This window comes from Streptococcus sp. ELY_125 (genome assembly GCF_058314535.1).
In genome coordinates this window covers 1-110,385 of sequence record NZ_JBZFUM010000005.1, presented here as the reverse complement: position 1 = coordinate 110,385, position 110,385 = coordinate 1, and the positions used below count along the sequence as shown (strand labels likewise).

Annotated in this window: 104 protein-coding genes, 1 tRNA gene, 3 pseudogenes and 1 riboswitch; of the genes and pseudogenes, 97 read left to right on the top strand and 11 right to left on the bottom strand. The window is 42.8% G+C overall.

Features of this window, described 5'->3' with window-relative positions:
- The 12 genes and pseudogenes from AC4HAL_RS03855 to AC4HAL_RS03800 all read left to right on the top strand — a co-directional run.
- Nucleotides 1-116 (top strand): annotated as a pseudogene (locus tag AC4HAL_RS03855) (IS30 family transposase); the annotation flags it as partial.
- Between the two features lie 35 nt (nucleotides 117-151).
- Nucleotides 152-505 (top strand): winged helix-turn-helix transcriptional regulator, encoded by a 354-nt coding sequence (locus AC4HAL_RS03850; RefSeq protein ID WP_447453017.1) that lies wholly within the window; start codon nucleotides 152-154, stop codon nucleotides 503-505.
- A gap of 143 nt (nucleotides 506-648) precedes the next feature.
- Nucleotides 649-2,979 (top strand): DNA helicase PcrA, encoded by a 2,331-nt coding sequence (gene pcrA, locus AC4HAL_RS03845; protein WP_491093063.1) that lies wholly within the window; start codon nucleotides 649-651, stop codon nucleotides 2,977-2,979.
- A 115-nt stretch (nucleotides 2,980-3,094) separates the two neighbouring features.
- A complete protein-coding gene (locus AC4HAL_RS03840) occupies nucleotides 3,095-4,375 on the top strand; it encodes an O-acetylhomoserine aminocarboxypropyltransferase/cysteine synthase family protein (protein ID WP_491093062.1) in 1,281 nt (426 codons plus the stop codon).
- A gap of 14 nt (nucleotides 4,376-4,389) precedes the next feature.
- Nucleotides 4,390-5,127, top strand: a complete 738-nt coding sequence (locus tag AC4HAL_RS03835) for a cyclase family protein (protein ID WP_491093061.1) — start codon at nucleotides 4,390-4,392, stop codon at nucleotides 5,125-5,127.
- Between the two features lie 172 nt (nucleotides 5,128-5,299).
- Nucleotides 5,300-5,818, top strand: coding sequence for an adenine phosphoribosyltransferase (locus AC4HAL_RS03830; RefSeq protein WP_491093060.1), 519 nt, complete (start codon nucleotides 5,300-5,302; stop codon nucleotides 5,816-5,818).
- A gap of 109 nt (nucleotides 5,819-5,927) precedes the next feature.
- Entirely contained in the window at nucleotides 5,928-6,872 is a 945-nt protein-coding gene (metA, locus tag AC4HAL_RS03825) for a homoserine O-acetyltransferase MetA (protein ID WP_491093059.1), read from the top strand.
- 10 nt (nucleotides 6,873-6,882) lie between these two features.
- Nucleotides 6,883-7,572, top strand: coding sequence for a DnaD domain-containing protein (locus AC4HAL_RS03820; RefSeq protein WP_491093058.1), 690 nt, complete (start codon nucleotides 6,883-6,885; stop codon nucleotides 7,570-7,572).
- Between the two features lie 206 nt (nucleotides 7,573-7,778).
- The gene (locus tag AC4HAL_RS03815; RefSeq protein WP_491093057.1) at nucleotides 7,779-8,468 is read left to right on the top strand and encodes a tRNA (adenine(22)-N(1))-methyltransferase; all 690 of its coding nucleotides are present in this window, start codon (nucleotides 7,779-7,781) and stop codon (nucleotides 8,466-8,468) included.
- Nucleotides 8,455-9,243: a Nif3-like dinuclear metal center hexameric protein gene (locus tag AC4HAL_RS03810; RefSeq protein WP_491093056.1), complete on the top strand. Its 789-nt coding sequence runs from the start codon at nucleotides 8,455-8,457 to the stop codon at nucleotides 9,241-9,243. The genes AC4HAL_RS03815 and AC4HAL_RS03810 overlap by 14 nt, the downstream gene beginning before the upstream one ends.
- An 11-nt stretch (nucleotides 9,244-9,254) precedes the next feature.
- Nucleotides 9,255-10,079 carry a ZIP family metal transporter gene (locus tag AC4HAL_RS03805; protein WP_447453026.1) on the top strand — a complete coding sequence of 275 codons (825 nt, stop codon included), beginning with the start codon at nucleotides 9,255-9,257 and terminating at the stop codon, nucleotides 10,077-10,079.
- 9 nt (nucleotides 10,080-10,088) lie between these two features.
- The gene (locus AC4HAL_RS03800) at nucleotides 10,089-11,189 is read left to right on the top strand and encodes an NAD(P)/FAD-dependent oxidoreductase (protein ID WP_491093055.1); all 1,101 of its coding nucleotides are present in this window, start codon (nucleotides 10,089-10,091) and stop codon (nucleotides 11,187-11,189) included.
- A 16-nt stretch (nucleotides 11,190-11,205) separates the two neighbouring features.
- Here the strand turns inward: AC4HAL_RS03800 and AC4HAL_RS03795 are convergent, their stop codons facing one another.
- Nucleotides 11,206-11,397 carry a hypothetical protein gene (locus tag AC4HAL_RS03795; RefSeq protein ID WP_491093054.1) on the bottom strand — a complete coding sequence of 64 codons (192 nt, stop codon included), beginning with the start codon at nucleotides 11,395-11,397 and terminating at the stop codon, nucleotides 11,206-11,208.
- Between the two features lie 119 nt (nucleotides 11,398-11,516).
- Nucleotides 11,517-12,521 (bottom strand): lactonase family protein, encoded by a 1,005-nt coding sequence (locus tag AC4HAL_RS03790; protein WP_491093053.1) that lies wholly within the window; start codon nucleotides 12,519-12,521, stop codon nucleotides 11,517-11,519.
- A gap of 145 nt (nucleotides 12,522-12,666) precedes the next feature.
- Between AC4HAL_RS03790 and AC4HAL_RS03785 the strand changes: the two genes are divergently transcribed.
- The 8 genes from AC4HAL_RS03785 to budA all read left to right on the top strand — a co-directional run bounded on the left by AC4HAL_RS03785 (nucleotide 12,667) and on the right by budA (nucleotide 21,189).
- Nucleotides 12,667-13,149, top strand: a complete 483-nt coding sequence (locus AC4HAL_RS03785; RefSeq protein WP_447453030.1) for an NUDIX hydrolase — start codon at nucleotides 12,667-12,669, stop codon at nucleotides 13,147-13,149.
- An 8-nt stretch (nucleotides 13,150-13,157) separates the two neighbouring features.
- Nucleotides 13,158-14,306 (top strand): AI-2E family transporter, encoded by a 1,149-nt coding sequence (locus AC4HAL_RS03780; protein WP_491093052.1) that lies wholly within the window; start codon nucleotides 13,158-13,160, stop codon nucleotides 14,304-14,306.
- A 7-nt stretch (nucleotides 14,307-14,313) separates the two neighbouring features.
- Entirely contained in the window at nucleotides 14,314-15,540 is a 1,227-nt protein-coding gene (locus AC4HAL_RS03775; RefSeq protein ID WP_491093051.1) for a tetratricopeptide repeat protein, read from the top strand.
- Between the two features lie 205 nt (nucleotides 15,541-15,745).
- Nucleotides 15,746-17,911, top strand: coding sequence for a GBS Bsp-like repeat-containing protein (locus AC4HAL_RS03770; RefSeq protein ID WP_491093050.1), 2,166 nt, complete (start codon nucleotides 15,746-15,748; stop codon nucleotides 17,909-17,911).
- A 50-nt stretch (nucleotides 17,912-17,961) separates the two neighbouring features.
- Nucleotides 17,962-18,201 carry a hypothetical protein gene (locus AC4HAL_RS03765; protein WP_491093049.1) on the top strand — a complete coding sequence of 80 codons (240 nt, stop codon included), beginning with the start codon at nucleotides 17,962-17,964 and terminating at the stop codon, nucleotides 18,199-18,201.
- 153 nt (nucleotides 18,202-18,354) lie between these two features.
- The gene (locus tag AC4HAL_RS03760; RefSeq protein WP_491093048.1) at nucleotides 18,355-18,591 is read left to right on the top strand and encodes a hypothetical protein; all 237 of its coding nucleotides are present in this window, start codon (nucleotides 18,355-18,357) and stop codon (nucleotides 18,589-18,591) included.
- Between the two features lie 177 nt (nucleotides 18,592-18,768).
- A complete protein-coding gene (alsS, locus tag AC4HAL_RS03755) occupies nucleotides 18,769-20,445 on the top strand; it encodes an acetolactate synthase AlsS (protein ID WP_491093047.1) in 1,677 nt (558 codons plus the stop codon).
- A gap of 24 nt (nucleotides 20,446-20,469) precedes the next feature.
- Nucleotides 20,470-21,189, top strand: a complete 720-nt coding sequence (budA, locus tag AC4HAL_RS03750; protein WP_491093046.1) for an acetolactate decarboxylase — start codon at nucleotides 20,470-20,472, stop codon at nucleotides 21,187-21,189.
- 136 nt (nucleotides 21,190-21,325) lie between these two features.
- Here budA and AC4HAL_RS03745 read toward each other — a convergent pair whose 3' ends face one another.
- A complete protein-coding gene (locus AC4HAL_RS03745; protein WP_491093045.1) occupies nucleotides 21,326-21,781 on the bottom strand; it encodes a GtrA family protein in 456 nt (151 codons plus the stop codon).
- 183 nt (nucleotides 21,782-21,964) lie between these two features.
- On the opposite strand from AC4HAL_RS03745, the gene AC4HAL_RS03740 reads away from it, so the two are divergent.
- From AC4HAL_RS03740 to AC4HAL_RS03635, 22 genes and pseudogenes are all read left to right on the top strand, one after another.
- Nucleotides 21,965-22,366: an ABC transporter ATP-binding protein gene (locus tag AC4HAL_RS03740; RefSeq protein ID WP_447453038.1), complete on the top strand. Its 402-nt coding sequence runs from the start codon at nucleotides 21,965-21,967 to the stop codon at nucleotides 22,364-22,366.
- Nucleotides 22,367-22,550: 184 nt separating this feature from the next.
- A riboswitch (PreQ1 riboswitch) is annotated at nucleotides 22,551-22,645 on the top strand.
- Nucleotides 22,646-22,647: 2 nt separating this feature from the next.
- Complete coding sequence (locus tag AC4HAL_RS03735) at nucleotides 22,648-23,148, top strand: QueT transporter family protein (RefSeq protein ID WP_491093044.1); 501 nt, start codon at nucleotides 22,648-22,650, stop codon at nucleotides 23,146-23,148.
- A gap of 143 nt (nucleotides 23,149-23,291) precedes the next feature.
- Nucleotides 23,292-25,250, top strand: a complete 1,959-nt coding sequence (gene ligA, locus AC4HAL_RS03730) for an NAD-dependent DNA ligase LigA (protein WP_491093043.1) — start codon at nucleotides 23,292-23,294, stop codon at nucleotides 25,248-25,250.
- A 9-nt stretch (nucleotides 25,251-25,259) separates the two neighbouring features.
- Nucleotides 25,260-26,276, top strand: a complete 1,017-nt coding sequence (locus AC4HAL_RS03725; RefSeq protein ID WP_491093042.1) for a diacylglycerol kinase family lipid kinase — start codon at nucleotides 25,260-25,262, stop codon at nucleotides 26,274-26,276.
- A 543-nt stretch (nucleotides 26,277-26,819) separates the two neighbouring features.
- Nucleotides 26,820-27,020 (top strand): F0F1 ATP synthase subunit C, encoded by a 201-nt coding sequence (locus tag AC4HAL_RS03720; RefSeq protein ID WP_491093041.1) that lies wholly within the window; start codon nucleotides 26,820-26,822, stop codon nucleotides 27,018-27,020.
- Nucleotides 27,021-27,053: 33 nt separating this feature from the next.
- A complete protein-coding gene (gene atpB / locus AC4HAL_RS03715) occupies nucleotides 27,054-27,758 on the top strand; it encodes a F0F1 ATP synthase subunit A (RefSeq protein ID WP_491093040.1) in 705 nt (234 codons plus the stop codon).
- A gap of 20 nt (nucleotides 27,759-27,778) precedes the next feature.
- Nucleotides 27,779-28,276: a F0F1 ATP synthase subunit B gene (gene atpF / locus AC4HAL_RS03710; protein ID WP_491093039.1), complete on the top strand. Its 498-nt coding sequence runs from the start codon at nucleotides 27,779-27,781 to the stop codon at nucleotides 28,274-28,276.
- Complete coding sequence (locus AC4HAL_RS03705; protein ID WP_491093038.1) at nucleotides 28,276-28,812, top strand: F0F1 ATP synthase subunit delta; 537 nt, start codon at nucleotides 28,276-28,278, stop codon at nucleotides 28,810-28,812. Before atpF ends, AC4HAL_RS03705 begins: the two co-directional genes overlap by 1 nt.
- A gap of 15 nt (nucleotides 28,813-28,827) precedes the next feature.
- Nucleotides 28,828-30,333: a F0F1 ATP synthase subunit alpha gene (gene atpA / locus AC4HAL_RS03700; RefSeq protein ID WP_491093037.1), complete on the top strand. Its 1,506-nt coding sequence runs from the start codon at nucleotides 28,828-28,830 to the stop codon at nucleotides 30,331-30,333.
- A 14-nt stretch (nucleotides 30,334-30,347) separates the two neighbouring features.
- Complete coding sequence (locus tag AC4HAL_RS03695) at nucleotides 30,348-31,226, top strand: F0F1 ATP synthase subunit gamma (protein WP_491093036.1); 879 nt, start codon at nucleotides 30,348-30,350, stop codon at nucleotides 31,224-31,226.
- Nucleotides 31,227-31,338: 112 nt separating this feature from the next.
- The gene (atpD, locus tag AC4HAL_RS03690) at nucleotides 31,339-32,745 is read left to right on the top strand and encodes a F0F1 ATP synthase subunit beta (RefSeq protein WP_491093035.1); all 1,407 of its coding nucleotides are present in this window, start codon (nucleotides 31,339-31,341) and stop codon (nucleotides 32,743-32,745) included.
- Between the two features lie 12 nt (nucleotides 32,746-32,757).
- The gene (locus AC4HAL_RS03685) at nucleotides 32,758-33,177 is read left to right on the top strand and encodes a F0F1 ATP synthase subunit epsilon (protein WP_447453049.1); all 420 of its coding nucleotides are present in this window, start codon (nucleotides 32,758-32,760) and stop codon (nucleotides 33,175-33,177) included.
- Nucleotides 33,178-33,488: 311 nt separating this feature from the next.
- Complete coding sequence (locus tag AC4HAL_RS03680) at nucleotides 33,489-33,725, top strand: DUF1146 family protein (protein WP_491093034.1); 237 nt, start codon at nucleotides 33,489-33,491, stop codon at nucleotides 33,723-33,725.
- Between the two features lie 64 nt (nucleotides 33,726-33,789).
- Nucleotides 33,790-35,058, top strand: a complete 1,269-nt coding sequence (gene murA, locus AC4HAL_RS03675) for a UDP-N-acetylglucosamine 1-carboxyvinyltransferase (protein WP_447453051.1) — start codon at nucleotides 33,790-33,792, stop codon at nucleotides 35,056-35,058.
- On the top strand, nucleotides 35,058-35,249 hold the full coding sequence (locus AC4HAL_RS03670) for a DNA-directed RNA polymerase subunit beta (protein WP_491093033.1): 192 nt from the start codon (nucleotides 35,058-35,060) through the stop codon (nucleotides 35,247-35,249). Before murA (AC4HAL_RS03675) ends, AC4HAL_RS03670 begins: the two co-directional genes overlap by 1 nt.
- Before the next feature lie 65 nt (nucleotides 35,250-35,314).
- On the top strand, nucleotides 35,315-36,163 hold the full coding sequence (locus AC4HAL_RS03665; RefSeq protein ID WP_491093032.1) for a DNA/RNA non-specific endonuclease: 849 nt from the start codon (nucleotides 35,315-35,317) through the stop codon (nucleotides 36,161-36,163).
- Between the two features lie 603 nt (nucleotides 36,164-36,766).
- Nucleotides 36,767-37,810: a phenylalanine--tRNA ligase subunit alpha gene (gene pheS, locus AC4HAL_RS03660; protein WP_491093031.1), complete on the top strand. Its 1,044-nt coding sequence runs from the start codon at nucleotides 36,767-36,769 to the stop codon at nucleotides 37,808-37,810.
- Nucleotides 37,811-37,895: 85 nt separating this feature from the next.
- On the top strand, nucleotides 37,896-38,357 hold the full coding sequence (locus AC4HAL_RS03655; protein ID WP_447453058.1) for a GNAT family N-acetyltransferase: 462 nt from the start codon (nucleotides 37,896-37,898) through the stop codon (nucleotides 38,355-38,357).
- 106 nt (nucleotides 38,358-38,463) lie between these two features.
- On the top strand, nucleotides 38,464-40,869 hold the full coding sequence (gene pheT / locus AC4HAL_RS03650) for a phenylalanine--tRNA ligase subunit beta (protein ID WP_491093030.1): 2,406 nt from the start codon (nucleotides 38,464-38,466) through the stop codon (nucleotides 40,867-40,869).
- Between the two features lie 248 nt (nucleotides 40,870-41,117).
- Nucleotides 41,118-45,304, top strand: a pseudogene (locus AC4HAL_RS03645) (GbpC/Spa domain-containing protein).
- 438 nt (nucleotides 45,305-45,742) lie between these two features.
- Complete coding sequence (locus AC4HAL_RS03640; protein ID WP_491093029.1) at nucleotides 45,743-46,114, top strand: OsmC family protein; 372 nt, start codon at nucleotides 45,743-45,745, stop codon at nucleotides 46,112-46,114.
- A 318-nt stretch (nucleotides 46,115-46,432) separates the two neighbouring features.
- Complete coding sequence (locus AC4HAL_RS03635) at nucleotides 46,433-49,207, top strand: cation-translocating P-type ATPase (RefSeq protein WP_491093028.1); 2,775 nt, start codon at nucleotides 46,433-46,435, stop codon at nucleotides 49,205-49,207.
- 100 nt (nucleotides 49,208-49,307) lie between these two features.
- Here the strand turns inward: AC4HAL_RS03635 and AC4HAL_RS03630 are convergent, their stop codons facing one another.
- Nucleotides 49,308-51,434, bottom strand: coding sequence for an N-acetylmuramoyl-L-alanine amidase family protein (locus AC4HAL_RS03630; RefSeq protein WP_491093027.1), 2,127 nt, complete (start codon nucleotides 51,432-51,434; stop codon nucleotides 49,308-49,310).
- Between the two features lie 508 nt (nucleotides 51,435-51,942).
- On the opposite strand from AC4HAL_RS03630, the gene hisC reads away from it, so the two are divergent.
- From hisC to AC4HAL_RS03570, 12 genes are all read left to right on the top strand, one after another.
- Nucleotides 51,943-52,989: a histidinol-phosphate transaminase gene (gene hisC / locus AC4HAL_RS03625; RefSeq protein ID WP_491093026.1), complete on the top strand. Its 1,047-nt coding sequence runs from the start codon at nucleotides 51,943-51,945 to the stop codon at nucleotides 52,987-52,989.
- A complete protein-coding gene (locus AC4HAL_RS03620; protein ID WP_491093025.1) occupies nucleotides 52,986-53,960 on the top strand; it encodes an ATP phosphoribosyltransferase regulatory subunit in 975 nt (324 codons plus the stop codon). Before hisC ends, AC4HAL_RS03620 begins: the two co-directional genes overlap by 4 nt.
- Nucleotides 53,957-54,604, top strand: a complete 648-nt coding sequence (hisG, locus tag AC4HAL_RS03615) for an ATP phosphoribosyltransferase (RefSeq protein ID WP_491093024.1) — start codon at nucleotides 53,957-53,959, stop codon at nucleotides 54,602-54,604. The genes AC4HAL_RS03620 and hisG overlap by 4 nt, the downstream gene beginning before the upstream one ends.
- Nucleotides 54,601-55,884, top strand: coding sequence for a histidinol dehydrogenase (gene hisD, locus AC4HAL_RS03610; RefSeq protein WP_491093023.1), 1,284 nt, complete (start codon nucleotides 54,601-54,603; stop codon nucleotides 55,882-55,884). Before hisG ends, hisD begins: the two co-directional genes overlap by 4 nt.
- Nucleotides 55,871-56,518 carry a phosphoserine phosphatase SerB gene (gene serB, locus AC4HAL_RS03605; protein WP_491093022.1) on the top strand — a complete coding sequence of 216 codons (648 nt, stop codon included), beginning with the start codon at nucleotides 55,871-55,873 and terminating at the stop codon, nucleotides 56,516-56,518. The genes hisD and serB overlap by 14 nt, the downstream gene beginning before the upstream one ends.
- On the top strand, nucleotides 56,515-57,099 hold the full coding sequence (hisB, locus tag AC4HAL_RS03600) for an imidazoleglycerol-phosphate dehydratase HisB (protein ID WP_057491492.1): 585 nt from the start codon (nucleotides 56,515-56,517) through the stop codon (nucleotides 57,097-57,099). The genes serB and hisB overlap by 4 nt, the downstream gene beginning before the upstream one ends.
- A 1-nt stretch (nucleotide 57,100) precedes the next feature.
- Nucleotides 57,101-57,709, top strand: coding sequence for an imidazole glycerol phosphate synthase subunit HisH (hisH, locus tag AC4HAL_RS03595; RefSeq protein WP_491093021.1), 609 nt, complete (start codon nucleotides 57,101-57,103; stop codon nucleotides 57,707-57,709).
- Between the two features lie 155 nt (nucleotides 57,710-57,864).
- Nucleotides 57,865-58,584 (top strand): 1-(5-phosphoribosyl)-5-[(5-phosphoribosylamino)methylideneamino]imidazole-4-carboxamide isomerase, encoded by a 720-nt coding sequence (gene hisA, locus AC4HAL_RS03590; RefSeq protein WP_491093020.1) that lies wholly within the window; start codon nucleotides 57,865-57,867, stop codon nucleotides 58,582-58,584.
- Between the two features lie 2 nt (nucleotides 58,585-58,586).
- Nucleotides 58,587-59,345: an imidazole glycerol phosphate synthase subunit HisF gene (hisF, locus tag AC4HAL_RS03585; protein ID WP_491093019.1), complete on the top strand. Its 759-nt coding sequence runs from the start codon at nucleotides 58,587-58,589 to the stop codon at nucleotides 59,343-59,345.
- Nucleotides 59,342-59,674: a phosphoribosyl-AMP cyclohydrolase gene (gene hisI, locus AC4HAL_RS03580; RefSeq protein WP_491093018.1), complete on the top strand. Its 333-nt coding sequence runs from the start codon at nucleotides 59,342-59,344 to the stop codon at nucleotides 59,672-59,674. The genes hisF and hisI overlap by 4 nt, the downstream gene beginning before the upstream one ends.
- Nucleotides 59,675-59,824: 150 nt before the next feature.
- Nucleotides 59,825-60,139: a phosphoribosyl-ATP diphosphatase gene (gene hisE, locus AC4HAL_RS03575; RefSeq protein WP_491093017.1), complete on the top strand. Its 315-nt coding sequence runs from the start codon at nucleotides 59,825-59,827 to the stop codon at nucleotides 60,137-60,139.
- A gap of 47 nt (nucleotides 60,140-60,186) precedes the next feature.
- Nucleotides 60,187-60,270, top strand: coding sequence for a DivIVA domain-containing protein (locus AC4HAL_RS03570; protein ID WP_491093065.1), 84 nt, complete (start codon nucleotides 60,187-60,189; stop codon nucleotides 60,268-60,270).
- Between the two features lie 438 nt (nucleotides 60,271-60,708).
- On the opposite strand, the gene AC4HAL_RS03565 is transcribed toward AC4HAL_RS03570, so the two are convergent.
- Together AC4HAL_RS03565 and AC4HAL_RS03560 are read right to left on the bottom strand one after the other, a co-directional pair.
- Complete coding sequence (locus tag AC4HAL_RS03565) at nucleotides 60,709-61,869, bottom strand: NAD(P)-dependent malic enzyme (protein ID WP_491093016.1); 1,161 nt, start codon at nucleotides 61,867-61,869, stop codon at nucleotides 60,709-60,711.
- Nucleotides 61,870-61,913: 44 nt separating this feature from the next.
- A complete protein-coding gene (locus AC4HAL_RS03560; RefSeq protein WP_491093015.1) occupies nucleotides 61,914-63,224 on the bottom strand; it encodes a 2-hydroxycarboxylate transporter family protein in 1,311 nt (436 codons plus the stop codon).
- Nucleotides 63,225-63,408: 184 nt separating this feature from the next.
- Here AC4HAL_RS03560 and AC4HAL_RS03555 point away from each other — a divergent pair, with 184 nt between their 5' ends.
- A complete protein-coding gene (locus tag AC4HAL_RS03555; protein WP_491093014.1) occupies nucleotides 63,409-64,947 on the top strand; it encodes a Spo0B domain-containing protein in 1,539 nt (512 codons plus the stop codon).
- Nucleotides 64,944-65,618: a response regulator gene (locus AC4HAL_RS03550; protein ID WP_491093013.1), complete on the top strand. Its 675-nt coding sequence runs from the start codon at nucleotides 64,944-64,946 to the stop codon at nucleotides 65,616-65,618. The genes AC4HAL_RS03555 and AC4HAL_RS03550 overlap by 4 nt, the downstream gene beginning before the upstream one ends.
- A gap of 575 nt (nucleotides 65,619-66,193) precedes the next feature.
- Here AC4HAL_RS03550 and AC4HAL_RS03545 read toward each other — a convergent pair.
- On the bottom strand, nucleotides 66,194-68,356 hold the full coding sequence (locus tag AC4HAL_RS03545; RefSeq protein WP_491093012.1) for an LTA synthase family protein: 2,163 nt from the start codon (nucleotides 68,354-68,356) through the stop codon (nucleotides 66,194-66,196).
- Between the two features lie 115 nt (nucleotides 68,357-68,471).
- Between AC4HAL_RS03545 and AC4HAL_RS03540 the strand changes: the two genes are divergently transcribed.
- From AC4HAL_RS03540 to AC4HAL_RS03500, 9 genes are all read left to right on the top strand, one after another.
- The gene (locus AC4HAL_RS03540) at nucleotides 68,472-69,632 is read left to right on the top strand and encodes a class I SAM-dependent rRNA methyltransferase (RefSeq protein WP_491093011.1); all 1,161 of its coding nucleotides are present in this window, start codon (nucleotides 68,472-68,474) and stop codon (nucleotides 69,630-69,632) included.
- Between the two features lie 7 nt (nucleotides 69,633-69,639).
- Nucleotides 69,640-70,317 (top strand): type I 3-dehydroquinate dehydratase, encoded by a 678-nt coding sequence (gene aroD / locus AC4HAL_RS03535; protein ID WP_447451197.1) that lies wholly within the window; start codon nucleotides 69,640-69,642, stop codon nucleotides 70,315-70,317.
- A complete protein-coding gene (locus AC4HAL_RS03530) occupies nucleotides 70,307-71,170 on the top strand; it encodes a shikimate dehydrogenase (RefSeq protein WP_491093010.1) in 864 nt (287 codons plus the stop codon). The genes aroD and AC4HAL_RS03530 overlap by 11 nt, the downstream gene beginning before the upstream one ends.
- 23 nt (nucleotides 71,171-71,193) lie before the next feature.
- Entirely contained in the window at nucleotides 71,194-72,261 is a 1,068-nt protein-coding gene (gene aroB, locus AC4HAL_RS03525; protein ID WP_491093009.1) for a 3-dehydroquinate synthase, read from the top strand.
- Nucleotides 72,262-73,428, top strand: coding sequence for a chorismate synthase (gene aroC, locus AC4HAL_RS03520; RefSeq protein WP_491093008.1), 1,167 nt, complete (start codon nucleotides 72,262-72,264; stop codon nucleotides 73,426-73,428). It begins immediately after the preceding gene.
- Nucleotides 73,429-73,533: 105 nt separating this feature from the next.
- The gene (locus AC4HAL_RS03515) at nucleotides 73,534-74,592 is read left to right on the top strand and encodes a bifunctional transcriptional activator/DNA repair enzyme AdaA (RefSeq protein WP_491093007.1); all 1,059 of its coding nucleotides are present in this window, start codon (nucleotides 73,534-73,536) and stop codon (nucleotides 74,590-74,592) included.
- A 19-nt stretch (nucleotides 74,593-74,611) separates the two neighbouring features.
- Entirely contained in the window at nucleotides 74,612-75,718 is a 1,107-nt protein-coding gene (locus AC4HAL_RS03510; protein ID WP_491093064.1) for a prephenate dehydrogenase, read from the top strand.
- Nucleotides 75,719-75,731: 13 nt separating this feature from the next.
- Complete coding sequence (locus AC4HAL_RS03505) at nucleotides 75,732-76,070, top strand: YlbF/YmcA family competence regulator (protein ID WP_491093006.1); 339 nt, start codon at nucleotides 75,732-75,734, stop codon at nucleotides 76,068-76,070.
- Between the two features lie 344 nt (nucleotides 76,071-76,414).
- A complete protein-coding gene (locus tag AC4HAL_RS03500; RefSeq protein WP_491093005.1) occupies nucleotides 76,415-76,651 on the top strand; it encodes a hypothetical protein in 237 nt (78 codons plus the stop codon).
- Between the two features lie 18 nt (nucleotides 76,652-76,669).
- Here the strand turns inward: AC4HAL_RS03500 and AC4HAL_RS03495 are convergent, their stop codons facing one another.
- Nucleotides 76,670-77,752, bottom strand: a complete 1,083-nt coding sequence (locus AC4HAL_RS03495; RefSeq protein ID WP_491093004.1) for a DEAD/DEAH box helicase — start codon at nucleotides 77,750-77,752, stop codon at nucleotides 76,670-76,672.
- Between the two features lie 96 nt (nucleotides 77,753-77,848).
- Here AC4HAL_RS03495 and udk point away from each other — a divergent pair, with 96 nt between their 5' ends.
- The 10 genes from udk (at nucleotide 77,849) to AC4HAL_RS03445 (ending at nucleotide 87,752) form a co-directional block, all read left to right on the top strand.
- Entirely contained in the window at nucleotides 77,849-78,472 is a 624-nt protein-coding gene (gene udk, locus AC4HAL_RS03490) for a uridine kinase (protein WP_447451204.1), read from the top strand.
- A gap of 527 nt (nucleotides 78,473-78,999) precedes the next feature.
- A complete protein-coding gene (locus AC4HAL_RS03485; protein WP_491093003.1) occupies nucleotides 79,000-80,553 on the top strand; it encodes a 2-isopropylmalate synthase in 1,554 nt (517 codons plus the stop codon).
- Between the two features lie 12 nt (nucleotides 80,554-80,565).
- Nucleotides 80,566-81,603 (top strand): 3-isopropylmalate dehydrogenase, encoded by a 1,038-nt coding sequence (gene leuB, locus AC4HAL_RS03480; RefSeq protein WP_491093002.1) that lies wholly within the window; start codon nucleotides 80,566-80,568, stop codon nucleotides 81,601-81,603.
- Nucleotides 81,604-81,607: 4 nt separating this feature from the next.
- Nucleotides 81,608-81,877 carry a DUF1294 domain-containing protein gene (locus AC4HAL_RS03475; RefSeq protein ID WP_491093001.1) on the top strand — a complete coding sequence of 90 codons (270 nt, stop codon included), beginning with the start codon at nucleotides 81,608-81,610 and terminating at the stop codon, nucleotides 81,875-81,877.
- 1 nt (nucleotide 81,878) lies between these two features.
- Complete coding sequence (gene leuC / locus AC4HAL_RS03470; RefSeq protein WP_491093000.1) at nucleotides 81,879-83,267, top strand: 3-isopropylmalate dehydratase large subunit; 1,389 nt, start codon at nucleotides 81,879-81,881, stop codon at nucleotides 83,265-83,267.
- A 37-nt stretch (nucleotides 83,268-83,304) separates the two neighbouring features.
- On the top strand, nucleotides 83,305-83,898 hold the full coding sequence (leuD, locus tag AC4HAL_RS03465) for a 3-isopropylmalate dehydratase small subunit (RefSeq protein WP_491092999.1): 594 nt from the start codon (nucleotides 83,305-83,307) through the stop codon (nucleotides 83,896-83,898).
- A 102-nt stretch (nucleotides 83,899-84,000) separates the two neighbouring features.
- Nucleotides 84,001-84,786, top strand: coding sequence for an L-threonylcarbamoyladenylate synthase (locus tag AC4HAL_RS03460; RefSeq protein ID WP_491092998.1), 786 nt, complete (start codon nucleotides 84,001-84,003; stop codon nucleotides 84,784-84,786).
- Nucleotides 84,787-85,285: 499 nt separating this feature from the next.
- Nucleotides 85,286-85,783 (top strand): GAF domain-containing protein, encoded by a 498-nt coding sequence (locus AC4HAL_RS03455; RefSeq protein ID WP_447451211.1) that lies wholly within the window; start codon nucleotides 85,286-85,288, stop codon nucleotides 85,781-85,783.
- The gene (dnaX, locus tag AC4HAL_RS03450; protein ID WP_491092997.1) at nucleotides 85,783-87,456 is read left to right on the top strand and encodes a DNA polymerase III subunit gamma/tau; all 1,674 of its coding nucleotides are present in this window, start codon (nucleotides 85,783-85,785) and stop codon (nucleotides 87,454-87,456) included. Before AC4HAL_RS03455 ends, dnaX begins: the two co-directional genes overlap by 1 nt.
- An 80-nt stretch (nucleotides 87,457-87,536) precedes the next feature.
- Nucleotides 87,537-87,752 carry a DUF3272 family protein gene (locus AC4HAL_RS03445; protein WP_491092996.1) on the top strand — a complete coding sequence of 72 codons (216 nt, stop codon included), beginning with the start codon at nucleotides 87,537-87,539 and terminating at the stop codon, nucleotides 87,750-87,752.
- Here AC4HAL_RS03445 and birA read toward each other — a convergent pair.
- Entirely contained in the window at nucleotides 87,727-88,671 is a 945-nt protein-coding gene (gene birA, locus AC4HAL_RS03440) for a bifunctional biotin--[acetyl-CoA-carboxylase] ligase/biotin operon repressor BirA (protein ID WP_491092995.1), read from the bottom strand. The two genes, AC4HAL_RS03445 and birA, sit on opposite strands and share 26 nt — an antisense overlap.
- Nucleotides 88,672-89,266: 595 nt before the next feature.
- Between birA and metK the strand changes: the two genes are divergently transcribed.
- The 5 genes from metK (at nucleotide 89,267) to AC4HAL_RS03415 (ending at nucleotide 94,484) form a co-directional block, all read left to right on the top strand.
- Nucleotides 89,267-90,457: a methionine adenosyltransferase gene (metK, locus tag AC4HAL_RS03435; RefSeq protein ID WP_491092994.1), complete on the top strand. Its 1,191-nt coding sequence runs from the start codon at nucleotides 89,267-89,269 to the stop codon at nucleotides 90,455-90,457.
- Between the two features lie 122 nt (nucleotides 90,458-90,579).
- Complete coding sequence (gene murA, locus AC4HAL_RS03430; protein ID WP_491092993.1) at nucleotides 90,580-91,839, top strand: UDP-N-acetylglucosamine 1-carboxyvinyltransferase; 1,260 nt, start codon at nucleotides 90,580-90,582, stop codon at nucleotides 91,837-91,839.
- 219 nt (nucleotides 91,840-92,058) lie between these two features.
- Nucleotides 92,059-92,694: an SDR family oxidoreductase gene (locus AC4HAL_RS03425; protein WP_491092992.1), complete on the top strand. Its 636-nt coding sequence runs from the start codon at nucleotides 92,059-92,061 to the stop codon at nucleotides 92,692-92,694.
- Between the two features lie 92 nt (nucleotides 92,695-92,786).
- Nucleotides 92,787-93,413 carry a nitroreductase family protein gene (locus AC4HAL_RS03420; RefSeq protein WP_491092991.1) on the top strand — a complete coding sequence of 209 codons (627 nt, stop codon included), beginning with the start codon at nucleotides 92,787-92,789 and terminating at the stop codon, nucleotides 93,411-93,413.
- A 30-nt stretch (nucleotides 93,414-93,443) separates the two neighbouring features.
- Nucleotides 93,444-94,484 (top strand): LLM class flavin-dependent oxidoreductase, encoded by a 1,041-nt coding sequence (locus AC4HAL_RS03415; protein ID WP_491092990.1) that lies wholly within the window; start codon nucleotides 93,444-93,446, stop codon nucleotides 94,482-94,484.
- A gap of 56 nt (nucleotides 94,485-94,540) precedes the next feature.
- On the opposite strand, the gene AC4HAL_RS03410 is transcribed toward AC4HAL_RS03415, so the two are convergent.
- The gene (locus AC4HAL_RS03410; RefSeq protein WP_491092989.1) at nucleotides 94,541-94,957 is read right to left on the bottom strand and encodes a hypothetical protein; all 417 of its coding nucleotides are present in this window, start codon (nucleotides 94,955-94,957) and stop codon (nucleotides 94,541-94,543) included.
- Between the two features lie 391 nt (nucleotides 94,958-95,348).
- Between AC4HAL_RS03410 and AC4HAL_RS03405 the strand changes: the two genes are divergently transcribed.
- The 6 genes from AC4HAL_RS03405 (at nucleotide 95,349) to AC4HAL_RS03380 (ending at nucleotide 101,067) form a co-directional block, all read left to right on the top strand.
- Nucleotides 95,349-95,789, top strand: coding sequence for a VOC family protein (locus tag AC4HAL_RS03405; protein ID WP_491092988.1), 441 nt, complete (start codon nucleotides 95,349-95,351; stop codon nucleotides 95,787-95,789).
- Between the two features lie 61 nt (nucleotides 95,790-95,850).
- On the top strand, nucleotides 95,851-96,219 hold the full coding sequence (locus AC4HAL_RS03400; protein WP_447451222.1) for a VOC family protein: 369 nt from the start codon (nucleotides 95,851-95,853) through the stop codon (nucleotides 96,217-96,219).
- Nucleotides 96,220-96,689: 470 nt separating this feature from the next.
- Nucleotides 96,690-97,157 carry a GNAT family N-acetyltransferase gene (locus AC4HAL_RS03395; RefSeq protein ID WP_491092987.1) on the top strand — a complete coding sequence of 156 codons (468 nt, stop codon included), beginning with the start codon at nucleotides 96,690-96,692 and terminating at the stop codon, nucleotides 97,155-97,157.
- A 484-nt stretch (nucleotides 97,158-97,641) separates the two neighbouring features.
- The gene (locus AC4HAL_RS03390) at nucleotides 97,642-98,163 is read left to right on the top strand and encodes a DUF2798 domain-containing protein (RefSeq protein ID WP_491092986.1); all 522 of its coding nucleotides are present in this window, start codon (nucleotides 97,642-97,644) and stop codon (nucleotides 98,161-98,163) included.
- Nucleotides 98,164-98,407: 244 nt separating this feature from the next.
- A complete protein-coding gene (locus AC4HAL_RS03385) occupies nucleotides 98,408-99,736 on the top strand; it encodes a hypothetical protein (protein WP_491092985.1) in 1,329 nt (442 codons plus the stop codon).
- On the top strand, nucleotides 99,733-101,067 hold the full coding sequence (locus AC4HAL_RS03380; RefSeq protein ID WP_491092984.1) for a GHKL domain-containing protein: 1,335 nt from the start codon (nucleotides 99,733-99,735) through the stop codon (nucleotides 101,065-101,067). The genes AC4HAL_RS03385 and AC4HAL_RS03380 overlap by 4 nt, the downstream gene beginning before the upstream one ends.
- 34 nt (nucleotides 101,068-101,101) lie before the next feature.
- Here AC4HAL_RS03380 and AC4HAL_RS03375 read toward each other — a convergent pair whose 3' ends face one another.
- Nucleotides 101,102-101,749: a Pr6Pr family membrane protein gene (locus tag AC4HAL_RS03375; RefSeq protein WP_491092983.1), complete on the bottom strand. Its 648-nt coding sequence runs from the start codon at nucleotides 101,747-101,749 to the stop codon at nucleotides 101,102-101,104.
- Between the two features lie 331 nt (nucleotides 101,750-102,080).
- Between AC4HAL_RS03375 and AC4HAL_RS03370 the strand changes: the two genes are divergently transcribed.
- From AC4HAL_RS03370 to AC4HAL_RS03320, 11 genes and pseudogenes are all read left to right on the top strand, one after another.
- Entirely contained in the window at nucleotides 102,081-103,214 is a 1,134-nt protein-coding gene (locus AC4HAL_RS03370; RefSeq protein ID WP_491092982.1) for an LPXTG cell wall anchor domain-containing protein, read from the top strand.
- A 300-nt stretch (nucleotides 103,215-103,514) separates the two neighbouring features.
- Nucleotides 103,515-103,901 carry a stress response transcriptional regulator NmlR gene (gene nmlR, locus AC4HAL_RS03365; RefSeq protein ID WP_491092981.1) on the top strand — a complete coding sequence of 129 codons (387 nt, stop codon included), beginning with the start codon at nucleotides 103,515-103,517 and terminating at the stop codon, nucleotides 103,899-103,901.
- 185 nt (nucleotides 103,902-104,086) lie between these two features.
- A pseudogene (locus AC4HAL_RS03360) lies at nucleotides 104,087-104,224 on the top strand (group II intron reverse transcriptase/maturase); the annotation flags it as partial.
- A 240-nt stretch (nucleotides 104,225-104,464) separates the two neighbouring features.
- Nucleotides 104,465-104,537, top strand: a tRNA-Thr gene (locus AC4HAL_RS03355).
- A gap of 575 nt (nucleotides 104,538-105,112) precedes the next feature.
- A complete protein-coding gene (locus AC4HAL_RS03350; protein ID WP_491092980.1) occupies nucleotides 105,113-105,508 on the top strand; it encodes a hypothetical protein in 396 nt (131 codons plus the stop codon).
- A gap of 74 nt (nucleotides 105,509-105,582) precedes the next feature.
- Nucleotides 105,583-105,876, top strand: coding sequence for a hypothetical protein (locus AC4HAL_RS03345; protein WP_491092979.1), 294 nt, complete (start codon nucleotides 105,583-105,585; stop codon nucleotides 105,874-105,876).
- A gap of 475 nt (nucleotides 105,877-106,351) precedes the next feature.
- The gene (locus tag AC4HAL_RS03340) at nucleotides 106,352-106,510 is read left to right on the top strand and encodes a hypothetical protein (protein WP_491092978.1); all 159 of its coding nucleotides are present in this window, start codon (nucleotides 106,352-106,354) and stop codon (nucleotides 106,508-106,510) included.
- A 320-nt stretch (nucleotides 106,511-106,830) separates the two neighbouring features.
- Nucleotides 106,831-107,292 carry a hypothetical protein gene (locus AC4HAL_RS03335; protein WP_491092977.1) on the top strand — a complete coding sequence of 154 codons (462 nt, stop codon included), beginning with the start codon at nucleotides 106,831-106,833 and terminating at the stop codon, nucleotides 107,290-107,292.
- A 560-nt stretch (nucleotides 107,293-107,852) separates the two neighbouring features.
- Nucleotides 107,853-108,209, top strand: coding sequence for a hypothetical protein (locus AC4HAL_RS03330; protein ID WP_491092976.1), 357 nt, complete (start codon nucleotides 107,853-107,855; stop codon nucleotides 108,207-108,209).
- A gap of 490 nt (nucleotides 108,210-108,699) precedes the next feature.
- Nucleotides 108,700-109,299: a histidine phosphatase family protein gene (locus AC4HAL_RS03325; RefSeq protein WP_491092975.1), complete on the top strand. Its 600-nt coding sequence runs from the start codon at nucleotides 108,700-108,702 to the stop codon at nucleotides 109,297-109,299.
- A complete protein-coding gene (locus AC4HAL_RS03320; RefSeq protein WP_447451237.1) occupies nucleotides 109,296-109,901 on the top strand; it encodes a histidine phosphatase family protein in 606 nt (201 codons plus the stop codon). The genes AC4HAL_RS03325 and AC4HAL_RS03320 overlap by 4 nt, the downstream gene beginning before the upstream one ends.
- Nucleotides 109,902-110,385 lie beyond the last annotated feature (484 nt).

The following is a 110,385-nucleotide window of genomic DNA, read 5'->3' as shown; positions in this document are numbered from 1 at the left end:
AAACCATTTTATCAGCTATAGCTGATAGGAGAAACAAGATTCCTAGAAAATCTCTAAATTATCAAACACCTTATCATGTTTTTCTGAGTCAGGTGAAACTGTCCAACTTAATTTGACAATTTAAGTAATGAAAAATGTGGAGGAGAGGATTATGAAAAATTATCATCTTGGAATTGAAGCGACACTTGATGTTATTGGAGGAAAGTGGAAGGCTCTGATTATCTGCTTGCTGATGAAAAAGCCTAGAAGAACCTTGGAATTAGAACGGCTGATTGATGGAATATCACAGAAGGTGCTGATTCAGCAGTTAAGAGAATTGGAAAGAGACGGTTTGGTTCACCGCAAGGACTATCAGCAGATGCCTCCTAAAGTTGTCTATTCCGTAACAGATTATGGCCGTACAGCCAATAGTCTTATTGATGTTATGTGTCACTGGGGAAAGGAAAATATTAGGCGGCGTAAAGCACTAGGCGAAGAAATAAACTGGCAACCCTATGATTTATAGAAGTATATCTAACTCTTGGGAAGTATTGAATGTGTTCATTGATCAGGTAGTAAAATATGGTGTTACTTCTTATTGCTTGGCATGTTTTTCGGCTTTTACATAGTAGGTTTTTAAATGCAATTGTGATATAATTTTAGGGCAAAATGGATAAGGAGAAAAGCATGAATCCTTTACTGAATGGAATGAACGACAAACAAGCAGAAGCGGTCAAAACTACTCAAGGGCCGCTTTTGATTATGGCTGGGGCTGGTTCTGGGAAGACACGGGTGCTGACACACCGTATTGCTTATCTTATTGATGAGAAGATGGTCAACCCTTGGAATATTCTGGCCATTACCTTTACTAACAAGGCTGCGCGTGAGATGAGAGAGCGGGCTATGCAGCTCAACCCTGCTACGCAAGAGACCTTAATCGCGACCTTTCACTCCATGTGTGTGCGCATCCTGCGCCGCGATGGCGATCACATAGGTTACAATCGTAATTTTACGATTGTGGATCCTGGTGAACAGCGTACCCTTATGAAGCGTATCATCAAGAATTTGAATTTAGACTCTAAAAAATGGAATGAACGAGCGATTTTAGGAACTATTTCCAATGCTAAAAATGACCTGCTTGATGAAGTCGCTTACGAGAACCAAGCTGGTGATATGTACACACAAATTGTTGCCAAGTGCTACAAAGCTTATCAAGAAGAGCTGCGTCGTAGTGAGGCCATGGACTTTGATGATTTAATCATGTTGACCTTGCGGCTCTTTGATAAAAACCCTGATGTATTGGCCTATTATCAGCAGCGCTACCAGTATATTCATGTGGATGAGTATCAGGATACCAACCATGCCCAGTACCAGCTGGTTAAGCTCTTAGCTTCCCGTTTTAAGAATATCTGTGTGGTTGGAGATGCTGATCAGTCTATCTATGGTTGGCGCGGTGCTGATATGCAAAATATCTTGGATTTTGAAAAGGATTATCCAGAGGCTAAGGTGGTTCTCCTCGAAGAAAATTACCGTTCAACAAAGAAAATCTTGCAAGCAGCTAACGATGTGATCAACAATAATCGTAACCGACGCCCTAAAAAGCTCTGGACACAAAATGCAGATGGAGAAGAGATTGTCTATTATCGTGCCAATGATGAACGTGATGAGGCTGTTTTTGTAGCTGCTACTATTGACCAGCAGGTACGTGAAAACAAGAAGGACTTTAAGGACTTTGCTGTCCTCTACCGTACTAACGCCCAGTCACGTACTATTGAAGAAGCCCTGCTTAAGTCAAATATTCCTTACACCATGGTCGGGGGAACTAAATTCTACAGCCGTAAGGAAATCCGTGATGTCATTGCTTACCTCAATGTCATTGCCAATCCTCAGGATAATATCAGTTATGAGCGTATTATCAATGAACCCAAGCGGGGAGTAGGGCCCGGAACCCTTGAGAAAATTCGTGATTTTGCTAATTTACAGAATATGAGTTTGCTGGAGGCTTCTGAACAGATCATGCTCTCAGGAATCAAGGGGAAGGCGGCTCAAGCAGTTTTGACTCTTGCTGGCATCCTACTGGGACTGCGCTCTGACTTGGATACCTACACCTTAACAGAATTAGTTGAAGAGGTATTGGGTAAGACTGGTTATATGGAGGCTTTGCAGCTGCAAAATACACTGGAAAGTCAGGCGAGAATTGAAAATATTGAGGAGTTTCTCTCTGTCACCAAAAATTTTGATGATAATCAGGAAGCAGCACCCGAAGATGAAACAGGCTTGGAAAAACTTAGCCGCTTTCTAAATGATTTAGCCTTGATTGCTGATACTGATGAAGGTGATACCGATACTGCAGAAGTGACCCTTATGACTCTGCATGCTGCTAAAGGATTAGAATTTCCAGTTGTCTTTTTAATTGGAATGGAAGAAAATGTTTTCCCACTTAATCGAGCGAGCGAAGATCCAGATGAGCTAGAAGAGGAACGTCGACTAGCTTATGTCGGGATTACTCGTGCTGAGCAAGTGCTTTACCTGACTAACGCTAACAGCCGTATCCTCTTTGGAAAGTCTAGTTTTAATCGCCCAACCCGCTTTATTAAAGAAATTTCGGATGAACTTCTGAATTATCAAGGATTGGCCCGGCCAGTAAACACAGCTTTTTCAGCTACTTATGCTGGTGGTGAAGAAAAGACCTTTGGCCAAGGCATGAGCTTAGCTCAGGCACTGCAGAATCGCAAAGCGCAAGTGGCACCTTCATCTACTGCTAAAAAAGAAGCATCGTTACCATTTGCCCAAACTGCCCTATCAGTTGGTCAAAAGGCGGCAGAAACTCCAGTTCTGGATTGGCAGATTGGAGATATCGCTCATCATAGAAAATGGGGAGATGGCACTGTACTTGAGGTGACGGGCAGCGGCAAGTCGCAAGAACTTAAAATCAAGTTTCCAGATATCGGTCTCAAAAAGGTTTTGGCCAGTGTAGCGCCGATTGAAAAGAGAGAATGAACTAATAAGATAGAGGTTATAGTTATCAACTATAGCTCTTCTTTTTAGATAACTATTGGCCAATAAAAAGCTTTAGGTGTAAAATAGGCCTAATGATATCTATGGAGGAATGATTATGACAACAGACTATTCATTTGAAACTTTGCAGCTGCACGCCGGTCAAACGGTGGATCCGACCACCAAGTCCCGTGCTTTGCCCATTTATCAAACCACATCTTATGTTTTCAATGATTCACAGGACGCTGAAGACTCTTTTGCCCTACGGACAGAAGGTAATATCTATACGCGGATTACTAATCCGACAACTGCTGTTTTTGAAGAGCGGATGGCAGCTTTAGAAGGTGGGGTTGGTGCTTTGGCGACTGCCTCTGGCATGGCAGCTATTACTTATACGGCTCTTGCCTTAGCGCATGCTGGCGATCACATTGTATCGGCTACTACCGTATATGGTGGCACTTTTAACTTACTCAAAGAAACTCTGCCGCGCTATGGAATTACGACCAGCTTTGTCGATGTAGCCGATTTTGCAGCCATTGAAGCAGCTGTCAAGGACAATACCAAGTTTATTTTAGCTGAGACCCTAGGAAATCCCTTAGGGAACGTTGCTGATCTTGAAAAACTAGCAGAGATTGCCCATCGCCATAATATTCCTTTGGTTGTTGACAATACCTTTGGCACCCCTTATCTGATCAATGTTTTTTCTTACGGTGTTGATATTGCTGTGCATTCGGCCACTAAATTTATCGGCGGTCACGGTACCTCTATCGGTGGTGTAATTGTGGACTCGGGTCAATTTGACTGGGAAAAATCCGGCAAATTCCCGCAGTTTGTCGATGAAGACCCGTCTTATCACAATCTCAGCTATACCCGTGATATCGGGGCAGCAGCCTTTATTACAGCGGTTCGCACACAATTGCTGCGCGATACCGGTGCCTGTCTCTCCCCTTTTAACGCCTTTCTTTTGACACAAGGACTAGAGACTTTGTCTCTGCGAGTGGAACGCCATGTTGAAAATGCCAAGAAAATTGCAGAATATCTAGAAAATCATCCCAAGGTAACTCAGGTCAACTACGCTAGTCTGCCATCTAGTCCTTACTACGAATTGGCACAAAAATATCTGCCTAAGGGAGCCAGCTCCATCTTTACCTTCAATGTCGCAGGAGGAGCGGAGGCTGCTCGTAAGGTGATTGACAGTTTGGATATTTTCTCAGATCTTGCCAATGTCGCTGATGCCAAGTCTCTGGTTGTACACCCAGCAACCACAACTCACGGTCAGATGAGTCCAGAGGATCTCCTTGCCTGCGGTATTGAACCTAACCAAATCCGTGTGTCTATCGGTTTGGAAAATGTCGATGATTTGATTAGTGATTTGGATCAAGCTTTAAAACAGATATAATTTGGGAGGTTTTTATGGTAAGTCTGAAAGAAGCCTTTGCCATCTTTAAGCAGGCAAAATTAGTTGATTTAACCCATCAAATTTCAGAGACCAGTCCCCATTTCCCTGCCTTACCAGCTCTTGAAAAAAGGGATATTTTTACCCTTGAAGATGGCTTTCATGTCCAACAATTCAAAGTGGTCGGTCAATACGGCACGCATATTGATGCCCCCGTTCATTTTGTGCAAGGAGGTAAATGGCTGGACGAACTCCCCCTAGAAGACCTTTTCTTGCCTCTTTATGTTTTGGACTTATCCAAAGAGGTTGCTGAAAATCCCAATTATGAAGTGGGGGTAGAGGATATTTTAGATTTTGAAAAGAAACATGGCAGGATAGAAGCAGCTGCCTTTATCGCTTTTCGGAGCGACTGGTCTAAAAGATGGCCCCACCAAGACGCTATCCGAAATCTCAACGCTCAAGGTGTGCAAGAAACGCCAGGCTGGAGTCGGGAAGTTCTGGAGTTCCTCATCAAAGAGAGAAAGGTTAAGGCCCTCGGACATGAAACCTTAGATACCGATAGTGGTCAGACGGCTGCTAAAAATGGAGCTCTCCTTAATGAATATTATCTTCTGGAACAAGGCATTTACCAGCTGGAAGTCATGGCTAATTTGGATCAAGTTCCAGCAACTGGCAGCTTTATTGCTATTAGTTATCCCCATTGGGAAAAAGCCACTGGTTCCCCTGTCAGAGCCTTTGCCTATGTTGAACAATGAGAAATTTGGTAGTCAATTTGGCTACCAAATTTTTCGTCCCTATTTCAGGCTGAGGCCTTCTTGATGAGGGCTGAAGCCTATGCTTCAAGATAATTTTTAAATCTTTTATATCAATTTATGCTATAATGAAATGTAAAACATTTTTGGCTGAGAGCCGATAGAAAGATTTTTTATGAACTTAAGAAATTATATTGCATCTATTAAAGATTACCCACAAGAAGGGATTACCTTCCGCGATATTTCCCCCTTAATGGCTGATGGGAATGCCTACAGTTATGCTGTTCGTGAGATTGTCCAATACGCTACAGACAAAAAGATTGATATGGTTGTTGGACCAGAGGCACGCGGGTTTATCGTTGGTTGTCCGGTAGCCTACGAGTTGGGCATCGGTTTTGCACCAGTTCGTAAACCTGGCAAGCTGCCACGGGAAGTTATCTCTGCTGACTATGAAAAAGAGTATGGTATTGATACCTTGACCATGCATGCCGATGCTATTAAGCCAGGACAAAGGGTCTTGATTGTTGATGATCTTTTAGCTACTGGCGGAACGGTTAAAGCAACAATCGAAATGGTTGAACGTCTCGGTGGGGTTGTTGCTGGTTGTGCCTTCCTAATTGAGCTGGATGGTTTAGATGGCCGCAGGGCGATTGAAGGTTACGATACTAAAATTTTGATGAATTTCCCAGGCTAGCTATTAGCTATAGCTATTCTTTATAGCTTAATCAAGAAAAATTGTATTTGAAAAGCCCATCCCCTTACCTTATAATAGGAATAAACTATTATAGAATGGGGATATTTTCATGCCAATTACTTTAGACAAGAAATTGCCAGCCGTCGATATTTTAAAAAATGAGAATATCTTCGTCATGGATGATAAAAGGGCCAGCGGTCAGGATATTCGTCCTATCAAGGTCTTGGTTCTCAATCTGATGCCAACCAAGGAAGCGACAGAAACTCAGTTGCTGCGCTACCTGTCAAACACCCCTTTACAGATCAATTTAGATTTTCTCTATATGGCTAGCCATGAATCTAAAAATACCAAACCTGATCATTTAGAAACCTTCTACAAAACGTTTGAAGACATCAAGTCTGATTATTATGATGGTCTGATTATCACGGGAGCGCCGGTTGAAACGTTGCCCTTTGAGCAAGTAGATTACTGGGATGAGCTTTGTCAGATGTTTGAGTGGAAGCGGCACCATGTTTATTCTACCCTGCATCTTTGCTGGGGAGCTCAAGCCGGCCTTTATTATAAGTACGGTATTGATAAGGTAAAAATGGAGCACAAGCTATCGGGAATTTATTCTCAGCAGGTGACAGAACACCTATCGCCCCTGATGCGGGGATTTGATGATCAGTTTCTATCGCCGCATTCCAGATATACTGAGGTATTAGAGGCTGATATCCATAGTAAGACTAATCTCCAGATCCTAGCACGGGGAGAGGAAGTGGGCCCTTCCATTCTTTCCAGCCGTGATATGCGAGAGGTATATAGCTTTGGGCATCTGGAGTATGATAGAGATACCTTGAAAAGAGAGTACCTGCGCGATAGAAAAGCTAATAAGAATCCGGCCTTGCCTGTCAATTATTTTCCGAATAATGACAGTAGTGGAACTCCAGAATTGCGATGGAGTTTAGCGGCTTCGACCTTTTTTACCAACTGGCTCAATTATGCTGTTTATCAAGAGACACCTTACCATTTGGAGGATTTGGAAAATTCAGCCTCCTATTATGGTTATTTATAAAAGAGGAATTATGAGTTTTTTAGAGAATTATCAGTCAGGCAATCTGGTTTTGCCTAGCAGCTTACTCTTTCACTACAAAGATATTTTTTCCAGCAGCGATGATTACCTGATCTGGCAGTTTTTCTATCTGCAAAACACGACTAAGGTTGAGGAAATGCCGTCTAGCCGTATCGCTGATGCTCTGGGCAAGACAGTTGCTGAGGTTAATCAAGCCATCAGTAATCTGACCAACCAGGAGCTTTTGGTCATGAAAACCATTGAGCTAGACGGTGAAACTGATATCATTTTCGATGCCGGTCCCGTTCTCAAACGCTTGGATGCTCTTCTAGGTGAGGACAAGCTGGATTCAGCAGCGTCGGAGCCTTTAGACAACGCAAATGATCTTCAAGTGCTGCTGAATGATTTTGAAAAATCGGGCTGGATGTTGACACCATTTGAATTGGAAGATATTCAAAAATATGTTCGTGAAGATGGCATCAGTCCAGATTTGATTCGGGAGGCTCTCAAAGAGAGTATCTTCAATAGTAAGCGCAACTGGAAGTATCTGACAGCCATTTTACGCCGCTGGATGCGCGACGGCATTACGACTGTTCGCCAGATTGAAGAACGCAGGAAGGAACGGGATCAGGCAAACCCTGCTAAGGTCCAAGTATCAGATGATTTTCTCAATGCTATGAATGTGTGGAGTGATGACCAATAAATCGAGCTGATGGACCAGCCACGGCTAAGCTTGTAATATAAGTGATGAGAGCCATAGATCGCTGTCCTAGCAGTGGGGTTGGCTCTCATTTTTTGTTATAATAGAATCGTTGAAGCCTAAAAAACGCTCGGGAAGGCTTGGCTCTTTACTTCAGCAGGCTAGCTCCCTCAATAAACGACCTTTGTAATTTAAAAAGAAAGGATTTTATGGAAATCAATATTTCTCAGCGCTTGCGGGATGTGTCAGACTTTATCCCTCAGGGCAGCATTCTATTAGATGTTGGCAGTGACCACGCCTACCTGCCCCTTTATCTCTTGGAGCAGGAGCGAATTAGTTCAGCGATCGCAGGTGAAGTTGCCCAAGGTCCTTATCAGTCGGCTCTAAACAATGCTCAAGGATCAGCCTACGCTGATAAGATTGATGTTCGTTTGGCTGATGGGCTAGCAGCTTTTGATGATAGTGATGCTGTTGATGTGATAGCAATCTGCGGAATGGGGGGGCGTCTGATTGCGGATATCCTAGCGGCAGGCCTAGAGAAATTGGATAATGTCAAGCGTTTAGTTCTACAGCCCAATAATTGCGAAGATGATCTGCGTTACTGGCTGAGTCAGCATAGTTTTACAATTTTTGCTGAAAAAATCATGACAGAAAATCACAAGTATTATGAAATCATTGTAGCAGAGCACGGCAGACAGCAGCTACAGCCGCAGGAGCTGCGCTTTGGACCTTGCCTTTTGCAAGAGGGGGCGGCTGTTTTTAAGGAGCGCTGGCAAAATGAGCTGCAGAAGCTGGAAAAGGCTCTGGAGCAGATTCCTGAAACTAATCAGACCGACCGCAGGGACATTCAGCAGAAAATAGAAGCGATTAAGGAGGCTATCAGTTATGAAGGCGAGTGACTTTATTGCAAAATATGAGAGCTACTGTCCGCAGGACCTCTCAATGGAAGGCGATATTTCAGGGTTGCAGTTGGGCAGCTTAGATAAAACCATCAAACGTGTGATGGTAACGTTAGATGTTCGCGAGACCACGGTCACAGAAGCAATTGAAAGAAATGTTGATATGATTGTGACTAAGCATGCTCCTATTTTTCGCCCCTTGAAGGATTTGGTTAGCAGTCCTAGGACAGATATTTTGCTGGAGCTTGTTAAACATGATATTTCAGTATATGTCAGCCATACGAATATTGACGTGGTACCAGATGGTTTGAACGATTGGTTTTGTGATCTCCTAGAGATTGAAGATACAGAAATACTGACACCTACAGTTGCTGGCTATGGTATCGGCCGCGTTGGCAATATTCGACCTCTGTCGCTGGAGGAGTTGGCACTTAAGGTGAAATCAACCTTTAATCTGGATAGTGTGCGGTTAGTTCGCTATGCTGGTTCTAATCCGGAAGTTAACAGAGTTGCTATCTGCGGCGGCAGTGGTCAAGGTTTTTATCGCGATGCCCTTACCAGAGGTGCTCAGGTTCTAATTACAGGAGATATTTACTATCATACAGCTCAAGATATGATTACTGACGGTCTTTTGGCAATTGATCCAGGACATCATATTGAAGCTCTCTTTATTGAAAGATTAGTTGAAAAGATGACAGTCTGGGCGGCTGAGGAAGGCTGGAATATTGAGCTAATCCCTAGTCAGATATCAACTAATCCTTTTAGTCATCTTTAGGAGTTATTGTTATGAATTGGCTTTTATCGCAAAATGTTGTTGTACTAGCTCTCTTAGCTGGTCTCTTTACTTGGGGATGTACGATTATCGGTGCTGCGATTGTTTTCTTTTTTAAAAATATTAGCCGTCGTCTGTTAGATACTATGATGGGGTTTGCTGCAGGAGTGATGATCGCTGCCTCTTTCTGGTCGCTTTTAGAGCCTTCTATTTCTTATGCGCAAGCAGACTATGGCAACTGGTCCTGGATACCGGCAGCTGTTGGTTTTTTATTTGGTGGGTTTATGCTGCGCTTGATCGATGCAGTGGTCCCCCATCTCCACCTTGATAAGAAGGATGTTAGTCAGGCAGAAGGATTAAAGCCTCAAAAGAAACTATCTAAAACGGCTCTCTTATTCTTAGCAATTACCATCCATAATTTCCCAGAAGGCTTAGCTGTCGGGGTTACCTTTGGGGCACTAGCAGGTGGTAATGCTAGTCAAGCCGCTCTTTTAGGGGCTATTGGTTTGGCCGTTGGAATTGGTCTGCAAAATGTTCCAGAAGGAGCTGCCCTGTCCATCCCTATTCGGGCTGATGGGGAATCTCGACTCAGAGCTTTCTATCTGGGTTCTATGTCGGCTATTGTCGAGCCAATCGGAGCGGTTTTGGGAGCGGGACTTGTCATGCTGATGATGCCCATTTTGCCTTATGCTCTTTCCTTTGCTGCAGGGGCTATGATCTTCGTCGTAGTGGAAGAGCTGATTCCCGAATCACAAACCAATGGCAATACCGACATCGCTACTTTGGGGTTGATGTTGGGCTTTGTTATTATGATGGTCATGGATGTTGCTCTTGGATAGGAGGAATGCATGAAAGTTGCTATTATTGGAGCCGGTATCGTTGGTTCAACAGCGGCCTATTATCTATCTAAGGAAGCAGGCCTTGAGGTTAGCGTTTTTGATGACGGGGAAGGGCAGGCGACCAAGGCTGCCGCTGGTATTATCAGCCCTTGGTTCTCTAAACGTCGCAATAAAGCTTGGTATAGACTAGCTCGTTTGGGGGCAGATTTTTACCAGACGTTGATTGCTGATTTGCAGATGGATGGCTTTGAGACAGATTTTTATCGGCAGACTGGTGTTTTCGTATTGAAGAAACAGGTAATAAAAATCCTAGAGCTAAAGGAGCTGGCAGAAAAGCGTAAGAAAGAGTCACCTCTGATCGGTCAGTTAGCGCTCTTCGGACGCGAAGAGGTGCAGCAGCATTTTCCAGATTTACAGGGAGTTGAGCAGCTGCTCTTTGCTTCTGGTGGAGCTAGAGTAGAAGGGGCAAGTCTGACAGCGACCTTGTTGGAGGCTAGTGGCTGTCATCTAATTAAGGAACAGGTAGACTTAACTCTCAAAAGAAGCGGTTATGAAATTGCTAACCAGCACTTTGATCGTGTCATTTTGGCTACAGGTGCTTGGTTGCCAGCCTTATTAGAACCCTTAGGATATAAAGTTGATATCTATCCACAGAAAGGTCAGCTGCGCGATTACTTTTTTGATGGTTGGGAAACACAGGAGCTGCCAGTGGTTATGCCAGAAGGAGAATTGGACATTATTCCCTTTAAAGCTGGTCAGATTTCAGTGGGAGCCAGTCATGAAAATGATAAGGGCTATGATTTGACAGCTGATTCAGCTATTTTAGCCGGCTTGGAAGAAGAAGCTTTGAAATATCTCCCTAAGTTAGCAGAGGCTGTGCGAGTTGACGAACGAGTGGGGACACGTGCCTATACCAGCGATTTTGCGCCTTTTTACGGTCAAGTTCCCGGTTTGCCTGGGGTCTATGCTGCCAGCGGTTTAGGCTCATCTGGTTTAACAACCGGTCCTCTGATAGCTAAAGAACTAGTCTCCCTTTTAATGGAACGGCAAGGCGAATTAGACAGCGCTGCCTATCCAGTTCAGAACTATATCAAAAAAACTGAAGCTTAGGCCCCAGTTTTTTTAGTTATTTGCCAAAGAAACCTTTGAGCTTATCGAGTATACCGTCAGCACCTTGGACATTTGACAACAGTCCCTGAGCTTGCTCAAAGTATTCCCCCAAATCATTTTTATGGTCATCAATAAACTGCTGAGCTGTGGAGAAATCTTTCTGTGCAATTAAGTCCTTTACTTGGTTAAAAAGTTCTGCTGGGTTCATATCTAGTAACCTGCCTTCCTTATACGTTACCCTTATTAAATCATACATCTTTAAAATATCAAATCAATCTGCTTATCAGTTGCTCTGCCGAACTTGCTTAAGCAGGGCGAAGCAACAAGTTAATGGATCACACAGACAGCCTCCGGTACGCGGAAGTCATGACTCACTTCATTTAAGTGTCCAGTCTTCTTATCACGTTTGAAGACAGTTACATTATCTGAATCCTGATGGGGAACCAGTAAGTAGTCTTCGCTGCTGGTTAAACTTATATCTCTTGGTGTCTGTCCATGAGTAGGAACGATATCGATAAGATGAAGGTAGCCATCAAGAGTAAACTGATAGCAGGCAATAGAGTTATGACCGCGGTTGGAAACGTAGAGGAACCACCCGTCTTGGGTTACTTGAGCTGCTGCCGGAGCATTGAAGGCAGTGTAGCCCTTAGGAATACTCGAGAGGGATTGGAAATTCTCGAAGCTTCCGCAGCCTTGGTAAATGAGATTTTGTACGGTTGAGTTCAGTTCACAGACAACAAAAGCATGCTTGAAAATAGGGTGAAAAATCACGTGGCGAGGGCCAGATCCTGATACCAGCTGGAAATTATTGATTGGTTGTACCTGTCCCGTATCATTCAGCGCGTAGCTCGTCAGTTCATCGGTACCTAAGTCGCAGGTCAATAGATAGCGGTCTGGTGTTAGATCAGCGAAGTGAACTCGAGCGTGATCTTGGTGCGGGTGAGGCCCGGAACCCTGATGAATAATACGGTTGACTAAACTAAGTTGTCCATCCGTTTGCCGTTTATAAATAAGAGCCTGGCCAGTGTGGTAGTTAGCACTGAAGACCAAACCGCGCTTATCGTCGCTTCCAAGATAGCAAGGAGCAGCACCGTCTTCGAGGACATGATTAAGAGGATGAAAGTCAGCTCCAAAGCTAGCTACTCCACCTTGTCCCTCTTTGCTAGCGATGCTGTAGAGGCAGCCATCCTTAGTCTTGGTAAGGTAGGTAGGATTACTAACCTCCGCCAGCAGTTGTAAATTAGTCAGGTGTCCTGCTTGGTTATCAAAGTCAGCTCGATATATGCCGTGCGATTCTCGTTTTGTATAGGTTCCAAAATAAATTTGTTCCATATAGTCCCCTTTTACCTCTTTGTTTTCTGTATTAATCTACTTATTGAAGCTTTTCATTAACCAAAGGCTTTGAAGGCTATTTCTACAAAGAAATTATAGCATTTTTTTGTTAAAATAGGGGCAAAGACTGTGAAAGAGGGCAAGTATGACCAAACTAGCCACCATTTGTTATATTGATAACGGCCAAGAACTACTCTTGATGCTGCGCAATAAAAAGCCCCATGATGTGCATGAGGGCAAATGGATTTCTGTTGGCGGAAAATTAGAAGTGGGGGAAACACCTGAAGAGTGTGCCCGACGAGAAATTTTTGAAGAGACCCATCTCACTGTTAAGGAGATGGATTTTAAAGGAATGATTACCTTTCCTGAATTCACCCCAGGGCACGACTGGTATACCTATGTTTTTAAGGTTACAGACTTTGAAGGTGATTTGATTTCTGATGAAGAATCCCGTGAAGGCACACTGGAATGGGTTCCTTACGATCAGGTTCTGTCCAAGCCAACTTGGGAAGGTGACTATGAACTCTTTAAATGGATTTTAGAAGACAAGCCATTTTTTTCAGCTAAGTTTAGTTACGACCGATCAGGTCAGCTCATTGATAAAAGTGTCCAATTTTACAAGAGATAGGAGCAATAATGGATAAAAAAACAGGAAAATTTTATGATAGCTGGTTCTACAAGTGGATTATTGACAATCGTTTTGTCAGTGCTCTTTTGGTTTTATTACTTACCTTTCTGACTCTCTATCTCTTGACCCAAATCAGCTTCATTTTTGCTGCTGCGGCAAGATTTGTAGCGGTTGTTATGCTGCCGATTGTTATCTCTGTCCTCCTTTACTACTTGCTCAAACCTCTTGTCCGATTTATTGAGTATCATTTTAAAACCAGCCGAACTTGGTCTATCACTCTGGTTTACACGCTTTTGGCAGGACTTTTATTCTGGGGAGGTTCCAGTCTTTTTCCTATGTTGCAGGAACAGATTATGTCTTTTATTAATAATCTGCCACAATATGTTAAAAGTGTTGAGCGTCAGGCTAATGAAATATTAGATAACAACCGTTTAGCTTTCATTCGACCGCAGGTAGAAAACTGGGTGAACAACTACAGTGATAAAGCTGTTGACTATGCTGAGAATTTCTCTAAGAATATTGTCAGTTGGGCCGGTGACTTTGCCGGTGCTGTTGCCAAGGTAGCCATTGCCATTATCATGGCTCCCTTCGTGGTTTTCTATCTTCTGCGCGACAGTGATAAACTAAAAGAAAATATTTTAAAGACGATTCCAGTCAAATGGCGTACACCCAGCTCTCGTATTTTGAGTGATATCAATTCTCAGTGGCAGGGTTACGTTCAGGGGCAAGTAACTGTGGCCATTATCGTCGGCATCATGTTTTCTATTTTATTTAGCATCATCGGTCTGCGCTATGCAGTGACTCTCGGAATATTGGCTGGTTTTCTTAATATGATTCCTTACCTAGGGAGCTTTGTCGCTATGATTCCCGTTGTTATCTTAGCTTTGGTTGAAGGTCCATGGATGCTGGTCAAGGTCGCTATAGTCTTTGCTATTGAGCAGACTGTCGAAGGCCGCTTTGTCTCTCCCTTGGTTCTGGGAAATAAGCTCAGTATCCATCCTATTATGATTCTCTTTATTCTCTTAGCGTCAGGCTCGGTCTTTGGCGTCTGGGGTGTACTGCTTGGTATTCCAATCTATGCTTCAATCAGGGTTGTCATCAAAGAAATCTTTGAATGGTATCGTGATTTTAGCGGACTCTATGAAGAAAGTGAGTAACGTAAGTGTGTTAAATAGTGAAAAAATGATTGCTTCCATTGATCAACAAGACTTGGAGCATGCCAATAAATATTTCAAACGAGCTCTGGAAGAGGATGATGACGAAACTCTTCTATCTCTGGCTCAGTATTTAGAAGGGATCGGTTTTCTACCGCAGGCCAAAGAAATTTATCTGAAGGAGCGCAGAGACTATCCTGATGTTAACATTAATCTAGCTCAGATTGCTGCTGAAGATGGGCAAATTGAAGAAGCCTTTCTCTATCTAGATACCATTGATAAAAATGATGATAATTATTTATCGGCTCTGCTGGTTATGGCTGATCTTTATGATATGGAAGGATTGAGTGACGTTGCGCGTGAAAAAATGTTGGAAGCTCGTCAACTCAGCGATGATCCCTTAGTGATATTTGGCTTGGCAGAATTGGACTATCAGCTGGGGAATTTACAGCAAGCAATCCGAGAATATGCCGAATTGGACTGTCGAAGAACCTTAGAGATGACAGGCGTCTCCACTTACCAGCGAATTGGTCATGCTTACGCAGATATGGGCGAATTTGAAGTTGCCATCGAGTTTCTGGAGATGGCTGTTGAGATTGAATATGATGATGCAACTGTTTTTGAATTGGCCACGCTGCTTTATGATCAAGAAGAATTTCAAAAGGCCAATCTCTATTTTAAGCAGCTAGATACTATAAACCCTGATTTTGAAGGATATGAGTACATCTACGCCCTCTCTCTTCATGAAGAACACAAAATTGAAGAAGCTCTGAAATTAGCTCAGCAAGGACTGGCTAAGAATGATTTTGACAGCCAGCTTTTGCTTTTAGCCTCTCAACTATCTTACGAAAACCATGATTTTCAGGCAGCTGAACGCTATCTTTTGACCGCCAAAGACCTAGCGGAGGATTTAGAAGATGTTTTAATGCGCCTGTCCAATCTCTACCTAGAAGAAGAACGCTATGAAGAAGTTGTCGCCTTAGAGCAGGAGGAGATTGACAATGTCTTAACCAAGTGGAATTTAGCCAAGGCTTACCAGGCCCTTGAGAAAGAAGAAGAGGCCCTGAGGTATTTTGAGGCGATTGCAGAGGATCTTAAGGATAATCCTGAATTCTTGCAGGACTATGCCTATATCTTGCGTGAATTTGGCTACCGTGACAGAGCCTACCAAATTGCTAGCCGCTATTTGGAATTAGTCCCCGATGACCTCAACATGACTGAGTTCTTGGAAGATTAGTCCTTGTCAATAAACCAGAAACAACTATAACCAGAAGATTGCAGCTGCTCTTCTGGTTTTTTGAACGCCTTTTAACGGAATTTGGAACCAAAAATATTACGGTATATTACAAATATTACAAAAATATGTTGACAGCGCTTTCATATTTTTCTATAATTAAGATAACAAAATTAAAAGATGTGTTCGGATGAAAGGAGTCACTATTATGAAAAAAGATTGGGCATGGAATCAGAGAGAGCGCTTTTCTATTCGGAAATATTCATTCGGAGCGGCCTCTGTTGTTATTGGGGCTAGTCTTATGATGGGTGGCTATGCACTAGCAGATGAGCAGGCACTCCCAACACCGCAGCAGCAAGATCTAGCGCTTCAGATACATGTGGCAAATAATAGCGATGTAACTGCTGCTAATGATACGGTGACAGTGATTGCCCCAGATGGTATAACTGCTGGTGATGTATCAACTGTGGCACAACCCCCTGCTCAAGCTCCAGCAGCCGTTGAAACTATAGAGAGCGAAGAGCCAATAAATGTAGTGGCTGGAAACGATGCTATCCCAGAAAGAGGACAAGCTAGCGAAGAGTTTACAAAGGTCGACGTCGGTACGCAGACAGACGAAATTCCTGCCAAACAAACAGAAATTCCTGCTGTTAGTTCGGTAGCAGCTCGCCAAGCACCGGAGACTAAGGCAGCTGCAATTACCAGAGCGGACGCTTCGACAACAGTGGTCACTGGTGGAAAAGATATTCCGAGCCAAGGCTATTATAGCTATCCAGAGCGAACAGAGGTACGCAACAGTCCAGATCCGTCAGCCCCGCTGGTATTTTATGCCAATGCTGGTGACAGAGTCTTCTATGATCAGGTGCTGAACCAAAATGGTTATCAATGGATCAGCTACAGATCTTATAGCGGTATTCGTCGCTATGCCAATATCGCCAAGTTAGTTAGCCAAGCGGCTCCACAAGCTGATGCCAAGGTGACGGGAAACATTAAGGTAGAAAATATTACTGCGCAAGGATTTGATGTCATCATTAGTGACGCTTCCGACAGCAATGGTCTTGCTAAGGTCAAGGTTCCTACATGGACAGAAAAAAATGATCAAGATGACCTCATTTGGTACGATGCTACTAAACAGGCTGACGGTCGTTATAAGTTAACTGTCAAAACCAGCAATCATAAGGGTGAAGCTGGTACCTATCAGGTACATGTCTACTATCAAGAAACCGATGGTCAAGTTGTGCCTGTTGGTGCGGTTCAAGCCACAGTACCAGCTCCAAATGTCTCAGATAACAGTGAAATAACGCTGCCAGCTCTTGAACGCTATACTTTTGATAGAGAAGTAGAAGTTAAAAATGAACTGAAAGCCAGTGCTGCAACAGCTTTTACCTTTAAAAAAGGAGAAAGTATCAACTACGACAAGCGTATTAAAGCTGATGGTTATAATTGGATCAGCTATATCTCCTATAGCGGTGTGCGTCGCTATGTCATGCTGGATCAGCTGGCTGTCCCATCTAATCCCCAAAAATCTGACTCCAAAGCAACTGGTCAAATCAGTTTTGAAAATCAAACTGCTCAAGGTTTTGATATTCGTATTTCCAATGTTTCTGATAACAATGGTGTGCTAGCGGTCAAGGTCCCTGTCTGGACAGTTAAAAATGATCAAGATGACCTTATTTGGTACGATGGTGTTAAACAAGGCGACGGTACCTACAAGGTTGCTGTTAAGTTGGCTGACCATAAAAATGAAACAGGCGGCTATGCTGTCCACCTCTACTATGTTGAAAATGATGGTAAAATGATTGGTGTAGCAGGTGTTCAGCATACCGTCGAAGCAGAAACTGAACCACAGATTACCCGAACAGGCACTCTTTCTTTCAGCAATCAAGCCAACGGTGACTTTGATATCATTGTTTCCAATGTTTCTGACAGCAAGGGCCTTAAGGCCGTTAAGGTTCCTGTCTGGACAGATAAGAATGACCAAGATGACCTTATTTGGTATGACGGTGTTAAACAAGGCGATGGTACTTACAAAGTGACTGTCAAACGCTCTGAACATAAAAATGAGACGGGGCTTTATCAGGTTCACCTCTACTATGTTGAAGACGATGGTCAAATGGTGGGGATTGCTGGCGCTCAGAACAGAGTAGCTGCTTCTAATTCTGGTCGAGCTGCCCTTCCTAACCAAGGAACCTATACCTTTGCGAAGCGTACAGAAGTTAGGAATCAAGCTGATTTATCAAGCCCAATTCAATTTTACTTCAACCAAGGCGAAAGTGTGCACTACGACAAAACGCTAGAGGCTGATGGCCAGCAATGGATTAGCTATATGTCCTACAGCGGTATCCGTCGATATATTAATATTGCACCTCAGTAAGTTTAGGTTCCAGACTCACCTATGACTTAACAGATAAGGGAGGCGACTTTTTGAGAGATGGTCCGGCTAGTCAATGGCTCAAAGATGATGCCCATCGGTATGGTCTTATCGTTCGCTATCAGTTAAGTAGGAAAGCTATTGACCGACTTTATGGACGCGTCATGTCCATTTGCTATATTGGACAAGAAGCTAAAGAAGTATATAATTCTGGTTTAAGTTTGGCAAGAGTAATTTGGAATAGGGCTACTCCTATAGTTGAGCCGTTGGTATCCTCTTGCCCCCTCGTATAGCGAGCACTCATTGGAAGGATAATTTGGCTATGACAACTCCTTTCATCACGGTAACCGACCAATTCTCTTGTTCCTGTAGTATAAAATTAAAACAGCAATCACCAAATGTACTGACAAAAGGATATAAAAAGTTAAAAGAGTAGATTCAGGCTAGTGATTTCTCAGGGAAATCAGCTTGTTTCTGCTCTTTTTGCAAGGATTGCTAGCTTACGGTATAAAAGATTCCCTAATTTTTTCCAAATAGCAGTAGTGCTTGCAGCAGGAAAGGCAAATATCAGTTTAAAACGATATAAAATTAGTTTTATCAGCTTGGTGGCAATTGTTTCCAGCATGGGAATGCTGGCTAAAAACAAGATGAAAGTGAAAGGTACTAGGCAGGAAAATTCCTAAAGGAAAGATATCCTAGCAAATATTTGCTCATTATTTCACAATACTTTGCTGTGGAAATTGCTGAAAAACGTGCTATAATTGGTTTATATTAGACAGAAGTATGAGGAAAACTTTGTGAAATTTTTCAGTAAGATCACAGGTCTTCCTTTTCAATTGAGTAGAAAGTCAGGTAGGTAGATGGCAGAAGAAGCTATAAATTATGGTGCAGATTTGGTGATTGACAGTCTTATTAATCACAATGTCCCTTATGTTTTTGGGATTCCAGGAGCTAAGATTGACCGTGTTTTTGATACCTTGGAAGATAAGGGACCTGAACTCATTGTTGCCCGCCATGAGCAAAATGCTGTTTTTATGGCTCAGGGAGTTGGTCGGATTACTGGGGAACCGGGGGTTGTGATTGCGACCTCAGGTCCTGGTATCTCTAATCTGGCGACTGGACTGGTGACAGCTACAGATGAAGGTGATCCTGTCCTAGCCATCGGTGGTCAAGTTAAGCGCTCTGATCTGCTGAAACGCTCTCACCAGTCCATGAATAACGTGGCTATGCTGTCTCCAATTACTAAATATGCGGTTGAAATTCATGAACCTAATACCATTTCAGAAATTGTAGCGAATGCTTATCGCTATGCTAAATCTGGTAAACCTGGCGCTAGTTTCATATCGATTCCGCAGGATGTTACAGACAGCCCTGTTTCTGTCAAGGCTATCAAACCTTTGACAGACCCTAAATTGGGTTCAGCCTCAGTTGATGATATTAATTACTTGGCTCAGGCTATTCGCAATGCTGCCCTGCCCGTCCTCCTTTTAGGGAATGGTGCTTCAACCAGTGCAGTGACAGGAGCTGTTCGACGTCTCTTAGAGGCAGTTAAGTTGCCAGTGGTTGAGACCTTCCAAGGAGCTGGTATTGTTTCTCGTGATTTAGAAGAAGAAACCTTCTTTGGCCGTGTTGGTCTCTTTCGCAACCAGCCTGGTGATATGTTGCTGAAACGTTCGGATTTAGTCATCGCCATTGGCTACGATCCAATTGAATATGAGGCTCGCAACTGGAATGCTGAAATCTCAGCGCGTATCATTGTGATTGATGTTGAACCGGCGGAAATTGACACCTATTTTCAGCCGGAGCGTGAGCTCGTTGGTAATATTGAAGAGACACTTGAGCTTTTACTCCCTGCTGTTTCGGGCTACAGTCTGCCAGAGGGGTCTGTTGAATATTTACAAAATCTCAAAAAAGAGGTTGTTGAAGACCTGAAATTTGACCGTCAGTCCCCACAAGGTTTAGTTCATCCTCTGGACCTTATTGAAAGTCTGCAGGAAGCTGTTACGGACGATATGACGGTAACTGTTGATGTCGGCAGTCACTATATTTGGATGGCGCGTTATTTTAAGAGCTATGAGGCTCGCCACCTGCTTTTTTCCAATGGTATGCAGACTTTAGGGGTCGCGCTGCCTTGGGCAATTGCTGCTGCCCTTTTACGTCCTAATACCAAGGTTGTTTCTATCTCTGGTGACGGTGGTTTTCTCTTCTCTGCTCAAGAATTAGAGACAGCTGTCCGGTTGAAACTGCCTATTGTCCATATTATCTGGAACGATGGTAAATACAATATGGTAGAATTTCAGGAAGAGATGAAATACGGTCGCTCATCTGGTGTTGAGTTCGGTGCAGTTGATTTTGTCAAATATGCTGAAAGCTTTGGCGCCAAGGGCTATCGCGCTGACAGTAAGGCTTCCTTTGACCATCTTCTAAAGCAAGCTCTGAGTGAAGCAGCGAAAGGGCCTGTTTTAATTGATGTTCCTATTGATTACAAGGATAATATCAAGCTGGGCGAAACGATTTTGCCAGACGAATTTTATTAGAAAGAAAAAGAGGAGGGATCAGATATGGCTGATGTGATTAAGCTGTTTCAGTATAATACACTGGGTGCTCTTATGGCAGGTCTCTACGAGGGATCCTTGACGATTGGTGAACTTTTAGAGCACGGCGATTTGGGAATTGGTACCTTGGATTCTATTGATGGTGAACTGATTGTTCTTGATGGCAAGGCCTATCAAGCTAAGGGATCTGGAGATAAACCAGAAGTAGTTGAAGTACCGCTTGATGCCAAGGTTCCCTACGCAGCGGTCGTTCCTCACCAAGCAGAAGTCATTTTTCGCCAACGTTTTGAAATGACAGATAAGGAGCTAGAAGACCGTATTGAATCCTATTACGATGGTGTTAACCTCTTTCGCTCCATAAAAATTAAAGGGCACTTTAAAAAGATGCATGTCCGCATGATTCCCAAGGCTCAAAGCGGGGAAAAATTTGCCCAAGTGGCAACTATGCAACCTGAATACAGCATTGACAATATTTCTGGAACCATTGTTGGTATCTGGACGCCTGAAATGTTTCACGGCGTAAGTGTAGCAGGCTACCATTTGCACTTCTTGTCGAATGATTTAACCTTTGGTGGCCATGTTATGGACTTCATCATTGAAGATGGTACGGTTGAAGTGGGGCCTGTTGATCAGCTGGATCAGCGTTTTCCAGTTCAGGATCGAGATTACCTTTTTGCGAAATTAAACGTTGATGAGCTGAGAGAAGACATTGAAAAAGCAGAATAAGAACTAATACTATTTTTGAAATTGATATCACTAAAGCGACTGTATTTTAAGAATTACAGTACTATAACTTCTCCGTCCTCAATCTGACTGCATTAGGAATAATGATGATTAGATAACAAAAAACAGCTGACCGAAATTAGTCAGCTGTTTTCTTGTTGTCGAAAATGAAAAGTTTACTAAAAATGTAGTTGAGCAGGATAATCATTACCTGACTAATCGCACCGACAATAGTATCGACGGCATGAATATTGTCCCCTACAAATTGTCCGACGATATGAGGATATGTCTTAACAAAGATAAAGGTCATACCAAAGTCCAGCACCAGAGTGATCAAACGGGCTGATACAAACTTGATAAACCGACTGGGCCAGCCTAACCGCTCCTGATTAAAGACCCAGATGTCATTAGTGACAAAAGCAAAAATAATAGCGATGGCATTAGCCGAAACAGTGGATACTAGAGGCATAGTCGTCAGCGAAAAGATGGTAAAACGGCTGATCATATAGACCATAGTAGCTAGTCCGCCAAAAAAAAGGTATTTCATGGCTTCGTTATTCCAAGCCCAAATAATAAGTGATTTAATTTTTTTCATAAAAATACTTTAGCATAAAATGGCTGGTTATGCTAGAATAAGTATAAGTGTTTTATTTGAGTTTAGGAGTCATTGGCCTAAAACACTTGGAAGAAAAGGAAATAGTAAACAAAGTGCTACATTGACTATGTTTTTGTTAGTGTAGTCTGGGATTAAACAAGCAATTAAAAAGGAATAGATATTGTGAATATTTGGAAGTCCCTGATTTTGGCTCTATGGCTCATCAGTTTAGCCGTCATTTTTATTGGAAATGTCATCTTGTCTGATTTTGGCTTGCTCTGGGAGACAAGGATTATGCATATTGGTCTTATTTTATTTTTATCGGGTCCCAGCCTATTGTTATTACTCCTTGGTAAGCTGTCTTGGTGGAAGAGCTTTTTTCTGGCAGCTGTTCTGTCCCTTATCATTTTTACGATTACAACAACCGCTGGCATTGCTCCCTTTAATAATTACCGTGACCAAGGGCGATACCTGGTGACAGAAGAAGGATCCTTATTTGATACAGGCATTCATTGCGACTACCATCTTAAACGCCCCTATTGTACCATGGAAGAGAAGGTAGTTAAAACCGTTTATTTGGAGTAGAAACAGTCCAGCAGTTCCTCGCTTCTTACAAGCTACCGATCTATTTAAGGCATTCAAAGAGTCAAAGAGTCGAAAAACACCCTAATTGTTGGAACTTTTGTCTAATTTTGGGAGTGCGGCTTAATTCTTTTCGTGTTAGGAAAAAGTCAGGCTCAAACAGCTTGGCTTCTTTTTTTCAGTCGATTGTGCTATACTGGATAGGCTGTCTTGCGGCCCTTGACGCTTCTAATCCTTTCGTCAAGCATATTATAAGGGATGCCCCTAAAGGAGTGATTAATCTAATGAAATTTTCTGCTCGTGATTTACTGCAAATCGCTGTTGTAACAGCCCTCTACTTTGTTTTTACAGCTCTACCGCCTTTTAACGTACTTAGCTATGGTGCTTATCAGTTTCGTTTATCGGAAATGCTAAACTTTTTGGGCTTTTACAAGCCAAAATATATTATTGCCCTAACTTTAGGTTGTGCCCTTTCTAATTTCTATAGCTTTGGTCTAGTTGATGTCCTCGTTGGCAGCAGTCAAACTCTGATTTTTGTCAGCCTAGGTGTTTGGCTCTTTAAGTCCTATATGAATCAGACTATATGGGGGTACAACAAGGCTTTCTTCTACTTCAGCCTCCTATTTTCAGCTAGCATGTTTATTATTGCGGCTGAATTGCACCTTGTGGCTCAAGCTCCCTTCTTTTTAACTTGGTTTACAACAGCAGTTGGTGAATTCGCTTCCCTGCTAGTCGGTGGCTACCTCATCAGTCTTCTGTCCAAACGTGTTGACCTCTACCAATAGAGATGGGTAAAAGTCTTTTAACACTCAAAAAATCAAATGCTTATGTCAAGCTGGAGTCAGCAAGATCGTATTTTTGGTTTTCAAAGAGGAGTTAGAAGGCTTTTTGTCTTAATTCTCCCTTCATTTCGTGCTATAATAGCATTATGGAAAATCGTATCAAAGAGTTGGTTACCCAGTTAAACCACTATGCCAAAGAATACTATACCAAAGACAAGCCTAGCGTTTCCGATGCTCAGTATGACAAGCTTTATCGTGAATTGCTTGATTTGGAGGAGCACTACCCTGACTTAGTTCAGCCAGATAGCCCTACCCACCGTGTTGGGGGTCTGGTCTTGGATGGCTTTGAAAAGTATACTCATGAATATCCTCTTTTTTCTTTACAGGATGCCTTCTCTCGGGAAGAATTAGAGGATTTTGACCGCCGTATCAAGTCAGAATTTCCCCAAGCCTCTTACCTAGCAGAGTTGAAGATTGATGGCCTGTCCATTTCCCTGAGCTACCGCAATGGTCAACTAGTCATTGGAGCTACCCGTGGGGATGGTACTGTTGGTGAAAATATCACCGAAAATCTCAAACGCATCAAAGATATTCCCCTGAGCTTACCTAATAACTCCACCATAACGGTAAGGGGAGAAGCCTATTTGCCCAGAGTGTCTTTTGATGCTATCAATGCCAAACGGCGAGAAAATGGGCAGGAGGAGTTTGCCAACCCTCGCAACGCTGCGGCAGGTACCCTGCGGCAGCTGGACACAGCTGTAGTGGCCAAGAGAAACTTGGCTACTTTCATCTATCAAGAAGCAGGAGAAACCAATTTTGCGACCCAAGAAGCAGTTTTAGAGGGCTTTGAAAAGCTAGGCTTCACTGTTAATCAACGACGTATTGTAACTTCTTCTATAGCGGATGTTTGGGATTTTATACAAACCGTTCAAGCGGAGCGCGACGATCTACCTTACGACATCGATGGTATTGTTATTAAGGTTAATAGCCTAGCTATGCAGGAGGAGTTAGGCTTTACGGTTAAGGCTCCTCGCTGGGCGATTGCTTATAAATTTCCTGCTGAGGAAAAAGAGGCAGAGCTTCTCTCAGTTGATTGGACAGTTGGCCGAACAGGAGTTGTGACACCGACAGCTAATTTGACACCAGTGCAGCTGGCCGGAACAACAGTTAGTCGAGCGACTTTGCATAATGTTGATTATATCGCGGATAAGGATATTCGCATCGGCGATAGGGTATTGGTCTACAAGGCAGGCGATATCATCCCAGCAGTACTCAATGTAGTCACAGATAAGCGAACAGACCAAGTTCCTATGATAATCCCCGAACATTGTCCGTCCTGTCAGAGTCAGCTGGTCCACTATGAGGATGAAGTGGCCCTGCGCTGCGTCAATCCACGCTGCCCAGCTCAACTTAAAGAAAAGCTGATTCATTTTGCCAGCCGTGATGCAATGAATATCACCGGTCTGGGACCGTCAAATATTGAAAAAGTCTATGAGGCAGGATTGGTTGAAGACGTTGCTGACCTCTACCAGTTGACTCCAGAAAAGCTCCTTAATCTAGAAGGGTTCAAAGAAAAATCAGCCCAAAAGCTCTATCAAGCAATTGTGGCTTCCAAGGATAATTCGGCAGAAAAACTCCTCTTTGGTCTTGGAATTCGTCATGTCGGTGCCAAGGCTAGTCGTCTATTGCTAGAAACTTTTGGGAACTTGGACGAATTGATAGCGGCAGATTTTGATGCTATTGCTGCCATTGATAGTCTGGGGCAGGTTCTTGCCCAATCCCTCAAAGATTATTTTGCGACCGCAGGAGCACAGCAGCTAATGGCAGAGCTGCATCAAGCTGGACTGAACTTTGATTATCTAGGTAAGCGAGTGGCTGCAGATGCTCAGTTATCGGGCTTGACCATTGTACTAACTGGCAAGTTGACCGACCTGACTCGGACTCAGGCCAAAGAAAAGTTAGAAGCGCTAGGTGCCAAGATTACAGGTTCGGTTTCTAAAAAAACAGATATCGTTGTTGCGGGAGAAGATGCTGGTTCTAAACTGAGTAAGGCTCAAGAACTGGGGATTACCGTCCAGGACGAAGAGTGGTTAATTAACCTATAGGAGAAAAAGATGGCTCAAAAGCGTGCACGCCTGATTTATAATCCAACATCAGGCCAAGAAATTATGAAAAAAAATGTAGGCGAAGTACTGGATATTTTAGAAGGGTTTGGCTTTGAGACCTCTGCCTTTCAAACGACTCCAGATCCCGACTCAGCCAAAAACGAAGCGAGTCGAGCTGCCCAAGCAGGTTTTGATTTGGTTATTGCGGCAGGAGGAGACGGGACTATTAATGAGGTTGTCAACGGTATTGCTCCGTTGGGGAATCGCCCTCAGATGGCAATCATTCCAACAGGAACAACTAATGATTTGGCGCGGGCGCTCAAGATTCCAAGAGGCAAGCCTATCGAAGCAGCCAAGGTTATCGGGAAAAATCAAACCATTCAGATGGATGTTGGTCAAGCGCACGGCGATTCCTATTTCGTTAATATTGCAGCAGCGGGTACGCTGACTGAACTCACTTACAGTGTCCCCAGCCAACTAAAAACGATGATTGGTTATCTAGCCTATTTGGCAAAAGGGGTAGAACTCCTGCCTCGTGTTCGGACGGCTCCTGTCAAGATCACCCACGATCAGGGTGTTTTTGATGGTGAAGCATCCATGATTTTTGCGGCTATTACCAATTCAGTCGGTGGTTTTGAAACGATTGCTCCTGATGCGAAACTTGATGATGGAATGTTTACCTTGATTATTATTAAGACGGCCAACCTGATTGATATTGCTCATTTAGTCAGAAAGCTTCTTCAAGGTGGTAAGCATATCGGGGATCGGCGTATTGAGTATATTAAGACGAGTAAAATTGTCATCGAACCCCAAACCAGTGAGCGTATGATGATTAACCTAGACGGTGAATACGGTGGTGATGCTCCAATTACTCTGGAAAATCTCAAAAATCATATTGAGTTCTATGCTGATGCAGATGAGATTTCTGATGATGCACTGGAGCTCGATACAGAAGAGTTAGCTCTCGAAGCTATCGCTCAAAAATTCTCACACGAGGTTGATGAACTTGGTGATGACGATGATTAGGCTCATCAATATTTGAGCGAAAGCAAATACTTAAAAAATCAGACTGAGCGACGTAGCATTTTTATGGTCTAAAACGCTCTGGGAAGAGAGCGTTTTGAGCTGCCGCTTTACAATCATGGAGTGGTGAGGACCAAAATTATGACCTAACCTGAGGGTCAGACAAACTTAGTTTCTGTCGTTGAAGCAGGGATAACTTATAAGGTTTGAGAGAGCTTTTAAGGTGGGGAGGTGAGACCAGCAGAGCTGGCCTCATAAGTAGGAGAACGAATCGTGACATTTCGAAGAGTATAGCGATTCATTCTAAATAAAGACTGATCCAAACCGAGGCGAGCTAGATTTTTTTGCTTGCTTCGGTTTTTATCTTAGGCTACATCAGGTGTGTAAGAAGAAATTATCATTAAAAATTCCGAACAATCAGTTATAAAAGTCAGCAATAGGTAAAACAGTTTTCAGTAAGCCTTTACATTTTGCAGGAAATCGTTGACTTTCCCAGCAAATAGGACTAAAATTAGTGGGTAAAAAAATTTAAAGGAGAATTCTATTATGAGTTTAACAATCTTAGGTCTTGGCCTCGCCGTTATGGGGGTATCAATTGGTGAAGGGATTCTTGTTGCCAATGTCGCCAAAGCTGCAGCACGCCAGCCAGAAATGTTTGGTAAATTGCAAACCTTGATGTTTACTGGTGTTGCCTTTATCGAAGGGACCTTCTTTGTTCTTTTCGCCTTGAGTTATATCGTGAAATAGAACATTACAGGAAGAAAGAAGGAGGGATAAGGTTTGGAATCAACTGAAAATCCAAGCGTATCTTTTTTAGGTATTGAGTTTGATTTGACCATTTTAGCAGTCTCTCTCTTAACGGTTCTCATCATTTTCCTCTTGGTCTTTTGGGCTAGTCGTAAGATGACTTTGAAGCCAAGTAAGAAGCAAAACGTTCTTGAGTATGTGTATGAGTTTGTTAACAATACTATTTCTCAGAGCTTAGGAAGTTATACAAAAAATTATAGCCTCCTTCTATTTGTTATTTTTACCTTTGTCTTTACGGCCAATAATATTGGCCTGGCGACAGCTATTAAGACACAAAAGTATAATTTTTGGACTTCTCCAACGTCGAATTTTGGGGTTACCATTACTCTCTCCTTAATAATTGCGCTTGTTTGCCACTTTGAGGGGATCCGTAAAAAAGGGGTCAAAGGCTATTTGAAAGGCTATTTGCAGCCCTATCCAGCCATGCTGCCCATGAATATCCTTGAGCAGTTCACAAATGTTGCTTCACTTGCTCTGCGACTATTTGGTAATATTTTCTCAGGTGAAGTTGTTACAGGTCTGATTTTGCAGCTCTTTGCTTATTCAGCTTTTGCCTTTCCACTATCATTTTTGCTCAATGGGATTTGGGTGGCTTTTTCAGCCTTTATCGGATTTATTCAAGCCTATGTCTTTATCATCCTAAGTTCAAATTACATTGGTGGTAAAGTTAATGATTAACCAAGAAAGAGAGGAACCTTATGTCTATACTTATTAATAGCACGACGCTTGGGAATATCATTATTACAACTGGTTCTGTCCTTTTATTGATATTCTTGATTCGTAAATTTGCTTGGAAACAATTGACAAGTATTTTCGAGCAGCGTCAAGAAAAGATTGAAAAGGATATTGATGATGCTGAGAGCGCTCGTAAGGAAGCAGAAGGTTTGGCTCAAAAACGTCAAGCTGAGCTGAGTGCTGCTAAAGATGATGCAGTTAAAATTATTGATGATGCCAAGGAGACAGGTCAAGCGCAAGGTAGCAAAATTATCGCAGACGCGCGTGCTGATGCTGAGCGTTTGAAAGAAAAAGCTAACCAAGATATTGCTCAAAATCAAGCTGAAGCCCTCACCAACGTGAAGGGAGACGTGGCAGATTTGACTATCTTGCTGGCAGAAAAAATCATGACAAAAAATCTGGATCACTCGGCCCAGTCAGAGTTGATTGACCAGTATCTTGATCAGTTGGGAGATGCCTAATGGATCGTAATACACAAGCTATCGTTGAGCAATATGCTGAGGGCCTAAGTCAGTTTGCCCTTGAGAGAAATCTAGTCTCTGACATTCAGACGGAGCTTGCAGCCTGTTTGAGTGTTTTTGAGGAGACTGACCTCAGTACTTATCTGTCCAGTTTCGCGCTTGCTCATGATGATAAGATAGCCTTAATTAGTTTGCTGCAGAAAGAACTCTCTGCTTATCTGAAGAATTTTCTCACAGTTATTCTAAACAATGGGCGTGAAAGTCTTATTGAGCCGATTTTTCGGACTGTTCTGGATAAACTGCGTCAAGAAACGCGAGAATTTCCATTGACGGTAACAACGGCTGTTCCCCTGAGTAACAGCCAGCAGGAGCGTCTGCTTACACTGGGCAAACAGCGGTTTGATATTGAAGCCAAGGAATTGAAGCAAGAACTGGATCAAGCAATCATTGGTGGCTTCGTTTTAAAAGCCAATAATCAAATTATTGATACCAGCATCCGCAGTCAATTACAGCAATTAAAAAATAATCTTAAATAGAAAGTGGTGTGACTTTTGGCCATAAATGCTCAAGAAATTAGTGCTTTAATTAAAAAGCAAATTGAAAACTTCCAGCCAAATTTTGACGTCACTGAAACTGGAGTAGTAACCTATATCGGTGATGGCATTGCCCGCGCTCGCGGTCTCGATAATGCCATGGCTGGTGAGCTGCTCGAATTTCAAAATGGTGCCTATGGTATGGCTCAAAACCTTGAGTCAAATGATGTTGGTATCATTATCCTAGGTGATTTTTCTGAAATTATCGAAGGTGACACTGTCAAACGTACTGGTAAAATTATGGAAGTTCCAGTTGGTCCGGAATTGATTGGCCGCGTGGTTAACCCGCTAGGTCAGCCTGTTGACGGACTTGGCGATATTAAGACCAGTGCAACTCGTCCTGTTGAAACGCCTGCCCCAGGTGTTATGCAGCGGAAGTCTGTTTCTGAACCTCTGCAGACAGGTCTCAAGGCTATTGATGCCCTCGTTCCAATTGGCCGCGGTCAACGTGAGTTGGTCATCGGTGACCGTCAAACTGGTAAAACATCCGTAGCGATTGACGCTATTCTGAACCAAAAGGATCAGGATATGATCTGTATTTATGTTGCTATTGGACAAAAAGAATCAACAGTTCGTAATCAGGTAGAAACCCTTCGTAAATATGGCGCTCTTGATTATACCATCGTTGTGACGGCCTCTGCCTCGCAACCATCACCCTTGGTTTATATCGCTCCTTACGCTGGTGTTGCAATGGCAGAAGAGTTCATGTACAAAGGGCAGCATGTCTTAATTGTTTACGATGATCTCTCCAAGCAAGCTGTTGCCTATCGTGAACTTTCCTTGCTTTTGCGCCGTCCTCCTGGACGCGAAGCTTACCCAGGGGATGTCTTCTATCTCCATAGTCGCCTTTTAGAGCGTTCTGCCAAGGTTTCAGATGAGCTAGGCGGCGGTTCTATCACGGCCCTCCCCTTCATTGAAACACAAGCTGGAGATATCTCCGCCTATATCGCAACCAATGTTATCTCTATTACTGATGGGCAAATCTTCTTGCAGGAAAATCTCTTCAATTCTGGGATCCGTCCAGCCATTGATGCAGGATCATCTGTCTCACGGGTTGGGGGGTCTGCCCAGATCAAAGCTATGAAAAAGGTTGCAGGTACGCTCCGTCTTGACTTGGCTTCTTATCGTGAATTGGAAGCTTTCACTCAGTTCGGATCGGATCTGGATGAAGCTACTCAGGCTAAATTGAACCGTGGCCGCCGTACCGTAGAGGTACTTAAACAGCCGGTTCATCAACCGCTTCCTGTTGAGAAGCAGGTGCTGATTCTCTATGCTTTGACGCATGGTTTCTTGGATAGTGTCCCAGTCAATGATATCCTAGCTTTTGAACAGGCTATGTATGATTATTTTGATGTGCATCATGCCGATATATTTGAAACTATTCGTACGACTAAAGACCTCCCTGACGAAGCAGCACTCGATGCTGCTATCCAAGCCTTTAAAGTTCAATCATCATTTGAATAAAGGGGGATGGATATATGGCCGGATCTCTTAGTGAAATTAAAACAAGAATCACATCAACAGAAAAAACAAGTAAGATTACAAGTGCCATGCAGATGGTATCAGCCGCTAAGCTGACTAAATCTGAACAGGCGGCCAAAGATTTTCAGGTCTACGCCGCTAAGATTCGTCAAATCACCACAGATTTGCTGCGGGCAGAATTAACAAATGGCAGCGATAATCCTATGCTGGCTTCCCGTCCTGTCAAACGGACCGGCTATATTGTGATTACGTCTGATAAAGGTCTGGTTGGTGGTTATAATGCCAAAATTCTCAAGGCTGTCATGGACTTGATTGAGGATTACCATGCTGGAAAAGATGACTATGCGATCATCTCTATCGGTGGAACAGGAGCCGACTTTTTCAAGGCACGTGGGATTGACTTGGCTTTTGAATTACGGGGATTAGAAGATCAGCCTAGTTTCGATCAGGTATCACAAATCATTTCTCAGTCTGTTGAAATGTACAAACAAGAGCTTTTTGATGAACTCTATGTTTGCTATAACCATCACATCAACAGTCTAACCAGTCAGGTGCGTGTTGAGCAGATGTTGCCTATTGTTGACCTCGATGCTAATGAATCAGAAGAAGAGGCTGCTAATGCTTTTGAACTAGAGCCCGACCGCAGTTCTATCTTGGAGCAGCTTCTGCCCCAGTATACTGAAAGTCTGATTTACGGTGCCATTGTTGATGCAAAGACAGCTGAGCATGCTGCAGGGATGACAGCTATGCAAACAGCAACAGATAATTCAAAAAACGTTATCAGTGACTTAACTATCCAATACAACCGTGCCCGTCAAGCTGCGATTACTCAAGAAATAACAGAGATCGTAGCGGGGGCAAATGCACTGGAATAAGATAGTTGAATAAGCTGACACCCTCAAGGTTGGGTCAAGATAAGCAGTGATTAGGTCATTGGCTTGTTTTGCCTCGGCCTCTGCAGGAAATATGACAAGGAAGGAAATTAGAATGAGCTCAGGCAAGATTGCTCAGGTTGTTGGACCGGTTGTCGACGTTAAGTTTGCTGCCGATGATAAACTCCCTGAGATAAATAATGCATTGGTCGTTTATAAAGACAGCGATAAAAAAGAAAAAATCGTGCTCGAAGTTGCTCTTGAATTGGGTGACGGCGTTGTACGTACCATTGCTATGGAGTCAACTGATGGGCTTACGCGTGGGCTGGAGGTTTTAGATACTGAGCGTCCAATCAGCGTACCAGTCGGTAAGGAAACATTGGGCCGAGTTTTCAATGTTCTTGGCGATACTATTGACCTTGAACAGCCTTTTGCAGAAGAAGCAGAGCGGGAACCGATCCATAAGAAAGCTCCTAGTTTTGATGAACTATCAACCTCATCAGAAATTCTGGAAACAGGGATTAAGGTCATTGACCTACTTGCCCCTTATCTAAAAGGTGGTAAGGTTGGCCTCTTTGGAGGAGCAGGAGTTGGTAAGACTGTCCTGATCCAAGAGTTGATCCACAATATCGCTCAAGAACACGGTGGTATTTCGGTATTTACTGGGGTTGGTGAGCGTACTCGTGAGGGTAACGACCTTTACTGGGAAATGAAGGAATCAGGCGTTATTGAAAAGACTGCCATGGTCTTTGGGCAGATGAATGAACCACCTGGAGCGCGTATGCGTGTTGCTCTTACTGGTTTAACTTTGGCTGAATATTTCCGTGATAGGGAAGGCCAAGATGTTTTGCTCTTTATTGATAATATCTTTCGTTTCACCCAAGCAGGTTCTGAAGTTTCAGCCCTCCTCGGACGGATGCCGTCAGCCGTTGGATACCAGCCAACCTTGGCGACTGAAATGGGACAATTGCAGGAGCGAATCACTTCAACCAAAAAAGGTTCGGTTACTTCCATTCAGGCTATTTACGTACCTGCTGATGACTATACAGACCCTGCTCCGGCAACAGCCTTTGCCCACTTGGATTCAACAACCAACTTGGAACGTAAATTGACCCAAATGGGGATTTATCCAGCCGTAGATCCACTGGCATCAAGTTCACGAGCCCTTGCTCCGGAAATTGTTGGTGAGGAACACTACCAAGTAGCCACAGAAGTACAGCGTGTGCTGCAACGTTATAACGAATTGCAGGATATTATTGCTATTCTTGGTATGGATGAGTTGTCAGATGACGAAAAGGTCCTTGTTGGCCGTGCTCGTCGGATCCAGTTCTTCCTCTCACAAAACTTCAACGTTGCTGAACAGTTTACAGGACAGCCCGGTTCTTATGTGCCAGTTGCTGAAACAGTTCGTGGATTTAAGGAAATTCTTGAAGGAAAATACGATGATCTACCTGAGGATGCCTTCCGCAGTGTTGGTCCAATTGAGGATGTTGTCGCAAAGGCTAAACAAATGGGTTTTTAATGAGGTGAAATTATGTCCGAAATGATGACCGTGCAAATTGTGACGCCGGATGGCATTCGGTATGACCACCATGCAACCTATATCTCGGTAACTACGACTGATGGTGAGATGGGGATCTTGGCTAACCATGTCAATACTATTGCTCCGCTGGCTGTACATGAGATGAAAATTCGCCGCGTTGATGATGATAACCATGTGGACTGGGTAGCTGTTAATGGCGGGATTCTTGAGATCAAGGACAATATGGTTACCATTGTAGCCGATTCGGCCGAGCGTGCTCGTGATATTGACATTTCACGTGCTGAACGTGCTAAACGGCGTGCTGAACAAGAGCTTGAACTAGCCGAGCAAGCCCATCAAATGGATGAAGTTCGTCGCGCTCAAGTGGCTCTGCGCCGTGCCCTTAATCGTATCAGTGTTGGAAATAAATAACGGCTTTTGTATCCCAACTGCTGTAAGTAAGCTGCTTATTACAAACTCTAAGTTTAAAAAGCTTAGAGTTTTTTTTACAGACAAATTTTCAAAAAATCTGTTAATTAAACTCGGGGTTAATTCCTGAAGAAAAGATAGCTTTCCTTGTATGCAAATAAACGTCGCCACTCTCCTGTTTTCTTGTTGGAAATTTTGTAAGCAAATCGCTCTCTGGATCTGAACGAGCAGTTCGGAAAACTTTGATTTTTTACAAAGGTGAAATTATAAGCTAACAGTTGTATTCCTACCTATGGACATGATAGAATAACAGCATGGATATTTTACAATCAATGATCCCTATTATCTGTCACATCTTTTTTATTCTCTTAAGTTATCAACTCTTAATAAGATTGGTAGATTGGGAAAAGTTTTTGAAGGTTAACCCTGATAATTTAGGGACTATCACCTTACTTGTCATGTTTTTAGCGATCGCTCTGGGTTACTTGGTCAGTAGTTTCTTCCTATCCATTATTTCGCTGAGTACAACGATTTTTACCACAATCCACTAACGTTAACTTTTGGTTATCTTATGATATAATAGTAAAAATACTTGGTAAAATTGGAGAATTACTTATGGATAAAATTATTATCAAAGGCGGACAAACACGCTTGCATGGTGAGGTAACGATCGAAGGGGCTAAGAATGCTGTTCTGCCCCTTTTAGCAGCGACTATTCTGCCATCAGAAGGTCAGACAGTTCTGCATAATGTTCCTATCCTGTCAGATGTCTACACTATGAATAATGTAGTACGTGGACTTAATGTGGGTGTGACCTTTGATGAAGATGAAAACAAAGTCACAGTTGATGCCAGAGGAGAGCTTTTGGATGAAGCCCCCTATGAGTACGTCAGCCAGATGCGGGCTTCCATTGTTGTACTAGGACCTATTTTGGCCCGCAATGGCCACGCTAAGGTATCGATGCCGGGTGGCTGTACGATCGGCAGTCGCCCTATTGACCTCCACCTCAAAGGGTTAGAAGCTATGGGAGCTAAAATCAGCCAAATTGGTGGTGATATTACAGCAAGAGCTGAAAAGCTTCAGGGAACAACGATTTACATGGATTTTCCTTCTGTTGGTGCTACTCAAAATTTGATGATGGCTGCCACTTTAGCTGAAGGGACGACAATTATTGAAAATGCAGCCCGTGAACCTGAAATTGTCGATCTTGCTATCCTCCTCAATAAAATGGGAGCCAATGTCAAAGGAGCAGGGACAGAAACTCTTACAATCAAAGGTGTAGAACAGCTTCATGGGACTGAGCATGATGTTGTGCAGGACCGTATTGAAGCTGGAACTTTTATGGTTGCAGCTGCTATGACTTCTGGAGATGTCTTGATTAAATCGGCTGTGTGGGAACATAATCGTCCCTTGATCTCTAAGTTGGTAGAGATGGGGGTCGAGGTGACCGAAGAAGCACGAGGAATTCGCGTTAAATCGGATATTAGCCGTTTAAAACCAGTCACCGTAAAAACCCTGCCTCATCCAGGTTTTCCGACAGACATGCAAGCTCAATTCACAGCTCTGATGGCTGTGGTGGCAGGTGAGTCGACTATGATTGAGACGGTTTTTGAAAATCGCTTCCAGCATCTTGAAGAAATGCGCCGCATGGGCTTGAACTCAGAAATTCTGCGCGATACAGCTATTATCCATGGAGGAGAAGAACTCCAAGGAGCACAAGTTATGTCAACGGACTTGCGTGCTAGCGCAGCTCTGATTCTCATCGGTATGGTAGCCAAGGGGACAACGACTGTTGGCAAACTCACGCATCTAGATCGGGGTTACTATAAATTCCACGAAAAATTGGCTGCTCTAGGTGCTGATATTGAAAGGGTGAATGGCTAATGTCAAATGTAGGTTGGGGTTATGTCAAACGTCAGCTAGGTCTGGTTTTGCTGGTAGTTTTCCTCTGCCTGTTTGTCTTTGTTCTAGGTTTGATCTTGGGCTATGCCGTACTTGGTCAAGGTCATAATCCCTTAGCTATTTTGTCACCGGAAAAATGGCAGTCCTTGGTTGACAAATTCACTGGACGCTAGTAAATGAGAAGCGTAAAAGACTCGATGGTCATTAGCCAGCGAGCCTTTTTAGAGAGATGAAATAAATGAAGAAAAAACGATTGAACAAGCGTGAACAAAAGGCGCTCTTGTCCCTTATCAGCTTAGCGATAGTACTGTTTCTCGGCTATGTGACAACCAATGAAAATATTTCTGATAAGAGTCCTCTTAAACAAGTTGCTTACCTTCTAACAGGTGATGAGGAAGAGACAGATAGTCCCAGTCAAAGCTTGGCTGAGGGGGTCCTGACTGGATCGGTCAAACAGCAGCTTGGTGGTGATATAAAGTGGAATGGGGCAGGTGCTTATGTGGTCAATGGAAATAGGACCAAACTCAATGCCCATGTCGCCAGTTCCCCCTATGTTAATAATCAGACCAAACAAGTGCAAGGACAAACAGTGCCTACAGTGGCTAATGCGCTTTTGTCCAAATCAACCCGCCAGTATCGCAGCCGTCAAGAAACTGGCAATGGCGCTACGGATTGGACACCAGCTGGTTGGCACCAACAAACTGGATTGACTGGTAAATATGATCATGCTATTGATCGTGGACATCTGATCGGCTACGCTTTGGCTGGCAGACTCAAAGGCTTTGATGCCTCAACCAGTAATCCTGCTAATATTGCCGTTCAGACAGCCTGGTCAAACCAGGCTAACAGTGAAGATTCCACGGGGCAAAATTATTATGAGAACCTCATTCGTCAGACCTTAGATCGGCGAAAACGTGTTCGCTACCGTGTTACTCTTATTTATGAAGGGGATAATCTGATTGCCAGTGGCCGTCATTTGGAAGCAAGATCTGATGATGGAAGCCTTGAATTTAATGTTTTTATTCCTAATATTCAGGAAGGTATAACACTGGATTACAAAACTGGTCAGGTAAGGAGGGCCAAGTAGCCTTTAAAGATAAGCGATGCTAATAATCCTAATGGCCAGATTAGAATCAAGAACGATAGATATTAAGGTTCCTGTTAAGAAATTCGCTTAACTTCTATGAAAAAAGTTTAGCTGTTTTGAAATTATTTTCTTGCACCCAATAACCTGCCGCTGTTTTTTCACTTTTTGCCTGCTTTTTTATCCCCTTTTTTTATCGTAATAATTGCCTTTGCTTCCCCAAATGCTTGTAAGTGAGTGCCTTACCTGCAATCAGGTGCTACTACTCTCTGTTTAAAGCTTGGCAAGAGTTTACTGGCTGATAAAATTAACTTGTCAGCCTTTGCTTTTTTTGATAGAATAAGGCTAATTGAATAGAGGTCTGTGAGACTAGTAGCTTGGTGGCACTTTAAAGGGAATGTGAATCGTTGACTGGAAGTTCACTAAAGGAAAACCTTGTGAATTCACTCGCGTTAAAGACTTGATCAAATTAAGGTCCAGCATACTGGATGAAAACGGATGGTACCGCGTGTCAACGCTCCGCTGATAGAGGAGTAGTAGGCAGGCGGTTTTTTAGTATCGCTTTCATCTCAAGAGGTCTGAATCAATCATGAAAGGAAACCTGTAATGGATTTACAAAAAGAGTTAGAAGAGTTAAAAATTTCAACCAAGGCTAAACTCAAGGAAATGAATGGCAATCACAGCAAGGAATTGCAAGAGCTGAGGGTTGCTGTTTTAGGGAAGAAGGGGTCTTTGACGGAGCTCCTTAAAGGGCTGAAAGACCTATCAAGTGAGATGCGTCCAGTCATTGGTAAGCAAGTCAACGAAGTGCGCGATGTTTTGACTCAGGCTTTTGAAGAGCAAGCTAAGATTGTTGAGGCTGCTAAGATTCAAGCCCAATTGGAGTCAGAAACACTGGATGTGACACTGCCAGGGCGCAAGGTTAATCTTGGGAACCGCCACATTTTGACGCAAATATCTGAGGAAATTGAGGATATTTTCCTCGGTATGGGCTTTCAAGTTGTTGATGGGTTTGAAGTTGAGAGTGACTACTACAATTTTGAGCGGATGAATCTGCCTAAGAACCATCCTGCGCGCGATATGCAAGATACTTTCTACATTACTGAGGATATCTTGCTGCGGACACATACCAGTCCAGTTCAGGCCCGGACCTTGGATCAGCATGATTTTTCACAAGGCCCTCTTAAAATGATTTCACCGGGGCGTGTATTTCGACGCGATACCGATGATGCTACTCATTCGCACCAATTCCATCAGATTGAAGGTCTTGTTGTCGGAGAAAATATCTCGATGGGGGATCTCAAGGGGACCCTGCAGCTGATTAGCCAAAAAATGTTCGGTGAAGATCGGAAAATCCGTCTGAGACCATCGTATTTCCCTTTTACTGAACCATCAGTAGAAGTAGATGTTTCCTGCTTCAAGTGTGGAGGCCAAGGTTGCAATGTCTGCAAGAAAACTGGCTGGATTGAGATCCTAGGTGCTGGTATGGTTCATCCGCGAGTCCTTGAAATGTCTGGTGTCGATTCAGAGAAATATTCAGGCTTTGCCTTTGGTCTAGGGCAAGAACGCATTGCTATGTTACGTTACGGTATCAATGATATCCGTGGTTTCTATCAAGGCGATGTTCGGTTTTCCGCCCAGTTTAAATAAGCCTAAGTAAAAGGGAGAAAAGGTTTTGACTATTGTATTGAAAACCGTTAGCCTAAACGAGGCTAACACCTTGAGAGAACTCTCTATGCAAACCTTTCGCGAAACCTTTGCCCACGATAATACTGAGGAGCAGCTGCAGGCTTATTTTGATTCTGCCTTAGCTCTCGAACGTTTAAGGGAAGAACTTGCCTGCTCAGAATCTAGCTATACCTTTGCGGAAGTTGATGGACAAAAGGCAGGTTTCCTTAAGACCAATACGGGCTCTGCTCAGACTGAGACAGAACTGGATGATGCTTTTGAAATCCAAAGGATTTATGTCCTGCAAAAGTTTCAGGGATTAGGAATCGGTAAAATGCTCTTTGAATTTGCCTTGAAAGAGGCAAAAAAATCAGGTGCTTCTTGGGTCTGGTTAGGTGTTTGGGAAAAGAATTTTAAGGCACAGAGATTCTATGCCAAGTATGGTTTTGAAAAATTCAGCCAGCATGCCTTTCCGGTTTCAGAGGATAAGGTTGATGTAGACTGGCTGCTCAAGAAAAAATTGAAATAACTGAAAGGAAATGGATGCGGATAAAAAGTTTGGAAGGACAAAGGGGAACTCGATATGATAGGGTTTCTGTTTCCAACTGTTTTTAAAGATATCCGTTGGTAGTAATATGCTTGTATCATATAAGTGGTTAAAAGAGTTAGTTGATGTTGATGTAACAACGGCTGAACTTGCTGAAAAGATATCGACAACAGGTATCGAAGTAGAAGGTGTGGAAATACCAGCTGAGGGTTTATCGAAACTTGTAGTGGGAGATGTTTTATCCTGTGAAGATGTTCCGGATACTCACCTTCATCTTTGTCAAGTGGATACTGGTGAGGAAGAACCGCGTCAGATTGTCTGCGGTGCTCCAAACATCAAGGCTGGAGTCAAGGTTATTGTCGCCTTACCGGGCGCCCGTATCGCTGATAATTATAAAATCAAAAAAGGGAAAATCCGCGGTCTGGAATCGCTGGGAATGATCTGTTCCCTGCAGGAACTGGGCTTGTCAGACAGTATTATCCCTAAAGAATTTTCCGATGGGATCCAAATCTTGCCTGAATCAGCTGTCCCTGGCGACAGCATCTTTCCTTATCTTGATTTGGATGATGAAATCATTGAGTTGGCGATTACTCCTAATCGTGCTGATGCTTTATCGATGCGCGGTGTTGCCTATGAAGTAGCTGCCATCTATGACAAAACTGTCCATTTTCCTGAAAAGCAGCTCAGCGAAAATGGCCAGCCAGTTGCTGAACACTTATCGGTGGCTATCGAGTCAGATAAGGTATTAACTTATCAAGCCCGTCTGGTGGATAATGTTACCGTAGCACCGAGTCCTCAGTGGCTGCAAAACTTGCTCATGAATGCAGGGATTCGTCCTATCAATAACGTGGTTGACGTGACCAACTATGTTCTGCTGTATTTCGGTCAACCCATGCATGCTTTCGACTATGATAAGTTTGAAGATAAAAAGATTGTCGCTCGCTCAGCGCGTGCAGGTGAAAGTCTGCTTACCCTTGATGGTGAAGAGCGCGACCTGACGCAGAAAGATCTAGTCATCACCGTTGCCGATAAGCCAGTAGCCTTAGCCGGTGTCATGGGCGGACAGTCTACAGAGATATCTGCTGACTCTAAGAAGGTAGTACTGGAAGCCGCGGTTTTTGATGGCCAAACAATTCGTAAAACCAGTAGCCGCCTCAACCTCCGTTCAGAAAGTTCTTCACGTTTTGAAAAAGGAATCAACTATGATACCGTTTCAGAGGCGCTTGATTTTGCGGCAGCTATGCTGCAGGAATTAGCTGGGGGCAGTGTCCTATCTGGAAGTGTCTCAGCAGGCAGCTTGCCAACAAACCCAGTAGAAGTCTCCACTAGTCTTGAATATGTCAATGTTCGTCTGGGAACTCAGTTAACCTACGCAGACATTGAGGCTATCTTCACTCGACTCGGATTTCCTGTCGCTGGCAGCAGCGAGGCCTTTACTGTTTCTGTGCCCCGTCGTCGCTGGGATATCGCTATTCAGGCAGACTTGGTTGAAGAAATTGCCCGTATCTATGGCTATGATAAATTGCCGACGACCTTGCCAGAAGCGTCTGGAACGGCTGGTGAACTGACAGCGATGCAAAAACTGCGTCGTAAGGTTCGCACTCTTGCCGAAGGCGCTGGTCTATCAGAGATTATTTCCTATGCTCTGACCACGCCTGAGAAGGCAACCGAATTTACAATGGCACCAAGCCAAGTAACGGAGTTGATGTGGCCAATGAGCCTTGAGCGCTCTGCTCTCCGCCAAAACATCATCTCTGGGATGCTGGATACTGTGGCTTATAATGTAGCTCGTAAGAACAGCGATGTTGCTATTTACGAAATTGGTAAAATTTTTGAACAAGAAGGCAATCCAAAAGAAGACCTGCCTCGTGAGTTGGAAACCTTTGCCTTTGCGATGACTGGCCTAGTCGCCGATAAGGATTTCCAAACTGAGGCAACTCCAGTTGATTTCTTCCATGCTAAGGGAATTATTGAGGCTCTCTTTGATAAATTAGATCTGACAGTCGAGTTTGCAGCTGATAAGAGTTTAACAAGCATGCATCCCGGTCGTACAGCTACTGTTTCGCTGGATGGCCATGTGGTTGGTTTTGTTGGACAGGTTCACCCTGAGGTGGCTAAGGCCTATAGCATTCCTGAAACCTATGTTGCCGAGTTAAACCTGACAGCAGTGGCAGCTGCCTTACAACCAGCTGCAGCCTTTATAGATATCACCAAATTCCCTGCAGTGTCGCGCGATATCGCCCTTCTGGTTGATCAATCTATCAGTCACAAGACCATTGTACAAGCAATTGTAGCAGCAGGGGTTAAACGCCTGAGTGATATTAGACTCTTTGATGTCTACGCAGGTGCTAATCTTGGTCAAGGTAAGAAGTCAATGGCCTATAGTTTAACTTTCCAAAATCCAAAGGATAATTTAACAGATGAGGAAGTTGCTAAGTATATGGAGAAAATTACCAAATCACTGACGGAAAATGTTAATGCGGAAATTCGTTGATTGCTAATTAATCTAAAAGCAGCTCTAGCACTTGTTTGCTAGGGCTGCTTTCAATGTATTCAGAAATTTGGAGAGTTGAGATTTGTGGCTAACTTCATTTTAAAACTTTCAAAAACGATGAAAGGCACTGAAAAAACAACATTTGAGGACAAAAGTATTGTAATTAATAGAAAATTTGCTAGAATATAAAAGAGTGTTTGCAAAAACAAATACTAATTTAAACTATCTTTATTGGGAGGAAGATTGAAATGGGAAAACGTTCACAGCGCTTCTCCATCAGAAAGTATAGCTTTGGGGCAGCGTCTGTCCTGCTGGGTATAGCTTTACTGGCTGCAGGAGGAGTACAAGTAAAAGCAGAGGACGCTAATTTGGGGGCAGCAGCCCCGTCAGCTGTTGATGATGGGAGCAGTACAGCTGATCAACCAGCGGTTCCAGCAACCAATGAAGGAGTTTCCGAAACAGACTCCATTCAAACTCGTGTTGTTGGTGTAGATGACAACGGTACTACCGTTACGACAACTTCAGAGGTGACCTCATCTGGCTTGGAGAAGGCTAAAGCAGCTGCTCAAGAGCAGGGTATCCAAGTTGAAGAAACCCCGCCCCAGCTTCAGCCGTCAGTAGAGGCAGCAGTTGCTGACAACAATGTTCAAACTCAAGAAATCAATCAAACACTGAATGATTACCAAGTTGCTAGAGCCCAGTACCAAGCTGCTGTTGAGAATTACAACAAGGCTAAATTAGAATTTGACAATAAGACTGCTGAGAAGGAAAAGGCTGATCAAATCAATGCTCAGAATAAGGCTGCCTATGAACAAGCGATGGCTGTTTATAAGCAAGCGCAAGCAGATTATGAAGCCGCGCTCGCTCAGTATAATGCTGATAAGAAAAAATACGATACAGATAAGGCTAACTACGATAGCAAGGTCGCCGAGAAGGCGGAAGTCGACCGCATCAATGCGGAAAATGAGGCCAAGTATCAAGAAGCGTTAGCGGCATATAATACAGCTAAAGCCCAGTATGATGCCGATAAAGCTAAGTACGACCAAGATAAGGCCAAGTACGACGCTNGGCCAAGTATCAAGAAGCGTTAGCGGCATATAATACAGCTAAAGCCCAGTATGATGCCGATAAAGCTAAGTACGACCAAGATAAGGCCAAGTACGACGCTGATAAAGCTGACTACGATAGCAAGGTCGCCGAGAAGGCGGAAGCCGACCGCATCAATGCGGAAAATGAGGCCAAGTATCAAGAAGCGTTAGCGGCATATAATACAGCTAAAGCCCAGTATGATGCCGATAAAGCTAAGTACGACCAAGATAAGGCCAAGTACGACGCTGATAAAGCTGACTACGATAGCAAGGTCGCCGAGAAGGCGGAAGCCGACCGCATCAATGCGGAAAACGAGGCCAAGTATCAAGAAGCGTTAGCGGCATATAATACAGCTAAAGCCCAGTATGATGCCGATAAAGCTAAGTACGACCAAGATAAGGCCAAGTACGACGCTGATAAAGCTAACTATGATAGCAAGGTCGCCGAGAAGGCGGAAGCCGACCGCATCAATGCGGAGAACGAGGCCAAGTATCAAGAAGCGTTAGCGGCATATAATACAGCTAAAGCCCAGTATGATGCCGATAAAGCTAAGTACGACCAAGATAAGGCCAAGTACGACGCTGATAAAGCTAACTACGATAGCAAGGTCGCCGAGAAGGCGGAAGCCGACCGCATCAATGCGGAAAACGAGGCCAAGTATCAAGAAGCGTTAGCGGCATATAATACAGCTAAAGCCCAGTATGATGCCGATAAAGCTAAGTACGACCAAGATAAGGCCAAGTACGACGCTGATAAAGCTAACTATGATAGCAAGGTCGCCGAGAAGGCGGAAGCCGACCGCATCAATGCGGAAAACGAGGCCAAGTATCAGCAGGAATTGGCTCAATATCAGGTTGATAAAGAGCAATATGACAAGGATCTTGCTGATTACAATACAAAACTCTTAGAGTACGAAACTGCTCTGAAACAGTACGAAAACGCCAAAGAGGCTTATGATAAATTCTTAGCTGACCAAGGATTATCAGCTGAAGCTGCTGCACAGGAATTGACATTCTTGCGTGAACCAACTGCAACACATAAGATTGAAGGCATTAGTAGTTATCTGACTAAGGCTGCTCAAGAACGTCTGGCCTCTAAGGGTGGGGTTGAGCAGTACCAATCTAATGAATTGGCAGATGGTGAAGTTGTTTCAGAAAGTCCTTACTCTGATAAAGAATCTGAATGGATTCAAATCAAGGTAGGTGATAAGTTCTCTGTCACCTATGATGGGCTTTCACAATCTAAAATGCTGGTTGAAGGTGTTCAACGCGATATCAGCAGAGTTATTTACCGCTACGAAATCGTGAACTTGCCTTCTTACGATAAGAAGGGAATCGCCAAGGTTGATGCTGACCCCACGGTTACGCTAACGGTTGGGGCATCATCAGATACGCAAGAGCCAGTCAAAGTAGCCGTTGATATTGAATTCTACGATAAAGATGGCAAGATGTATGACCTATCACAGCGTAAAGCTATCATTGCATTGAACTCTCTTAACCACTGGAAGGGAGCTGCTTATATTGATAGTGGTGATAAACCTCGTGCTTTAACTGTTGAAGCCAAAGATGTTAATGGCAATATGGTCCGTGGTACTTGGGATCCCTACGCTGACGGCAGCTCTCCAAGTATGGAAAATGGAGGGGTCGTTGTCAAATCAGGCCGTGCTGATTTTGCTGGCAAGACTGTCGAGGTTTCGCAGGACAATCCTCTTAGAATTATCGCTCAGAAGGCTAGCTGGAATGGTCACAGTTGGATTGTAGAAAAAGAAACGACCATATTCGGTAACGCTGTATATGCCTCAGGTGGTGGCAACGGTCATTCAACTGGTACTGATGAATATAGATTTGATGGGAAAGATGATATTCTCGGAACCTATGTCGTTGATCAGACAACCGGTGTTATTACGTTTACCCCTAAAAGAAAATTCCAATCAACAGAGCACCAAGAGTTTGTTGACATTGGTAATAAAGGTTTTGTAGCAATTCCTAATTCAAGTGTTACTTACGATCCAAACACGAAGCAAGTAACTTCTGAAAACGAGAATCAGTATATTGAAAATGGCGCAGTTTTCAATGGTGAGACAACACCAACACTGCGTGGATGGGATGACCCTGACTCCCCTTATCTTTACTATGGTGGTGCAGGTGTTCGTATGACCGACGGTCACTTGGTTTTCACTGCTCAAGGGGCTAATGCGGATGGTGCCCCAACAGTTTATTGGTTTGCCATTAACTCAAATGTTGGATTCCCTAAAAATCCAGGTGAAGAGCCAAAAGTGCCAACCAAGCCAACGCCGCCGACAGCGCCAACCCCACCGACTAAGGTCATCGTTGAAGTACCAGACGAGCCGACGGAACCGGACGCGCCAACGCCGCCGACAGCGCCAACGCCGCCGACTAAGGTCATCGTTGAAGTTCCAGATGAGCCGACGGAACCGGATGCGCCGACCCCACCGACGGCGCCAACGCCGCCGACTAAGGTCATCGTTGAAGTTCCAGACGAGCCGACGGAACCGGACGCACCAACGCCGCCGACAGCGCCAACGCCGCCGACTAAGGTCATCGTTGAAGTTCCAGACGAGCCGACGGAACCGGACGCGCCAACACCGCCGACGGCGCCAACGCCGCCGACTAAGGTCATCGTTGAAGTTCCAGACGAGCCGACGGAACCGGATGCGCCGACCCCGCCGACAGCGCCAACGCCGCCGACTAAGGTCATCGTTGAAGTTCCAGACGAGCCGACGGAACCGGATGCGCCGACCCCGCCGACAGCGCCAACGCCGCCGCGCAAGACCATCATTGAAGTTCCAGAAAAGCCGACGGAACCGGATGCGCCGACCCCGCCGACAGCGCCAACGCCGCCGACTAAGGTCATCGTTGAAGTTCCAGACGAGCCGACGGAACCGGATGCGCCGACCCCACCGACAGCGCCGACGCCGCCGACTAAGGTCATCGTTGAAGTTCCAGACGAGCCGACGGAACCGGATGCGCCGACCCCACCGACAGCGCCGACGCCGCCAACAACAATCAATGTCGAAGTTCCAGCAGAACCAACACCGCCAACCGAGCCAAAGGTTCCAACTGTAAGATGGCATAAGAACTATATTGTTGAAGTTGTTGAAAAACCAAAGCCAGGTATTCCAACGACTGATCTACCTAAGGATCCAGCACCATTTACGCCTGTGCCTGTACATAGTACACCGCAACCACCTGCTTCACAAACACCAGTTGGGACATTACCAGAAACTGGTGAAACCACTAGCTATGGTGTGGCAGCCTTTGGTGTTGGTATTATAGCCTTTACACTAGCAACTCTCATGGCTTCTTATAAGCGCAAAGAAGATTGAGATTGCCTAGCAGATTTAATAGCTGATAAGCAATAGCTAAAAAGACTGATTCTCCTCTAAGTGAGAGATCAGTCTTTTTGTTTCTTCTTATTATGAAGGAGTTTCTTCACCAACTGCAGAGGATCCTTTATATTAATTAATATCTGAAAGGGTTTAAATTCTAATTCTCCTATTGCAAGAATTTCAGCCTTCCAAACTACTTTATGCTAATAGTAAAAAGGCAGTCAGATGGCAATGATTAAAAAAAATCCAGGCTGCCTAGGCTGGGTCTTCTCTAGGCTAGTATTTTGTGCCTAATCTGTATTGACAACAATTTAGGACTTGCGCTAGGTCAGTGGGAGACATATTTGGTATTAAAATACTAAATATAGTGAAACCAATTTGTCGTGAAAACTAGCTAAAGATGTTACAATGAGAAAAAATTTAAGAGGTGATAGTATGTATCATACGGAAATTTTGGGTGACCGTCTTTATCACAGTCAGTCTGCAGGTTATGGTCAATCTGTTGAATTGTTTGGTGGGGTCAATGATGGAGAAACACCAGTCAGTCTGCTCAATGTAGCCCTTGCCTCCTGTGTCACCATGTGCATTCAGGGATACTTTAAACGTTATGAAAATATTGATAGTCTTCCGATTAGGGTAAAGTCTGATCTCGATTATGATGCTGGCCGCTTTGCCTTAGAGCTTGATATTGATAGGAATTTAACAGATCAGGATCACTCGGATATTGTAGCTTATATCAATGAAAAATGTCGGGTGAGCAAGCTACTGCGGGAGAATATAGCCTTAGAGTTTACTTTTTCCTCCTAGATTACCGCATGTTCTAGGTGGTCTTATTAATCAAAGACCAGTTCGTTCCTGTCGTTTTGGCTCCCAAAGTCTAGCTAGAGATTTTTCAGCCTGCTTTGATTATTGAATCAGTTCAGGATGTAGAGTTTCACCTATACACGCAAGGGTGATTCTAGACCAGTGCTGATGGGATCCGATGGGCGGATCGTCCAACTGTAGCCAAGGGATAAATTGGGATTGGCTAGCAATGAAAACTTAGATTTCTTCTTTCAAACTTTTTGCTTTTCTTTTTTTCTAGTGGTGTTAAAATGTAGGTGTAAATAGAAAGAAGGCGGTTACATGATTGATGAAACAGTTCGCTATCAAGCGCTGTCATCACAGGAACTATACGACCAGCTTAATACGAGACAGACTGGTTTGCACAGTGAAGAAGTTCACCGACGGCAGGAGCAGTTTGGCAAGAACCTTCTGGCAGAAGCCAAGCAAGAATCCAAACTATTGCGTTTTCTAAAGAATTTTACCAGTCTGATGGCCTTCTTACTCTGGACGGGCGGACTGGTGGCTATATTGACAGGGACTATTGAGCTAGGAATTGCCATCTGGTTGGTCAATGTCATCAATGGTATTTTTAGTTTTATTCAGGAGAATCGTGCTCAGAAGGCAACTGAAGCCTTGAAAAACTTGCTACCTTCCTATGCTCGCGTTGTTCGCGACGGCATTGAGCAAAAGATTTTAGCAGAGGATTTAGTGCCTGGTGATGTTCTCCTTATTGAGGAAGGTGATAAAATTTCAGCCGATGCTCGGATTCTTATGGCGACAGACTTGCAGGTTAATCAATCTGCCTTGACTGGTGAGTCTAACCCTGTCCGCAAACATGATAAAACAGTAACAGATAGTGATGTTACAGCACTGGAAGCTGATAATTTAGTCTTTGCGGGGACGACGGTTTCCAATGGCTCTGCCCGAGTTTTAGTCACTCAGATTGGTATGCAGACAGAGTTTGGCAAGATTGCTCATTTAACTCAGGATGTTGCCGATGATAAAAGCCCGCTGCAAAAAGATGTGGATCGTCTGACCAAGCAGATCTCTCTCATTGCTATGAGTGTCGGGCTTTTCTTCTTCATTGCCTCTGTTTTCTTTGTCAAGGAGCCGATTGCTAGAGCCTTTATCTTTTCACTGGGGATGGTTGTAGCCTTTATCCCTGAGGGCTTGCTGCCGACGATTACACTGTCTTTAGCTATGGCTGTTCAGCGCATGGCCAAGGAAAATGCCCTTGTTAAAAAATTAGCATCGGTAGAGACCTTGGGTGAGACCACTGTTATCTGTTCGGACAAAACAGGAACTTTAACCAAAAATGAAATGACTGTCCACAATGTTTGGACCCTCAAAAAGGAATACAAGCTGACTGGTTTGGGCTATGCGCCAGTAGGGCAGGTGCTTTTACACGGTCAAGAGGTCGCAGCAGCACAGGATACCGATCTCAACTGGATTCTGCGAGGGGCGACTCTCTGCAGCAATGCTAAAATCAGCAATCCAAGTAGCGATAATCCCAATTACACCGTGCTGGGTGATCCGACTGAGGCCTGCTTAGAAGTAGCCGCTCAGAAGGCTGGGATTGATTTGTCTGATAATGAGAGAGACAATTACCGACTAAAAGAGCTGCCTTTTGATTCTGATCGCAAGCGCATGACAACCTTCAATCATCTAGCGCAAGCGATTGAAGGTAAATCGACAGCGTCTTTTACCAAGGGCGCGCCTAAGGAAATTCTGGAGCTCAGTCCCTATATTCGTGAGAATGGCCGCATCAGAAGCCTCAGTGACAGTGAAAAAGCGGCAATTTTACGAGCCAATGATGCCTATGCCCAACGAGGGCTCAGGGTTTTGGCGCTGGCCTGCCGGCTCTACGATAACGAAGCCAAGATTGAGGACGCTACGATAGAAACCGCAGAAAACAACATGATATTCATGGGTTTGTTAGTGATGCAGGATCCACCGCGCGAAGGCGTCAAAGAAGCCGTTGCTAAATGCCATGCAGCTGATATTCGGATTATCATGATGACAGGGGACTACGACCTGACTGCTGTCAGCATTGCTAAAAGTATTGGTATTGTTAAAACCGAACAACCACGAGTTATCAGTGGCCGTATCCTAACAGAGATGTCTGATGCGGAATTGCAAGAGGCCCTCAAGGATGAAGTCATTTTTGCTCGGATTGCTCCGGAACAAAAATTCCGTATTGTCACCAATCTTCAGGCACTTGGCCATGTTGTCGCTGTAACTGGTGATGGGGTCAATGATGCCCCTGCTCTGAAAAAGGCTGATATTGGTGTCGCAATGGGGATCACAGGAACCGACGTCGCCAAGGAAGCTGCTGATATGATTTTGACAGATGATCATTTTACCTCTATTGTTAAAGCTATTGAAGAAGGTCGCAGTATTTACAATAACCTGCGCAAATTCCTCAGCTATATCTTTAACAGCAATACTTCAGAAGCTGTACCGTCGGCGGTCTTTCTCTTTTCTAGGGGATTAGTTCCTCTGCCTTTGACGGTTATGCAAATTTTAGCGATCGACTTAGGAAGCGATTTGATGCCTGCTCTAGGTTTAGGTGTTGAACAGCCTGAGGAAGGTATCATGAGTCAGCCACCGCGTGCCAAGTCTGACCGTCTGGTCAACCGCAAGATGTTAATCAAGTCTTTTATCTGGTACGGTGGTATGGAAGCCCTTGTTGCTATGGCTGCTTTCTTCTCAGTTTATGCCTTTCATGGAGAGCTGGGCAGCGCTCTAGCTAGCAGTGGCAGTCTCTATCGTGAGGCTACAACAATGACCTTAGGAGCGATTATTTTTAGCCAGATCGCTCAAGTCATGAACTGTCGCACACAGACCCAATCTATTTTTAAGCGGGGTTTTTTCACCAACCGTACCATTAATCTTGGACTGGCACTGGAGATTATGCTTTTTTGCTTTCTGGCTTATGTCCCTCTTCTCAACGGTCTCTTTAATACAGCCCCCATTAACAGACTAGAGTGGGGCATCCTTATTCTCTGCCCAATTCCAATCTTCCTGATTGAGGAAGCCAGAAAGGCTTGGCTACGCCGAAAATATAACATTTAATTTGACGGTTCGTCTCATAAAAGAGGCCCCGATTCCATTCGGAATTGGGGTCTCTTCAAAATAATCTAAAGTTGGAAGAAAGCAGGTCAGTTAGTCACACTCAGCCTATGCGACTGGGATTGCCATCGGCATCGAAGTGATAGAGGATACCATCAATAGTGTAATCGCCATTTTTAGCCTGTACGCCGTCTTTATTAAAATAGCGCTGAGTATTATCAATGGTTTGCCAGCCGGTTAACATGTGACCTTCCTTATTAAAGTAGTACCAATTGCCCCCTATTTCTTTATATTGGCTGGTGATAGGGTTACCATCTTCATTAAAGTAGTAGGTCTTACCATCAATAGTCTGGCTGCTGTTGGTAATGGCAAAACCGTCTTGACTGAAGTAGTAGGTCTTGCCGTCAACTGTTATTAACTTGTCTCTAATGGCATAACCCTCTTGGTCAAAATAGAGGTAACCTGTCTTAATATCGCCAAGGTGGGGCCGCAGTGGATGATAGTTAATGGAACCCCAATAAAGTTTGTTGCGCGCCAGCGTATGGTCATCATTGATTAAGATAGGATCAACATAGCCTGAAACATCGTCTAATGTAAGACCAGGGGTCAGCAATTCTCCCCGATAATCATAGGCCTTACCATCTTTGCCAATTTTAACGAGGAAATTATTATAATAGATTTTTGAAAAATGGTATTCCTCACCGTTGATATACTGAACGCCGCTGACCTTTTGGCCAGTTTTATCATCAATGAAGACGTGTCCGTAGCCATTGCCAGACCTTTCAAAATGGCCGGTGATGCTAGGATGTTCTTCGTTTTGGTTACCAGATGGATTGCCGTTATCGTCAAAATGGTAGAGCAGGCCGTCAATTGTCTTATCGATGTTTTTAGCTTGGACACCGTTATCATCAAAGTAACGTTTGGTACCATCAATAGTCTGCCAGCCAGTCAGCGCTTGACCGGTGTCTTTATCAAAGTAGTACCACTTGTCGCCATCATTTAGATAGCTTCCTTTGAGAATATCACCTTCGTGGTCATAAAAACCAAAGTGATAGAGTTTGTAGTCTATCCTGCGGAAGCCTTCAGTAACTTGAGCATAGTCATCACCAAAGAAGTAAAGTTTACCATCAATGGTCTTAAACCCCTTTGCCCTGCTGCCATCTTCGTTGCGGTAATAAGTCTTGCCCTTGTGGGTGTAGAGGCCGCTTGGCAGGGTGTAGACTTGACCATCCATTGTGAAGGGATTGCCGTTATCATCAAAGCGTAAAACACGACCTTCAATAGTATAGATACCATTCTTTGCTTGGATACCAGTTTCATCATCAAAGAAGCGCAGGGTACCGTCAATAGTCTGCCAAAATTTCAGTGGCTGACCGTTATCCTTATCCAGATAATACCAATTTCCATCAACTTCGGCATATGCACCCTTGACCTGAGAACCATCTGGCCTAAAGAAGTAGGTATTTCCTTGAAAAGTTTTCAGCCCTGTCAGAAGTTGACCAGTTTCATCAGCACAGTACCAAGTAACCTCATGATCGGGGGTAAAGAATTGGTTTTCAACCAGTTGGCCATTATCTTGGAAGTAGTACAGCTTACCATCAATCGTCTGGAAACCGGTTAGATTTTGACCGCTACCGTCACTGTAAAATTTACCAGTATCCCCTTTGTGCCAGTCAGCGGTAGTAAGTGTAGCGCTAACCATATTTTCAGTGTCCTTTCGAGCGTTTTGGTTGAATGCGTGGGTCTCACTGACGGTTCCAGAACTGTTTTGACCTTCCTGATGTTTAGGCATGTCAGTGTCAGAATTTGCTTTTGAAATTCCAGAACTGCTAGAGTCTGAAACAGCTGCCGCCCCAGTATTAGCATCAACCGTAGAGCTTTCAGTACCACGTTCAGCCCTCTTGTCATCTAGTTCTTGCTCTCCCTCGGCAGAAGCCGACTGAGTACCTTCTGAATCAGTATTCTTAGCATCTTCTTGAACCTGAGACTTAGCTTCAAAAGCTGTCACCGTTTCAGCGGTTTTATCATCAGTGATGAAACCAGTCTCAGTTGCTTCAGCAGGACTGGCGTTGCTCGTCTGACTGCTTGGAACAGAGTCACTTACAGGAGCTGTCGTTTGATTCGCACTGACTCTCACAGCTCCCAGACCAGTTAGCATCACTACCATGGTTGCGATGGCTACCCAGTGTTTTTTTACCTTGTGCATTTTAATGCGTCGTTTGATTTCCATAGTTAGCCTCCTTCTAATGGCTGAAGAGAAAAGCTCTAACGACTTGTCTTATAGCTGCCCAATCATCAGCAGCTTGGATTATAAATATTAAAGCTTTCTCAAAATTATTATATCACTGTATGGAAACGTTTACAATGCTAATTGTTAGAGTTGATTGTTGCATAAAAATAAATTGTCAGAAAACTATTTTTTGTGTTGAAATTGTCTGAATTTTTTGCTATACTGGTTTTTGTAATAGGAAAACGACGAGAGAACAAGCGCCAAATCAACTGCCAGAGAGTTCCGTTGCTGAAAAAGGGACACAGGTTTGGCCACACAGTCTTGAGTGCAGGTGCGAAGCTTATAGTAGTGCCTGACGGGTGGTTTCGTTAATAACCAGAAGTCTATGACTTCACGAGGAAAGATAGGTGACTGTCTTTCGAATTGAGGTGGAACCACGTTGCGACGTCCTTGCAAAAATTTTTGCGAGGGCTTTTTTGTTAAATAGCTAGTGCATCAGGAGGTTTTTATGATTAGAGGTCTGAGAGAGATTGAGCCTTATACAGCTGGTAGTCAGCCCCGGGGAAAGCGAATTATTAAGCTAAATACCAATGAAAATGCTTATCCCCCTAGTCCTAAGGTGGCTGATGCTTTAAGAAAATTTAACAGTACCAACCTTCGTAAGTATTCAACGCTATCTCAAAAAGAACTGCGTCAGGCTTTGTCTGTTAATTTGGGAGTAGCTGCTGACCAAATTATCCTTGGCAACGGCTCAGATGATATTCTCTCTCTGGCTTTTTTGGCCTTCTTTAATAATGCAGAGCCTATTCTATTTCCAGATTTGACATACGGTTTTTACAAAGTTTGGGCTGACTTATACCATATTGCTTATCGTGAGGTACCACTGACTAACCAATTTGAAATAGAACTATCAGATTATCAGGTCTTAAACGGTGGTCTTGTTATCGCTAATCCTAACGCTCCGACAGGAATTTATAAAACTTTGGGAGAATTGGAGAAAATTATCCAAGCCAACCAAGATGTCGTTGTCATTATTGACGAAGCCTATATTAATTTTGGAGGGGAGACTGCCCTGCCTCTGCTGGAAAAATATCCGAATCTCTTTATTACGCGTACTTTCTCAAAAGATGCTTCTCTAGCAGGTTTGCGTGTAGGCTATGGGGTTGGCAGCCCCGAGTTGATCAAGGTTATCGAGGCTGTCAAAAACTCGGTCAACCCTTACGCCGTTGATAGCATAGCAGAAAAATTAGCTCTAGCGGCTGTAGATGACTGGGATTACTACAGCAATAACTGTCAAAAAATTATTAAAACCCGCGATTGGTTTGTAAAGGAGCTCGAAGCTATCGGATTTACTGTCCTGCCGAGTTCGGCCAATTTTGTTTTGGTTAAGCCGGCTCTAGCAGCTCAGGAGCTCTTTCAGTATTTACAGACTAAGAATATCTATGTCCGTTATTTCCCTAGAGTAGAGAGAATTAAGGAATATTTACGTATCTCTATCGGTCGACAGGAAGAAATGGAGAAAGTCATAATGATCATTCAAGAGGTAGTTTCATGAAAAAAACAACATTACCAGTAGGTATGCACGACAAATTATTCAAGAGGGCTGCGACCATGTATCGCTTAGAACGTGATATCAGTGATTTATTGATAGAACGACAGTTCAGGCGCATCGAAACACCGACTTTGGAGCATACAGAAGTATTTGGAGATGAGTTAAAAAACACCCACTATCATCTTTTTGATAAATCGGGGGATTTACTCAGTCTGCGGCCAGATATTACCAGTCAGATTGGACGAGTCATTGCCTCAACTCAAGTAGAAACACCGATTAAGTTTTCCTACTCAGGAAAGGTCTTTCACTATAATGAAGAATTGCGCGGCCTGCTCAATGAGCACACTCAGGCTGGTGTAGAGATTGTTGGCTACCCAGCCGATAAGGCGCTTAAAGAAGCTATCTTATCGGCTAAAGCAGCCCTAGATGTAGCTGGGGTTAAAGTCTATCAGTTCGAGTTTTCCCATGCAGCTATCTTGCAGACCATCTATGATGAGTTGGACTTGGATGAAGTCGGTCAGCACCATTTGGAGGGAGCTATTATTGATAAGAATATCACAGCTCTCCATACTTTTACCGAAGTCCATCCCAGCGAGTTTGATGCCTTGATCGAGGCTCTGCCTTTCTTGTTTGGGGAAAGTCACGATGTGCTGGCAAAAGTCCGTCGGCTAGTTAAACACAAGCTGATTTTGAAGGCTCTTGATGATTTGGAAGCTTTACTAGGAGACATTTATCGTTTTCTGCCCCAGACAACAGTTGACCTTGCGCAGGTTCCCTCCCTTCCTTACTATACCGGTATGATGTTTAAAGTTTTTGGTGAAAATGTTCCAGATGCCTTTGTATCTGGTGGCCGTTATGACAAATTATTTGAACGTTTCGGCGCGTCAGAGCTGACAGCTGTTGGCTGGGCAGTTGATTTAGACAGTATTTATCAGGCCATTCATAATAGCTTAGAAGGAGGAGGTCTGCGATGACAGAACAGATTACGATAGCACTCACGAAAGGACGGATCGAAAAAGGTACCGTGGACCTCCTGAAACAGGCCGGTTTTGATTTGGCTTTTATGGCTGATAAAGGGCGCAGTCTCATTTTTGAAAGTCCCGATCGCCGTTTTCGCTTCCTATTAGTTAAAGCACCGGATGTTACGACTTACGTCCGCCACGGTGTAGCCGATATTGGGGTGGTGGGCAAGGATGTGCTTCTGGAGCATCCGACAGGCTATCTGGAAATGCTGGATCTGAATATTGGTCTCTGTAAATTTGCCGTAGCTTCGATCCCTAGTTTTGATCCGAGCGACCATAAGCGTAAGCGTATCGCAACGAAATACCCCACGGTTGCCACTGATTTTTATAATCAGAAAGGAGAGGATGTCGAAATCATTTCCATTCAGGGAAGTGTTGAAATTGCTCCAGTTATTGGTTTAGCTGATGCCATTGTCGATATTGTCGAAACAGGCAACACCTTAAAAGCCAACGGTTTAGAAGTATTTGAGGATATCTGCCGTATATCCGCTAGAATGATTGTTAACAAGGCCGCTCTTAAAAATAACTCTCAAGTGCTACCTTTTATTAAAAAAATTGAGGCTATTGTTGGAGACGAGGAGGTACCTTTTCAATGAAACGTCTAACAGGAACTAACGAAACTATATCTAAGATTCTCTATCAAGAGCAGCTGGAGCTGAGCCGGCAGAATATCGATGTTGAAGAAACCGTCCGTGCTATTATTGAGAATGTGAAAAATCGCGGTGATCAAGCACTGCGCGAGTACTCCGCGACATTTGACAAGGTTGACCTAAGGGACCTTGAAGTTGGACAGAAGCTGATTGATCAAGCTTTTGCTGAGGTTGACAAAGATGTTCTGAAAGCTCTTGAAAATGCCAAGGCTAATATTGAATCTTACCACCGCCAGCAACTGGAAGTAGGGTTTGAAGACCAGCCATCTGACGGTGTTCTTCGCGGCCAGCTCATCCGTCCCATTGAGCGCGTGGGGGTCTATGTGCCGGGAGGAACAGCGGCTTACCCGTCCTCAGTTCTCATGAATGTCATTCCGGCCAAGATTGCAGGTGTCAAGGAAATCATCATGATTACACCGCCGCAGGAACAATTTGTGCCAGCCATTTTGGTTGCGGCTAAGCTAGCTGGTGTGGATAAGATTTATCAAGTCGGCGGTGCCCAAGGTGTGGCCGCTCTGGCTTACGGCACCCAGACCATTCCTCAGGTTGATAAGATCACTGGTCCTGGGAATATCTTTGTGGCAACAGCCAAAAAACAGGTTTACGGCATTGTCGGTATTGATATGATTGCCGGTCCATCGGAAATTGGTGTTATTGCGGATAGTACAGCTAATCCAGCCTATGTAGCAGCAGACTTGCTCTCGCAGGCAGAGCACGATGTTCGTGCGCGAGCGATTTTAGTAACCAATTCTGAAGCTCTGGCTGATGCGGTAGAGGCTGAGATTGAAGCTCAGCTGCAAACCTTGCCGCGTCAAGCCATTGCCCGTCCGTCTATTGAAAATAACGGCCGCATCATCATTGCAGCCAATACTGCTGATATGTTTGACCTTATGAATCAAGTGGCTCCGGAACATTTAGAAATTGCTATGGAGAATGCCTATGACCACCTAGATCAGGTCGAAAATGCTGGTTCTGTCTTCTTGGGACACTACACTAGTGAGCCCATCGGTGATTACTATGCAGGTGCCAATCACGTCCTGCCCACAACCGCAACCAGCCGTTTTTCATCAGCGCTAGGGGTGCATGACTTTGTCAAGCGCATTCAATACACCCAATATACTCAAGCAGCGGTTAATAGGGCTGAACACGATATCACGACCCTGGCCTATGCTGAAGGCCTGCAAGCACATGCCAGAGCCATAGAGGTGAGAAATGACCAAAATTAAAGGACTGTTAGTCATGGACGTAGATTCAACCCTCGTTCAGGAAGAAGTGATTGATTTGTTGGGAGAAGAAGCAGGCGTTGGCGAGCAAGTAGCTGCCGTTACCGAGCGTGCCATGCGAGGGGAGCTGGACTTTAAGGAAGCTTTGGCTGAGCGCGTGGCCGCCTTGAAAGGATTGTCAGAAAACATCTTTGATAAGGTTTATGCCCGCATTCATTTTAACAAGGGAGCCAAGGAATTAGTGGCTGAGTTGCACGCGCGCGGTTACAAGGTTGGTCTGGTATCTGGCGGCTTTCATGAGACGGTTGACCGTCTGGCTGCTGAGGCAAATGTTGACTATGTCATGGCCAACCACTTGGAAACGGCAAGCGGCATTCTGACAGGCCGAACCTACGGTGATATTGTGACCAAGGAGGTCAAGGTGCAAAAGCTTCGCGATTGGGCTGCGGAAAATGGGCTGACGTTGGCAGACACTGTTGCTATGGGTGACGGAGCCAATGATCTGCCCATGATTCACGAGGCTGGTATCGGCATTGCCTTTTGTGCCAAACCTGTTGTACGCGAGCAAGCCCCCTACCAAATTCAGGAGCCTGACCTGTACAAAGTGATTGAGATATTAGATGAGGTAAGAAAATGAGACAAGCAGAAATTAAGCGCAATACCTTTGAAACCAAAATCAAACTGAGCCTGAATTTAGATGAACAAGAACCCGTGGATATTCAGACAGGTGTTGGTTTTTTTGACCACATGCTGACGCTTTTTGCCCGCCATGGACGGCTGTCCTTGGTGGTCAAGGCTGACGGAGATATCTGGGTGGACAGCCATCACACGGTGGAAGATGTCGGTATTGTCTTAGGCCAGGCCCTGCGCCAGGCCTTGGGAGACAAGGCCGGTATCAACCGCTATGGAACAAGTTTTGTGCCCATGGACGAAACACTGGGTATGGCCAGTCTTGATTTGTCGGGCCGCTCTTACCTTGTTTTTGATGCTGACTTTGACAATCCTAAACTGGGCAATTTTGATACCGAATTGGTGGAAGAATTCTTCCAAGCCCTTGCCTTTAATGTACAGATGAATTTGCACTTAAAAATCTTACATGGTAAAAACAACCACCACAAGGCAGAAAGTCTGTTTAAGGCGACTGGTCGTGCCCTGCGTCAAGCAGTAACCATCAACCCAGAAATTCACGGGGTGAACTCCACCAAAGGAATGTTGTGATATGAAAATAATAGTCATTGATTATGACGCCGGCAATACGGCTAATGTCCTGCGAGCCCTGGATAAGATCGGTGTCGAAGCTGAACTGTCAGCTGACCCGCAAAAGATTTTGGCAGCTTCTGGCTTGATTTTACCGGGAGTAGGAGCCTACCCTGCAGCAATGGCAGAGCTGGAAAAACGAGGGCTGGTATCCGCTATTAAAGAAGCTGTTGCCAAGGGTACGCCGCTTCTAGGAATTTGTCTGGGCATGCAATTGCTGACCGAAACAGGTCTGGAGCACCAGGAAACGGCTGGCCTAGGCTTCATTCCAGGTGCGACACGTGAAATCCCAGCCAAGAATGGTTTTCCAGTACCCCATATGGGCTGGAATGATTTACAGGTCAAGCAGGAGTCGCCGCTGACAGCTGGCTTGCAGGATCAGGCAGTCTATTTCGTGCACAGCTATTTTACAGATGTCCCCGAAGCATATATTGATGTAGTAGCTGACTATTCTATCCAAGTACCCGCCATGATTCACAAGGACAATGTCTATGGCGCCCAGTTTCACCCCGAAAAATCAGGAACTGTCGGACTGGGCATTCTCAAAAAATTTGTGAGCTTGTGTGATTGATGAAAATAAATTAGAAAGGACGGTTCATTCAGGTATTTTCTGAACTGAACCCGAGCTAAAAGCATCGAGAAAAAGATAAACTGTCTAGTGACTAAAGCCATATCGTCAGTTTCCTATTTTCATCTCGCTTTCTTAACGCTCTTGGTATCTTAATTATGCAGATTCTTCCTGCTATTGACATTAAAGACGGTCAGGCTGTCCGCCTTTTCAAAGGTGATTTTAACCAGCAGACGGTGGTTAATCCTGATGTGTTGGGTCAGGCACGCATTTTTGTGGATGCGGGCATTGACTTTATTCACGTTGTGGACCTTGATGGAGCTCTGGATGGTCAGGCGGCCAACCGCGATCTCATTGCAGCGCTGAAAGTGGCGACAGGCCTTGGTGTTGAAGTCGGCGGCGGCATTCGTACGCTGAAGCAGATTGAGGACTATCTCAATGTCGGTATTGACCGTGTCATTATCGGATCTATGGCCGTTAAAAATCCCACTTTTGTCAAGGCTGCACTGGATAAGTTTGGGGCAGATAAGATTGTCGTTGGTATTGATGCCAAGGATGGCTATGTTGCTACGGAAGGGTGGCTCAAGACCAGTACGGTTGACTACATCAGCTTGGCCAAGGAAATGGAAAAAATGGGAGTCAAGCTCTTTGTCTACACCGATGTTGACCGAGATGGCACGCTGACCGGTCCCAATTTTGACCATTATGAGTGTTTGGTGGCTGAGCTGACAACCGCCAAAGTTATCGCTTCAGGTGGCATTGCTGAGCTGGATAATTTGACCAAACTTGAGGCTATCGGTGTGGCAGGTACCATTGTCGGCAAGGCCTACTATAACGGCAATATCACGCTGGACGAGTTAAAAAGTTTTGGAGGATAAACATGCTGAAAAAACGAATTATTCCCTGCCTTGATGTCAAGGACGGACGCGTGGTCAAGGGGGTTAATTTTGTCAATCTGACCGATGTCGGCGACCCGGTAGATTCGGCGCGTGCTTACTACCAAGCGGGCTGTGACGAACTGGTCTTCCTAGACATCACTGCGACTTCGGACAATCGCGAAACTACAGTAGATATGGTGCGGCGCGTGGCAGACCAAGTCTTCATCCCCTTTACCGTCGGCGGCGGCATTCGCTCGGCTGAGGACATGAACAAGATGCTCAAGGCTGGCGCTGATAAGGTTGCAGTCAATTCTTCGGCTGTGGTCAATCCGCAGCTCATCGCAGACTGTGCTGAAAAATTTGGCAGCCAGTGTGTAGTGATGGCCATTGATGCTAAGAAACAGGCTGATGGCAGCTGGCATGTTTATGTGGCTGGCGGCCGCAAGGATACTGGCAAGGACTTGCTTGCCTGGGTCAAGGAAGCAGTCCGTCTCGGTGCTGGCGAGATTCTTCTGACCTCCATGGACAAGGACGGTACCAAGTCAGGTTTTGATTTGGACATGCTAAATGCAGTCGCAGCGGTGGCAGATGTCCCAATCATTGCCTCAGGCGGTGCGGGCAATATTGCCCACATGGTGGAAGTTTTTGAGAAAACCCCAGCGACTGGAGCCTTGGCAGCCTCTATTTTTCACTATGGAGAAGTTGCTGTTGCAGATACTAAGAAAGCCATGGCAGCAGCAGGAATCGAGGTGCGCTTATGACAGATATTCAACTTGATTTTACTAAGCAGGGCGGACTGATTCCCGTTATCGTGACGGATCATGTGACCGGACAGGTCCTTATGCTGGCTTACATGAATGAGGAAAGTTACCGATTGACCCTTGAAACCAAGCAGATGCACTACTGGAGCCGTTCCCGCAAGGAACTCTGGCACAAGGGCGCAACCAGCGGCCATTACCAATATGTCAAATCCATCAAAACAGACTGCGACCAAGATACCCTGCTTATCGCTGTCGAGCAAGTCGGTGCCGCCTGCCATACAGGAGCCTATTCTTGCTTTTTCAATGAGATTTACAGTGAAGAAGAGTAAAAGAAGTAGGACTGTCATTTCAAAAAATCGAAAGAAAGGAATTGAGTTTGAGCTAAAAGCTCGGAATTTTGATAAATTATCTGGAAAATCAGGATTTTCCGATAATTTCCTAAAATTCGGTCGCTTTTTAGACGCTCTCATATCTTAAATATGTTAGAAACCTTATACAAAGAAGCGCTGGATCGCAAACAGCACCCAAAAGAAGGGTCTTATACCAACTATCTTTTTGACAAGGGTCTGGACAAGATTTTAAAAAAGGTTGGTGAAGAAGCCACTGAAGTTGTCATTGGAGCCAAAAATGCAGACAAAGAAGAAATCGCCAATGAAACAGCCGATGTACTCTACCATTTGGCCGTCATGCTGGTCGAAACTGGCGTGACGCCGGACGATGTCAATAAAGTGCTGGAAGCCCGCCAGGGCAAGAAAAGCAATGTTCATGATCGAAAAGAAATTACAGATTATTAAAGACCAGAAAGGTGCTAAAACAGCAGGACATCCGTGACAAACAATGAATTGTTAAATGTCGAGGTTACAGTCAAGAAGAAGTGGATAAACTTCTTGATAATATCATAGAAACCTTGGGGCAGGAAAGTTAGTCTCTTAAAAAAAACAGACTATAAAGCTCAAATCAGATGCTAGTTATCCAATGTAGGTGTAAAAAACTCTCTTTAATCTCAAACAGGAGAAAACAACAGGAACAGGTAACGGTTAAAGTCTTCTTTGCAAAAAAGGCTGCTATAAATGCTTTTTTCGCCTAAGCAAGAAAAGCAGCAGTCGGTCGTGTCTGTTATTTGGAATAAGCCAATTACAGCAACTATAACACTGAACTGTGCTTTCTGCAGCCTGATGTTAGGACTTTTGTTTTTGTCAGAAGATTTGAGTCAATCAAGGGTAAAATTGGACGGAATACAAAAAAAGACTGATCGCTATACTGAGCTGTATCCAAATTGTTAGATTTTCTGTCTAACTTTTGAGGATGGTACAGTTCAAAATTGATCAGTCTTTTATTTATTGATATTTCAAGAAAAACCTAGTCATCCTTTGGCACTTTCTCGAACGGCAGCCGCAACTGTTTTAGCAACCCCTTCTTGGAAGGCATCGGGAATAATATTGGTTGGACTGAGTTCACTAGCAGGAATGAGATCGGCGATACCGTGTGCCGCTGCAATCTGCATGTCAATCGTAATCTTTTTAGCTCGGGCATCCAGAGCACCGCGGAAAATACCTGGGAAGGCGAGGACGTTATTGATTTGATTAGGAAAATCACTGCGTCCGGTTCCGACAATATAGGCACCACCAGCAATAGCTTCATCAGGGAATATTTCAGGAACGGGATTAGCCATAGCAAAGATAACAGGCTTGTCTGCCATTTCCTTAATCCATTCTGCCTTTAATACCCCCGGTACTGATACACCGATGAAGATATCTGCGCCTTGCAGGGCAGTTCTCAGATTACCTGACAAATGTTCACGATTGGTGAGCTTAGCGATATCAGCATGATGGGCTGGGAGATCAGGATCTTCCTCGTTGATAATACCTGCTCGGTCGACAACCGTGATATGCTTAGCCCCAGCAGCCAAGAATTTTCGTGTGATTGACAGACCTGCAGAACCGCCGCCATTCACGACGATCTTAACTTCATCAATGGCCTTGTTAATTAGCTTTAAACTGTTAAAAGCTGCTGCCAAAACAATAATGGCTGTACCATGCTGGTCGTCATGGAAAATCGGAATGTTACATTCTTTAATGAGCCGCTCTTCAATTTCGAAGCAACGTGGCGCACTGATATCTTCGAGATTAACCCCACCAAAAGTTGGAGCTATAGCCTTAACAGTAGCAATGATTTCCTCAGTATCCTGTGTATCAAGGACAATTGGGACAGCATCTACATTAGCAAACCGTTTGAAGAGAGCAGCCTTGCCTTCCATAACTGGCATTGCCGCTTCAGCACCAATATTTCCTAGTCCCAAAACAGCAGAACCATCACTGACAACTGCTACTGTGTTCTTTTTGGTTGTCAATTCATAAGCCAATTCCTTATTTTCCGCAATAGCCGAAGAAACAGCAGCAACACCGGGTGTATAAGCGATGCTTAAATCTCTTTTATCTTCAACTTTGACTTTGGAAGTAACCTCCAACTTGCCTCCGTTTTCTCTAGCTTGTTGCAAAGCCAGCTCTCTAACATCATTTGACATAATAATTCCTCCATTTATAAGATTATAGTTAATGTAGTTAATGATTAAAAAATAAACCGTAAGATAGCCGTCATGGTGATGACTGTGATAGCTCCCCCAAGACGGGTAGCTACTTGGGCAAAGGGCATGAGATTCATACGATTGGCTGTACTCAAGATAGCCACATCTCCTGTACCGCCCATTCCGCTTTGACAGGCAGAAATAATAGCAGCTTCAATCGGATACATGTTCATAAAACGGGCAACAAAGAACCCAACCGAAATAACAGTGAAGACAACACTGATCACAATAATAAAATAGGGCAGTGTTAATACTCCGACTACATCCTTCAGCGGAATATAGAGCAGACCGAGTCCAGCCATCAAAGGATAAGTGAAGTTGCCTGAGATAAATTTATAGAGCTGCTTAGCCCCATGCTGTGTTTCCTTAGGGATGACATTGAGATATTTGAGAGCAGCGGCAGCTACAATCATCAATACTGGTCCTGGGAAACTTGTCAAATGCTGCAGCAGATGGCCAATAATGAATAAACTGCAGGCTGTCAGAACGCCAGCTCCCATTTTTTTTATATCAAGTGGGCCGGAGTCATCCTCAAGGGCGTCGGCCATATCATCCTGTGATTTAAGTTTGACTAGCTGTCCCTGCCCAGACAAGTCAGTTCGTTTTTCTCCCCAGCGCGATAGGATAGCCGTGCATACAATGGCAAAGAAGTTGCCGACAATAGTAGCAGGGATAAGCTGTGCAACCAGCTGCTCACTTCCCATACCAGTGATGGCACTGTAACCAAGGGACAGTGGGAGAATGCCTTCCCCGATTCCTCCGGCGAGAACTGGCGTGACAATAAAGAAGAGAGTATGCTTCCAGTCTTGTCCCAACAGTACTCCAACCAAGGTACCGACTGCCATAGCGCACACCATTCCCAACATCATGGGGATAATCATCCGTATCAACCCTTGCACTAAGATTTTACGGTTCATGCCTAAAATGCTGCCGCAGACCAAACAGGCAATGTAGAAGTACAGAAAATTGGCCTGTTTCATCAGGATATCTGTAGCATCTAAAATGTTCTGGTTGAGCAGATTGAGAAAAACTAAAATAGAAGGCATCAGCAATGAAAAAATAGCCGGACCGCCAAAGTTTTTCAAAATCGGGATATTACCGCCGATTGTTCCTAAAAGCCAACCTAAAGTCAGAATAACTGCAAAGCCTCCCAGCATGTTAACAGGCAGCTGCTGAAGCAGGGCTGTAATCAAGATGATTACAGACAAAACTAGGTAGACAGGAAGGGGAACAGAACCAACATAGCGGCTCATCCACTTGTCCCAACCTGTTAGGGTATTATTAACCTTTTCCATAAATTCCTCCTCCTAATTTTATTAATAAACACATTATAAAAGAATATTATTTAAGACTTAAGATTATTTAAGTAATTTAAGTAAATCAATTTTTTTAAAAAGAAGGACTTATAGGAAATGTGTTATACTGAACAATGAAGCGCTTACATATAAGACTCCTGCCAATAAAAAGTAAGAGGTGACTATGAAAAAGAGCTTGAATCTTAGAAATTTGTTGACCACGGTCTTCATTCTGACACTTTTGCTGATGGTTTCTCTATTTTACTTACTAACCCTCTATCAGCACTCTCAGCTTATGTACAAGCTGCAGGAAAAGCAGCTGCTTTCTCTTGGCCGCCAGTTGGCTCTGGATCCGCAGATCAAAGCGGCTCTTTTAAATAAACATCAAAGCGGAAAATTAGAAGCTTATACTAAAGAGATTGCGGCCATTCATGAACTGGATTTCGTGGTTATTACTGACATGCAGGGGATTCGCCTGACCCACCCAGATAGCAGCAAAATTGGCAAGCATTTTGAAGGAGGTGATGAACTGCCTGCTCTAAAAGGCAGGACAAAAATATCAGTTAGTCGGGGGAGTCTGGGCAAGTCCCTGAGAGGGTTTGTCCCTATCTATGCTGACAGCACGAAGAAGAAACAAATCGGTGTTGTGGTATTGGGAATCAAGGTGCGCTCCTTGAGCACTCTCATCAAAACCTCGCGTCAAGGCTATTCTCTGGCCTTGCTCTTAAGCGTTATGGCAGGTTTTCTAGCTGCGACTGGCTTAGCTTTCTATCTCAAACGACAGCTTCTTAATTTGGAACCCAAAGAACTATCTCGTCTTTTTGAAGAACGCAATGCGATGCTGGATCAGAGCAAGGATGCCGTGGTCGTGATTGATCTTAGTTATCGAATTAATTTGGCCAATATCGCTGCAGAGCAGCTTTACCGCAAAAACAGCGGCCTCAGCGACAGTTTGGTGGGACAGTCTATTACCCAGCTGATGGCAGATTTTTCTCATGATATGCTGGAAAATCAAAAAGAGCAGATCTATCGGCAAAAGGGGCAGGATTATATTTTTTCATCGTCTCCTATTGAAGTAAATGGTAAGCGGATTGGCTGGCTTATCTTTTTACGCAATGCTACCGAATCTTTCCTGATTATGGATCAGCTAGCCAATACAACCGCCTATGCCTCGGCCTTGCAAGCCCAAACTCACGAATTTGTCAACCGTCTCCACGTCATCTATGGTTTGGCAGACCTCAATGCTTATGAGGAATTGAAAGTCTACTTGGAAGATATCCTGAAACCAGATCATGAGTTTGCCCAGCAGCTGCCCTTTTTGGTTGGAAATCCTCAGATTGCAGGTTTTTTGAATGGTGAACGCCAAAAATTTATGGAGCGTAAAACACCGCTAGTGATTGAAATTTCATCTGAAATTCCGGCCAGTCAAAACGAAGCAGAGACTAAGGCTTTGATTAATATCTGCCGTTATATCCACCATGTCCTCCTGCAGTTTGTTCTATCTACTCAGCCCTCTTTGCTGCTTCATTATAAGAATGTCCAGTTAACGGTATGCTACCTTTTGACCCTGCCCAATAAGCAGCATGGGCAGCTGCAGAGCTATTTTGATAATCATTTCTTTCAGCAGATGCTGGAAGAGCATAGGGCTGATTTTGAATTAGAAATAGACCATGATTTGGTTCAGCTTGTTTTAGTATTACCCTACAGGGAGGAAAGTAGATGAAGGTACTCATTGTAGAAGACGATCCTATGGTTGAATTTATCCATCGCAACTACTTAGAAAAAGGCGGTCAGTTTGAGGCGATCTATTCGGCTAATTCTTTGCAAGATGCAGAAGAATTGCTGGAAAGTTATGAAATTGATCTGATTCTCTTGGATGTTCATTTGAAAGACGGCAGTGGTTTAGAACTTCTTAGTGATCTCCGTAAGCAGCATAGCAATAGCGATGTTATATTGATTACTGCCGCTAATGAAGCTCAAACTGTTAAGGAAGGGCTCCATCTGGGAGTTGTTGACTACCTAATCAAACCGTTTACGAATCAGCGCTTTCAGCAAAGCATAGCTCTTTTTATCCGGCAAAGAACCAATTTAAACAAGGCCACTGTCGGTCAAGAACAGATTGATCAGCTTATCAGTAGCCATGAAAAGCAGACAAAACAGGACGTTTCAGAACTGGATAAGGGACTATCTTTGGAAACCCTACAAAAGATTAAAAAGGTAATTCTCGCACAGCCAGCTCCTTTTACCATTCAGGAACTGGCTGATAGCTGCCAAATCTCCCATGTTACCATCCGTAAATACGTCTCCTATCTGGAAGAGCAGCAATATCTCAACAGTCATGTCATTTACACTAAGGTTGGCCGTCCTTACAAGGTTTTTGAAAAGCGAGAGTAGAAGCAACTCTAAAACAGTTCAGTTGTTCAGCTTCTTGGTTTTTGCTTCTAGGTATAATGGTCTAAGTTCTGGAGTGCTTTCTAATATGACTAGTCTATTTCTTAAACTGATGGTTTTTCTCAATGTTCAGATCAAGTATGGAAGTGAGTAAAGAAAGAATGAATTAGGCCTATTTATTGGTCAAACTAAGAATAGCGGGTAAGCAAAAAGGAAGGTCTGATCCCCAAAGAGTGGATAAAACCTTCCTTTTATTTTATTATGACTCAAGAATCTGTTGTAAAAGCCGAGCAGCTACAGTCTTGAAAGTTTGTTGGTTTATTTGCTAGTACTTTAGTCTTTAGTTTGTTTCGCGAAGTTAAGTTATAAAAGCAATCCCATAAAGTCTTCACCTCCCTTGAAGACTGCGCAAAGAACCCAAGAAATTTTAAAATCAAAGCAGCAAAACCAAAATGTTCATTGTTTTGAATATACAAATAGAGAAGACAAGGCTTGTCCTCTCTAGAAGTGAATCATCCGCTACAGTCGATAAAGAGCCTTTCAAAACAAATCACTACAGGTTTGTTCTTATCTATGGTCTACTTGGAGCTGGAAGAGCTTGAACTGCTGGAGCTATTAGAACCATGGATTTCAGAGTAACTCTTAGGCTGATAAAGTTTGGTCGTTGTCTTATCGCCATTGCGATGGAAGGCACTGGTTGATTTATCCCCTCGTTTTTTATTGATCTTTTTGAGATCATTCAGCGAGTTGGTATAGGAATATTGACTCGCATCGGTTTTTTCCAAGCCAGGGAAATTAGCAAAGCGCAGCAAGTCTCCAGTTTGGATTGTGTCACTGTTGGATAGTTGAGTAGCCGCAGCTTTGCGGAATTTATCGAGATCGGCCTGCGTTACCGTATTTGGTTTAATGATTTCTTGACCGGTTTGAGTATAGTAGGTCTTACCCCCATAACTAGTATAAGTAGGAGTGATGTAGTAACCAGGGGTACGAAGTGGTACTAGCTGATCGTTGGATGGTGACAGAAGATCTTGTCCCATTTGAATGTATCCTTTAGTATCAATACCGAGAAGATGGAGTAAGGTTGGCAGAGAGTCAATTTCACCACCGTAAGTATCGCTGACAAAGCCATCAGTATAGCCCGGTATATTGATGATGTAAGGTACTCGTTGCATCATAGCATTATCGTAGTCAGACCAAGTTTCTGAGTCCTTATCAAGCAGGGGTGCTAGGCTGGTGTTGCGGTCGTTTGAAATACCATAGTGATCCCCATAAAGGACGATAATTGAGTTATCATAAAGGCCACTGGCCTTGAGATAATCAAAGAAGGACTTAAGAGCCGAGTCCAGATAGTTAGCTGTTGCAAAGTAACCATTAACGGTGTCGTCACCTGTATCTGCCAAAGGGAAACCGAGTTCATCCTTTTCACCATTCAAGCTGGTGTAAGGATAGTGGTTAGATACGGTAATAAATTTCGTGTAGAAAGGTTGCTGCAGCTGTTCCAAATACTTGATAGAGTCCCCAAAGAGGTACTTGTCATTAAGACCATATTGGAAAGAATTACTGCTGTCTTGTTTTTGGAAGTAAGTTGAGTCAAAGAAGTAATTGTAACCCCACTGTTTATAAGTATTGTTACGATTCCAGAAGCTTCCAGTATTTCCGTGGAAAACAGCACTAGTATAGTCGCCTTTTTGCGCGAGGATAGATGGTGTGGCATAGGCTGTATTGTCACCACCGTAGTTAACCATATAAGAGCCGCTGTTTAAACCGTAGAGAGAGGTCTCCATCATGGTTTCTGCGTCAGAGGTTTTACCGTTTCTGACCTGATTAAAAAAGTTTGAAAATGAGATAGATGATGGAGAGTGGTAAAGGGAGTTAATAAAAGGTGTTACTTCATATTCCTGACCATCAGCTTTCAATTTATAGTCAATTAGGAACTGTTGGAAACTTTCTAAATGGATGACGATAACATTGCGTCCCTTGGCAACGCCAAAATATTTCTTATCAGGAGCTGCATAATTCTGGTCAACATACTTTTGCACGTCCTTGAGATCATCAGCTGTCGCAGAGCTGCGCTCTTTCTGTGCCTGATAAGTCTGATTAGCACTGTAGGTGATAAAGGCTGGCAGTCCAATTCCCCGAACTACATAGTAATTGGAGAAACCGCGGGTCAAGAGTTGGGGACGAATAACCTCCGCAACAAAGAGATTAGCAGAAAAAAGTAGAGCAGACAGAGCAGTCACTGCAAAACTCGCTCGCTTGTTGAAATAGCGGCTATCTGATTTAATTTTTTTGCGAATTAATAGATAAGCAAAGAAGATTAAGTCAATTAAATAAAAGAGATCGGTCAGTTCAAAGAGATTGGCTGCCGAGTCTCCTAAACCTGCTGCTGCCTTAGAGCTTGCCAGTAAGGTATTAACTGTGATGAAATCAGTAAATTCTCGGAAATAGATGGAATTCCCAATAATCACGATATTTAAAAAGAGGTAGATAAGGACTTCTAGGGTATAAAAAACCTTGCTATTTTTGAAATAGAGAGGAAGTCCTAAAATTAATAGTCCCAAAGGAAGGGGATTGAGGACAGCCACGACAGTCTGAAGGGTATCCTCCAATTCTAGGTTAAAATCAATCGCGTAAGCCCACAGAGTCTTTATCCAATAGAAAAAGAGCAGGACTAGGACAAAGCCTAAACGCGTATTAATAATGCCACCCAATTTTTTCAAGGGACTTAAATACTTTTTCATTCTATATCCTCGATCACTGTTATTCTAAAAAATTCATTTTTCATTATACCACAAATTTAACTTTAAATATGAAACAAGGTAGAAAGTTTACTGAAATTTTGGTACAATACTTAGTATGAATAAGCTCACCGTGGATAGCTCGGTTGTCAAAAAAATTAACCGTGGCATTCAGCTCTTGCAAGGAGAAGATTTCAAAACACTTTCTTTAAAAGATCAGGTTCTGGAACTCTACTCGTCCAAGCAAGAGTTTCTGGGAACAGCCTACCTATCCCCGCAAAATAAGGGGGTTGGTTGGGTTATTTCGCGGCAAACTGTCCAACTGGATAAGATGTTCTTCATCAATCTCTTCAGGCAAGCCAGAAACAAGCGTCAATTCTACGAAAAGGATAATTTAACGACGGCATACCGCCTCTTTAATCAGGATGGTGACGACTTCGGTGGTATGACTATCGATCGCTATTCGGATTACGCGCTTTTCTCTTGGTATAATCCCTATATTTACAGCTTGAAGGATATTATTGTAGCAGCCTTTCGAGAAGTATTCTCTGAGCTTTTAGGTGCCTACGAGAAAATTCGCTTTAAAGGCTTGGATTATGAATCAGCACATTTATACGGCCAAGAAGCTCCTGATACGTTCACAGTCATAGAAAATGGTGTGACCTATTCGGTTTTTTTAAATGAGGGCTTGATGACGGGAATCTTTCTCGACCAGCATGAAGTTCGTGCCAGCCTCATTAACGGTTTGGCAATGGGAAAAACTGTCTTGAACATGTTTTCTTATACAGCGGCTTTTTCAGTAGCTGCGGCTATGGGAGGAGCTCTGGAAACCACTTCGGTTGATTTAGCTAAACGTTCACGCCAGCTGTCTGAAGCCCATTTTAAAGCTAACAACTTGGAGCTAACTCCTCATAGGTTGGTTGTAATGGACGTTTTTGAGTATTTTAGGTATGCCAAGCGCAAGGGCTTGAGCTATGATATTGTGGTTTTAGACCCTCCTAGCTTTGCTCGTAATAAAGGGCAAACATTCTCAGTTGTAAAAGATTATGATAAGTTGGTGCATCAAGCCCTAGAGATTTTAAATCCCGACGGAACTATTATTGCCTCAACCAATGCTTCAAATATGTCGGTTGAGCAATTCAAAAAACAATTAGAAAAAGGTTTCGGCAAAGCAGGACATCGGTATCTGAATTTGAAACAGTTGCCTGCTGATTTTGCTGTCAACAAAGCTGATAAGCGTAGTAATTATTTAAAAGTATATACAATAAAGGTAGAGTAGTAAGATCATGAAGATAGTAGTTCCAGTAATGCCACGTTCCCTAGACGAGGCTAATAACATTGACATCGCTAAATACGACCATGCTGATATTATCGAGTGGCGGGCAGATTTTCTCCCTAAAGAGAGTATTATCGAAGTAGCTCCGGCTATTTTTGAAAAATTTCCGGACAGGGAAATAATTTTTACACTAAGGACCGATAAAGAGGGCGGACAGATCTCGCTGACTGATGATGAGTATATCAACCTGATTAAAGAAGTTTCAGCTCTTTATCGTCCTGACTATATTGACTTTGAATACTATTCCCATCAAGAGGTATTCTCTCAGATGTTGGACTTTCCTAATTTGGTATTGTCCTACCATAATTTTCAAGAAACACCGGATAATCTCATGAGTATTATATCAGAGCTGACAGCTTTGACACCGCGTGTGGTGAAAATTGCAGTGATGCCGCGAAATGAACAAGATGTTCTTGATGTTATGAATTTTACACGTGGCTTCAAGGTCATTAACCCGGAACAAGATTATGCAACCATGTCCATAGGAAAACTTGGCCAAATTTCACGTATAGCTGGTGATTTGATGGGGTCTAGCTGGACCTTTGCCAGCGTTGAAGAGGGCAGTGCACCGGGTCAATTAGCTTTAACAGATATATATAAGATAAGGGAGATTCTCGATGCAGATTGACGGACATACACGGCTGGCGGCTGTAGTCGCACAGCCCATCAAGCACTCTATTTCACCTTTTATTCATAATTGGGCCTTTGATGCGACAGGTATTAATGGGGTCTACGTAGCCTGGGATATTCCTGAGGCAGACTTAGAGGAGTCTGTCAAAAATGTCCGTCGCTACGACATGTTTGGGATTAACCTTTCTATGCCTTATAAGCAAGCGGTTATCCCTTTTTTAGATGAGTTAGATCAAGCGGCAGAGCTCATTGGTGCTGTCAATACAGTTGTTAATAGTAAGGGTCGCTTGGTCGGCTACAATACGGATGGCTATGGCTTCTTTATGGCTTTGGCCAAAGATGGCTTTAATATTAAAGAGAAAACCATGACCATTCTTGGAGGCGGTGGAGCTGCCACCTCAATTATTGTTCAGGCTGCTCTTAATGGTGTCCAGAAGATCAATATCTTTAACCAGTCAGTTTTCCTAGAAGATACTCGCAGTCAGGCAGAGCGCTATACTCAAGCAACGGGAGCTGCTATCGAAGTTTTCCCTATTGAGAACCAGTCTCTTATTCAGGAAAAGATTACTCAAGCTGATCTTTTAGTAAATGCTACAAGTGTTGGTATGGACGGAGAATCTATGGTCATTGCGGACGATACGTTCTTGCCAGATGGCTTACGTGTAGCTGATGTTATTTATCAGCCTTTTGAAACTCCCTTTCTAAAATATGCTCGCAGCAAAGGACTTAAGGCGACCAATGGTCTGGGAATGCTCCTGTATCAGGCTGCTAAGGCTTTTGAGCTTTGGACGGGTGAAACAATGCCGACCGATACTATTTGGCAGGAGTTGACAAAGCGCTACGACGTTTAAGCATTGAGTGAGAGGTGCACAGGATGAAATTACATGTAGATTTAACACATACTCCCTATGATATTGTGATCAAAAGAGGTGCCCTTAGCGAAGTTGGGAGATGGGTGACTGAACTTTGGCAGCCGCAAAAAATTGCTATTATTACGGACAATCATGTTGCCCGTCTCTATGCTGAAAAGGTTAAACTAGGCTTAGAAGGAGCTGGTTTTGATGTTTGCGTTTTTGATTTCTTGGAAGGAGAAGCCAGCAAGAGCCTGACTACAGCTACAAAAGCCTATGAGTTTCTCATTAAGCAGGGGATGACCCGCAGCGATGGTATTGTTGCCTTAGGCGGCGGTGTTGCGGGAGATTTGGCTGGTTTCATCGCCTCTACCTATATGCGCGGTATCCACTTTCTGCAGATCCCAACTAGCCTGACAGCACAGGTAGACTCTTCTATTGGTGGAAAAACGGGGGTCAATACCCCTTTAGCTAAAAATATTGTGGGGAGTTTTGCTCAGCCAGATGGTGTACTCATTGACCCTGATACGCTGCAGACTCTAGGAAATCGTGAGCTTATCGAGGGAATGGGAGAGGTCATCAAGTATGGTCTTATCAATGACGTGGAGCTTTGGCAGGAATTGGAGACTATGTCAGGGACAACTCAATCTATCTTAGAGCATGCGGAATCTATCATATATCATTCCTGCGATGTTAAGCGTAAAATTGTAGTTGAAGATGAATTTGAAGGCGGCGTTCGTATGTACCTTAACTTTGGTCATACTATCGGTCATGCCATTGAGCAAACAGCAGGCTATGGTAAGGTGATGCACGGGGAAGCTGTTGCTATTGGAATGGTACAGTTATCGCGGGTAGCCGAACAAAAAGGATTGATGCCCGCAGGTATTACGCAACAGATTGCCGATATGTGTATCAAGTTTGGACTGCCAATTGACCACGAACCGTGGGAGGTTGAAGAGCTTTACACTGCTTTAACCCATGATAAAAAAGCACGGGGAAATAGCATTAAAACAGTTATCCTTCCTAAAATTGGACAGGCTGCTGTTAATCAAATCCCCTTGGCTGAGATGAAAGATTATTTGGTGAAGTAAATGAGATATTTAACAGCAGGTGAATCACACGGTCCACGTCTAACGGCTATCATTGAAGGTGTACCTGCAGGTTTATCCCTAGCAGCGGAGGATATAAATACTGATCTTAAACGCCGTCAAGGTGGCTATGGTCGCGGTGGGCGCATGAAAATAGAAAGCGACCAGATCGTTTTTACCTCAGGTGTTCGCCATGGAAAAACCACCGGTGCTCCAATCACAATGGATGTCCTTAATAAGGATCACCAGAAATGGCTGGATATTATGTCAGCGGAAGATATTGAGGAGCGCCTCAAGACCAAACGAAAGATTACCCATCCACGGCCTGGGCATGCAGATTTAGTCGGTGGTATCAAGTACCGCTTTGACGATCTACGCAATTCTTTGGAACGTTCGAGTGCCCGTGAAACGACCATGCGAGTCGCAGTTGGAGCAGTAGCTAAACGTATACTAGCCGAATTGGGTATTGAAATTGCTAATCATGTTGTGGTCTTTGGCGGCAAGGAAATTGATGTGCCCGATGGTCTGAGCGTCTCGCAAATCAAAGAGTTAGCGGCCAAGTCGCAAGTATCAATTGTCAACCAAGAGCGTGAACAAGAAATTAAAGATTACATTGACCAGATAAAAAAAGAAGGCGATACCATCGGCGGTGTTATTGAGACGGTCGTTGGCGGTGTTCCGGTTGGACTGGGCTCCTATGTGCAATGGGATACCAAACTAGATGCCAAGATTGCCCAAGCGGTTGTTTCAATCAATGCCTTTAAAGGCGTTGAGTTTGGCCTTGGCTTTAAGGACGGTTATTTGCGCGGCAGCCAAGTTATGGACGAGATTCTCTGGAATGAAGAAGAGGGTTATACCCGCAGAACCAATAATCTAGGCGGCTTTGAAGGCGGTATGACTAACGGTCAACCTCTTGTCATCCGCGGTGTCATGAAACCCATTCCGACTCTCTATAAACCGCTGATGTCAGTTGATATCGAGACACATGAGCCTTATAAGGCTACGGTTGAACGTTCTGATCCAACTGCTCTACCTGCAGCTGGTGTTGTCATGGAGGCTGTTGTCGCAACAGTTTTGGTTGATGAAATCTTGGAAAAATTCTCATCGGACAACATGGAAGAACTTAAAGAAGCAGTGGCACGCCATCGCGATTATGTGAAGAACTTTTAATCGTGGTATTCCTCCGGTAAATACTTGTTCATTTTTCGGAGGCAAATTCACCTTCATTGCGTTATCATAAAATAAAATGATCGTACAGCTGAAGGAGTTTGATTAATGATTACCGATAACACTTTAACCCATCGCTATTACCGTGCCCTTGTTGAACGAGACATACAATTTGATGGCATCTTTTTTGCAGCTATCAAAACGACAGGTGTCTTTTGCCATGCGACTTGCCGTGCTAGAAAACCCAAATTTGAAAATTGTCTTTTTTATCGCACTGCTGAAGAGGCCTTGCTTGCGGGATATCGTCCCTGTAAAATCTGCTGTCCTTTGTCTTATCCCCAACAAATACCTGATGATATAAAGGTTTTAGTGGATGCGGTAGAAAGCGACCCAGAAAAACATTGGCGGGAAGAAGACTTTAGAGAGCTGGGGTTACATTCTGCTACAGCAAGACGAAAATTTAAAGATTATTATCACATGACCTTTGTGCAGTATGCCAGATCTCGTCGAATGGGATTAGCTTTCAAAGAAATCCAAGAAGGCTCAAAAGTTATTGACCAGCAGCTAGCAATGGGTTACCAATCATCTAGTGGCTTTAATGATGCTTTTACGAAAATTATGGGGAACCCTGCTAAAAAAACGGATGTTATAGTTATCACCGCCTCTTTTATCATGACTCCAATAGGTCGCATGCTTGCTCTTGCTGATGACAACTATCTTTACCTCTTAGAATTTGATAATCGCAGGGGCTTGGAAAAAGAACTTGAAAAATTGCGTCGGCAACAAAATGCTCGTATCATTCATGGTCACAACATGATCTTAGAGCAGTTAAAAAAAGAATTAGAGGACTATTTTAAAGGGCTTTCTGCTGATTTCACAATTCCACTATATCAAAGAGGGACAGGCTTTCAGCGTTCAGTTTGGAAACTGCTGCAGGAAATTCCTGTAGGTGAAACAAGGTCTTATAAGGATTTGGCCCTGTCTCTAGGTGGTTCTGATAAAGTAAGGGCAGTTGGGAATGCCAACGGTGCCAATCAAATTTCAATTTTGATTCCTTGCCATCGCGTCATTGCTGCAAATGGTGATTTAGGCGGTTATGGCGGTGGTATTGAGCGTAAGCGATACCTTTTGGAATTGGAACAAAAAATAATAAGTAGTAAGCATTAGGAAACAGAAAAAAGGGGGAATCATGACGAAAACAATTTATATAGCCGGCCTTGGACTGATTGGCGGTTCAATTGCTCTAGGCATCAAACGTGGTCACCCTGACTACACTGTTTTGGGCTACAATCGCTCAGATAAATCTCGTAACGTTGCTCTGGAGCGCGGTATAGTCGATGAGGCAACAGCAAATTTTGCTGAATTTGCACCAAGAGCAGATATCATTATTCTAGCTGTTCCCATTAAGCAAACGATTGGTTTTATTAAGGAATTAGCTGAACTGAGACTTAAGGACAATGTGATTATCACAGATGCCGGCTCAACTAAGAGAGATATCGTTGCTGCTGCTGAATCTTATTTAGCCAATTGTCCAGTCCAATTTGTAGGTTCTCATCCTATGGCTGGTTCACATAAATCTGGAGCTATTGCGGCGGATATCAACCTCTTTGAAAATGCTTATTATATCTTCACGCCTACTGCTTTAACCCGACCGCAAACGATTATTGACCTAAAGAAGATATTAAGTGGTCTGCATGCGCGTTTTATCGAGATAGATGCTGAGGAGCATGACTGTGTGACGAGTCAAATTTCCCACTTTCCCCATGTTTTGGCTGCCAGTCTTATGGAGCAAGCTGGGGATTATGCGCAAGATCATGAGATGACGAATCATTTTGCTGCTGGTGGTTTTCGGGATATGACTCGGATTGCTGAAAGTGAACCTGGAATGTGGAGCAGTATTCTGCTGACTAATAAAGAGGCCGTTCTCGGTCGGATTGCTGACTTTAAACAACGCTTGGATACAGTAGCAGATCGTATTGAAAAAGGCGATGAAGAGGCAATTTGGCAATTTTTTAATCAGGCTCGCTTGACCCGTAAAGCTATGGAAATCCATAAAAAAGGTGGGGTAGACAGTGGTTTTGACCTCTATGTTACCATTCCCGATGAAGAAGACAGCATTTTAAGAGTTATGGAACTGCTGCGTGGCATTTCCGTCATGAATATTCGTATCAATGAGGAAAACCGAGAAGATATCAATGGTATCTTACAGATCACCTTTAAAAATCAAAAAGACCAAGAACAGGCCCTGATTCTTATTAATAAAGGTTCAGACTATACAGTAACGATAGATTGAGGAGAAAACAGAAATGACTGCAAATATTTATGACTTAGCCAATGAACTTGAACGTGGCATTCGTGCGCTACCGGAATACCAAACTCTAGTTGACCAGAAAGCCCAAATTGATGCTAATGAGGAAGCAAAAACTTTATTTACAGAGTTTTCAGCCCTTCAAGAACAACTTTACACTGCTATGCAGTCTGGTCAAATGCCTAGTGAATCAGATCAAAAAAAGATTGAAGAACTTGGACAAAAGCTTGAAGGCAATAGCCTTTTGAAATCTTATCTTGAGGCACAGCAAGCTCTGTCAGTTTATCTTAATGATATTGAGAAAATTGTCTTCTCGCCTCTAAGGGATCTAAATTAGCGAAGGAAATACTAACTTATATAAGAAAAGGGAGTGGGATCAACCCAAAAATAACAAAAGGGCTATCAACAAATGTTCATTTTTAGTTGTTGCCTGAAACAGTCTAGCCTCAGACTGTTTTTAACACTTGCTTGCTTTGCCAGTTCTATTTCCCGAGGTTGAGACAAAAGTTCTCAGCCTTATTTATTGGTCAATTTTATTTGCTAAGCGCAGTGGTTGGTTGGATATCCTTATCCCCTGCTATACAAGTGATAGCGGTTATCCTAACCAACTGTAAAAGTAGAGATAAGACGAACAGTAGCCACCCCATAAGGTTCGGGGAGCCTTTGGAGGTTGAAAATGAGATGAACGATGTTCATTGCAGTCGTTTAGGTTTTTCCTTTGATCTTGTGGTACAAGGAAAGCCAGCCAGCAGTGGTTCAGTGGTGCTAAAGCAACCAATGACCTGTGTAGGGGTAAGAGTTTATTCTAAAACAAAAATACTGGACGAGTTTCGCCCAGCTTCTTTTGCTACAGAGCCCCCTTATCTGGCTCACAGATCTTGGTCGAGAAGAGTGATCAAGATCTGTGATACCTATTAAGACAGGAAAAAGTTAAGGCTATTTAATATAAAAGGTCTGATCTTTCAAACTAATTTCTTGAACCTTTGCAAATTTTTTCAGTTTTTTTAAGTCCTCTGGATGGCTAATAAAGGTGATTACTGTACCATTCTTACCCATTCGCCCGGTGCGTCCTGACCGGTGGGTGTAGACATCTTTATTCCGAGGAAGATCGAAATTGATAACGGTTTCTAGATTCTCAATGTCAATACCACGTGCTACTAGATCTGTAGCCAATAGCAAGGAAATCTCCTGATTTTTGAAGCGCTCCAAGATAATTTTTCGGAACTTGACATTAACGTCGCTAGCCAAAGAAACTGCAGAAGCACCATTAAATTGTAAGCGTTCTTCACTGGCTCCTAAGTCGGAGAGGTTATTGAAAAAAACCAAGGCTCGAAATTCGGGAATATTGGACAGCTTGCGCAGGATTTCTAGGCGTTGACGTTTATCTACTTGGAGATAATAGTGATGAATATTGTCTAGACTTTGATCACTCAGATTGATCTCCAGAGTATCCTCAGCCAGCTCCTGCCGATCAATTTTAGACGTCGCACTCATGTAAATCATCTGGTGCTGGCGAGGGACATAGTGGGAAATCTTACTGACAAATTGGTATTGGGAATCACTAAGGAGTTCGTCAAACTCATCCAAGACGATGGTGTCTACATTCATCATCTTGATTTTTTTCAGCCTGATCAATTCTAAAACTCGTCCTGAAGTGCCAATTAAAATCTGCGGTCCCTTTTTGAGGCGTTCAATCTGTCTTTTTTGACTGGAACCAGAGATGAAAAGCTGGGCGGAAATCTTTACAGGTTCTGCCCAGTCTTTGACAACCTCAAAAATCTGTCCAGCCAACTCAGTGTTTGGTGCTAAAATTAAGACTTGTTGACTTTTTAGTCTATCTATTTTTAAGAGGAGCGGCAGAAGGTAGGCTAGGGTTTTTCCCGTTCCAGTTGGGCTGATTCCTAAAAAGTTAGCACCGCTCTTTATCGGCTGAAACGCTTGCTTCTGGATAGATGTCCAATCAGTGATATCTTTTTGCTGACACTTTTCTTGCAGTACTAGTGGGAGTTTGATGGTCATTATACTTCCTTTATTCTTTAATGTCGGCTTTAATTATACCATCTTTTAGGGTATAATAGGGAAGTTGATTTTTAATTAAAAGTTTTGGAGAAAAGCATGCGCAAAAAAACGATTATTATTGGCGTCACTGGTGGTTCTGGTGGTGGAAAAACCAGTGTTTCACGAGCGATTTTGAATCACTTTCCCGATTCTAAAATTGCGATGATTGAGCATGATTCCTATTATAAGGATCAGTCTCATCTGACCTTTGAAGAACGAGTTTCAACTAATTACGACCATCCTCTGGCTTTTGATACTGACCTTATGATTGAACATATCAGAGAACTACAGGCGGGGCGACCAGTAGATATACCGATTTACGATTATACCCAGCATACACGCAGTGAGCAAACCTATCGGCAAGAGCCGCAGGATGTTTTTATCGTGGAGGGGATTCTAGTATTAGAGGATGAACGCTTGCGAAATCTCATGGATATTAAACTTTTCGTTGATACAGATGATGATATTCGTATCATTCGCCGTATTAAACGGGATATGGAAGAGCGCGACCGCAGTTTAGATAGTATCATTGAACAATATACCAGTGTGGTCAAGCCCATGTACCACCAGTTCATTGAGCCGACAAAGCGCTATGCTGATATTGTTATCCCAGAAGGAGTATCAAACCTTGTGGCTATCGACCTTATCAATACTAAGATTGCCAGTATCTTGGGTAACTAACTATTAACAGCGGACAAGGTGCGATCTTATTGGAAAGCTGTTAACTTTAGAGACCCTCTGTCTGTTAAACGGTTTGTGATAGCTATACACACCTTCGCACCTAGATGTTTGAAATATTTGCCAGTCGCTAGCTTTATTTTGGAACTTTTATCGAGATATAATTATCCGATTTTTCAGAAAATTTCTAAAAACACTTGACTTTCCTTTTAGAATAGGATAGGATATTAAGCAAGAAACATCGAAGGGAAAAAGTCAAATGATCTCACAACCTATGACAGTCTTGTTGTTGAGGAATGAGGGCTAGTGCAAAAGCATTAGTCCTGTTTGGCTTACCAAGCGGGATTCATGAAAACATCTCGCTTGGTGCGAGGTGTTTTTATTTATCTTATTAAAAAAACAGGCCAGTAAGCATCTCATCCTTAAAAAGTACCAAAAGGGTGAAAATAAGGGTAAATTTTAATGAACTTAATTTCATACGGAGAGCTTAAGGTGCGTTTTACTGATTTATTAAAAAGAGAGGTAAGTCTATGCATAAAGTAGAATTTCTTGACACCACCCTGCGCGATGGTGAACAAACTCCAGGGGTTAACTTTTCAGTAAAAGAAAAGGTAGCTATTGCTAAGCAGCTGGAAAAATGGGGCATTTCTGCTATTGAAGCAGGATTCCCTGCAGCTAGTCCGGATTCTTTTGAAGCTGTTAAACAGATTGCAGCTGCCATGACAACTACAGCTGTAACAGGTTTGGCTCGTTCAGTTAAGTCGGATATTGATGCTTGCTATGAGGCCTTGAAAGATGCGAAATATCCTCAGTGCCATGTCTTTATTGCGACAAGTCCTATCCATCGTGAATTTAAGCTGAAAAAATCTAAAGAAGAAATTTTGGACGTCATTAAGGAGCACGTTTCCTATGCTCGCCAGTATTTTGATGTCGTGGAGTTCTCACCAGAAGACGCCACACGAACGGAGCTGGATTATCTTTTGGAGGTAGTACAGACTGCCGTAGATGCTGGAGCAACCTACATCAATATTCCGGATACTGTGGGGTTCACGACACCGACCGAATTTGGACATATTTTTGAATACCTCATTGAAAATATCAAGTCTGATCGCGATATCATTTTTAGTCCCCATTGCCATGATGATCTCGGTATGGCTACAGCCAATACCTTGGCTGCTATTAAAAATGGAGCCGGTCGAGTTGAAGGGACTATCAATGGTATTGGAGAGCGAGCAGGGAATGTAGCGCTAGAGGAAGTTGCAGTAGCCCTTAATATTCGTAAAGATTATTTTAATGTAACTAGCGATATTATTCTTAATGAAACAGTGAATACTTCTGCTATAGTATCGCGCTTCTCAGGTATCCCTGTACCTAAAAACAAATCTGTGGTCGGTGGCAATGCTTTCTCTCATGAATCTGGCATTCATCAAGATGGTGTGCTTAAGAATCCATTGACCTATGAAATCATTACCCCTGAGCTGGTTGGGGTTAAGCAAAGCTCCCTGCCGCTTGGTAAGTTGTCAGGCCGTCATGCATTTGTTGAGAAACTCAAAGAGTTGGAGCTGGATTTTGCTGAAGAGGAAATTACCACCTTCTTTGCCAAATTTAAAAAATTAGCAGATAAGAAGCACGATATCCGAGATGCAGACATCATCGCCCTAGTGGAAGGCAACGATGTTGCTAATCCGGAAGGCTTCCATTTTGATGATCTGAAATTAACCTCAAACAATGATGATACTGTAACAGCCGTCGTAACCATGACCAACATCGACGACGAGCAGGTTGATGTCGTTGCTAATGGCAAGGGTTCTGTTGAGGCCGCCTTTAATGCTATTGATAAGTTCTTTAATCAAACCGTTAAACTACTCAGCTACAGTATTGATGCCATCACAGATGGTATTGATGCTCAAGCTCGTGTTTCAGTTTCTGTTGAGAATGTTGATACGGGTACGATTTTCAACGCCTCTGGTATTGATTTTGATGTTATGAAGGCTAGTAGTATAGCTTATGTGAATGCCAATGTCTTTGTTCAAAAGGAAAATGCTGGAGAAATTGGCCGGCGTCTGTCAGAAAAAGACATGTAAAAGGGAGATAGTATGACGAAAAACATTGTAACTCTAGCTGGTGATGGTATTGGTCCTGAAATTATGGCTGCCGGATTGAAGGTTCTTGAAGCTGTTGCTCATAAAATAGACTTTGCTTACAACATTGACGCTCAATTCTTTGGTGGTGCTGGCATTGATGCTAAGGGGCAGCCATTGCCGGAAGAGACCCTTGCAGCCAGCCGTCAGGCAGATGCTATCCTCTTAGCTGCTATTGGTGCCCCTCAATATGATACAGCACCTGTCCGACCGGAACAGGGGTTATTAGCCCTGCGTAAGGAGCTTAATCTATTTGCTAATATCCGTCCGGTAAAAATTTTTGATGCGCTCAAGCATCTATCTCCTCTTAAACCCGAGCGTATTGCAGGTGTTGATTTTGTTGTAGTACGCGAGCTGACGGGTGGAATCTACTTTGGGGAACACATTCTTGAGGAAGCAAAAGCGCGTGATATCAATGATTATTCAGAAGAAGAAATCCGTCGTATTCTGCGCAAAGCCTTTGATATCGCACGAAACCGCAGTAAAAAAGTAACCAGTATTGACAAACAAAATGTGCTTGCGACCTCTAAGCTTTGGCGTAAAGTGGCTGATGATCTTGCCAAAGATTATCCTGATGTTAGGCTGGAGCATCAGTTAGTGGACAGTGCAGCCATGCTGATGATTACTGATCCTGCCCGCTTCGATGTGGTTGTAACGGAAAATCTGTTTGGTGATATTCTTTCTGATGAATCCAGTGTCCTACCTGGGACACTTGGTGTTATGCCATCGGCTAGCCATTCAGAAAATGGTCCTAGCCTCTATGAGCCCATCCATGGGTCAGCGCCCGACATTGCTGGTCAGGGGATTGCTAATCCAATCAGCATGATTTTATCTGTCGCTATGATGCTGCGGGATTCTTTTGGTGAGATAAAGGGAGCCGAGATGATTGAAGCAGCAGTGGATAAGACTCTTGCTCAAGGTATTTTTACGCGTGATTTAGGTGGTAATGCCGATACGGCTCAGATGACAGCTGCCATTGTCGCTAACCTGTAAAAGTATGGTTATTGTTACTGTTGCTGGCCTCTTATTGGCATGGAACATCATTGCTTTTATTCTTTACGGTTTGGACAAAAGGCGTGCTGTAAGAGGGGACTGGCGAATTTCTGAAAGGAGCTTGCTCTTTATGAGCTTAACAGGAGCAGGCATCGGCTCCTATCTAGCTGCCAGACTCTTTCGTCACAAAATCTTAAAATGGTATTTTAGAATTTGTTGGTATTTGGGACTGCTTATTGACGCAGTGATTATTTATGTCCTATGGAGTATGTAAAATGAGTGGAAAATCAATATTTGATAAGGTATGGGAACGTCATGTCATTACGGGACATGAAGGTGAGCCCCAGCTGATGTATGTGGATCAGCATTATATCCATGAAGTAACTAGTCCCCAGGCCTTTGATGGCCTGCGCGAAGCTGATCGTCAAGTGCGCCGGCCGAATTTGACTTTTGGAACCTTTGATCATAATGTGCCGACAGTTAATATTTATGATATTCGTGACGCTATTTCCAAAGCCCAAATGGATGCCTTGGCGCGTAATGTTAAAGAATTTGGGATTCCCCACGCCCCTCATGGCTCCGAAAATCAGGGGATTGTCCATATGGTTGGGCCAGAAAGCGGCCGTACTCAGCCTGGGAAGTTTATCGTCTGTGGTGATAGCCACACAGCTACTCATGGCGCTTTTGGTGCCATTGGCTTTGGTATCGGTACGACCGAGGTTGAGCATGTTTTTGCGACCCAAACCATCTGGCAGGTAAAGCCTAAGAAACTTTTGGTCCGCTTTATCGGGAAGCCGCAAAAGGGCGTTTATTCGAAAGACTATGTTCTAGCTCTTATTGCCCAGTATGGGGTAGCCGTCGGTGTCGGCCATGTTGTTGAGTATGTTGGTGAAGCCGTAGAGGCTTTGAGCATGGAAGAACGTATGACCATCTGCAACATGTCTATTGAATTTGGCTCTAAGATGGGGATTATGAATCCAGATCAAACTACTTTTGATTACGTCAAGGGGCGTCCAGAAGCACCTCAAGGTGAAGATTTTGAAGCAGCTGTAGCGGATTGGAAGACTTTAGTATCAGATCCTGATGCTAAATATGACAAAATCATTGAGGTGGATGTTTCAGAGCTTGCCCCTATGGTAACCTGGGGCACTAATCCATCCATGGGTGTGGCTTATGACCAACCTTTCCCTGAGATTCGTGATATGAATGATGAGCGTGCCTATAATTATATGGATCTTAAACCAGGTGAACACATTAAAGATATTGAGCTCGGGTATGTTTTTTTGGGTTCTTGTACTAACGCCCGTCTCAGCGACCTCAAGGTAGCGGCAGATTTTGTTAAGGGTAAACATATTGCTCCGAATCTAACGGCTATTGTGGTTCCAGGGTCACGGCCAGTTAAGCGAGCGGCAGAAGATCTAGGTCTGGATAAAATTTTTATGGATGCTGGTTTTGAATGGCGCGATCCAGGCTGTTCGATGTGTTTGGGGATGAACCCTGACAAGGTCCCATCTGGAGTTCATGCAGCATCAACCAGCAACCGTAACTTTGAGGATCGTCAGGGTGTAGGCGCTAGAACTCATCTCTGTAGCCCTGCTATGGCGGCTGCAGCTGCAATTGCAGGTCGTTTTGTCGATGTCCGTCAACTTCCAGAAGCACAGTAAAGGATGGGCTGGCTAAAAACCAGCAAATAATAAATTTATGGAAAAATTTACAGTCTATACAGGGACAACAGTTCCTTTAATGAATGATAATATTGATACTGACCAAATACTTCCCAAGCAATTCCTCAAGCTGATTGATAAGAAAGGTTTTGGTAAGTACCTCATGTATGAGTGGCGTTATCTAGATGATAACTACACAGAAAATCCGGACTTTGTATTCAACACTGCCCCCTACCGCAAGGCGACAATCCTGATCACAGGGGACAACTTTGGTGCTGGGTCATCGCGTGAGCACGCGGCCTGGGCCTTGGCTGATTATGGTTTTAAAGTGATTATCGCCGGCTCATTCGGTGATATTCACTACAACAACGACCTCAACAATGGAATTTTGCCTATCGTTCAGCCACTTGAGGTTCGCCAAAAACTAGCAGAACTGTCTCCGACGGATGAAGTGACGGTTGATCTCTATGAACAAAAGATCAATTCCCCCGTCGGTGAGTTCAGCTTTGGGATCGATGGTGATTGGAAACACAAACTCCTAAATGGGCTGGACGATATCGGTATTACACTTCAGTACGAAGAGTTGATTGCTGAATACGAGAGAAATCGTCCGAGTTACTGGCAAGGTTGAATCAGAATTGGTATTTGAAAATTCAGAAAATTACTTGAAAAAGGACCTGTTTCATGCTAAAATGGTCAGGTCGATAATTGATTTAGATGGAGAAACTATTTTATGACTAAACATGTTCAATGGGATGGAAGCCTTAACCAAGAAGGCCTTGAAATTCTTAAAGGCGATGGTGGTTGTATTGTAACCCCAACAAAGGTTGGTTACATCATTATGACCAGTGATAAGGCTGGTTTGGAACGCAAGTTTGAAGCTAAAAACCGTAATCGCAATAAACCAGGAGTTGTCCTTTGCGGCAGTATGGACGAACTTCGTGCTCTTGCACAATTAACACCTGAAATTGAACGCTTCTACCAAAAACATTGGGATGAAGATATCCTTCTGGGTTGTATCCTTCCATGGCGTGAAGATGCTTACGCTAAGCTCCAAGCCTTTGGTGATGGGCGTGAAGAGTTAATGACTGACAGCCGTGGTACCTCATGTTTTGTCATCAAGTTTGGTGTTGCAGGTGAGCAGATTGCCAAAGAAATGTGGGAAAAAGAAGGCAAGATGGTTTATGCCTCATCTGCTAACCCATCAGGTAAGGGTAACCGCGGTAAAGTCGAAGGAATTGGTGAACGCATTGAATCGTCAGTCGACTTGGTTATTGAGGCTGATGACTATGTAGCTTCAATCCAACCGGATAAGACAATTGAAACCCGCTATGAACAAGGAGTCATGGTGTCTATGGTGGATAAAGATGGTAAGTTGATCCCTGAACAAGGTGAGGGCAGTCGCTCAATTGACAACTGTCCTGTCGTTATTCGCAAAGGTCTGGACATTGATAAGATCATGATGAACTTATCAGATATCTTTAACTCATGGAATTATCGCCAAGGCGAATATTATTAATTAGATTTACACGAACCTTTTCACGGCAAGTAAAATGAAATTGGGAAATTCACCAGTGGATTCTTGGAAATTCTAGGTGGATTTTTCTTTTTCACTCAGTTGTGCCGTTTGAGTTTAATTGAATAAGATAGCAATAAGGACTTTGCTGGGGACAATTTCCGACAGAAAAATAGAAGCCCTTTGGAAATTTTGATTTTTGAGACAGACTATTTTTGCAAGGGAATTTATTTTAAATTTAATAAAGTAGGACATGACGTCCTTAAAAAGCAAAAATAAGAAATAAGACAGCCTTATTAAGCTCATAAAGCAATGATATAAAAGCATTATGGCTGTCAAATTTTAGTGTCTTTACTGAAGGGGGATTATTTGCTGATCTAGTGTCAAAACTAAAATTCAAAGGCTCGATTTTCCTGTCTAGCGCCAGCAGGTTTCAAGAGTTTTCCTTTTCTTTTGCACCTCTAAATTCGCTCGGCTCAGTCTTTTTTGGTATAATAACCCTATGACAAATGTAGAAAAAAAATCACAATACGATTTACTTTTAGCGCAGTTAGAAGCCTTATTAGAAGGTGAAACTAACGCCCTTGCTAATCTGGCCAACGCCTCGGCTCTCCTGCGTCAGGGACTGCCTAACTCGGTCTTTACGGGATTCTATCTGTATGATGGTAGTGAGTTGATTTTAGGCCCTTTTCAAGGACATGTTTCCTGTGTTCATATCGCTCTTGGAAAAGGGGTTTGTGGCGAAGCTGCTCAAAAAAATGAAACTTTGCTTGTTCAAGATGTAACCAAGCATGCTAATTATATTGCTTGTGATTCGGCTGCCATGTCAGAAATTGTTGTTCCCATGTACCATAAGGACCGCTTATTAGGTGTTTTAGACCTCGACTCTTCGCTTGTCAGTGATTACGATGAAATTGATCAGGACTATCTGGAGAGGTTTGTTGCCATTCTTGTGGATAAGACAGAATGGGATTTTGCCATGTTTGGAGTTGGAAAGTAATGTATCAGGCGCTTTATCGTAAATACCGCAGCCAGAGCTTTGGTGAACTAATTGGACAAGAAGTAGTGGCAACAACGCTTAAGCAGGCCGTAGCTTCTGGGAAAATCAGCCATGCTTATCTCTTCTCAGGTCCCCGCGGAACCGGTAAGACCAGTGTTGCTAAAATTTTTGCTAAGGCCATGAATTGCCCTAATCAGGTGGATGGCGAGCCCTGCAACACCTGTGATATCTGCCGCGATATTACAGAAGGCAGTTTGGAAGATGTCATTGAAATTGATGCCGCTTCTAATAATGGTGTTGATGAGATTCGGGAAATTCGCGATAAGTCAACTTATGCGCCGAGCCGAGCAACCCACAAGGTCTATATTATTGATGAAGTTCACATGCTTTCAACAGGGGCTTTCAATGCTTTACTTAAGACTTTAGAGGAGCCGACTGAGAATGTTGTCTTTATTCTAGCTACTACGGAATTGCATAAGATTCCCGCAACTATTCTGTCTCGAGTTCAGCGTTTTGAGTTTAAGGCTATCAAACAGGTAGCTATCCGTCAGCATCTGTCCGATATTTTAGAGCGTGAAAAGATTGCCTATGAACATGAAGCACTGACACTGATTGCCCGCCAAGCTGAGGGCGGGATGCGGGATGCTTTGTCAATTCTGGATCAAGCCCTAAGCTTATCTACTGACAACCAAATAACTGAAGCTATTGCCGAGGAAATTACAGGCAGTGTCGGCCAGCAAGCTCTAGATGATTATGTCGCTAAGTTGGCAGAGCACGATAGTTTAGCTGCTTTGGAAAACTTGCAAGTCATTTTTGACAGTGGTAAGAGTATGAGTCGCCTCGCTACAGACCTGCTAGGTTACCTACGAGATATACTTATGGTTCAGGTAGGAGGAGAGGTTCAACGAACTAGCCGAGTCTTTCAGGCTAATACAGCTCTTCCTCAAGAACGTGTTTTTGCTATGATTGAGACAGTAACAGACTATCTGCCTGAAATTAAGAATGGCACTCAGCCTAAGATCTATGCAGAAATGCTAACGATGAGACTAGCTGAACATGTCCAACATTCTGATAGGACTGACATCTCAGAAGAGTTAGAAGTCGAACTTAAACAGTTAAGACAAGAAGTTGCCCAGCTCAAGGAGCAGGTAGCTCAAGCAGACACGGCTCTTCCTGCTTTGATTAGTAAGCCCAGGGTTAAGACAAGCTTCACCTTTAAGGTTGATAAGGCTAAGATTTTGACCATAATGGAAGAAACTGTAGCAGATAGTCAACAGTCTCGCCAGTATTTGGATGCTTTAAAAAGCTCTTGGAATGAAATTTTGGATTCTATTGGTCCGCAGGATAGAGCTTTGTTGCTGGGATCGGAGCCTGTTTTAGCCAATAGTGAGAATGCAATCTTAGCCTTTCAGGCTGCCTTCAATGCTGAACAGGCTATGAAAAGGACAGATTTAAATACTGTCTTTGGCAATATCATGAGTCAGGCTGCCGGCTTCTCGCCCCAAATCATGGCAGTGCCAAAAGCTGATTTTGAAGAAATTCGTACAGAATTTGCTCAAAAAATGCGAGGTTCAAAGGAAGAAACAGCAGTAGAAGAAGAAACTCCGCAAGAAGGACTTATTCCGGATGGTTTCGAATTTCTCTCTAGCAAGATTGATATTGAAGAAGATTAAAAAGGAAGGATATTGTCACTAAATAGTTATAATTTTCTTTCTGTGCAAAAAACCACCCAGTTGGATGGTTTTTTGCTATAATGAAGTATATGAATAGATTACAGTTTACCAGCATGGCTTTATGGTGTGCACTGGAAAGCTATTTTTTCAGTGATGCTCTGCTGACAGGACATTTTTGGATAGCTGCCTTTTGGGCTTTCCTACTAATACGTAATTTACAAAATGCCTATCTGGCTGATCGGCTCCTTAAAGAATTGCTCAAGTCCCTTCCTAAGTCTCCCAAGAAGAAAGACTGATTTCACCAGAATTTAGGACTTTGTCTTTGCCATTATCCAGTTGTACGACTAGCTGTCCACTGTCTGTAAGGTCACGAGCTAGGCCTGCATAGCTAACATGATTTTCTACAAAGGACACTCGTTTACCTAGAACGAGTGATTTTTCTTTATAGACTTTGAGGAGATCTTTTTCTGGCGTTTCAAAGAAGGTCTTCCAAATTTCCCCAATCAGTTGGTTTCGACTAATGTCAGGCTGGCTGGTAAAAAGGCTGCCGGCTTTTTCAGTCAGATCAGCTGGAAACTGGGGGACAAAAAAGTTTAAGCCAACACCGATGATAACATCAGTTACTAAACCTGTCTCAATAGAGGTAATAGCTTCTGTTAAGATACCTGCTAGTTTTTTTTGCTCTAGATAAATATCATTAACCCATTTAATTTGGCAGTCCTTGCCACTGAGCCTAGAAATAGCTTTGACAATACTCGCAGCTGTCATGAGAGTGTAGGCTGGTGCTTTGTCATAAGTAATATTAGGCTGGAGGTGGAGAGACATGTAGATACCACCATTTTCTGGGGAGAAGAAGGGACGTTCAAAGCGGCCATGTGCAGATTGTTGATTAGGGGCTATATAAAGAGCGGGGGAAGATTGTCCCTTTTGTATCCCTTCTTTAGCATCCTCCTGAGTGGAAGCGGAGTCTTCTTTAAGGTGGACAGCTATTCCCGTTGCTTGTGCGATGACCTCTGGTAGAAGTAGATCACCCTGAACTAGGCGATAGCCTCGGGTTTTTAAGGAATCGATAACTAGTCCCTTGCTCTCAAGAGTTTTGATAGATTTCCAAACGGCTGTCCGAGAAACAGCTAGCTTCTGTGCTAGCTGTTCGCCACTGATGAAATTATTATTTTGTGCTAATAATAAATGATAGAGCTTTTCATAAGTTTTCATAGAATTTCCTTCGTGGTTGATTGTCTGATGTATTTCAGTTTATTTAAAATAGTTAAGAATTATTCATTTGATACTCTGACTCTCGGTCTCTATTTTCTATGATTGTATCATAAACCGGTTAGTCTTAGAAGCTGTTTTAAGTCATTAAATAAAGTTATTTAGTGAGTATTGTGAAAAAAAATAGGAACTTCCTGTCTTTTGTGCTAAAATGATGGAGTTAGTGAGTCCCGAAAAGGTGGCCTGAGGATTTCTAAGTTATAGCTTAGCAGCTGTTGTACGTTATCAGGGCCAGTTCTTTGTAACTCGACAAAAAAGAGTGGGACAAAAATCGGTCAATCGTAATAAAATTGCGATTTCGATTTTGTCGTCCCACCTCCGCACAGTTGATTAGTATAGCCACTATCTCTTGCAAGGCAAGGGATAAGGACGTCATTCAACTACTGCGTCAAACTGTTATATCTCAATTAATTTATGGAGGCAGGACTTTTGTCCCAGCCCCTTTAGGAAATTGAAATATCAATATTTCAGTTTGGCTTGCCGTCTCTAAAAGTGATGAACGGTGAGTGTTTCACATTTTATAAGGGGGGACATTTTTATGTCAGAACGTAAACTTTTCACGTCTGAGTCTGTATCGGAGGGGCATCCAGATAAGATTGCAGACCAAATTTCAGATGCTATTTTAGATGCTGTTTTAAAGCAGGATCCAGATGCTCACGTAGCAGCTGAGACAGCAGTATATACAGGCTCCGTCCATGTTTTCGGAGAAATATCGACGACAGCCTATATTGATATCAACCGAATTGTGCGTGAGACTATCGCTGAAATCGGCTATGATAAAGCAGAGTATGGCTTTTCCGCTGACTCTGTTGGAGTTCATCCATCTTTAGTAGAACAATCTACTGACATTGCTCAAGGGGTCAATGAGGCCTTGGAAGCCCGTCAAGGTCAGGAAGATGATCTGAACTTGATTGGTGCTGGTGATCAGGGCCTGATGTTTGGATTCGCGGTCAATGAGACACCTGAATTCATGCCCTTACCAATTTCACTTTCTCACCAATTGGTAAGGAAATTAGCAGAACTACGTAAATCAGGGACAATTGCTTACCTTCGCCCAGATGCCAAGTCTCAGGTCACAGTAGAATACGATGAAAATGACCAGCCAGCACGTATAGATACAGTGGTTATTTCCACGCAACACGACCCAGAAGTCAGCAACGAGCAAATTCGCCAAGATGTTATTGAACAAGTCATCAAGGCAGTCATCCCTGCTAAATACCTGGATGAGCAAACTAAGTTTTTTATCAACCCAACAGGCCGCTTCGTTATTGGCGGTCCTCAAGGTGACTCTGGTCTGACAGGCCGTAAAATTATTGTGGACACTTACGGTGGTTACTCCCGTCATGGTGGTGGTGCTTTCTCTGGTAAAGATGCGACCAAAGTAGACCGTTCTGCTTCTTATGCAGCTCGCTATATTGCTAAAAATATTGTGGCTGCTGGTTTGGCTGATAAAGCGGAAGTTCAACTAGCTTATGCTATCGGCGTGGCTCATCCGGTATCTGTCCGTGTTGATACTTTTGGTACGGCTACCGTATCAGAATCAGCTTTGGAAAAGGCAGTGCGCCAAACTTTCGATCTGCGTCCAGCAGGTATTATCCAAATGTTAGACCTCAAGCGTCCGATTTACAAACAAACTGCTGCCTATGGTCACATGGGACGGACCGATATCGACCTGCCATGGGAAAAATTGGACAAGGTTGAAGCCTTGAAAGCTTCCATCAGTCAATAGTATTAGCGGCAAAGTTCCTTCGGCGGAGCTTTGCCTTTTCTATTCAGACTTATTGTCAAAAACCTTAATCTTTGCTATAATAAAAAGGTTAAATTCAAGGATATAGAAAGAACACATAGGGTATGCGAAAAATTATTATCAATGGTGGTAGGCCACTGTCTGGTGAAGTGGCTGTATCAGGAGCGAAGAATAGTGTTGTCGCTTTGATTCCAGCCATTATCCTAGCAGATGATATTGTAACATTAGATGGTGTGCCTGCTATCAGTGATGTGGACAGTCTGGTAGAAATCATGGAAATCATGGGGGCTAAAATCAAGCGAGAAGGTGATACACTTGAAATTGATCCCCGCGGTGTCGAAGATATGCCTATGCCTTTTGGCAAAATCAATAGTCTGCGGGCTTCTTACTATTTCTATGGCAGTCTGCTAGGACGTTTTGGACAGGCCGTGGTCGGCTTACCGGGCGGCTGCGATTTAGGTCCCCGCCCTATTGATCTGCACCTCAAGGCCTTCGAAGCCATGGGGGCTAGTATTTCCTATGAAGATGAGGCTATGCGCTTGGCTACTAGCGGTCAGCCCATGAAAGGTGCCCATATCTATATGGATACCGTTAGTGTCGGTGCCACTATCAATACTATGCTAGCGGCTGTCAAGGCGCAAGGTCGGACTGTTATCGAAAACGCTGCGCGTGAACCTGAAATCATTGATGTTGCTACTCTACTTAACAATATGGGAGCGCGAGTCCGCGGTGCTGGTACTAATATGATTACTATTGATGGTGTTGAGCGTCTAGGCGGAACTCGTCATCAAGTTATTCCTGATCGTATTGAAGCTGGAACTTATATTGCTATGGCAGCGGCTATTGGTGAGGGCATCCGTATAACCAATGTTCTTTATGAGCATTTGGATAGTTTTATCTCGAAGTTGGAAGAAATGGGCGTCCGCATGGTCATTGATGAAGATGCGATCTTTGTTGAAAAGCAAGAAGGCCTCAAGGCTATTTCTGTTCGAACAGCACCTTATCCCGGATTTGCAACTGACTTGCAGCAGCCGATTACACCGCTCTTGTTAACTGCTGACGGCCGTGGAACGATTCAGGACACTATATATGAAAAAAGGGTCAACCATGTTGCTGAATTAGCACGTATGGGAGCAGATATTTCTGTACTTGGTGGTCAGATTGTCTATAATGGACCAAGTCAGCTGACAGGTGCTGCAGTCAAGGCCACCGATTTGCGAGCAGGAGCTGCGCTGGTGACTGCTGGCCTTATGGCAAAGGGAAGGACTGAGATTACCAATATTGAGTTTATCCTACGTGGCTATGCCAATATTATTGAAAAGTTGAGAGCCTTAGGTGCTGATATTGCTTTAGTAGAAGAATAAGAGAAAATCTGATTCATTTTAATAATGGGTCGATTTTTTTATTATCTTGACTAGTAATAAAATAGTCCAGAAAATGTTGTCAAAAATCCAGATTTTTGACAGATGGCCTAGGAAGTCATAAAATACATTATACCTAGGAGGTTAAGATGGTTATGCATGGCTGCAAAGCTCATATGTGCATTGTTCTAATCTCAGTATTTTTAAAGGAGGAAGTGTAAAATGAATATTTTTATCATTGGTGCTAATGGCAGGGTTGCTCAAGGGTTGACTCAACAATTGCTAAAAGATGGTCACACTATCTATGCTGGTGTAAGGGATGTTAGCAAACTTCAGGCGGCTGATAGAGTTATTCCTATTTCATTTGATCTGCATGATGATCCTGATGTGATGGCTGAAAAATTTAAGGATATGGATGCTGTCTATTTTATGGCAGGGTCTCGTGGAAAGGATCTCTTGCAGACAGATGCTTTTGGTGCTGTCAAGTCTATGCAGGCGGCCCAACAAACTGGCGTCAGGCGCTATATCCTTCTGAGTTCCTTGTTTGCGACAGAACCTGAAAAATGGCATCAAACCGGTCTTGATCAACTGACCAACTATAATATTGCAAAATTTTTTGCAGATAATTATCTTATAACGCAGACAGATTTAGATTATACAATTTTACAGCCAGGCGGACTGGTTGAAGAGGCAGGGACAGGACAAGTAGATCTAGCTCCGAACAAGGTCGGCAGCAATCCGATTCCAGATGTTGCTTCAGTTTCAGCTAAGCTGCTTCAGTATGATAATACTATCGGTAAGGTTATCCAAATGACACAAGGTCAGGTTGGCTTAGAAGAAGCTTTGAAAAAGCTCTAAGCGGCTGGGAACCCCCAGCATATATCAATGATGGTCCGTTGTGTATTGATTGTAGAATAATCGTTTAATGGTTTTCATAGGCAGGAGGAAGAATGAAAACGAACCAGTTTGATGAGATTGTTTTAGGGCGTAAATCTATACGCATCTATGACGAGGCAGTAAAAATTTCCCGCAACGAGATACTAGATATGCTTGATGAGGCTGCAACAGCTCCGTCTTCTGTTAACATGCAGCCATGGCGTTTTATTGTTATCGATAGTCAAGAAGGAAAGCAACAGTTATCTCCTCTTCTAAAGACCAATCAAATCCAGAATGAAACTTCTTCGGCTATGGTTTTGATCTTTGGTGATTTACAATGCTATCGATACGGTGAAGAGATCTATAATAAAGCAGTAGAAGAAGGCAAGATGTCTAAAGAAATTCGTGATTCCCAATTAGACAGAATCATTCCGTTTTATCAAAGCTTGGATCGCGATACTATGACCAGCATTGTCAAAATTGATGCCAGTCTAGCGGCTATGCAGCTAATGTTAGTGGCACGTGCCCATGGTTATGATACTAATCCTATTGGTGGATTTGAAGCTGATCAGCTGGCACAAACATTCGGTTTAGAACAAGAACGCTATGTCCCAGTAATGATTCTAGCTCTTGGAAAAGCCAAAGAGCAAGGGCACGAATCTGTTCGTCTTAAGGCTGAGCAGATTACAGAATTTAAGTAGATCTGCCCAAAAGATTAGAAAGAAGACAAGATGAAACTGTCAGTATTGAATTTAGTGCCCTTGCGCCAAGGGCAAACTTACAAGGAAGCTATAGATGATATGGTTAACTTGGCACAAAAGCTAGAAAATTTAGGTTATAACCGCCTTTGGATAGCTGAGCACCATAATATGAAAAGTATTGCTTCCAGCGCCACGGTACTCCTCATGCAACATGCCCTAGCCAATACCACCAGTATTCGTATTGGTTCCGGTGGGATTATGCTCCCTAACCACAGTCCTTACATTGTGGCCGAGCAGATTGGTACCTTAGCTACTCTTTATCCTAGCCGATTAGATCTGGGGTTAGGACGTGCACCGGGAACTGATATGGTAACGGCTAGGGCTCTGCGCAGAACTGATGATCTTAATCCTCATTTTGCAGAGGACGTGGCTGAGCTGGCAGGTTATTTTAGAGATACGAACCCTGTTCATGCCTATCCAGCAGCTGGTTTAACCGTTCCCTTCTATATTCTCGGCTCAAGCACAGATAGTGCTTACCTAGCTGCTAAATTAGGGCTGCCCTATTCTTTTGCTTCTCATTTTGCGCCAGCTATGATGGAGGAAGCAGTAGCTATTTACCGCAGAAATTTTAAGCCATCAGAAGGCCTGGCTGAGCCTTATGTGATATTAGGAGCCAATGCAGTACTAGCCGACAGTGATGAAGAAGCCAAGCGTCTGGCTACTACTCAGCTGCAGTCTTTCCTTGGTATTATTACAGGTGATTCCAGTGGGCTTCTCCCTCCGCTTGAAGACGAGGAAGCGGTTTGGCAGGACTATATTCAGGCAACTAAGGTTCCGCACTTTGGACCGATAGCGTTTGAGCGTAAGGATATTATTCATCGTGAGAAATTAATTGTTAAACAGATGTCGCAGATTTCTCTTATCGGCAGTCCAGAGACAGCTTCCAAACAGCTGAACCAACTTAGAAACAGGGTGGACTTTGACGAGCTCATTGTCAATAGTTATATCTATGACCAGAAGGCTCAGGGCCATTCTTTTAAACTGTTAAAAAGTATGGTCGATACATTTTAAAATCAAAAAAACCACCTAAGTCTGTGAAATGACTTAAGGTGGCTTTTTGATTGACATTACTGCCGAGGAAACGGTGCTTGCTGCTGTGGATCCTGAGGCTGATCAAAGTTCTTAAGTGAAACCAGATAAATGATACCAGCGATGATAATGCACAGATCAGCAAAAAATCCCAAAATAAACCCTGCCGGAAATGCCACAATGAACAAAATATGAGCTGCTAGGGGGACATTTTTATTTGCTTTAAATTTAACCGTAGCAATAATTCCCATCACTAGAGCGGCAATTCGAATGATATAAGTGGGGAAAGAAAGAAATACTACCCCACTTTTTGCCAACTGTTCTGCATCATTTCCGTTCATTAAGATATAGACAGTTAGAATCCCCGTACAAATACAGGCAATAACTCCCCCAATCACCCCCAGCAAACCATTAGCCTTAGCCAAGGTGCGTAGACCATTTGTGGATGTATTCATATTAAAACTCCTTAAAATTTTATTATAGCTAGTTTAGCAAATTTATTAGTCAAAATCAATGTAAAGTTAAGGTATAATAAAGATTTTCCCAGTATAGCTGGAGCACTACAGCTAGCTCAAAATAACACGACCAACTTGGTTTGCCCTCTAGATTGTTTATAGAAGAGGTGACAGCAAGCAGTAACAGATTTAGGTTTATAAACCGTTGCTTATCAAGTTAGCTGTGCTGTCAGCTTCAGAATTTTGTGCGTGTCTCTTTCCTTTATCATTTAGAATTAACACCAAGTGATAACCTCTTAAAAAATTAGATAGTAGAGAATGAACACTTCTATTGACCAAACTATCTCAATGTAGTAATATACTTTTTGTAACAATAAAGGTGAGGAAAGAAATGATTAAAGCGATTGAACTCTATTTAGTAACGGATAAAAACGGCTTAGAAGCGGTTGATTTTTATAAGAAGGTATTTGATGCCACGGTTCTTAATCTAACAACCTTTGGCCAAGCAATTCCTGATGTTCCTGATAAAAATAAGGACCTGCTCCTCAATGCCCAGTTAGATATTAATGGCATCCGCTTGCAGATTTCGGATAATAATCCTGAAGCTGATTATGTTTTGGGAAATAATATTTCGGCCTGCCTGCAGCTTGGAGATGAGAAGCAGGCTCGCAAGCTTTATGACCAATTGGCGATAGATGCCCGTGCAATTGAGTTGGAACTGCAAGAGACGCCGTGGAGTCCAGCTTATGGCATTATTGTGGATAAATTTGGTATGATTTGGCAAATCAATACAGATATTGAAGGTTTTGTGTCGGATAACGTTAACTTTTAGGACAATGAAGAGGGTGATTGGGGACGATCCGATTTTCCTTATGCTATAATGGAGGTAGAAAATGTTAAACAAAGAAGTAGAGATTATGCTCTACGTGGATGATGTTGCAGCAGAAAAAGAATTTTGGCAGGCTATCGGGTGTAAGATTGTCAGCCAATCAAGAATTCAAGGTTTCGAAACCTTTAGTATGCGGCCGACGATGGACAGTGCAGCGTTATTTACGATTTATGATAAAGAGTATATTCGTCAAGTATCGCCAGAGCTTGTAGATAATCAGCCTAGTCTTCTTTTTGAAAGTGAAGAACTTTTGCAGCTACATGCTAAAATATCTGAGTTGACTGAGCAGATCAGTCCGCTTCAGACGGAGCCTTTTCCTAGCTTTAATTTTGCTAGCCCTAGTGGTCATTACTACGCCGTCAAGGGTATCTAAATCCATTTAATAGGGTAGAGATACCCCTTGGATGCTAGAAAGTAACGCTGTTTAAAGGTTTAAAGATCCAGCAGGTGGGCTAAAAGAGGCTGATTTATCAGTATCCTTCTTTTATACTAGGATTGCCTCTAGTATAAAAGAATAAGAAGATCAGACAGCAACCAATATTAAAGCATTGCTCTTCTTATTTTAGGTGAGTAGCATGCAAAAAGGGGGTCGCCACTAAACAGCCTTTTTCTGGTAATGATATTATGGATTGAGATTACTTAAGAAGCAGAGACAGCAGCCACCTAAAAATATGCTCACTCTGGGATATAAATATTTTTCGTCCAAAGAGCGTGCGGATTCTCTTCAAGTTTATTCATTGAGCCAATATGGAGCTCAATCTTCCCCAGTCCTATTTCTCCTACTTCCAAAATCTCTTCGAATCTTGGAAGTCCTTCATTTTCTTATGAAAGCGAGTTGGTTATATGGTTATTAGACGTGCTAAGATAAATGATATTCCGGCCTTAGAAAAGCTATTAGAAGAAATTCTGCTTGTACATCATGCTGTACGCCCAGATTTATTCAGACAAGAGGGGAAAAAGTTTTCCCACCAAGAGTTAGAAGCTTTAATCCCTGATGTTCAAAAGCCGATTTTTGTTTATGAAAATGACCAAGGGCAGATTATAGGTCATCTTTTTATGGTTCTTGAAACTCATGACGGCAGTACCGATCAACCGCGTAAAACGCTTTTTATTGATGATCTTTGTGTCGCAGCAGCAGCGCGTGGTCAGCAGATCGGTCAAGAGCTCTTTGATTTTGCGCGTGCCTATGCCAAGCAGTGTGGATGTTATAATTTGACTCTTCACGTTTGGAACGCTAACGAAGGAGCTTTACGCTTTTATGAAAGACAGGGGTTGAAAGCCCAATACACCTCAATGGAAGAGATTTTATAGCCCTATCTGTATGATCTAAGGCCCCCTCTTACTAGTATGGTAAAAAGTGAAAAAGTTTTGTAAATAGCTTACAAAACTTTTTTGTTTATGCTAGACTGGTAGAGGGTCAATAACCGAGAAAAGCTGATACTCTTTAACATCAACATCATGTTTTACTTACAAAGCCAGCTTCGTTGACCTTTTAGGGTTTGGCGTAGAAAATCAAACATCAGTGGATTTTCTTAGGGCTGTTGCGACACGAGTCATAGAAGTTAACTACACTTGAGCAGGTAACCAGCAACTAGTAAGGTAGCTAAGCGACCTCGCAATGACAACCTAGCCACCACCCTTAATTAATGAGACATCAGGGACTGTTTTCTAATTTCTAGACAGCGGCTTTAAACAGTCTCTTTCCAGAGCATTTTAGATTATTAAGATGTCACGTCGAGTAGGAACATTAAAGGAGTTAGGCTTTTAAATATAACTATTAGAAGTGGAGTGTAGGATGCCCCGTAATTTTAAAGAAGCAGTATTATTTACTTGTCTTATGTGTGGATTAATGGTCTGCGGTATGAGTCTGTGGAATTTATTCGTTCTTGATTTGGTAGGTGTTGCAAAATTTTCTTGGCACCATTTTCTAACTGGCTTTTTACCAGGATTTGCTGTTGCTTTTCTTTTAGATATGCTGATTGTAGGCCCCCTAGCAAAAGGAATTGCCTTTCGTATTTTGCACCATCTTAGGGCACATGATAAGCGCTGGGCTAAGATTTTAGCCATTTCTGGAACTATGTGTCTCTTTATGGTGACTTGTATGTCAATCTATGGTCTGCTCTATAATGGTCGTCCGCTTACTTTTTCGGCTTATTGTCAAGCGTGGCTGACTAATCTTATTTTTGCCCTGCCCCTGAATTTTCTGGTAGCAGGACCCATCTCTCGCTTTATCCTAGGTCACATACAAAAGCCTTTGCCAGGTGAAGAAACTGTTGAAGACTTTGATGATGATGATGAGTTACCAACTATTATCTAAAAGATTTCGCAGATAAGGCAATTGAATATAATGGCATAAAACAAGTATAAAAAACTTAAAGCAGGAAGCAGGAGTGACAGTAGAAAATCATTTATTCATCATTTTGATTTTCTTGGTTATTTCTGTTTTTTAGTGAGACAAATTTTACCGTCTTCCCTATTTAACAGTTACTGAGGTTCCTTTACACCTAGTATTATGGTAAAATATTGGTATATTACTAAATCACTATTGGAAAGGACAATTTTTGTCCATGTCAATGCTAACTGCTGATTTATTGCAGCCTTTGATGTTAAAGCTCATCATCTGTTCATCGTTTTGGTCTCTGTTTACCTATGTGACAGGTATTAAGCCGCGTTTTTATAAAGTGGGACTGTTGATTGGTCTACATATAGTACTGTCTTTATTCCTCAGCCCTGTGATTGGTGAAGTGACAGTTGGTGCGCTTTTTTATCTGGGAATTCTTTCTTACAAAATATCGGATCGGCCGCTGGTGGAAAATCTTTTCTTTGCTCTCTACCCTCCAGTTTTTTACGCTATTCTATGGAATTTTTTAGCCAGAGTGGTCTTCCCTTTTGTATTTAACCAGTCTGTTCATTACCTTACTACTAATTTTGTTTGGGCAATGTTGGTGCTAATTGCTACTAACCTCTTTGAACGCTTTTTAAGGGAATTCTATCAGATTGATTATCTAGCCTTGCGTGAGAGTATTTGGTTAGATAGCAGTACCAAACGCAATTTCTGGGTAACGCTGTTTGAGATGACTAGCTATTATCTTATTTTGCATATTCTGCTTTTGTTGGGAAAACTGCAAGTTGAGCGTGTGTTAGGTATTTCCCTTTCGGCCTTATATATTATTGTGACCGTTTTTTATCTGGGGATCTTGATGAAGGTCCTCATTTTAACGGATTATTATTCACGAGAATATCTGAAAGATCTGCGTGAACAGGAGCAAAAGCATTATCTGGAAAATTTGGAAAGCTACAGTCAACAAATCGAAAATCTCTATCAGTCAGTGCGCTCGTTTAGACATGACTACAACAATATTTTGCTTAGCTTACGTGGCAGCATTGATAGTGGTGATGTAGCACTAGTGACTGAAGTATTTGATGAAATTTTTCAGGACAATGTTGCTGGTTTAGAATCCAGAGATCGTCAGGCTAAGCTGCTCAATGTTACAGTCCCTGAGGTCAAATCTTTTCTTTACATTAAAATGAGTGAATTTGAACGTCAGAAAAGAAAATTGGTTCTGAATATTCCTGATATTATTGTTGATTGTGGGGTGCACAGCAGTGCAGGTTTAGCTATTTTTAGCGAAATGTTTGACCGAGTGACTCCTTGGTTTGACAGTAATCCTAATGCTGTACTGACAGTCCGTATCGTTGAAAGTCAAGGGGTGCAGCACTTTAGCTTAGAATTTACTCCTTATAAGCAGACAGAAGTGGAACAGTTGGGAGAGCTGTCCCACAATAGCCAAAAAATGCTCAACCACTACCGAGAATTAAGCCTGACCCAAGGAGTTCACGATCAAACCTTCTTCCAGGAATTACATATTAGAAGAGAGAGAGAAGAATGATTTATATATGCTATTTCCTTTATTCTTGGACCCTATTTTGGTCGGGGTGGTATGTCTTTAACTGGGTCAGCAAGCTCAGCCTTCCGTTAAAGAAACTTTTACCAGTCTCGCTAGTATCTGCTTTAATTATTACGCTTAATTTAGGGAGCGGCACTATTGTAGATGTTACCCATCTACTCTTAATTGAATTTATCTTTTTCAAATATCAGTCCAAACGTAAACTCCTTTTTTATGCGTTTTATACAACCATGGTGATGGAGTTTTTACTGGGGATTTCTTACTTCCTAATCTTCCAGACAGATCCTAATCAGATTGATCTTCAAAGTCAGCCTTTTTATCTCCTAATTATCGCTAACTTGCTCACTATTGCAGAGTATTGGATAGTTCATAAAACTTTTAATATGGACTTTAAATTGATTACAGAGTCGGATAATAAACGAGTAAATCGTTTTTTAGTTCGAGTTACCATAGCCTTGTTTGCCTCTTATATACTCCTGCACATTGTTTATTTGCTCAGCCATCTTCACAATCCTGCTATTGAGTGGATTTCGACTAATCGCAATAAGGTCATTCTCGTCGGAGTTGTTGCATTTTGCTGGTATCTTTTTGGTTTCGCACGTTGGGCTCGTAGTAACCTCAGACAAGACATCGAGCGTGATAGAGAACTCCATATCGCCAACTTGGAAAGCTACAATCGTCGAATAGAATCGCTCTATGATGAACTTAATACTTTTAAACGCAGTTACCAACGGGCTCTGGAGAAGTTAGCCAAGAGTATTGCCAGTCAGGATATGGTTAAAATCAAGAAGACCTATGATGAGATTCTAGGAGATGCTGCTCAAAATTCTAGTTTGGCTAAAAAGGTCGATGTTGGTAAATTAGCTTCTATTCATATTTCTCCTATTAAAAGTATGCTATCGTCTAAAATGATTTTAGCACAAGAGGCTGGCTTGGATGTTACTATTGAAGCACCTGATGAGATTGAGACGATCCCAATGAAAGTCATTGACTTAGTAACTATTATTGGAATTTTATGCGATAATGCCATTGAAGCCGCTCAAGAGTCGACCGATAAAACCTTAAGCATCGCTTATTTCAAAGTGGACAACCAGCAGTTTTTTGTTGTAGAAAATGCGACTAAGGAGGAACAGGTACCAATCAGCCATATTTTTGATAATGGCTATTCTTCTAAAGGTCCTGATCGTGGTATTGGATTGGCTAATGTCGAACGTATTATTTCTGAGTACGAAAACGTCAGTCTCGCCACCATGTCTAATGACTATCTTTTTCGCCAGACCTTATCAATGAACGACCGGCGGCACTCGCTGTGAATTAAGCCATAAGTAAAGCTCCCTGAGGTTTTTCTCAAGGAGCTTTTGCAGTTACTGAATTTTGCTTAAAACCAACAAAATGCTTAAGAGCAAAAAGCAAGTAGCCGATAAGGATATAGAATAAGGAAATGCTGATAATATAAGCCGCAACGGTCATCCATCCATACTGATAAACATCCAAAAAGAAGTAAGGAAATGGGCTGCTGCTTGCCCCTGGAATGGACCACTTAATAAGGAAACCATTGGCGAGAGCCCATAGGCAATAGGTAAGGGGAAGTATTGTCCATAGCAAAGGGTCATAGCGGCGATAACTTCCTCGGCGATCAAAGACAATTGTGTCGAGGATCATACCCAGTGGAGCGATATAGTGGACTAAAAAGTTGCGAATATTCCAGAAATCATCAGCACTAGTTTTAGGAGCTAATAAAAAATGGTAGACCAGAAATGTTAGCGCAATTGCTAAAGTCACGCCCCCTTTGAGCCGAAGAAGCTTACGATTATCGTTGAGGCTGCCGTATTTATACTCATAGTAGATAGAGTAGAAAAAGCAGGTAAAAACCAGAATATTGGACAGAACAGTGTAATAGAGCAACATTCCTGCGCCATCTTTAGCAATCTGCAAACTAACACCAATGAATCCGCAGAAACCCAAAAAGCTACGATAGATCTGTGTAACAGACAATAGTTATCTCTCCCATTAATTTAATCAGCTACTATCCTACCATAAAAGGTTGATTTTGAGTAGGACTTTATCCTTTATTTTAAGCCCTTGAATAGAATTATGCTATTAGGAAGTATAACTTTGTTAAAAATATTTCTATAATGTTACATATTTTGTTGATTTTGTAATATTCTTGTGATAAAATAATAGCAGAAAATGGGAATGGACAAAAAATCTCATAGGGTATAGCTGCTCCGGAGCATAACCTACTTTAAAATTCGAGTGTTGGTCAGATTTCTGTTTTCTAATCGGATTTTTAACATCCTGTATCTTAATAAAGGAGATCACTATCATGAAAGTGAAGAAAATTATTTACGGTTCATTAGCTGTTTTGGCTCTGTTTTCAGCAGCTTATACTGGCTATGCCACTTGGTCCGGCTCTTTTGCATATGCGGAGGAAACACAGGCACAAAATCCTAACATTCAGCCTTTCCCATCTGGTTTAGTGGGAACATGGCAGAATCAGATGACGGATGCAAATGGGCAGACCTTAACCACCACCATTACTGTTAATGAAGATGGTAGCTTTACTACGGATTTTGTGTCTGCTGATGGTCAAAAAACCACCAAGAGCGGTAATATTAACAATGTTGAACAAAATGGTGTTGCAAGCTATAAATTTATTGACGGCAGCAATACGATGTATTTCGGTTTCAATGATAGTGATTATGCAGGTGTGTCTGATCAATCTACTGTCGGTTTTGTCTTAGAAAGTGGGATTCTTTATCCTCAAATTTGGCAATCTGGAAACGAAACCGCACTCAGTTATGACCGCCCTTTTAGTAAAGTGAACGCCAAACAAAATCAAGACAAAGAAACTGAAGAAGAAATGGCGTTTCCACCTGAACTGGTTGGTACATGGTCCGGCACTTATCAAGGAGACACAACTTTTACGATGACTACTGAGATTACTAAGGATGGCCATGTCACTAAAACTAAGGAATATGCTGATGGCACGGTGGATAAAACAGAGTTCACTATCAATAAGGTGAAAAAGGTTGGTGATGGATTATATGTGCTTGTGGATGCAACGGGTTACTTCTCTGAAATTTCTGATTTATCAAGCCTAGGTGGCAAGGTGGAAACTGGTTTCCTTCTCAAAGATAGCGTCTTCCAACCTGCTTTCTGGCGCGTTCCAAGTGAAAATGCTGCTATTGACTACAGCAGCCCCACTTTAGGCGGTCAATATACCAAGGTAGATGCTAATAAAAAGCAGAATAATTCTTCGTCGACCTCTTCAAATTCTAGCAGCTCCTCCACAGCCACTCAATCTCAAACGTCTGCTGCTACTGATAAGAAGGAAGATAAGCAAGATAAGAAAAATGGCAATTTGCCATCAACAGGTGAAGCCGTATCGATTTTAGGAATCCTAGGAGTGGCTCTTCTGGCTTTAGCAGGCTACTTGATGCTTAAAAAGAAAAAATAATTGTTCTTAACATAAACAGCTGAAGTGCGCATCAATTAATGGCACTTTGGCTGTTTTTCTTTTAAAAATTTATTCTCAAAGAAAATCAAATCAGACTGAGCGAAGAGCTAGAACGGCCGACATAAGAATGAGATTCTCTGAATCGGGCAAGGAGAAGCAGTGGATGAAAAGAGTGAATAATAAATGAATTGACTTGGAGTTAACTCTAAGGTTTATAATATGAGAGAGAGTTTTAGCTACAGATAAGCTCTTTTCAGGGACTATGGATCTTCAATTTTAAGATATGACTAGGAGTGAGATATGAATATCAAAAAAGTTAGTGAAATGACAGGAGCTAGTGCTGATACTATTCGCTATTACGAACGTATAGGACTTTTACCGCCGATTCGGCGAAATCAGTCAGGAATGAGAGATTTCTCAGATAAGGATATAGGTATTTTAAAGTTTGTTCTCTATTTTAAGAAGGCAGGTCTGAGTGTCGAGGCATTAATTGATTATATTGGCCTGTTACAGGCGGGCGATAATAACATCGAGGCACGCTTAGCCATCCTACTTGAACAGCGTGAGGAGCTACAAAAGCGACTGGACGGCTTGCATCAAGCTATGGACAGACTTAATTACAAAATCGAGAACTACGAGAGTAAGATTGTTCCCAGAGAGCAGGAGCTATTTGATAGAAAGGCATAAGGTCATATCAAAGTGGTATAAAGAGTCAAGTCGCAGGGCTTGGCTTTTATTAGGTACGATGGGCATGTCGTACATCTGAGGTTAAAGTCTTCTGAGGGCACCCGCTACCGGTGAACCCAATAGCGACTCCCAAGCCTGACTATCGTGAGGTAGCGGGGAGAGGAAAAGATAGCGGATAAAGTATCGGATGGGGCGACCATTATCAATTTGTGGCACAAAAGTCAGTACTAAGTAGCGCTATATCAAAACTAATCCTCGCTAAACGTGGACTGGTTTCGTGCTTAGATTATTACTTAGAACGACATGCGTTAAAAGTTAATTGAACCGCCGTGTGCCGAACGGCACGCACGGTGGTGTGAGAGGGGCTAGAAATTAGTCTTTACTCGATTGGGAACTTACATAAGTGTTTTTCAATAACAGTTAATGGCTGTTCCGATATGATTATTGGATTTTCTTTTTTCCCAAAAACTCTCAGTGAAAATTTTCATGTGTGTGTCGTGGATACAGAGGGATTTTCTCTTGACAACAGCCTATACAAGATGTTAGAATAATTACCGTAGTCAGCCGATTTAGCTCAGTAGGTAGAGCAACGCACTCGTAACGCGTAGGTCGTAGGTTCAATTCCTGCAATCGGCATTATAAAAAGATTGTTGGAAACGTTGGTATGTCAGCGTTTCTTTTTATATTGTCCAACAGTTATGCGGCGGCTGTTTACTTTTGGACAATGGAAACGATTAGTTAGCTGAGAATAATTACTTATCCAAGACTAAAATGGACTTATCTAATTTGTTGGCTACTGAATTCTGATAAGTTTTCATGCAAAGACAATTGTCTTCCAGATCTTTCTCATATCGTAGTAATCTACCACTATGTATTAATTACTGGGTTATTGTTGATTCATGTCATGACTGGTTCATATTTTGTCGCGAATGGTAAAAAATCCGTATTTTAGAAAAAAATTACCATTCAGGGTGAAAAAACGACCGTTCACGACATAGACGTGCACTGATGAAAAAATAAGTTATACTAATAGCGTTGGATGGCCTAAAAGAGACAGATGGTAATTTTGTCTTCTGGTCTTGATGTTGCCATCTTACATAGGTTTATCTGGACTGTTCGCTACTTTAGGTCTGGATAGATCTCTACTCCCGTTGGCAAGAGGAGGACGGATCCTCCTTTTGCTTTTGAAACGTATGGAAAGGATGTAGACAGTGTTTGAGCGCAAGTGGTTCTATTTATTATTAGTACTCACGGTAACAACAGTTGTCATAGTGGTAACAGCAACTTGGATGAATAGTCCGGTATATAAGTTGGTCATACTCAGCGTGATGAACCTGATTTATCAAGGAATCATTTTTGTTATGACTCTTCCTAAAGATGGTAAGCCCCTAGTTAGTAACTTTAGAGAGGTGCTTGCTAATTTTAAAACCTATGTCCTATCAAAGCTGGGGCTTGTCCACTTGGTGCTGTTTATGGTGGTCATTCCTTTATCTATTTATCAGTCGAATCCAGCGGCTTCTTTTTGGGTTACCTTGATGGTAGCTAATTATGGTGTTTTCTTTATTTCTAGTTTTAACTGTGGCCCCCACAGTAAGAAAGTTAATTAGGATTATATTATTTCAAGTGGTTAAACATTTAGTTCACGAAGTAAAAATAATAATGGTATTAATGGAGATAAGTGATGAAAGCGAGTTATAAGGGAAGATTAGTGGAAGTTTGGCGTATTAGCCAGCTAAGGCCCTATCCAGCCTGGGTAGCAGAAGCCTTTAAAAAACACCGTTTAACTTGGTGTGGCAGTAAAAGTATCAAGGTACTGATTCCGGCTTTAGACCCTAACTGGGCTAGTGATAGTCATTACTATGGTTATGGGATGTATGAAACGGCCCAAATTGGTGATGTAATTGACTATACTAATGGGCGTATCATTTCAGGTAAGTTCTTTGACGAAAACTATCGCACCATCGGTGATTGGTAACTCCGCGTGATGTACAGTTTTGTCGGTAATTTCATCGGCAATATCAAATGCGAATTCGGAAAGGGGAAAAGATTTGTCTGCTGTTTGTTTTTGGATTTTATATTTAGGTTCTGGTTGTACTTATGTGTATCTCTATTATGATATCTATATCACACGCCATTACCATGGTCTAAATCCCTATATTTTATTTTTAACGTGTTATTTTGCTATTGAAACCCTTCGAGGGAGTTGGGATATTTTATCCTTACTTACCATTGTTTTATTCTTAGCCTTATATAAAGAGACAAATAAGGATTGACAGTAAGTATAAGTAAAGTTGGTATTTTCTGAAAATTACTTAATTATTCTTATTTTTTACCGTTCACGACAAAATAAGAACCATTCACGATATGGACATGTACAATAGCTAAAATAAAGTATACTTAGGATGCTGGCTGTGCTGCTTAACTTACGAAATAGAACAGGAGACGATCAAATGAAACGGAAGAAGCTGCAAAATAAACTGGGGCGAAGTAAGCTGCAGTTTACAAAGTTAACACCACTCTACATTGTTTTATTGGTGATAGTGACCATGCTTTGTTCTTACGAACTAGGCAGTGCTCTGGGGAGAGCCGTGTACTATTTGATTCACTGAGTCGTCTTCTTGGTAGTCAAGTTAGCAGTCAGTCGGTTTTTTATGGTATAAGTGGAATGCTGTTTGTCCTTAGGAGATAAAGAAGAATAGTTAACGAAATCTCGCTGACAATAATTTATGACAGGAACCAATTGTTGTATGAGTCTGGTCGAAAGCCAGTTAGGTAACTGACAATCTTCATTCCATATTGACCTACTTTTTCTATTTATGACTGTCTTGTTCGCTTGTGGACCTTAGTAAGTGAATGACTTGTCTTGCAATTTGCTTATATTCTGTTACAATAGTACAAAAATATATAATATATATTTGGAGGATATTTTATGATTTCTATTGAAAAACTTGAGAATACTGTTAAGTCTTTGAATATGACAGTACTCATTTTAGAGTGTCTGCATATTTTAGGTGGTGTACTTTCGGTTGTTGGTTATTATATAAATATGGCTAATTTAAAAAATGGGGTCTATGAAAAACAAGGGTTTACATCTGAGCAGATAGAAACTATACGCCAAGGAACAACTCCTTGGGTGTTAGTCAGTGGCATTATCTTCTTTATTGTTGGTATTGCTATCTTGGTATTGGCGATTAGAAACCACAAGGCCATCAAGGCGCAGGAATACGTTAGCTATCTGCCCTACTATCTAGGTTTTGGTCTTCTGGTGATCTATCTTGTCAATTTTGCTATAAGTGGATTTAAGATTTGGGGACTGATTTTTCCAATTATTTATGCTGTTCTCTATATCGCAACGTATCTGCAAGCTAGAAAGTTAAACGCCAATGGTTAAGGGGAAGATTGAAGCGAAAATCTAATTAACTTTATTGCCCCTGTGTACTAGCTTTTATGTAAACGTCATTCATTTTATTGTCGATTTTAAAAAAACCTTTGATTTTTGTATTGTGTCAGTGCGTGAGTGAGGTTGAGACAAAATGTCTCAGCCTTATTTATTTGCTCAATTTTATTTGCTAGGCGCAGTGGTTGGGAGAAAAACTGGTTGGCTCTGCCAAGAAGTCTTTCCCCTGCACAGTTAGTTCATTAGGTGCTTTAGCACCAATGAACCACTGCTGGCTGGATATCCTTATCTTGGGACGCTTCCCTATCCTTAGGTACCCCCTTAAACAGTCCACTGGACTGTTTAACTTAGCGGCCAACCTACTCAAATGTGTGGAGGTGGGACAACAAAATCAAAATCGTGATTTTATCATGATTTACCGATTGAGTCCCACTCTCACTCACGGCTTTTTTATTCAGCTTTTTGGGTTAGGGAAGTATATGGTATAATTGGTATATAGAGGGATTGCTTGCAAATTAACACAATATATTTGTGATTAGAGAAGGGAGTTGCTTATGGTTTTTAATAATGATCGGCTGCTGAATCAGATTAGAAATACAGCCAATATGATTGATAAGGCTTTTCACCTTGAGCCTTCTTTTATTGATTTAGGAACGACTGAGGACGAAGAGGGTCACCAAATCAAGGGGAATGTGTATTTGGATGATCTGGTCAATGCAGAAAAATTTGAAGACGCTGCCCAATTTATTCATGGCCAAATGAAGACACTGAATAATTACCATTACAATCTTTTGGTTGATCGTTTTATCCACTATCTGCAGGATTTGGATCAAGCAACTAAGGAAAAGAACATTCTGGATGACAGTCATATTGCAGCAATGAGAGCAGAACTTAAGGATTTTGAGTGGTAGTCGACTGTTTAATAGGTTGCTTTTGAAGGTTGAGACTAGGTCAATTATGTCTCAGCCTTTTAGCTTATCTGAACGGATATTAATTCACTTTTGGGAAAAGATGGAATTGGATTTAGGTGGAAGATAGATTACTTGGACTTTTTTAAATCGTATTATAGTATCAGTTTTAAGTAGGATGTGATAGGAAAAGTTTAGTTGACAGGCTTATAATCTACCGTAGGATTGTATGCCATGACCCCGGCTTTAAAGTCTAAGTTTTGGAGCAGGTCTTAGTCACTTTATGAATTAGGTGGTTTTGGTGGGTGATGGCAGGACGTTATAGCTGTTTATCTAAACAGATGACCAATCTTGTAAACTGCATCCTCGAATGGTTTACTGAGTTCTTTGAATGGTTTTGGGACTTTGTCCATTGTCCCTGATCTGTCCCATAATCATAAGCTTGTGCAAATAACTGCAAGTTTCTGATCTAGCTTAATACAAGGAGATGAATATGGTTAAACATTTATATATTATGCGACATGGTGAAACACTCTTTAATGTGCAAAAACGTGTGCAAGGCTGGTGTGATTCCCCCTTAACACAAAAAGGTGTTGAGCAAGCCGAGCAGGCGCGTGTCTGGTTTAAAAAAGAAGGGATCCAACGCCAGGCCGTCTATGCTTCAACTCAGGAAAGAGCCTTTGATACGGCTCATATTATTGCAGAACATGATAATATTAAGACTATTAAAGGGCTTAAGGAGATGAATTTTGGACAATTTGAAGCCCAGCCCGAGCAGCTCCTGCCTAAATTTAGGCAGGGTGCACACTCTTTTGAAGATCTATTAGTACCTTATGGAGGCGAAGATATAGCCCAAGTTGGGCAACGCGTTCAGAGGGCAGTCTTGGATGTAGCTGCATCAGAAGAGGCTGATAGCATTATTATGGTTAGCCATGGGGCTGCCCTGTGGGGCATGATTTTGCAGTTAAACATTTCCTTTCCCAAAGGCACTCGCTTTGGTAACTGTGCTATCTGTGACTTCACCTATGACAAGGACCGATTAGCGTTGAACCGCGTTGTTGATCCTATTACGGAGACAGAGGTGGTTGTATGAAGATATTATATCTGATGAGACACGGACAGACTCGTTTTAATGTGCAAAAACGGATTCAAGGGGCATCAGACTCGCCTCTGACTGACTTGGGCATTGAGCAGGCTCGAGCAGCCAAGCAGTATTTTGAAGATAATGGGATTCGTTTTGATGCTGTCTATGCCTCAACCCAGGAGCGTGCCTGTGATACAGCAGAGATTGTATCTGGAAGGACCGATATCATCAGGCTCAAGGGATTGAAGGAAATGGATTTTGGCGTTATGGAAGCCCAGCCCGAGTACCTAAATCCTCCCCTTCACCGCGATGGAACAGGTTATCGTGATGCTTTTGTTCATTACGGCGGTGAAGATAGCATGGCGGTTCGAGCGCGCTTGGTTAAGACGCTTACAGAATTGATGATGTCATTACCAGATGATACAACTGTTTTGGCAGTCAGCCACGGTGCAGCTATCGCCCAGTTTTTCCGAGGAGCCTTAGAAAATGCGCCTGAGATTCGTGGTATGGGAAATTGTGCTATCCTAAAGTTCACTTATGATGATAAGAATAGTTTTGATATGGCGTATATCTACAACCCAGTACAGGAGACTTTCCTTTATCGAAAATAGCTTTAAGGAAGGCTATTTTGATAATCTAACCCTTGAGAAGATGCTTAATACCTTTGAAATTAGACAGAGATACTTAAATACAGGATTGTGTTTTTCATTATTTTTAATAAGGTTTGTGCTTTATTATTAAATCTATGGAGCTGTTTCATCCATGTGAGACAGTTTCTTTAGTGTTTAAATTGGAACAATTCAATTAGGTTTGTCTTGACAGTTTCTCAGTAAGTCCATCTAGTCTCTGATTGTCTCTTATCAAGACAGGAAAAGATAACCAAAACAAAGGGATCTGCATTTTATTTAAAAAATCTTGTCATTAAGAGGGAGAAATGAATAACCCTATTGTGCGCGATACGTTTTTTATCACCCAATTTGTAAAATTAAGCTAGACAGAAAAAAGCCATTTATGATAGGCTCAGATAAACACCACATTTGTCTGAGAGGAACTACCATAAATGACCTACACCCATCTTACCACAAACGAACTTGT

What these genes read in the sequence shown, in the direction of transcription:
- AC4HAL_RS03850 (WP_447453017.1), top strand. Translation starts at nt 152, where the DNA reads ATGAAAAATTATCATCTTGGAATTGAAGCGACACTTGATGTTATTGGA.
- pcrA (WP_491093063.1), top strand. Translation starts at nt 649, where the DNA reads ATGGATAAGGAGAAAAGCATGAATCCTTTACTGAATGGAATGAACGAC.
- AC4HAL_RS03840 (WP_491093062.1), top strand. Translation starts at nt 3,095, where the DNA reads ATGACAACAGACTATTCATTTGAAACTTTGCAGCTGCACGCCGGTCAA.
- AC4HAL_RS03835 (WP_491093061.1), top strand. Translation starts at nt 4,390, where the DNA reads ATGGTAAGTCTGAAAGAAGCCTTTGCCATCTTTAAGCAGGCAAAATTA.
- AC4HAL_RS03830 (WP_491093060.1), top strand. Translation starts at nt 5,300, where the DNA reads ATGAACTTAAGAAATTATATTGCATCTATTAAAGATTACCCACAAGAA.
- metA (WP_491093059.1), top strand. Translation starts at nt 5,928, where the DNA reads ATGCCAATTACTTTAGACAAGAAATTGCCAGCCGTCGATATTTTAAAA.
- AC4HAL_RS03820 (WP_491093058.1), top strand. Translation starts at nt 6,883, where the DNA reads ATGAGTTTTTTAGAGAATTATCAGTCAGGCAATCTGGTTTTGCCTAGC.
- AC4HAL_RS03815 (WP_491093057.1), top strand. Translation starts at nt 7,779, where the DNA reads ATGGAAATCAATATTTCTCAGCGCTTGCGGGATGTGTCAGACTTTATC.
- AC4HAL_RS03810 (WP_491093056.1), top strand. Translation starts at nt 8,455, where the DNA reads ATGAAGGCGAGTGACTTTATTGCAAAATATGAGAGCTACTGTCCGCAG.
- AC4HAL_RS03805 (WP_447453026.1), top strand. Translation starts at nt 9,255, where the DNA reads ATGAATTGGCTTTTATCGCAAAATGTTGTTGTACTAGCTCTCTTAGCT.
- AC4HAL_RS03800 (WP_491093055.1), top strand. Translation starts at nt 10,089, where the DNA reads ATGAAAGTTGCTATTATTGGAGCCGGTATCGTTGGTTCAACAGCGGCC.
- AC4HAL_RS03795 (WP_491093054.1), bottom strand. Translation starts at nt 11,397, where the DNA reads ATGAACCCAGCAGAACTTTTTAACCAAGTAAAGGACTTAATTGCACAG.
- AC4HAL_RS03790 (WP_491093053.1), bottom strand. Translation starts at nt 12,521, where the DNA reads ATGGAACAAATTTATTTTGGAACCTATACAAAACGAGAATCGCACGGC.
- AC4HAL_RS03785 (WP_447453030.1), top strand. Translation starts at nt 12,667, where the DNA reads ATGACCAAACTAGCCACCATTTGTTATATTGATAACGGCCAAGAACTA.
- AC4HAL_RS03780 (WP_491093052.1), top strand. Translation starts at nt 13,158, where the DNA reads ATGGATAAAAAAACAGGAAAATTTTATGATAGCTGGTTCTACAAGTGG.
- AC4HAL_RS03770 (WP_491093050.1), top strand. Translation starts at nt 15,746, where the DNA reads ATGAAAAAAGATTGGGCATGGAATCAGAGAGAGCGCTTTTCTATTCGG.
- alsS (WP_491093047.1), top strand. Translation starts at nt 18,769, where the DNA reads ATGGCAGAAGAAGCTATAAATTATGGTGCAGATTTGGTGATTGACAGT.
- budA (WP_491093046.1), top strand. Translation starts at nt 20,470, where the DNA reads ATGGCTGATGTGATTAAGCTGTTTCAGTATAATACACTGGGTGCTCTT.
- AC4HAL_RS03745 (WP_491093045.1), bottom strand. Translation starts at nt 21,781, where the DNA reads ATGAAAAAAATTAAATCACTTATTATTTGGGCTTGGAATAACGAAGCC.
- AC4HAL_RS03735 (WP_491093044.1), top strand. Translation starts at nt 22,648, where the DNA reads ATGAAATTTTCTGCTCGTGATTTACTGCAAATCGCTGTTGTAACAGCC.
- ligA (WP_491093043.1), top strand. Translation starts at nt 23,292, where the DNA reads ATGGAAAATCGTATCAAAGAGTTGGTTACCCAGTTAAACCACTATGCC.
- AC4HAL_RS03725 (WP_491093042.1), top strand. Translation starts at nt 25,260, where the DNA reads ATGGCTCAAAAGCGTGCACGCCTGATTTATAATCCAACATCAGGCCAA.
- AC4HAL_RS03720 (WP_491093041.1), top strand. Translation starts at nt 26,820, where the DNA reads ATGAGTTTAACAATCTTAGGTCTTGGCCTCGCCGTTATGGGGGTATCA.
- atpF (WP_491093039.1), top strand. Translation starts at nt 27,779, where the DNA reads ATGTCTATACTTATTAATAGCACGACGCTTGGGAATATCATTATTACA.
- AC4HAL_RS03705 (WP_491093038.1), top strand. Translation starts at nt 28,276, where the DNA reads ATGGATCGTAATACACAAGCTATCGTTGAGCAATATGCTGAGGGCCTA.
- AC4HAL_RS03695 (WP_491093036.1), top strand. Translation starts at nt 30,348, where the DNA reads ATGGCCGGATCTCTTAGTGAAATTAAAACAAGAATCACATCAACAGAA.
- atpD (WP_491093035.1), top strand. Translation starts at nt 31,339, where the DNA reads ATGAGCTCAGGCAAGATTGCTCAGGTTGTTGGACCGGTTGTCGACGTT.
- AC4HAL_RS03685 (WP_447453049.1), top strand. Translation starts at nt 32,758, where the DNA reads ATGTCCGAAATGATGACCGTGCAAATTGTGACGCCGGATGGCATTCGG.
- AC4HAL_RS03680 (WP_491093034.1), top strand. Translation starts at nt 33,489, where the DNA reads ATGGATATTTTACAATCAATGATCCCTATTATCTGTCACATCTTTTTT.
- murA (WP_447453051.1), top strand. Translation starts at nt 33,790, where the DNA reads ATGGATAAAATTATTATCAAAGGCGGACAAACACGCTTGCATGGTGAG.
- AC4HAL_RS03670 (WP_491093033.1), top strand. Translation starts at nt 35,058, where the DNA reads ATGTCAAATGTAGGTTGGGGTTATGTCAAACGTCAGCTAGGTCTGGTT.
- AC4HAL_RS03665 (WP_491093032.1), top strand. Translation starts at nt 35,315, where the DNA reads ATGAAGAAAAAACGATTGAACAAGCGTGAACAAAAGGCGCTCTTGTCC.
- pheS (WP_491093031.1), top strand. Translation starts at nt 36,767, where the DNA reads ATGGATTTACAAAAAGAGTTAGAAGAGTTAAAAATTTCAACCAAGGCT.
- AC4HAL_RS03655 (WP_447453058.1), top strand. Translation starts at nt 37,896, where the DNA reads ATGCAAACCTTTCGCGAAACCTTTGCCCACGATAATACTGAGGAGCAG.
- pheT (WP_491093030.1), top strand. Translation starts at nt 38,464, where the DNA reads ATGCTTGTATCATATAAGTGGTTAAAAGAGTTAGTTGATGTTGATGTA.
- AC4HAL_RS03640 (WP_491093029.1), top strand. Translation starts at nt 45,743, where the DNA reads ATGTATCATACGGAAATTTTGGGTGACCGTCTTTATCACAGTCAGTCT.
- AC4HAL_RS03635 (WP_491093028.1), top strand. Translation starts at nt 46,433, where the DNA reads ATGATTGATGAAACAGTTCGCTATCAAGCGCTGTCATCACAGGAACTA.
- AC4HAL_RS03630 (WP_491093027.1), bottom strand. Translation starts at nt 51,434, where the DNA reads ATGGAAATCAAACGACGCATTAAAATGCACAAGGTAAAAAAACACTGG.
- hisC (WP_491093026.1), top strand. Translation starts at nt 51,943, where the DNA reads ATGATTAGAGGTCTGAGAGAGATTGAGCCTTATACAGCTGGTAGTCAG.
- AC4HAL_RS03620 (WP_491093025.1), top strand. Translation starts at nt 52,986, where the DNA reads ATGAAAAAAACAACATTACCAGTAGGTATGCACGACAAATTATTCAAG.
- hisG (WP_491093024.1), top strand. Translation starts at nt 53,957, where the DNA reads ATGACAGAACAGATTACGATAGCACTCACGAAAGGACGGATCGAAAAA.
- hisD (WP_491093023.1), top strand. Translation starts at nt 54,601, where the DNA reads ATGAAACGTCTAACAGGAACTAACGAAACTATATCTAAGATTCTCTAT.
- serB (WP_491093022.1), top strand. Translation starts at nt 55,871, where the DNA reads ATGACCAAAATTAAAGGACTGTTAGTCATGGACGTAGATTCAACCCTC.
- hisB (WP_057491492.1), top strand. Translation starts at nt 56,515, where the DNA reads ATGAGACAAGCAGAAATTAAGCGCAATACCTTTGAAACCAAAATCAAA.
- hisH (WP_491093021.1), top strand. Translation starts at nt 57,101, where the DNA reads ATGAAAATAATAGTCATTGATTATGACGCCGGCAATACGGCTAATGTC.
- hisA (WP_491093020.1), top strand. Translation starts at nt 57,865, where the DNA reads ATGCAGATTCTTCCTGCTATTGACATTAAAGACGGTCAGGCTGTCCGC.
- hisF (WP_491093019.1), top strand. Translation starts at nt 58,587, where the DNA reads ATGCTGAAAAAACGAATTATTCCCTGCCTTGATGTCAAGGACGGACGC.
- hisI (WP_491093018.1), top strand. Translation starts at nt 59,342, where the DNA reads ATGACAGATATTCAACTTGATTTTACTAAGCAGGGCGGACTGATTCCC.
- hisE (WP_491093017.1), top strand. Translation starts at nt 59,825, where the DNA reads ATGTTAGAAACCTTATACAAAGAAGCGCTGGATCGCAAACAGCACCCA.
- AC4HAL_RS03565 (WP_491093016.1), bottom strand. Translation starts at nt 61,869, where the DNA reads ATGTCAAATGATGTTAGAGAGCTGGCTTTGCAACAAGCTAGAGAAAAC.
- AC4HAL_RS03560 (WP_491093015.1), bottom strand. Translation starts at nt 63,224, where the DNA reads ATGGAAAAGGTTAATAATACCCTAACAGGTTGGGACAAGTGGATGAGC.
- AC4HAL_RS03555 (WP_491093014.1), top strand. Translation starts at nt 63,409, where the DNA reads ATGAAAAAGAGCTTGAATCTTAGAAATTTGTTGACCACGGTCTTCATT.
- AC4HAL_RS03550 (WP_491093013.1), top strand. Translation starts at nt 64,944, where the DNA reads ATGAAGGTACTCATTGTAGAAGACGATCCTATGGTTGAATTTATCCAT.
- AC4HAL_RS03545 (WP_491093012.1), bottom strand. Translation starts at nt 68,356, where the DNA reads ATGAAAAAGTATTTAAGTCCCTTGAAAAAATTGGGTGGCATTATTAAT.
- AC4HAL_RS03540 (WP_491093011.1), top strand. Translation starts at nt 68,472, where the DNA reads ATGAATAAGCTCACCGTGGATAGCTCGGTTGTCAAAAAAATTAACCGT.
- aroD (WP_447451197.1), top strand. Translation starts at nt 69,640, where the DNA reads ATGAAGATAGTAGTTCCAGTAATGCCACGTTCCCTAGACGAGGCTAAT.
- AC4HAL_RS03530 (WP_491093010.1), top strand. Translation starts at nt 70,307, where the DNA reads ATGCAGATTGACGGACATACACGGCTGGCGGCTGTAGTCGCACAGCCC.
- aroB (WP_491093009.1), top strand. Translation starts at nt 71,194, where the DNA reads ATGAAATTACATGTAGATTTAACACATACTCCCTATGATATTGTGATC.
- aroC (WP_491093008.1), top strand. Translation starts at nt 72,262, where the DNA reads ATGAGATATTTAACAGCAGGTGAATCACACGGTCCACGTCTAACGGCT.
- AC4HAL_RS03515 (WP_491093007.1), top strand. Translation starts at nt 73,534, where the DNA reads ATGATTACCGATAACACTTTAACCCATCGCTATTACCGTGCCCTTGTT.
- AC4HAL_RS03505 (WP_491093006.1), top strand. Translation starts at nt 75,732, where the DNA reads ATGACTGCAAATATTTATGACTTAGCCAATGAACTTGAACGTGGCATT.
- AC4HAL_RS03500 (WP_491093005.1), top strand. Translation starts at nt 76,415, where the DNA reads ATGAACGATGTTCATTGCAGTCGTTTAGGTTTTTCCTTTGATCTTGTG.
- AC4HAL_RS03495 (WP_491093004.1), bottom strand. Translation starts at nt 77,752, where the DNA reads ATGACCATCAAACTCCCACTAGTACTGCAAGAAAAGTGTCAGCAAAAA.
- udk (WP_447451204.1), top strand. Translation starts at nt 77,849, where the DNA reads ATGCGCAAAAAAACGATTATTATTGGCGTCACTGGTGGTTCTGGTGGT.
- AC4HAL_RS03485 (WP_491093003.1), top strand. Translation starts at nt 79,000, where the DNA reads ATGCATAAAGTAGAATTTCTTGACACCACCCTGCGCGATGGTGAACAA.
- leuB (WP_491093002.1), top strand. Translation starts at nt 80,566, where the DNA reads ATGACGAAAAACATTGTAACTCTAGCTGGTGATGGTATTGGTCCTGAA.
- AC4HAL_RS03475 (WP_491093001.1), top strand. Translation starts at nt 81,608, where the DNA reads ATGGTTATTGTTACTGTTGCTGGCCTCTTATTGGCATGGAACATCATT.
- leuC (WP_491093000.1), top strand. Translation starts at nt 81,879, where the DNA reads ATGAGTGGAAAATCAATATTTGATAAGGTATGGGAACGTCATGTCATT.
- leuD (WP_491092999.1), top strand. Translation starts at nt 83,305, where the DNA reads ATGGAAAAATTTACAGTCTATACAGGGACAACAGTTCCTTTAATGAAT.
- AC4HAL_RS03460 (WP_491092998.1), top strand. Translation starts at nt 84,001, where the DNA reads ATGACTAAACATGTTCAATGGGATGGAAGCCTTAACCAAGAAGGCCTT.
- AC4HAL_RS03455 (WP_447451211.1), top strand. Translation starts at nt 85,286, where the DNA reads ATGACAAATGTAGAAAAAAAATCACAATACGATTTACTTTTAGCGCAG.
- dnaX (WP_491092997.1), top strand. Translation starts at nt 85,783, where the DNA reads ATGTATCAGGCGCTTTATCGTAAATACCGCAGCCAGAGCTTTGGTGAA.
- AC4HAL_RS03445 (WP_491092996.1), top strand. Translation starts at nt 87,537, where the DNA reads ATGAAGTATATGAATAGATTACAGTTTACCAGCATGGCTTTATGGTGT.
- birA (WP_491092995.1), bottom strand. Translation starts at nt 88,671, where the DNA reads ATGAAAACTTATGAAAAGCTCTATCATTTATTATTAGCACAAAATAAT.
- metK (WP_491092994.1), top strand. Translation starts at nt 89,267, where the DNA reads ATGTCAGAACGTAAACTTTTCACGTCTGAGTCTGTATCGGAGGGGCAT.
- murA (WP_491092993.1), top strand. Translation starts at nt 90,580, where the DNA reads ATGCGAAAAATTATTATCAATGGTGGTAGGCCACTGTCTGGTGAAGTG.
- AC4HAL_RS03425 (WP_491092992.1), top strand. Translation starts at nt 92,059, where the DNA reads ATGAATATTTTTATCATTGGTGCTAATGGCAGGGTTGCTCAAGGGTTG.
- AC4HAL_RS03420 (WP_491092991.1), top strand. Translation starts at nt 92,787, where the DNA reads ATGAAAACGAACCAGTTTGATGAGATTGTTTTAGGGCGTAAATCTATA.
- AC4HAL_RS03415 (WP_491092990.1), top strand. Translation starts at nt 93,444, where the DNA reads ATGAAACTGTCAGTATTGAATTTAGTGCCCTTGCGCCAAGGGCAAACT.
- AC4HAL_RS03410 (WP_491092989.1), bottom strand. Translation starts at nt 94,957, where the DNA reads ATGAATACATCCACAAATGGTCTACGCACCTTGGCTAAGGCTAATGGT.
- AC4HAL_RS03405 (WP_491092988.1), top strand. Translation starts at nt 95,349, where the DNA reads ATGATTAAAGCGATTGAACTCTATTTAGTAACGGATAAAAACGGCTTA.
- AC4HAL_RS03400 (WP_447451222.1), top strand. Translation starts at nt 95,851, where the DNA reads ATGTTAAACAAAGAAGTAGAGATTATGCTCTACGTGGATGATGTTGCA.
- AC4HAL_RS03395 (WP_491092987.1), top strand. Translation starts at nt 96,690, where the DNA reads ATGGTTATTAGACGTGCTAAGATAAATGATATTCCGGCCTTAGAAAAG.
- AC4HAL_RS03390 (WP_491092986.1), top strand. Translation starts at nt 97,642, where the DNA reads ATGCCCCGTAATTTTAAAGAAGCAGTATTATTTACTTGTCTTATGTGT.
- AC4HAL_RS03380 (WP_491092984.1), top strand. Translation starts at nt 99,733, where the DNA reads ATGATTTATATATGCTATTTCCTTTATTCTTGGACCCTATTTTGGTCG.
- AC4HAL_RS03370 (WP_491092982.1), top strand. Translation starts at nt 102,081, where the DNA reads ATGAAAGTGAAGAAAATTATTTACGGTTCATTAGCTGTTTTGGCTCTG.
- nmlR (WP_491092981.1), top strand. Translation starts at nt 103,515, where the DNA reads ATGAATATCAAAAAAGTTAGTGAAATGACAGGAGCTAGTGCTGATACT.
- AC4HAL_RS03345 (WP_491092979.1), top strand. Translation starts at nt 105,583, where the DNA reads ATGAAAGCGAGTTATAAGGGAAGATTAGTGGAAGTTTGGCGTATTAGC.
- AC4HAL_RS03340 (WP_491092978.1), top strand. Translation starts at nt 106,352, where the DNA reads ATGAAACGGAAGAAGCTGCAAAATAAACTGGGGCGAAGTAAGCTGCAG.
- AC4HAL_RS03335 (WP_491092977.1), top strand. Translation starts at nt 106,831, where the DNA reads ATGATTTCTATTGAAAAACTTGAGAATACTGTTAAGTCTTTGAATATG.
- AC4HAL_RS03330 (WP_491092976.1), top strand. Translation starts at nt 107,853, where the DNA reads ATGGTTTTTAATAATGATCGGCTGCTGAATCAGATTAGAAATACAGCC.
- AC4HAL_RS03325 (WP_491092975.1), top strand. Translation starts at nt 108,700, where the DNA reads ATGGTTAAACATTTATATATTATGCGACATGGTGAAACACTCTTTAAT.
- AC4HAL_RS03320 (WP_447451237.1), top strand. Translation starts at nt 109,296, where the DNA reads ATGAAGATATTATATCTGATGAGACACGGACAGACTCGTTTTAATGTG.